90 protein-coding genes, 2 tRNA genes and 1 pseudogene (2 of these 93 cut by a window edge) are annotated in these 115343 nt (G+C 36.3%); 23 read left to right on the top strand and 70 right to left on the bottom strand.

The window, feature by feature from the left end:
- From YQ22_RS11310 to YQ22_RS11280, 7 genes are all read right to left on the bottom strand, one after another.
- Nucleotides 1-744 carry the 5' end (the start) of an OmpA family protein gene (locus tag YQ22_RS11310; protein WP_071341290.1) on the bottom strand. It extends 1170 nt beyond the left edge of the window, so 744 of the gene's 1914 nt are visible here — the first part of the coding sequence; it begins with the start codon at nt 742-744; the stop codon falls past the left edge of the window.
- A gap of 11 nt (nt 745-755) precedes the next feature.
- Nucleotides 756-1736, bottom strand: coding sequence for a PorP/SprF family type IX secretion system membrane protein (locus YQ22_RS11305; protein WP_071341289.1), 981 nt, complete (start codon nt 1734-1736; stop codon nt 756-758).
- 8 nt (nt 1737-1744) lie between these two features.
- Nucleotides 1745-6505 (bottom strand): Calx-beta domain-containing protein, encoded by a 4761-nt coding sequence (locus YQ22_RS11300; protein ID WP_083414242.1) that lies wholly within the window; start codon nt 6503-6505, stop codon nt 1745-1747.
- A gap of 156 nt (nt 6506-6661) precedes the next feature.
- On the bottom strand, nt 6662-7549 hold the full coding sequence (gene fabD / locus YQ22_RS11295; RefSeq protein WP_071341287.1) for an ACP S-malonyltransferase: 888 nt from the start codon (nt 7547-7549) through the stop codon (nt 6662-6664).
- 76 nt (nt 7550-7625) lie between these two features.
- Complete coding sequence (locus YQ22_RS11290; RefSeq protein WP_071341286.1) at nt 7626-8135, bottom strand: gamma carbonic anhydrase family protein; 510 nt, start codon at nt 8133-8135, stop codon at nt 7626-7628.
- A gap of 7 nt (nt 8136-8142) precedes the next feature.
- Nucleotides 8143-8874: a LytR/AlgR family response regulator transcription factor gene (locus YQ22_RS11285; protein ID WP_058103913.1), complete on the bottom strand. Its 732-nt coding sequence runs from the start codon at nt 8872-8874 to the stop codon at nt 8143-8145.
- Entirely contained in the window at nt 8871-11072 is a 2202-nt protein-coding gene (locus YQ22_RS11280) for a histidine kinase (protein WP_071341285.1), read from the bottom strand. Before YQ22_RS11280 ends, YQ22_RS11285 begins: the two co-directional genes overlap by 4 nt.
- A gap of 202 nt (nt 11073-11274) precedes the next feature.
- Here YQ22_RS11280 and YQ22_RS11275 point away from each other — a divergent pair, with 202 nt between their 5' ends.
- Entirely contained in the window at nt 11275-12450 is a 1176-nt protein-coding gene (locus YQ22_RS11275) for a vWA domain-containing protein (RefSeq protein WP_071341284.1), read from the top strand.
- 48 nt (nt 12451-12498) lie between these two features.
- Here the strand turns inward: YQ22_RS11275 and YQ22_RS11270 are convergent, their stop codons facing one another.
- A complete protein-coding gene (locus tag YQ22_RS11270; protein ID WP_058103916.1) occupies nt 12499-13521 on the bottom strand; it encodes a PorP/SprF family type IX secretion system membrane protein in 1023 nt (340 codons plus the stop codon).
- Nucleotides 13522-13644: 123 nt separating this feature from the next.
- Here YQ22_RS11270 and YQ22_RS11265 point away from each other — a divergent pair, with 123 nt between their 5' ends.
- The 4 genes from YQ22_RS11265 (at nt 13645) to YQ22_RS11250 (ending at nt 17847) form a co-directional block, all read left to right on the top strand.
- The gene (locus YQ22_RS11265) at nt 13645-14556 is read left to right on the top strand and encodes a NifU family protein (RefSeq protein WP_071341283.1); all 912 of its coding nucleotides are present in this window, start codon (nt 13645-13647) and stop codon (nt 14554-14556) included.
- A gap of 71 nt (nt 14557-14627) precedes the next feature.
- Complete coding sequence (locus YQ22_RS11260) at nt 14628-14828, top strand: dodecin family protein (protein WP_036151958.1); 201 nt, start codon at nt 14628-14630, stop codon at nt 14826-14828.
- Nucleotides 14829-14895: 67 nt separating this feature from the next.
- Nucleotides 14896-16950 carry a thioredoxin domain-containing protein gene (locus YQ22_RS11255; protein WP_071341282.1) on the top strand — a complete coding sequence of 685 codons (2055 nt, stop codon included), beginning with the start codon at nt 14896-14898 and terminating at the stop codon, nt 16948-16950.
- Nucleotides 16951-17022: 72 nt separating this feature from the next.
- Nucleotides 17023-17847: a mechanosensitive ion channel family protein gene (locus YQ22_RS11250; RefSeq protein ID WP_071341281.1), complete on the top strand. Its 825-nt coding sequence runs from the start codon at nt 17023-17025 to the stop codon at nt 17845-17847.
- A 50-nt stretch (nt 17848-17897) separates the two neighbouring features.
- Here YQ22_RS11250 and tsaB read toward each other — a convergent pair whose 3' ends face one another.
- From tsaB to ruvB, 32 genes and pseudogenes are all read right to left on the bottom strand, one after another.
- On the bottom strand, nt 17898-18578 hold the full coding sequence (gene tsaB / locus YQ22_RS11245; RefSeq protein ID WP_071341280.1) for a tRNA (adenosine(37)-N6)-threonylcarbamoyltransferase complex dimerization subunit type 1 TsaB: 681 nt from the start codon (nt 18576-18578) through the stop codon (nt 17898-17900).
- A 79-nt stretch (nt 18579-18657) separates the two neighbouring features.
- Nucleotides 18658-19998 carry a TolC family protein gene (locus tag YQ22_RS11240; RefSeq protein WP_071341279.1) on the bottom strand — a complete coding sequence of 447 codons (1341 nt, stop codon included), beginning with the start codon at nt 19996-19998 and terminating at the stop codon, nt 18658-18660.
- Between the two features lie 66 nt (nt 19999-20064).
- Nucleotides 20065-21189 carry an efflux RND transporter periplasmic adaptor subunit gene (locus YQ22_RS11235; RefSeq protein ID WP_071341278.1) on the bottom strand — a complete coding sequence of 375 codons (1125 nt, stop codon included), beginning with the start codon at nt 21187-21189 and terminating at the stop codon, nt 20065-20067.
- A 42-nt stretch (nt 21190-21231) separates the two neighbouring features.
- Nucleotides 21232-22488, bottom strand: coding sequence for an ABC transporter permease (locus tag YQ22_RS11230; RefSeq protein ID WP_058103922.1), 1257 nt, complete (start codon nt 22486-22488; stop codon nt 21232-21234).
- 1 nt (nt 22489) lies between these two features.
- Entirely contained in the window at nt 22490-23719 is a 1230-nt protein-coding gene (locus YQ22_RS11225) for an ABC transporter permease (RefSeq protein ID WP_058103923.1), read from the bottom strand.
- Nucleotides 23712-24413 (bottom strand): ABC transporter ATP-binding protein, encoded by a 702-nt coding sequence (locus tag YQ22_RS11220; protein ID WP_071341277.1) that lies wholly within the window; start codon nt 24411-24413, stop codon nt 23712-23714. Before YQ22_RS11220 ends, YQ22_RS11225 begins: the two co-directional genes overlap by 8 nt.
- 92 nt (nt 24414-24505) lie before the next feature.
- Nucleotides 24506-25624: an efflux RND transporter periplasmic adaptor subunit gene (locus YQ22_RS11215; protein ID WP_071341276.1), complete on the bottom strand. Its 1119-nt coding sequence runs from the start codon at nt 25622-25624 to the stop codon at nt 24506-24508.
- Between the two features lie 29 nt (nt 25625-25653).
- Nucleotides 25654-26910 (bottom strand): ABC transporter permease, encoded by a 1257-nt coding sequence (locus YQ22_RS11210; RefSeq protein WP_071341275.1) that lies wholly within the window; start codon nt 26908-26910, stop codon nt 25654-25656.
- A gap of 37 nt (nt 26911-26947) precedes the next feature.
- A complete protein-coding gene (locus YQ22_RS11205) occupies nt 26948-28195 on the bottom strand; it encodes an ABC transporter permease (protein WP_058103926.1) in 1248 nt (415 codons plus the stop codon).
- Between the two features lie 116 nt (nt 28196-28311).
- The gene (locus YQ22_RS19335; protein ID WP_071341274.1) at nt 28312-28530 is read right to left on the bottom strand and encodes a hypothetical protein; all 219 of its coding nucleotides are present in this window, start codon (nt 28528-28530) and stop codon (nt 28312-28314) included.
- The gene (locus tag YQ22_RS11195; protein ID WP_071341273.1) at nt 28520-29053 is read right to left on the bottom strand and encodes a DUF420 domain-containing protein; all 534 of its coding nucleotides are present in this window, start codon (nt 29051-29053) and stop codon (nt 28520-28522) included. The genes YQ22_RS19335 and YQ22_RS11195 overlap by 11 nt, the downstream gene beginning before the upstream one ends.
- A 10-nt stretch (nt 29054-29063) precedes the next feature.
- Nucleotides 29064-29795 (bottom strand): SCO family protein, encoded by a 732-nt coding sequence (locus YQ22_RS11190; protein WP_071341272.1) that lies wholly within the window; start codon nt 29793-29795, stop codon nt 29064-29066.
- Nucleotides 29795-30424 (bottom strand): hypothetical protein, encoded by a 630-nt coding sequence (locus YQ22_RS11185; RefSeq protein WP_071341271.1) that lies wholly within the window; start codon nt 30422-30424, stop codon nt 29795-29797. The genes YQ22_RS11190 and YQ22_RS11185 overlap by 1 nt, the downstream gene beginning before the upstream one ends.
- 122 nt (nt 30425-30546) lie before the next feature.
- Complete coding sequence (locus tag YQ22_RS11180; protein WP_058103931.1) at nt 30547-30930, bottom strand: cytochrome C oxidase subunit IV family protein; 384 nt, start codon at nt 30928-30930, stop codon at nt 30547-30549.
- A 53-nt stretch (nt 30931-30983) separates the two neighbouring features.
- Nucleotides 30984-31961 (bottom strand): cytochrome c oxidase subunit 3, encoded by a 978-nt coding sequence (locus tag YQ22_RS11175; protein WP_071341270.1) that lies wholly within the window; start codon nt 31959-31961, stop codon nt 30984-30986.
- Between the two features lie 97 nt (nt 31962-32058).
- Nucleotides 32059-32640, bottom strand: coding sequence for a cytochrome c oxidase subunit 3 (locus YQ22_RS11170; RefSeq protein ID WP_071341269.1), 582 nt, complete (start codon nt 32638-32640; stop codon nt 32059-32061).
- Between the two features lie 2 nt (nt 32641-32642).
- Nucleotides 32643-33545 carry a heme o synthase gene (cyoE, locus tag YQ22_RS11165; protein ID WP_071341268.1) on the bottom strand — a complete coding sequence of 301 codons (903 nt, stop codon included), beginning with the start codon at nt 33543-33545 and terminating at the stop codon, nt 32643-32645.
- Nucleotides 33546-33768: 223 nt separating this feature from the next.
- Complete coding sequence (locus YQ22_RS11160; protein ID WP_058103935.1) at nt 33769-34473, bottom strand: energy transducer TonB; 705 nt, start codon at nt 34471-34473, stop codon at nt 33769-33771.
- A 62-nt stretch (nt 34474-34535) separates the two neighbouring features.
- Nucleotides 34536-34928: a VanZ family protein gene (locus tag YQ22_RS11155; RefSeq protein ID WP_156894561.1), complete on the bottom strand. Its 393-nt coding sequence runs from the start codon at nt 34926-34928 to the stop codon at nt 34536-34538.
- Nucleotides 34921-35301: a glycine cleavage system protein GcvH gene (gene gcvH, locus YQ22_RS11150; RefSeq protein WP_058103937.1), complete on the bottom strand. Its 381-nt coding sequence runs from the start codon at nt 35299-35301 to the stop codon at nt 34921-34923. The genes YQ22_RS11155 and gcvH overlap by 8 nt, the downstream gene beginning before the upstream one ends.
- 132 nt (nt 35302-35433) lie before the next feature.
- Nucleotides 35434-42558 (bottom strand): T9SS outer membrane translocon Sov/SprA, encoded by a 7125-nt coding sequence (gene sprA, locus YQ22_RS11145; RefSeq protein WP_083414240.1) that lies wholly within the window; start codon nt 42556-42558, stop codon nt 35434-35436.
- Nucleotides 42559-42623: 65 nt separating this feature from the next.
- Nucleotides 42624-43205, bottom strand: a complete 582-nt coding sequence (gene ruvA / locus YQ22_RS11140) for a Holliday junction branch migration protein RuvA (protein ID WP_071341266.1) — start codon at nt 43203-43205, stop codon at nt 42624-42626.
- 73 nt (nt 43206-43278) lie between these two features.
- Nucleotides 43279-45573 carry an NADP-dependent malic enzyme gene (locus tag YQ22_RS11135; RefSeq protein ID WP_071341265.1) on the bottom strand — a complete coding sequence of 765 codons (2295 nt, stop codon included), beginning with the start codon at nt 45571-45573 and terminating at the stop codon, nt 43279-43281.
- A gap of 118 nt (nt 45574-45691) precedes the next feature.
- Entirely contained in the window at nt 45692-47011 is a 1320-nt protein-coding gene (locus YQ22_RS11130) for an MFS transporter (RefSeq protein ID WP_071341264.1), read from the bottom strand.
- Between the two features lie 167 nt (nt 47012-47178).
- Nucleotides 47179-48099 carry a tRNA epoxyqueuosine(34) reductase QueG gene (gene queG, locus YQ22_RS11125; protein ID WP_071342567.1) on the bottom strand — a complete coding sequence of 307 codons (921 nt, stop codon included), beginning with the start codon at nt 48097-48099 and terminating at the stop codon, nt 47179-47181.
- Nucleotides 48100-48275: 176 nt separating this feature from the next.
- Entirely contained in the window at nt 48276-49082 is an 807-nt protein-coding gene (locus tag YQ22_RS11120; RefSeq protein ID WP_071341263.1) for a sulfite exporter TauE/SafE family protein, read from the bottom strand.
- A gap of 20 nt (nt 49083-49102) precedes the next feature.
- Entirely contained in the window at nt 49103-49516 is a 414-nt protein-coding gene (locus YQ22_RS11115; protein ID WP_071341262.1) for a DsrE family protein, read from the bottom strand.
- A 20-nt stretch (nt 49517-49536) separates the two neighbouring features.
- On the bottom strand, nt 49537-50217 hold the full coding sequence (locus YQ22_RS11110) for a Tat (twin-arginine translocation) pathway signal sequence containing protein (protein ID WP_071341261.1): 681 nt from the start codon (nt 50215-50217) through the stop codon (nt 49537-49539).
- A 6-nt stretch (nt 50218-50223) separates the two neighbouring features.
- Entirely contained in the window at nt 50224-51270 is a 1047-nt protein-coding gene (locus tag YQ22_RS11105) for a c-type cytochrome (protein ID WP_071341260.1), read from the bottom strand.
- Nucleotides 51271-51465: 195 nt separating this feature from the next.
- The gene (locus YQ22_RS11100; protein ID WP_083414239.1) at nt 51466-55632 is read right to left on the bottom strand and encodes a hybrid sensor histidine kinase/response regulator transcription factor; all 4167 of its coding nucleotides are present in this window, start codon (nt 55630-55632) and stop codon (nt 51466-51468) included.
- 178 nt (nt 55633-55810) lie between these two features.
- Nucleotides 55811-55948 (bottom strand): annotated as a pseudogene (locus tag YQ22_RS19115) (tRNA epoxyqueuosine(34) reductase QueG); the annotation flags it as partial.
- Nucleotides 55949-55950: 2 nt separating this feature from the next.
- The gene (gene ruvB, locus YQ22_RS11095; RefSeq protein ID WP_071341258.1) at nt 55951-56973 is read right to left on the bottom strand and encodes a Holliday junction branch migration DNA helicase RuvB; all 1023 of its coding nucleotides are present in this window, start codon (nt 56971-56973) and stop codon (nt 55951-55953) included.
- A 196-nt stretch (nt 56974-57169) separates the two neighbouring features.
- Between ruvB and YQ22_RS11090 the strand changes: the two genes are divergently transcribed.
- Nucleotides 57170-59434, top strand: coding sequence for an acyl-CoA dehydrogenase family protein (locus tag YQ22_RS11090; protein WP_071341257.1), 2265 nt, complete (start codon nt 57170-57172; stop codon nt 59432-59434).
- Here the strand turns inward: YQ22_RS11090 and YQ22_RS11085 are convergent.
- From YQ22_RS11085 to YQ22_RS11045, 9 genes are all read right to left on the bottom strand, one after another.
- Nucleotides 59431-60258, bottom strand: a complete 828-nt coding sequence (locus tag YQ22_RS11085; RefSeq protein ID WP_071341256.1) for a GIN domain-containing protein — start codon at nt 60256-60258, stop codon at nt 59431-59433. The genes YQ22_RS11090 and YQ22_RS11085 overlap by 4 nt on opposite strands.
- Before the next feature lie 129 nt (nt 60259-60387).
- On the bottom strand, nt 60388-62217 hold the full coding sequence (locus YQ22_RS11080; RefSeq protein ID WP_058103945.1) for a cytochrome c oxidase subunit I: 1830 nt from the start codon (nt 62215-62217) through the stop codon (nt 60388-60390).
- Nucleotides 62218-62278: 61 nt separating this feature from the next.
- Nucleotides 62279-63382: a cytochrome c oxidase subunit II gene (locus tag YQ22_RS11075; RefSeq protein WP_071341255.1), complete on the bottom strand. Its 1104-nt coding sequence runs from the start codon at nt 63380-63382 to the stop codon at nt 62279-62281.
- Between the two features lie 36 nt (nt 63383-63418).
- Complete coding sequence (locus YQ22_RS11070; RefSeq protein WP_071341254.1) at nt 63419-64753, bottom strand: quinol:cytochrome C oxidoreductase; 1335 nt, start codon at nt 64751-64753, stop codon at nt 63419-63421.
- Nucleotides 64754-64768: 15 nt separating this feature from the next.
- On the bottom strand, nt 64769-65329 hold the full coding sequence (locus YQ22_RS11065; protein ID WP_071341253.1) for a c-type cytochrome: 561 nt from the start codon (nt 65327-65329) through the stop codon (nt 64769-64771).
- Between the two features lie 2 nt (nt 65330-65331).
- The gene (locus YQ22_RS11060) at nt 65332-65862 is read right to left on the bottom strand and encodes a DUF3341 domain-containing protein (protein ID WP_058103949.1); all 531 of its coding nucleotides are present in this window, start codon (nt 65860-65862) and stop codon (nt 65332-65334) included.
- 2 nt (nt 65863-65864) lie between these two features.
- A complete protein-coding gene (nrfD, locus tag YQ22_RS11055) occupies nt 65865-67610 on the bottom strand; it encodes an NrfD/PsrC family molybdoenzyme membrane anchor subunit (protein WP_083414238.1) in 1746 nt (581 codons plus the stop codon).
- A gap of 32 nt (nt 67611-67642) precedes the next feature.
- Nucleotides 67643-70762 carry a TAT-variant-translocated molybdopterin oxidoreductase gene (locus YQ22_RS11050; protein WP_071341252.1) on the bottom strand — a complete coding sequence of 1040 codons (3120 nt, stop codon included), beginning with the start codon at nt 70760-70762 and terminating at the stop codon, nt 67643-67645.
- Between the two features lie 34 nt (nt 70763-70796).
- Entirely contained in the window at nt 70797-72167 is a 1371-nt protein-coding gene (locus YQ22_RS11045) for a c-type cytochrome (RefSeq protein WP_071341251.1), read from the bottom strand.
- Nucleotides 72168-72399: 232 nt separating this feature from the next.
- Here YQ22_RS11045 and YQ22_RS11040 point away from each other — a divergent pair, with 232 nt between their 5' ends.
- Complete coding sequence (locus YQ22_RS11040; protein ID WP_058103952.1) at nt 72400-72771, top strand: SPOR domain-containing protein; 372 nt, start codon at nt 72400-72402, stop codon at nt 72769-72771.
- Between the two features lie 55 nt (nt 72772-72826).
- Here YQ22_RS11040 and infB read toward each other — a convergent pair whose 3' ends face one another.
- From infB to rimP, 3 genes are read right to left on the bottom strand one after another with little or no spacing between them, the layout of a single operon-like run.
- The gene (gene infB / locus YQ22_RS11035) at nt 72827-75652 is read right to left on the bottom strand and encodes a translation initiation factor IF-2 (RefSeq protein ID WP_071341250.1); all 2826 of its coding nucleotides are present in this window, start codon (nt 75650-75652) and stop codon (nt 72827-72829) included.
- Between the two features lie 42 nt (nt 75653-75694).
- The gene (gene nusA, locus YQ22_RS11030) at nt 75695-76927 is read right to left on the bottom strand and encodes a transcription termination factor NusA (RefSeq protein WP_058103954.1); all 1233 of its coding nucleotides are present in this window, start codon (nt 76925-76927) and stop codon (nt 75695-75697) included.
- Nucleotides 76928-76939: 12 nt separating this feature from the next.
- The gene (gene rimP / locus YQ22_RS11025) at nt 76940-77401 is read right to left on the bottom strand and encodes a ribosome assembly cofactor RimP (protein ID WP_071341249.1); all 462 of its coding nucleotides are present in this window, start codon (nt 77399-77401) and stop codon (nt 76940-76942) included.
- A 221-nt stretch (nt 77402-77622) separates the two neighbouring features.
- Here rimP and YQ22_RS11020 point away from each other — a divergent pair, with 221 nt between their 5' ends.
- Nucleotides 77623-78948 carry a cation:proton antiporter domain-containing protein gene (locus tag YQ22_RS11020; RefSeq protein WP_071341248.1) on the top strand — a complete coding sequence of 442 codons (1326 nt, stop codon included), beginning with the start codon at nt 77623-77625 and terminating at the stop codon, nt 78946-78948.
- Between the two features lie 24 nt (nt 78949-78972).
- Here the strand turns inward: YQ22_RS11020 and YQ22_RS11015 are convergent, their stop codons facing one another.
- On the bottom strand, nt 78973-79305 hold the full coding sequence (locus tag YQ22_RS11015) for a hypothetical protein (protein ID WP_058103957.1): 333 nt from the start codon (nt 79303-79305) through the stop codon (nt 78973-78975).
- A 254-nt stretch (nt 79306-79559) separates the two neighbouring features.
- Nucleotides 79560-79630, bottom strand: a tRNA-Gln gene (locus YQ22_RS11010).
- Nucleotides 79631-79799: 169 nt separating this feature from the next.
- On the opposite strand from YQ22_RS11010, the gene YQ22_RS11005 reads away from it, so the two are divergent.
- Nucleotides 79800-83150 carry a glycosyltransferase family 117 protein gene (locus tag YQ22_RS11005; protein ID WP_071341247.1) on the top strand — a complete coding sequence of 1117 codons (3351 nt, stop codon included), beginning with the start codon at nt 79800-79802 and terminating at the stop codon, nt 83148-83150.
- Between the two features lie 51 nt (nt 83151-83201).
- On the opposite strand, the gene YQ22_RS11000 is transcribed toward YQ22_RS11005, so the two are convergent.
- The 3 genes from YQ22_RS11000 to YQ22_RS10990 form a co-directional block, all read right to left on the bottom strand.
- Nucleotides 83202-83498, bottom strand: coding sequence for a thioredoxin family protein (locus YQ22_RS11000; RefSeq protein WP_058103959.1), 297 nt, complete (start codon nt 83496-83498; stop codon nt 83202-83204).
- Nucleotides 83499-83590: 92 nt separating this feature from the next.
- Nucleotides 83591-84820, bottom strand: coding sequence for a metallophosphoesterase (locus YQ22_RS10995; RefSeq protein WP_071341246.1), 1230 nt, complete (start codon nt 84818-84820; stop codon nt 83591-83593).
- Between the two features lie 57 nt (nt 84821-84877).
- A complete protein-coding gene (locus tag YQ22_RS10990) occupies nt 84878-85600 on the bottom strand; it encodes a copper homeostasis protein CutC (protein ID WP_071341245.1) in 723 nt (240 codons plus the stop codon).
- Between the two features lie 41 nt (nt 85601-85641).
- Here YQ22_RS10990 and YQ22_RS10985 point away from each other — a divergent pair, with 41 nt between their 5' ends.
- From YQ22_RS10985 to YQ22_RS10975, 3 genes are all read left to right on the top strand, one after another.
- On the top strand, nt 85642-86628 hold the full coding sequence (locus YQ22_RS10985) for an isoaspartyl peptidase/L-asparaginase family protein (RefSeq protein WP_071341244.1): 987 nt from the start codon (nt 85642-85644) through the stop codon (nt 86626-86628).
- A gap of 99 nt (nt 86629-86727) precedes the next feature.
- Nucleotides 86728-89562 (top strand): DNA polymerase I, encoded by a 2835-nt coding sequence (gene polA, locus YQ22_RS10980; RefSeq protein WP_071341243.1) that lies wholly within the window; start codon nt 86728-86730, stop codon nt 89560-89562.
- Between the two features lie 97 nt (nt 89563-89659).
- Nucleotides 89660-89959, top strand: a complete 300-nt coding sequence (locus YQ22_RS10975) for a T9SS type A sorting domain-containing protein (protein ID WP_071341242.1) — start codon at nt 89660-89662, stop codon at nt 89957-89959.
- A gap of 52 nt (nt 89960-90011) precedes the next feature.
- Here the strand turns inward: YQ22_RS10975 and YQ22_RS10970 are convergent, their stop codons facing one another.
- Together YQ22_RS10970 and YQ22_RS10965 are read right to left on the bottom strand one after the other, a co-directional pair.
- Nucleotides 90012-90518 carry a hypothetical protein gene (locus YQ22_RS10970; protein WP_071341241.1) on the bottom strand — a complete coding sequence of 169 codons (507 nt, stop codon included), beginning with the start codon at nt 90516-90518 and terminating at the stop codon, nt 90012-90014.
- Nucleotides 90519-90611: 93 nt separating this feature from the next.
- Nucleotides 90612-93245 carry a DUF5916 domain-containing protein gene (locus YQ22_RS10965; RefSeq protein ID WP_335625626.1) on the bottom strand — a complete coding sequence of 878 codons (2634 nt, stop codon included), beginning with the start codon at nt 93243-93245 and terminating at the stop codon, nt 90612-90614.
- Between the two features lie 243 nt (nt 93246-93488).
- Here YQ22_RS10965 and rplM point away from each other — a divergent pair, with 243 nt between their 5' ends.
- From rplM to tsf, 4 genes are all read left to right on the top strand, one after another.
- A complete protein-coding gene (gene rplM / locus YQ22_RS10960) occupies nt 93489-93944 on the top strand; it encodes a 50S ribosomal protein L13 (RefSeq protein ID WP_036151839.1) in 456 nt (151 codons plus the stop codon).
- A 1-nt stretch (nt 93945) separates the two neighbouring features.
- Nucleotides 93946-94332, top strand: a complete 387-nt coding sequence (rpsI, locus tag YQ22_RS10955) for a 30S ribosomal protein S9 (RefSeq protein WP_058103966.1) — start codon at nt 93946-93948, stop codon at nt 94330-94332.
- Nucleotides 94333-94574: 242 nt separating this feature from the next.
- Nucleotides 94575-95708, top strand: coding sequence for a 30S ribosomal protein S2 (gene rpsB / locus YQ22_RS10950; protein WP_071341240.1), 1134 nt, complete (start codon nt 94575-94577; stop codon nt 95706-95708).
- A gap of 67 nt (nt 95709-95775) precedes the next feature.
- Nucleotides 95776-96600, top strand: a complete 825-nt coding sequence (gene tsf, locus YQ22_RS10945) for a translation elongation factor Ts (protein WP_071341239.1) — start codon at nt 95776-95778, stop codon at nt 96598-96600.
- 78 nt (nt 96601-96678) lie between these two features.
- Here tsf and YQ22_RS10940 read toward each other — a convergent pair whose 3' ends face one another.
- Entirely contained in the window at nt 96679-98550 is a 1872-nt protein-coding gene (locus YQ22_RS10940; protein ID WP_071341238.1) for a M61 family metallopeptidase, read from the bottom strand.
- Between the two features lie 152 nt (nt 98551-98702).
- On the opposite strand from YQ22_RS10940, the gene pyrH reads away from it, so the two are divergent.
- The 6 genes from pyrH (at nt 98703) to YQ22_RS10910 (ending at nt 106160) form a co-directional block, all read left to right on the top strand.
- Nucleotides 98703-99410 (top strand): UMP kinase, encoded by a 708-nt coding sequence (gene pyrH, locus YQ22_RS10935; RefSeq protein ID WP_058103970.1) that lies wholly within the window; start codon nt 98703-98705, stop codon nt 99408-99410.
- 45 nt (nt 99411-99455) lie between these two features.
- On the top strand, nt 99456-100010 hold the full coding sequence (frr, locus tag YQ22_RS10930; RefSeq protein ID WP_058103971.1) for a ribosome recycling factor: 555 nt from the start codon (nt 99456-99458) through the stop codon (nt 100008-100010).
- Between the two features lie 130 nt (nt 100011-100140).
- Complete coding sequence (locus YQ22_RS10925; protein ID WP_071341237.1) at nt 100141-102528, top strand: efflux RND transporter permease subunit; 2388 nt, start codon at nt 100141-100143, stop codon at nt 102526-102528.
- A gap of 97 nt (nt 102529-102625) precedes the next feature.
- Entirely contained in the window at nt 102626-104059 is a 1434-nt protein-coding gene (gene asnS / locus YQ22_RS10920) for an asparagine--tRNA ligase (RefSeq protein ID WP_071341236.1), read from the top strand.
- Nucleotides 104060-104097: 38 nt separating this feature from the next.
- Nucleotides 104098-105555 carry an RNA polymerase factor sigma-54 gene (gene rpoN, locus YQ22_RS10915; protein ID WP_071341235.1) on the top strand — a complete coding sequence of 486 codons (1458 nt, stop codon included), beginning with the start codon at nt 104098-104100 and terminating at the stop codon, nt 105553-105555.
- Nucleotides 105555-106160: a hypothetical protein gene (locus YQ22_RS10910; RefSeq protein WP_058103975.1), complete on the top strand. Its 606-nt coding sequence runs from the start codon at nt 105555-105557 to the stop codon at nt 106158-106160. The genes rpoN and YQ22_RS10910 overlap by 1 nt, the downstream gene beginning before the upstream one ends.
- Here YQ22_RS10910 and YQ22_RS10905 read toward each other — a convergent pair.
- From YQ22_RS10905 to YQ22_RS10870, 8 genes are all read right to left on the bottom strand, one after another.
- Nucleotides 106155-106823: a porin family protein gene (locus tag YQ22_RS10905; protein ID WP_071341234.1), complete on the bottom strand. Its 669-nt coding sequence runs from the start codon at nt 106821-106823 to the stop codon at nt 106155-106157. The genes YQ22_RS10910 and YQ22_RS10905 overlap by 6 nt on opposite strands.
- A gap of 77 nt (nt 106824-106900) precedes the next feature.
- Nucleotides 106901-107383 (bottom strand): ExbD/TolR family protein, encoded by a 483-nt coding sequence (locus YQ22_RS10900; protein ID WP_058103977.1) that lies wholly within the window; start codon nt 107381-107383, stop codon nt 106901-106903.
- A gap of 23 nt (nt 107384-107406) precedes the next feature.
- Nucleotides 107407-108012: an ExbD/TolR family protein gene (locus tag YQ22_RS10895; RefSeq protein WP_058103978.1), complete on the bottom strand. Its 606-nt coding sequence runs from the start codon at nt 108010-108012 to the stop codon at nt 107407-107409.
- A 13-nt stretch (nt 108013-108025) separates the two neighbouring features.
- Entirely contained in the window at nt 108026-108457 is a 432-nt protein-coding gene (locus tag YQ22_RS10890; RefSeq protein WP_071341233.1) for a hypothetical protein, read from the bottom strand.
- Between the two features lie 25 nt (nt 108458-108482).
- Complete coding sequence (locus tag YQ22_RS10885; protein WP_058103980.1) at nt 108483-109232, bottom strand: MotA/TolQ/ExbB proton channel family protein; 750 nt, start codon at nt 109230-109232, stop codon at nt 108483-108485.
- 77 nt (nt 109233-109309) lie between these two features.
- Nucleotides 109310-109397, bottom strand: a tRNA-Ser gene (locus YQ22_RS10880).
- A gap of 71 nt (nt 109398-109468) precedes the next feature.
- Nucleotides 109469-110494 carry an asparaginase gene (locus YQ22_RS10875; protein ID WP_058103981.1) on the bottom strand — a complete coding sequence of 342 codons (1026 nt, stop codon included), beginning with the start codon at nt 110492-110494 and terminating at the stop codon, nt 109469-109471.
- Nucleotides 110495-110522: 28 nt separating this feature from the next.
- Nucleotides 110523-111290, bottom strand: a complete 768-nt coding sequence (locus YQ22_RS10870) for a TatD family hydrolase (protein ID WP_071341232.1) — start codon at nt 111288-111290, stop codon at nt 110523-110525.
- Between the two features lie 37 nt (nt 111291-111327).
- On the opposite strand from YQ22_RS10870, the gene YQ22_RS10865 reads away from it, so the two are divergent.
- Nucleotides 111328-111777, top strand: a complete 450-nt coding sequence (locus YQ22_RS10865; protein WP_058103983.1) for a retropepsin-like aspartic protease — start codon at nt 111328-111330, stop codon at nt 111775-111777.
- Between the two features lie 40 nt (nt 111778-111817).
- Here the strand turns inward: YQ22_RS10865 and odhB are convergent, their stop codons facing one another.
- Both odhB and YQ22_RS10855 read right to left on the bottom strand, forming a co-directional pair.
- A complete protein-coding gene (odhB, locus tag YQ22_RS10860) occupies nt 111818-113038 on the bottom strand; it encodes a 2-oxoglutarate dehydrogenase complex dihydrolipoyllysine-residue succinyltransferase (protein WP_071341231.1) in 1221 nt (406 codons plus the stop codon).
- Between the two features lie 25 nt (nt 113039-113063).
- Nucleotides 113064-115343, bottom strand: partial view of a 2-oxoglutarate dehydrogenase E1 component gene (locus YQ22_RS10855; protein ID WP_071341230.1) — the 3' portion only. 516 nt of this gene lie beyond the right edge of the window; the window shows 2280 of its 2796 coding nt (coding positions 517-2796); its start codon lies beyond the right edge, outside the window; the stop codon is at nt 113064-113066.

Below are 115343 nucleotides of genomic sequence, written 5' to 3'. Positions count from 1 at the left end.
ATTCTTCCCATTTTCATCATAACTTAATTCACCATCTTCGGTGTTGGAAAGAATGTAAAAGAACGTGGACAATTTTGTTGAGTAATAAGGTGTTGATTTATGAAACTCGGTAGCCGGTATTTCTTTAAAAGTTTCTACATCTAAAAGCGTATTTGTTGAACTTATTCTAGCAAAATAAATATCCAAATACGATTCGCCCGTAGGCCCATATACATTTTTAGAATTTCTAGATCTACTACTACTGAATAATATTCCATTTTTATAAAACGCTGGGGAGAAATCTCCCTGAGGACTATTAAGCCCTAAATCGCGAATTGTTTTATCTTCATTGCTTGCCGGAATTTCCAATAAGCTATAATTGAACTCTGCGTTTTCTAAAAGTTCTGGAGATAATTTATCCGCTTTTGACCTAAGAAAAGTTTTCACTCTATCTCGTTCTGAATTTTTAGAAAGGCTTTGCAACATTTTATTGAACCTGTTCACAGACATAATAGTGTCATTCTTATTGACCTCTAAATATAGCTCTGAAGCATTATCATATTTACCCGTGCTAAAGTATGAGTCCGCTAAATTCAGTAATTGATAGTTAGTCAATGGTTTCTTTTCCATTTCCTTTTTATACTCTGCAATTGCCTGTTGGTAGCGATATCCATAAAAAAGATTATCTGCCTTGGACTTCTTGTCTTGGGCAAAACCCAAAAGCGGTATAATAATCAGAATTGTTATGAGAAATTTAAATTTCATTATAGTTCTATTTAAAAGAAACGTGGTGAATCTACTTGTTTAGGTTTTCCTTTCGCATTCTTGTCACCACTTCCTTTTGATTTCGCTGCTCCTTGTCTACCTAAATAGAATTTTAGTATTATTTCATGAGAACCATTATTGAACTCACCTAACAAGTTTGTATTGTAATCATAAGAATACCCTGCAAACAATTGGTTTGATATTTGAAAGCCTGCTAAACCACTGAATGCATTGTCTAGACGATAGGATGCACCAGCTGTAAATACATCTGAAATTAAAAAATTACCCGATAAGTTTACATTCACGGGTGAACCTGCAATAGTATTGACCAAAAATGCCGGTTTAAACTTTAAATTATCTGAAAGTTCAAATACATAGCCACCTATAAAATTAAATTGAAGTTTGTCTTCAACTATAGATGATACTTCATCATTATACACACCTTCTGTCAAAAAATTAGGAACAGAGGCACCTAAGTACCAATCTACAGCATACAGGAAAGCACCTGCACCAACGGTTGGATAAAATTTGCTCAACATTTCATCATTAAGGTTCTCACCCGGATTTTCAAAAGTTCCTTTAGAAAAATCAACATTTAAAAAAGAACCTCCTGCATCTATACCAAAAGAAAGTTTAGTCTCATCTGTAACCATAATTTGATATGAATAAGAAACATCTGCATAGGTTTGCGTAGTTGGTCCTAATTGATCACTAACAATATTTAAACCCAATCCAACTTTTTCATTTTGAAAAGGAAGGTTAGCTCCAAAACGAAATGTACGGGGTGCCCCGGGAATATCTATCCATTGAGCTCTATACAGACCAGAAAACTCAGGGTTTTCTACCGTACCCACATAAGCAGGATTAAAGCTACCAATATTGTACATGTACTGGGTATACTGCGGTTCTTTCTGTGAAAATGCATTAAAGCCTATCAGAGAAAATAGCACTAAGGCAATAGTATAACTAGTTTTATTAAAGTTATAATCCATAATTTATTTTATCTAATAAGCTGTATCCAACCCTTATCCAATGTTTCGGGTCCGTTATTGATACTATAATTCATAATATAAAAATAAGTTCCTTTTGGCACTTCTTTTCCTTTATAGGTACCGTCCCAAACATCACCGTCATTTACTTTTTCCGTTTCAAATACCAAGTTCCCGTATCGATCATAAATCTTGATCTTATAATGTAAGGCAACATCAATACCGGTTTCAGGATCTGTACGGTTTATACGAAGTACCTCATTCTGATTATTTCCATTGGGAGAAAATTGGTTGAACAAGAAGCCTGGGTCTGCCGGACTTTTTTCAATCACTTCAACCTCAACGGTAGCCTCATTGTTTAACGTATTGCTATCTCTTGGGGTAGACCTTACGATATTTGCCGTATTGGTATACGTACCTGTAGCCGGAACCACAGCCCTGATCCTTAAAGTTGCTGTTTCTTCTCTTTCCAAAGCCGGAATATTCCAATTACCGGTATTCTCATCATAAACACCATTGAAATCAGATTCTGCCGAAACAAACATAAACCCGTTTTCAAGTAATATTTGATCATTCACAATAATATCTGTCACTACATCAGATACAGAAATATTGGTTACCCTGATCACAAACTCAACTTCATCTCCCACTAACACCTTATCCGGTCTAGCCTCTTTTGAAATTCTTAGGTCTACACCTTCTGGAGCCTCAGTACTTAAATCTACCGTAGCTTCATCATTATCCGGATTATTATCCGTTGGTATAGATTCTAATAGTACAGCAGTATTTGTGTACGGACCTTGTTCTGCGACAAGAACAGTAATATTCAATTCAACAGAAATACCTGCTTCAAGTTCTGGAATGTTCCAATTACCCGATATTTCATCATAATCGGCAGAATCAGCGGACACAAATTCGAACCCAAGCTCCAATAAATCACCAATTACTATTGACCTTGCCGTTCTATCTGATAAGTTAGTGACCAAAATGGTAAATACGATAGTATCTCCAACCAATGCATCAATATTATCCACTGATTTTAACACTTCTAAATCTATAGGCGCATCGCAATTTGGTGTGGCTACCGGATCACAAGGATCATCTGGATCAGAACCATTTGTTTGTTCATCTAAATCTGAAATACCATCACCATCGCTATCACAACTACCATTAAATCTATTAGGTATACATGGATTATTATTTGCAGGATCTTGCTGATCATTAACTCCGTCATTATCGGCATCTTCCGTATTAGAGTCCAATGCATCAATAATACCATCGCCATCCTCATCTAAAGGGTTATTGAAATCATCACCTACTTCCTCACCATCCTCAATACCATCACCGTCAGTATCAGGATCATTGGAGTCAGTCCCCAGAACCACTTCCTGACCACCTAATAAGCCATCATTATCGTCATCAGTTTCACAATCGCTTACATTGATCGTAACTTCTACGGTAGGGTTCTCACAAGGAGCCGTAGAATCTGTTGTAGTATAACTAAATACATAAGCACCAGAAGTAGCCCCTTCAAACTCAACAACATTAGTAGAGCTAATAGTCATATTATCAGGACCCGATACAAAAATCCACACACCAGGATCCGCACCATTTAACCTAGAATCTAGATCTATTGCCGTAAGTCCGTTTGCTGCCACATTACATATAGAACCATTTGTTGCTGTCCCGACTGAAGCCTGAGACCCGATTCTTGCTACTACAGGTTGTCTTTCAGTAGTACATTCATTCTCGGTAGCCTCAACATAATACGTAGCAGTAGCATTCAATGAAGGCGTCGTAAACGTTTCACCGGTAGCGATCGGAGTAACAGCATCTAAAGAATCATACCAATTTACAGAGGCGCCATCACTAGGTTCAACACTCAATAATAAAGTACCCGGACCACAACGTTCATTATCATTAATAACCGTCAATTGCGGCAATACATTACGAACAATTTGTACCTCTATAGTACCACTTGCACAATTATTATCTTCATCATAGAAAAAACCATAATAAGACGCTGGCAAATCAACATCTTGAGCCTCTGCAACGGTTAAATGCGAATTCGTATTTAAGGGATTGGAAACCCTACTCCATGTTAAAACCGTTCCCGCAGGTGCAGCACTAGAAGTATAATCAAATAAATTAGCCGAAAAAGGATCACCAGCATTTTCAACACAATAAATATTTGAAACAGACTCATCTAAAATTGGCGCTGCCACACAGTTATCATCATCCTGTATATTACCAGTAGCCGTACCGCCATTAGTACGCTGAACATTATTGGTAGGTATACCTAATTGAACCGTAAATGTCTCTGTATTTTCTAAAACCGCATCGTTAATTATGGGAACCGTAATTGCCTGTATTTCACCTGCATCACCATCAAAAGTAAGTGAACCGTTGTCACCAGTATAATCTACACCTCCGCCCTCTGCTGTTTCGTCAAAAAAGGAATATGAAACCGTTGTACCACCAATAACCTCTAAATCCAATTCCACTTCAAAAACCATTTCACCGGCAGCATCGTCTTCATTTAATGATTCGTTAGAAATTGTTAATGTCGCTTGGTCATTATCCTCGATTTCAACCGTAGCCGATTGCGTAGCAACCGAACCTAAAGAATAACCAGTACCATTTTGTAATGTAATTATAATAGTTTCCGTACCTTCTTGAATTGCATCGTTGATTGGCGAAATATCTATTTCTACAGATTGCTGACCGTTTGGAATGTTTACCGCATTTGCATTAATAGCTGTATAATCTGTTCCCTTACCAGCCGTTCCCGCAATAGTATAATTAATGGTCATTGTGGTACCCGTATTATTAGGAACACTAAGACCAATTGTAAATTCACCAGGTGAAACTGCATTGTTACTCTCTGCCGCAGTACCATCTGAAGCTGTAATTTCCGCTACATTGGTATCCTCACTAACAATGACTACAGTAGCATTACTTGGACCACCAACAGTATATCCCGTTCCATTGACCAAAGTTAAAATCACCGTTTCATTACTTTCAATGTCATCATCATTAATAGGAGTAATAGTAATGGTACCTGTGCTCTCACCTTCTTCTATTACCACAGACCCCGAAAGATTAGCATAATCATCTCCTTGATCGGCAGTTCCTCCAATTGTGTAATCAATTTCTAAATCGTCCCCTGTGGCGTTTACTTTCTCTACATCTACGGTAAACAACCCAACACCAAGAGGGCTCTCATTTGCAGTGGCATCCGTAGATTCAATAGATGCTTCAAAAATATCGGTATCATTTATATTAACAGTAGCAGTAGCAGAACCTGCATTTCCTAAATTGTATCCGGTACCTGTTGCCAGATTCAAAATTACAGTTTCAGCATTCTCAACTAAATTATCATTTATGGGAGTTAACAAAACCGTTGCATCTTGGCTGCCATCTGCAATAATAACAGAACCGCTCAACGCCGAAAAATCTGACCCGGATGTTGCTGTACCAGCAATCGTATAATTTACCGTAATTGGATTACCAGTATTATTTACCTGATCCAAACTGATTGTAAACAACCCGGTATTCGTTACGTTATTTGCTTCTACAGCAGTAGCATCAGTAGCAGTAACAGATGCTACGAAAGCATCGTCATCTACTATTGTAACAGTATCCGTATTAGGAGTTCCAATTTCATAAAGCGCACTATTAATACTGTTCAGCGTAATTACTACTGTTTCATCACCTTCAATTAAAGCATCATCTATGGGGGCAATGTTAAGGTTGGTGAAATCTGAACCGTCTGGTATATTGGCATTACCGGTAATGGTAAAGTCATCGCCTTCTGTTGCGGTACCGCTAATGGTATAGTTTACAGTTAAGGTACCACCCGTATCATTCTCCTCATTTAACTCTATTCTAAACCGGCCGTTGTTTCCTGACCCATCTTCATTGGTACTTGGTCTATTTGCCAAAACAGTAACTTGAGCAAGGTCATTATTAAGAATTGTACCCGTACCCGTATCTCCCGCAATTACACTTGTATTATCATCACTTGATAATGTTGCAATAAATGTTTCATTGCCCTCAACTCGCGTATCGTTACCTGTAACAACTGCCATTTGTTTAGATGTTTGCCCTGGCAAAAAAGTAATTTCTTGTTGGTCGCCATTATAATCGTCCGGATCAGTAAATCCTAAAGTACCTTTAGTTGCAGTACCTCCAGAAAAATCAACTGTTACGGTATGCTCATAGACAACAGCTTTATCTGTACTAACATCAAAGACTAAATTATTTCCTTCGGTTGCTTGTACATTATTAATCTGTAAAGTTGTAGTATCATCATCTGCAATAGTTACAGTTGCCTCGTCATTTGCAGAATCAATATTATAATCATTACTTGGTGATAATTTAACGATTACCGTTTCCTCCCCTTCTACAAACAAATCATCTAACACACTTACATTTATATACTCACTACCTCCCCCAAAAAAATCAACAGTTATTGGAACCGAACGACTTAGAGTTCCAAAATCAGAACCTTCTGTTGCTGTACTACTTAAAATCACATCATAATTGACAGTAACATTCCCTGAAAAAGTAAGAGAAGCCACGCGAACTATAAATCTACCTGGTAAAATATTACCTTCAGTTGCATCTCTATCATTTTCAATAGATACAAATTGCGCAGAAACACATTGGGAGAAAACCCCAAAAACCAACAATGTAAAAACAAAGAAAAATTGCTTAAATCGTTTAGTATTCTGAAAATTCAAAAGACTATTGTACATACTTATTTTCATAGCATTCTTTATCAAACCCTAAATTATGATTGGGAAAGTTCTACATTCACAACCAAAAATTAGGGTCTCAATATTACAAAAAAATCAAGGTAAACCTCTCAGAAACAGTTGAAAAAAGGATTTATGGGTTAAATGGTAATATTAAGGAAACAAAGGCTAGTCTGTTAGTTGCGGTGATTGCGTTGTAACCGATGGCTCAATTTTTCTTACCAACCCTTGTAATACTTTTCCAGGACCTATTTCTGTAAAAATAGTAGCACCATCATTCACCATGTGCTGCACACTTTGTGTCCATTTTACCGGTGCCGTCAATTGCAACATTAAATTCTTTTTAATTTCATCTGCACTGTGCACCGCAGTTGTAGGAACATTTTGATAGATAGGACAACTTGGCATTGAAAAAGTTGTATCATCTATGGCCGCAGCCAATTCTTCTCTAGCAGGCTCCATTAATGGAGAGTGAAAAGCACCACCTACGGGTAACATTAATGCACGTCTTGCTCCAGCTTCTTTTAACTTTTCACAAGCTTGTTCTACAGCAGGCACCTCACCTGAAATAACCAATTGACCAGGGCAATTGTAATTTGCAGCCACAACAATTCCGTCTATTTCTGAACAAACTTTTTCTACAACAGCATCTTCTAACCCTAATACCGCAGCCATAGTCGATGGCTTAAGTTCACACGCTTTTTGCATTGCCAAAGCACGTTGCGATACCAATTTAAGTCCGTCTTCAAAACTAAGGGAATTGTTTGCCACAAGTGCAGAAAATTCCCCTAAAGAATGACCTGCAACCATATCTGGCTTAAACGTATCTCCCATTACCTTACTTAGAATCACGGAGTGCAAGAAAATAGCAGGCTGGGTTACTTTGGTCTCTTTTAAACCTTCAGCAGTACCATTGAACATAACCTCAGTAATTTCAAAGCCTAAAATATCATTGGCTTTAAGAAACAATTCTTTTGCAATAGGGTATTTCTCGTATAAATCTAACCCCATTCCAACAAATTGAGCACCTTGCCCAGGAAAAACATATGCGTTCATAACTTTTAGTTTTGGTGGATCAAAAGTACGTATTTTAGCTAGATTGCCATACCCTCAATTCTTTTTGAGTCAACGATTATTCTTTAAACCAGCCTGAATACATTGTATATGCCTCTGCAATTCTATTAATTTCACCTGAACTGAGCTCAGGACTAATATCCTTTATCTTCTTTGCGGGCATACCGGCAAAAATACTTCCAGACGGCACATGGGTTCCTTTTGTAAGAACTGCTCCTGCTGCAATTATACTATTACATTCTACAATGCAATCATCCATAATTATACTTCCCATACCCACCAATACGTTATCATGAATGGTACAACCATGAACAATTGCATTATGACCAATAGAAACATTATTACCAATAGTTGTTGGAGACTTCAAATACGTACAATGAACCACAGCACCATCTTGAACATTTACTTTATTGCCCATTTTTATAAAATGAACATCTCCCCTTAAAACTGCATTGAACCAAACACTACATTGCTTGCCCATACTTACCTCACCAACTATTGTTGCATTTTCAGCTATAAAACATTCTTCACCTATAATTGGTTCTTTACCCCTAACCGCTTTTATCATTTGTACATTAATTAAAATATGATAGAAAATCTTTCTTTTTTGAAGCGGACACCATAACTTCTTTTCCGTTAGACATCACCACGCTGCCCCCTTTACCTTTTTTATACTTCACCACCTCGTTCACATTGACCAAAAAAGATTTATGAACACGCGCAAAAGGATAATTTTTTAATGCATCCTCAAAATACTTTAAGGTTTTACTCACTAATATTTTCTTGTTCAACAGGTAAATTTCAGTATAATTATCATCTGCCTTACAATACAAAATATCGGCAATATTCAGGACTTGAAAACCATCTTGTTGAGGCAAAGTCAATTTCCCCTCTACCCCATTAGATTTTGTACTTAGCACTTCTCCTTCCAAACTTGCCTCTTTTTCACGAACAGTTTCTACATAAGCTACTGCATTTACCAGTTCATCTATATTAATTGGCTTGGTTAGGTAGTATGCAGCATGATTGTTTAAAGCATCTTTTGCATAATGATCATACGCGGTAACAAAAACGGTTTCAAAAGTTCTATCGGGCAGTTGATCAAGTAAATCAAAAGCATTACCGAACGGCATTTCTACATCTAGAAAAACGAGATCCAAACTATTACTCCCAATTAAGGTCAAAGCATCCTTAATTGATGAAGCCTCTCCCAACAATTGAACACTAGGGCAATATTTAGAGATATAATTTCGTAATATCTCCCTACTATTGGCCTCATCTTCCACTATAATTGCATTTAAGCTCATTTCTCCCTTTTTAAAATAAATAAAACTTTAGTTCCGGTTCCGTTCTCTTGTAGATCTGAAATTTTAATATCCATCTTATCGGTATACATATCATTCAATATTGCCACGCGTTTTTGAATAATACCCATTCCTTTAGATTTTTGTTTCTTTTGATTTTGGGTTTTTATTTCTGCAGATTTCTTTCTTCCAATACCATTATCTGTGATTGAAATAATTATAGAGCCTTCACTATTCTCCTTAACGGTAACTAAAAGCTCTCCTTTTTCCTCCCTATACCGTAATCCGTGCCAAATAGCATTTTCAATGTAGGGTTGCAATAACATTGGAGGTATTTGAAACTTGGACACCTGTACATTTTCATCTACGGTGATTTGATAGTCAAATTTGTCTTCAAATCTAGAATGCTCAAGCTTTATATATAATTCCAATTGCTGCAATTCTTTTTCTAAGGGAATAAAATCTTCTTCAGAGTTTTCAAGGACAGATCGCATTAATTTGGAAAAATCACTAAGATATCTGTTGGCACTACGCTCATCGCTTTTAGAAATAAAATTATTAACGGAATTCAATGCATTGAAAATAAAATGCGGATTCATTTGAGAGCGCAATGATTTCAAGGCTAATAAGTTATTTGCCAATTTCTGTTGTTGATTACTTCGATAAAAGAAGAAGGCTGCCAAAAGGGTCAATAATAACCCAAATATTAAAGAGTAGATAACCAGCTGTTGTCTCTTATTACTTTCCTTTACCAGCTCTTGCTCCGTTAAAGCTAAATCATATTTACTTTGAGACAGTTCACGCTCCTGTTCCAAGCCCGTAAGTCGGTTTTGAGCATTTGCTATCTCTCTATTAAAGCGACTAGCCCTAGAGATTTCTTGTTCTTTTCGTACATATAATGAATCTACCAATGCCACGTAGGTCTGGTAAGTTTCCAAGGCCTTTGTGAAATCCCCTTTCACTTTATACACTTCAGACAGTTTTCTTGTGGCATCTTTTTGCACCACCAAATCATCGTCTGAGTCAGCCTCAACAATACTCTTTTCCAAAAAGGGAATAGCCTCATTGTACTTATCTTGAGAGATGTAGGCATTGGCAATCTTATAGTTTATTCGTTGGGATGTTATCGTATCTCCAAGTTCAAGCTTTTTAAGTCCAACATTAGGCGCGTTCAATCTTTTTAATTCCTGTAAACTGCTTTTACGCATATTGATTTCTTCATTGAACCTACTTTTAGTATTGTAAAAATCCGCTACCTTTTCTTTTTCTTGCAATGCCCTTTTTGGTGCTGATTGTACCGCAAGCTCCAATGAATTTCCATAATAAGCCTCTGCCGCCATAGCCTGGTTATCCATAGAATATGAATCGGCCAATTTGGAATTCAAGTCGATCATTTTTGAGGTATTCTGATTTTTTTCGGCAATCAACAGACCTCTGTTATACAACTCTATTGCTTCTTTGGTTTTGCCCTCACCCTTTTTAGCATCACCTAATAGTTCATAAAGTACTGCACTTTGATAAGGCGGCATAGTTTTTACCTTCGACAAGGGATCCAATAAACCTATAGTCTCATTGAATCTTGACGTTAAATTGTACGCCCTGCCCAACAATAAAGATGTGGCAATGGTCTTATTGTTCTCTAACGCATCTTCATAGTTATCAATAGCTAAGTCCAATTGCTTGTGATATTGATAGACCTCCCCAAGTTTGGAAAGCGATCGTGCCAATTCCTTCCTTCTCCCTCTTTTTCCTAATAAAGCTATAGATTGGGCCACAAAGTCAATACTCTTTTCAATATCCTTGGCTTTGTAGTGTTCTGCGGAATCTAACAGTTGTTGATGTTTTTTTGAAATATCAGGCGGTGAATTTGACCTGTCACTAACCGAAGACTCAAAGCCTTCTACCAAGATCAGTACCTCATCGTTTTTTTCTACATTATACCATAATGTCTCAATATCCTGATGCTCAATTATGAGTTGATCACCAATTCTTGTTTTAATTTCAAATTCTCCCAAGGCATTAGTAACCACGAACACCCCCATATCATTTGAAATAGAAACACCGGAAATTGGTTGTCCTGTGCTCCTAACCTCAACCCTACCTTTTAAATTGAATTTTAGTGCATTGTTTTGAGATTGTGAATAGATAACGTTCCACCCCAAAAACAAACAAACAATTATGTAAATACAATAATCTTTCATACTCAATTACTATGGTAAACTTAGCTGATAATTATGGTACTAAAAAATGAAGTAATTCCAAAACTCACACTTAATCTAGCATTATTCATAAGTTAACAAACCCATTAAACCACTTTACTAAGCCATAAGGCACCTTCGCTCATTTCAATTATTCTAAGAAAAACTTAGCGGTTAGTTTCGTCTTGAATTTAAAACGAAAACTATGAAAATCTTAAAACAACTTGGATCTATAGGTATTACACTATTGACCATATCTAGCGTATATGCCTGTAATACTAACGAAAGAAGAAAACCAATTGAACTAATTGCACATGCTACTAACCCAGTAGAACCAAAAAAAGACAATACTGTTCAAATAGCGTTGTTATTGGATACAAGTAATAGCATGGACGGTTTAATTAACCAAGCCAAGTCTCAACTTTGGGATATCGTAAACGAGTTCAGTTTGGCTAAATGCGGAAATGACACTAGACCCAAGCTACAAATTGCAATATATCAATATGGGAATGACAATCTTTCAGCAAGTGAAGGATACATTCAACAAGTTCTTGGATTTAGTAGTGATCTTGATGAAATTTCTGAAAAACTCTTCTCATTAACCACCAACGGTGGTGAAGAATACTGTGGTAAAGTTTTACAAACATCGCTACAACAATTACCATGGAACCAAAATCCAGATTTACTACGAATGATTTTCATTGCCGGTAACGAGCCTTTTGACCAAGGAAGGTATAATTATAGAAATGCGACCACCAATGCTAATGAAAAAGGGGTTACGGTCAACACTATTTTTTGTGGAAATTACGAATTAGGTATAAACACAGATTGGAAAAAAGGGGCTTCATTAACAGGAGGAGAGTATATGGCTATTGATCACAATAAAAAAGTGGTTCATATAAACACTCCTTATGATGACATCATAATCAAGCTCAATTCAAAATTAAACACCACATATATTTCGTACGGTACTTTAGGAAGAGAAAAGTACCAGGCACAGAGAGTTCAAGATGAAAATGCTTTAGAGATGGAAGAAGCCATTGCCGTTAAAAGAGCTGTTAGCAAAAGTTCAAGACTTTACAATAATAAAAAATGGGACTTAGTTGATGCCTATGCCGATGAGGAATTTGAAATTAGTACTGTTGAAAAGGATCAATTACCCAATGAGCTGAAGAACAAAAACGAAAAAGAAATCAAAGATTATATTGAATCTAAAAAAGCAGAGAGAATACAGATACAAAAAGAGATTCAAGAATATAACTCTAAACGTTTAGCATATATAGCCGAACATCAAAACGCTGATAAATCAGGTGAATTAGAAAATGCCATGATCAAGGCAATTAAAAAGCAAGCCGAATCAAAAAATTATAGCTGGGAGTAAATCAATTTCAATAAAAAGGTCCGTTACAAACTAGCTGACCTTTTTATTTTAATTAGCGGCAGGACAGTAGCAATCATACTTTCGCTCTGTCTGTCCAAAATCATACCCTAAGGTAATTTGGTGAAACCCACCATTATCAAAACGATAATCATTCATTTGATACGAATAATTATACGACACCATAAAGTTTTTAAAATTAGCACCAACTATAGGGGTTATCAACTGTAAGCGTTGCTCTCCAAATGAACCTGCATCTTGATATTGAGCTCCATCAAAACTTCTTCTATATGAGAGTCCGCCCCAAATACGACCAAAATCTACATCTTTATAAACCTTGGCGTTAATATCTAAACTCTTCTCCTTGGTAAATTCAGTTAACTGAAAAAGTACTGATGGCTCAAACTGCCATTCACTTCTTCCAAAGATATACCCTGCAGATACTAAAAACCTTCTAATATTATCAATTACCAATTCATCTGGGTTGTCATTTCTATCCCTATAGTACAAATTTCTTTTGCTTCCGGTCAATGCATTTGTAACCGCAAAATGCGTGTAAAACTCTCCATAATTGTATGAAACACCGATATCGACATTTGCGTAAGAAGAACTTAATTTGATACCTGAAACGGCAGGATCGGGAGTTACCGATCTAAATTCGGTTTCATCCAAGCTACTCTGTAATATAGTACCGCTAAGACCAAAAGATAGTTGATTTAACTGTCTTACATCATTACCGCCCATTCTTAAATGATGAGCGTATGTAAGTTTAAGTCCGGTTTGAGAATGATAGCCATTAGCATCGTTAAAAACTATTGCACCTATACCACTTGGAGAATCACCTAACCTAAAATGGGCATTAATGGTTTGCAAACTAGGTGCATCATCAACATCAAACCATTGCTTTCTTGCAGTAGCCCTAATTTTTCCACCTTCACCAATACCGGCCATAGAAGGAAAAACCAAATAATAGTTATCTGACAAATAATCGAAATAAACAGGAATACCTTCTTGTGCATTAGATTTAAGACCAATCACAAGCACGGTAAACAATAATAGAATATGGTATTTCATCTTGGGACTTTAAAACTAGGGTTTAGTTTCGCTAATATAAAGTGTATAACGAGTTAACCTCAACATTATTATGTAGCTACAAACTAAGATTTCCTTTGTATTTTTGCTTAAAATTTTTGAGATATGAAAGAGTATTCAATCACGGTAGTAAAAACCAACAACCCACATATATTAAAATTCGAAACTAACCACTTGTTAGTACAACGAAAAAATTACGAATTTAAAAATATTGACGAAGCCAAAAATAGCCCATTGGCCCAACAGCTATTCTATCTTCCGTTTATTAAAACAGTTTATATTTCAGGAGATTTTATTGGATTGGAACGTTACGATATTGTTCAATGGGAAGATGTAAAAGATGAAGTGGCACAACAACTAGTTGAGTACTTAAATGCTGGTGAGCCAATAGTCATAGAGGAAGATATGGATAAACCCATACCAGTTACCGTATATGCAGAAGTAACTCCCAACCCATCTACAATGAAATTTGTAGCAAGTAAAAAAATAGTAGGGTCTGCATTCGAATTTAAGAATATAGACGAAGCAAGAGATTCTAAACTAGCTACCGAGTTATTTCAATTTCCGTTTGTGAAACAGGTATTTATAGATGAAAATTACGTTTCTGTTTCTAAATATGAAGTTGCGGAATGGGATGATATAACCGTAGAACTACGAGAAGTAATAAGAAATTTTATTACCGAAGGAAAACAAATTGTAGCGGATAATGCCAAAGCTATAGGAGCTGAAGCCCAAGTATCCGAAACAATTACTGCCGAAAGTACTGTTGAGCTTGATGAAACTTCACAAGAAATTGTTGATATTTTAGAAGAATATGTAAAACCGGCTGTAGCTAGTGATGGAGGGAATATTATGTTTCAATCTTATGATACGGACAGCAAAACTGTAAACGTAATTCTACAAGGCGCCTGTAGCGGTTGCCCGTCTTCTACATTTACCCTAAAAAACGGTATAGAAACAATGTTGAAAAATATGATGGGAGACAAGGTAAATGAGGTAGTTGCGTTAAACGGCTAATTATCGATTTAAATGAATTAAAGTGTGCCTTCAATTTTTGTAACTTGTAGGAAATCTAAAAATCATTAATTATGGCAGTTTTAAAAGTAATCGAAATTTTAGCAAATTCTGACAACGGATGGGAAGATGCAGCAAAAAAAGCAGTTGCAGAAGCATCTAAATCAGTAAAAAATATAAAATCGGTTTATATCAACGAGCAAAGCGCTACAGTTGAAGATGGAAAAATCAAAAATTACAGAGTAAATGTTAAAATCACTTTTGAAGTGAAGTAACCATTTTGCTACAATATTAAAAGCGCCTTTTGGCGCTTTTTTTTGCCTTAAATCAAATATTTACACAATGCCCCATTCACAAAAGCATACTAACAACCTTATTAAAGAAAGTAGTCCTTATTTACTTCAACACGCCCATAACCCTGTTCATTGGGAAGCCTGGGACGAAGACACATTACAAAAGGCAAAAGACGAGAATAAATTAATATTGATAAGTATTGGTTACGCAGCATGTCATTGGTGCCATGTTATGGAGCATGAATGCTTTGAAGATGAAGAGGTTGCCGAAACCATGAATGCCCATTTTATCAATATCAAGGTAGACAGGGAAGAAAGACCAGATATTGACCACATTTACATGGATGCACTTCAAATGATGACCGGTAGCGGCGGCTGGCCTTTAAATATTTTGGCCCTACCAGATGGTAGACCATTTTGGGGAGCTACTTTTGTTAAAAAAACCGATTGGATTCAAGTACTGAACCAACTTCAAAAACTGTATATAGAAGACCCTAATAAAATTACAGGGTATGCTGAAAATATGGCTCAAGGTCTAAAAGAAATCAATTCAATTACAAAGACCAGTAATGATGAACTCATTAAATCAAACGAAATTGAAAAAATAATACAGGACTGGTCTAACTATTTTGATACGTTTTTAGGCGGATACAAACGCGCCCCAAAATTTATGATGCCTACAAACATGAATTGTTTACTACATTATGCACACTCCCATAATGATGACACTATTTATGAGTACGTAAACACCACCTTGACCAGAATGGCTTGGGGTGGCATATTTGACCATGTTGGCGGTGGTTTTTCAAGATACGCGGTAGACACCAAGTGGCACGTACCACATTTTGAAAAGATGCTATATGACAATGGTCTATTAATTAGTCTTTATTCTAATGCATATGCCGCTACCAACAAGCAACTTTATAAAAGTACCGTTGAGAAAACCATTTCATTTTTAGTAGAAGAGCTACTAGACAAGAGCAATGGATTTTACTCTTCTTTAGATGCCGATAGTTTAACCAAAAATGGCAAGTTGGTAGAAGGAGCGTATTATGTTTGGCAAAAAGAAGAATTAATAAGAATACTAAAGGATGATTTTGAAATTTTCGAGGAGTATTTCAATATAAACTCCTACGGCCTTTGGGAAGAAGACAACTATGTGCTAATTAGAGACGGCAAAGCTTTGAACATAGCAATGAAGCACTCCATTACCAAAAAGGAGTTGAAGCAAATTATAACCCAATGCCTTGTTTTATTAAAAAAGGAAAGGAAAAAACGCAACAAACCCAGGTTAGACGATAAGATTTTGACTGCTTGGAACGGACTTGCCTTAAAAGGTCTTACCGATGCTTACAGGTACTTGGAGAATCCTCACTATTTAGATCTCGCATTAAGAAATGCACAATTCATCATTGAAAAAATGTCTGCTGAGGACGGTGGACTGTATCGTAATTTTAAGAACGGAGATAGCACCATTAAAGGGTTTTTAGAAGATTATGCATCGGTCATTGAGGCTTTTATTGGTCTTTATGAAGTTTCGTATGATGACAAATGGCTTAACCACAGTTTAAGACTTACAAAATACGTTATAGACCATTTTACCGATAGTGAAACCGGGCTCTTTTACTTCACATCTTCCGAAGAAGATGGGCTTATTAGAAGAACCTTGGAAATTGCAGATAACGTAATACCATCTTCCAACTCAATTATGGCACATAATCTACATAAACTCTCCAAGTATTTTCCAGAGGATAATTTAGATATTCGCTTAAACAAGATAATGACCTCAATGAAGTCAACTATAACAGAAAACCCTCAAAATAATTCTAATTGGCTTCATTTGGCTCAACTAATGGATCAGAAATTCTTTGAAATGGTCGTTATCGGTGAAAATTTTGAACCCATTTGCAAAACACTCATGAAGAACTATCTTCCAAACGTTACATTTGCGGCTTCAAATGCAAAAAATAGCAACTTACCTTTATTGATGAATAGGTATGTAATGAACAAAACGCTTATTTATGTTTGTAATCACGGAAGCTGTCAAATGCCTGTTGAAGAACCAAAAAAGGCTTTAGATTTATTGACTACAAACATCTCATAGTTTATTGACCACACCTTATTTCTAAAATCATCGATATCTGAAAGTTCGTTACAAATAATTTAAAATTCAAAGATGGATAAAATCACAAACCTACAAGAACATGCAGATAAGGCCATAGAATGGATATGGGCCGCTTTACCAAGTTTACTTTGGGCAATTTTCCTTTTAATTGCGGGTACATACCTTATACGTTTCATAAATAAAATGATTCGAAAGTTCTTCGCCAGAAAAGATTATGATCTTGCCCTAGAATCATTTTTACAAAGCTTTATCAGTATTGCTTTAAAAATTATTCTGTTCGTATTGGTCATTACCCAGTTGGGAGTACAGACAACATCTTTGGTAGCAATACTTGCATCGGCAGGTTTAGCCATTGGTTTGGCATTACAAGGTTCTTTGGCCAATTTTGCGGGCGGAGTGCTCATACTATTGTTCAAACCATTTAAGATAGGAGACTTCATTTCTGCCCAAGGAGTAGACGGAACAGTAAAGGAGATATCAATCTTCACCACCAAAGTAAGTACATTTGGAAATCAGATTGCCATTATACCCAATGGACAACTATCTAACAACACCATTACCAATTATAATGCTCTGGATACCAGAAGGGATAAAATTGATGTAGGTATTGGCTATAGTTCCAACATTAAAGAAGCAAAGGAAATTCTTTTAGCGATTTGTAATGATCGCGATACCATACATAAAACCCCAGCCCCTGAAGTATATCTTGGCGAATTAGGTGATAGTTCGGTAAATCTTACCTTACGTTTTTGGGCGAATAATGCAGATTTTTGGGCCGCACATTTCTACGTTATGGAAGAAATAAAATATCGATTTGATGCTGCCGGAATTGAAATTCCATTCCCTCAACGTGTTATTACACAAATGAAAGGTTAATAACATAATGAATACCATTAAAAAAGCCCTTGAAACATCAAGGGCTTTTTTTATGCCTTTGTCTTTTTGGTCTGAAGCACAAAATCTTTTAAATAATATGGTTCAAAATACGCTACGTCTTCAAAATTAGACGCATTGAATTTAGCGGAAGATAGGCTAGCCATTTCTTTAGCGGATGGCACAACATCACAATGATAAATTATCTTCTCGTCGGTAAAAAGTTCTTTAATCTTCTCGGCTCCACTTCCTAGGAAATGAACCGTACTAGTTTTTATGAACTCGTTAAATGAGTTTTCATCAACGATTTCCGCTTTCGTTTCCCTAATTTCATTACCTAATGAATCAAACACTGCAGAATACACTTCCATACGCCTTGCATCTAAAACAGGTATCAAGACCTCATCTTCTTTAATTTTAATTTGCGTGGCCATACTCTTTAAAGTAGAAACCGATATCAAGGGTACACCTAAAGCGTAGCACAAGCCTTTTGCGGCAGAAACCCCAATTCGCAGTCCTGTATAAGACCCTGGACCTTTACTAACAGCTACTGCTTCTATATCTTCCATTTTTAGAGAAGCCTTTTGCAATACCTCTTCAATAAATAAATGTAGCTTTTCTGCATGCGAATAGTTTGCAGAATTCAATTCCTTTATTGCTAGTATTTCTCCGTTTTTAGTAACACAGACAGAGCAATTTGTAGATGATGTCTCTAGGTTTAATAGTATTCCCATAATGCAAAGGTATTACATAAAATGAAAAAGCCCGTAACACTAGAATGCTACAGGCTTAATAATCATAAATTACTTTTATCTATTCTAAAGAAATTGGAATACCAAAATAGAATTCTAATATTTTTAATCTGAAAATATAATCATATTTTGTTCTAATCACCTCTGCTTCAGCATTATCTACTCGTGCCTGAGCTTGACTAAAATCAAAGGAATTCATTAAACCCACATCAAATCGCTCTTTTGAATATTGATACGCAAGACTTCTGGCCTCCAATGTTTTTTGGGCCGCTTCATAAGCTTTATAAAAACTGGTTACATCTACATATGCCTGATTTACATCGGTCTCTAATTGCAGTTTGGTTCTTTCATACTCAATCTGCGCCAAGTCAACACTTATTTGAGATCGCTTGATATTATTTCTAACGCTCCATCCATTGAAAATAGGAATATTCATTTGCGCCCCATATGAAATACCATCATTTATATAGAGCTGGTCTTTAAATGGAATTGCCTCACCTGTAAAAGGATCATTGTTTTGATCCGAATATCTAGTATTATAGTTAATGAACGCACCCACCGTAGGATATTTTTCTCCTTTTGCTATTTCTAAATCTTTTTGAGCCAGCTCTACACCGGACATTGCCAACTTTATATCATTTCTAAAAGTCAATGCGGTATTGAAAATAACCTTCGCTGAATTATTTAAAATATCAGATGGCGGAATATCAAACTCCTCTTCGGCAATTTCAAAACTCTCATAGTCGGTTATACTAAGTAACTGTGCTAAATTTAACTTGGAAATCAATATCAAATTCTGGGCATTGATTATCTGTTGTTCTTGACCTGCAGCAGTTGCTTCAATTTCCAACAAATCACCACGAGCCACTACACCGGATTCCACCAATTCCTTGGTACGCTTTAAATCTTGCTCAGTAACCGCCAACTGTGCTTTAAAAACCTTTAAGGATTCCTTATTGGATAGTACCTGTAAATAAGCATTGGCAACATTAAGTTTGATATCATCTTTTATATCGTCTAAACGATATTGATTGGCAATACTGTTCAGCTTTGCTCTTTCTATTCTATTAAAATTTCTAAGTCCATCAAACAAAGTAACGGACGAGGTCATATTACCTGAAGCAGAAAAAATTGTTGCCGAAACTAAGTTGTTAGTTGTAGGATCTAAAGCAAGACCTGTATTTGCCGAAGCACTTATAGAGCCATTTAAATTTGGCAGAAGTGCTCCAATTGCATCAGACTTATCAATTTTAGCATTCTCAAGATCTAATTGATATTGCTCTACCGTTAGGTTATTTTCTATAGCATAGGCAACACATTCTTGCAAGGTCCATTTCTTTTGTTGTGCCGTACCTATTACAACAGAAAATAATAGTAGTAATCCCGTGATTTTTACTTTCATGTTCTTCTTTTTTAAACCAACCAATAATAGGTTGTTCGATTCGTTTTTTGATTTGATTGATTATTCTTAGTCCTCATTTGGCGCATCGCCATTACTCTTGGCTTCAAGCTTGTTCCAAATTTTTATTTTAGAATTTTCATCTATACCAGAGATTATTTCCACGTCTATACCATCACTAACCCCAAGTTCAAGTTCTCTTTTTTCAAACTCATTCTCCCCTATTTCAATCTCTACATAAGGTTTGTTGGTTTCTTTATCAAATTGCAACAAAGCTTCTTTAATAGAAAGCACGTCTTTTTTCTCTTCTAAAACTATTGCAGCATTTGCACTATAGCCAGCCCTAATATTTGTACTATCCGATACAGCTAAATCTCCCTCTATCCTAAATTGAACAGCACCTTCTTCCTCAACTCCCTTGGGAGCTATGAATTTTAATTTGGCATTGAATTTTTCATCTTGTAATGCTCCCATGCTAATCTCTAAAGGCATACCAACTTTAAGTTTACCTACTTCAGCCTCATCTACTTCACCTTCAAATATCATTTTAGACATATCGGCAATAAAGGCAATGGTAGTACCATCGTTAAAATTGTTACTTTCAATAACCTGATCGCCTTCTTCTACAGGAATTTCCAATAATGTACCGGTTACAGTTGCCCTAATATTCGTATTGGCACTAGAGGACCCACCAGCTGAACCAACTCTAATAATTTGGTAATCTGCCTGCGCATTTTGCAACTCTTGCGTAGCTTGATCGTATTGTAGTTGCAATGCATTGAAATCCTGACTGGAAATCACACCTTTATCAAATAAGGATTTGTTACGGTCATACTCTATCTTGGTATTGTTCAACGCTATTTTTGCATTATTGACCCTACCGCGAGCCTGGTTCAAAGATTGCTCATTTGGAACTACCTTAATAGTCGCAATCAAATCTCCCGCTTTTACTTGAACACCTTCTTCCAAGTACACCTTTTGAATAATTCCAGAAATTTGAGGCTTGATCTCAATTTCATCTTGCGGAATTACCTTACCGGTAACAACAACCTTATTGGTAATATCTCTTTTTTCAACGGTTTCCGTTTCATATGTTTTTAAAGGAGTGCTATTCTTCTTTAGAAAATAGACTACCGCAGCCAGTATACCTATAACTGCTATTCCTATTAATGCGTACTTTACATACTTGTTCATGCTCAACTATTTGATTGTTATTTACTTTTATTATTTGGTCTGTTACTCTTCTCTTAGTGCGTCTATTGGTTTAATTCTAATGGCTCTGTTCGCAGGTATTAAACCTATTAAAACACTTAACCCTACCATTAAAATAAAAGAACCTATAAACTGGGGAATATTGATCATTAGGTTATAAAATGGCATATCGCTGTTCTCGCCAATCATATTATTTGCCAATGCTAAAAAGCCTATTGCAATGGCAAAACCAACAAACCCTGCGAATACCGTAATTACTATTGACTCTAAAACAATTTGTCTCTTTACCACACTTGGTGTTGCACCTAATGCACGTCTAATTCCTATTTCTTTGGTACGTTCTTTAACCGTGATCAAAAGAATATTACTAATGGCAATAACCCCGGCAAGCAATGTCAAGATCCCTACAAAAAATGACACCCCTTGTAATACACCCGTAAAGGCAGATACATTGTTAAACACTTCAGACATATCAAAACTGCCAATAGCACGTTCATCTGTAGGATTGATATCATATTTGTTCTTCAACAATCTCTTTATCTGACTTTCAACTACAGGCACCTTAGTGTCCGCCTGAACAGAGATTGCCATCCAACCCATTCTATCACCGGAACCAAAAGCTTTTTGAAATGTAGAGAACGGAATATAAACCGAATTCTCACCGTCAATATTGATATTCTGATTTGGTTTATAAATACCTACGATATTAAAGAATACCCCGTTAATACGTACATCTTCACCAATAGCATTTTCTCCTTTTTCAAATAGCAATTTATAGGTCTCTTCACCAATAACACAGACCTTTTTTGACTCGGTCATATCATTTTCGTTCAAGAACCTGCCTTCTACCAGTTTCTTTTTCATGATATCGTCAATGTTAGGGTAATCACCATAAACTGATGAACCACTTGTAAGTCCGTTTCTATATACGGTAACAACACCCCTATGACTACCCAATTCAATTCTTGGCGCTAGCACTTCTATCTCTGGAATTTGTTCTTTTAAGATTGTGGCATCTTCTAACTTGAACTGAATTCTTCTTCCTCTCTCAAAGCCCTTATACGGTTCAGAGGTACTTTGGCTCCACACGAACAAACTGTTAGATGCGGTACCTGCAAAAATCTTTTGAAAACCGTTACTCATTCCGTTTGCTCCACCCAACAACAACACCAAAATAATCATGGCTATAATTACACCGAGCATTGTCAAAAAAGTACGAAACAAGTTCTTACCCAATGTGGCAAAAATCTCTGACCATAAATCTCTATCAAATATCCACATACTACTTATCCGTTAATGCTACAATTGGTTTCACTTTCGCCGCTTTCATTGCCGGAATTAATCCTGCAAGTACGCCCGCTACAACCAATATTACTGTGGCGGTAACTACCATAGACATACTAACCGACGGATTTGCAAAAGCCCCGGTCTTAATACTTGGACCAATTGCCGCCAATAATCCTGTTGCAATTCCTAAACCTATGAATCCGGATAAAGCGGTAATAAATACAGATTCGAACAACACCAATTTTATAATGGACCAAGGTTCTGCTCCCAAAGCTTTACGTACTCCGATCTCTTTGGTACGTTCCTTAATAATAAACACCATGATATTGCCGATACCTACAATACCCGACAATAGGATCAAAAGCCCCACGATGATTACCGCAATGTCCAAACCTCCCGTAAAGTTGCTGATGTCTTCAAAAACCTCTGCGTAATTAAATATTCTAATGCCCGCTTGGTCTTGTGGTGCAATTTTAAACCTTCTTCTAAAAACATTTTCCAATCTATCTGAAAACGCCAAAGCCTCGGTCAAATCATAATTTGGGTTATAGGTCAATGCAATTTGATCAATATGGTCTGTTTGACCGTACATTTTCTGGTAGGTACTGGTTGGCGCATAGATATTGCGTTCTGCGTTGTCATCACCATCATCTGTAAATGTACCGATGACCCTAAAAGGCAAACCGTTGAACTCAACGAATTTCCCTATCGCATCTTCGTTCTTAAACAAATCTTCTTCTACCTTTCTTCCTATTACAGCTACTTTAGACGCATTGATCAAGTCATTGGTATTAATGAACCTACCTTTATTGACTATGGTCTTTTCTATAGCTTGATGATCCGGGTAAACCGCTTGTATATTGTAACTACCCGTTTCACTTTTATAGCGGGCCGATGTATTTTGATAAACCCTAGGACTTATATATTCAATGTCATTTGGAAAGCTTCTTTTGATATATTCAATATCATCATTGGTCATTTGAATTCTTCTACCCGCCTCAAATCCGCCATAAGCCAAAGATGTAGTACCGGTCCTCACAAAAATGGAATTTGTAGCATCATCACTGAACTGTAATGTAAAACCATTCTGCATACCTTTTACCGAAGCCAATAGCAATACAAGAATAAATATTCCCCAACCAACCGAAAATCCCGTCAAGAAAGTTCTAAGCTTATTGTTGCTAATACTATGATATATTTCTTGCCAAATGTCTCTATCAAACATATTGCTCGGCTCTAACTTGTTCTATTTTCTTATCCTCAATGATTACCCCATCCTTTAAGTGAACAATACGCTTGCACATATCTGCTATATCGGGTTCATGCGTTACTATCAAAATAGTATTGCCGGCATCGTTAATTTTCTGGATTAGATCCATAACCTCATAAGAAGTTTTACTATCCAACGCACCGGTTGGCTCATCTGCCAACAACACTTTGGGTTCTGCCGCCAATGCCCTAGCAATGGCAACACGTTGCTTTTGACCACCTGACAGCTCACTTGGTAAATGACCTGCCCACTCTTTTAAACCAACCTGCTCCAAATATTCAAGTGACTTTTCTTGACGCTCTTTTCTTGGGACTTTTTGATAATATAATGGCAATGCAACATTCTCTGCAGCACTTTTATAATTGATCAGATTGAAAGATTGAAAAACAAAGCCCAAAAACTTGTTTCTATATCTAGCCGCCTTGGTTTCATTTAGATTTTTGATTGGAACATTATCCAGTATATACTCTCCGGAATCAGAACTATCTAACATACCCAGTATGTTTAGCAAGGTTGATTTACCAGAACCGGAAGAACCCATGATAGCTACCAACTCCCCTTCTTCAACATTAAAATTAATGCCTTTTAGAACGTGAAGTGAATTCTTGCCCATTTTATAGGACTTGTGAAGATCTTTTATTTGAATCATGTTGGTTGTTATTTTGAACAATTTTTACATTGTCTAATCATTAGACTATGCAGTCATAAATTTGTTACATCAATTAAAATATATTTTCAATTTTATTCATTATCGGCAAGCTCATCGGGCTTTATCTCGTTCCACACCTTAATTTTTTCACCTTCATTTATACCGGAGTTTATTTGAACATGAATACCATCACTTATACCAAGTTCTATATCTCGTCTTTCAAATTGTTGATCACCGGTAGCTATTTCAACAAAGGGTTTCTTAGTCTCGTCATCAAACTGCACCAAAGCCTCCTTTACGGCTAAAACACTATCTGCACGTGCCAAAATAATGGATGCGTTAGCACTTAGCCCAGCTCTAATAAATACAGAATCTTGTTTCTTCAATGTTCCTTTTATTTCAAATTGTATGGCACCATTTTCTTCGTTTCCCTTTGGGGCTATGTAATCCAAAACAGCATCAAAAGTTTTATCCTCAATGGCTCCTACAGTTATTTCAAGAGGCAGATTCTCCTTTATCTTACCTACTTCGGACTCATCTACTTTGCCCTCAAAAATCATTTTATCAACATCAGCGATAGCGGCTATGGTAGTCCCTTCATTAAAATTATTACTTTCTATAACTTGATTACCTACCTCTACTGGCACTTCTAAAACCATACCACTGACCGTTGCCCTTATTTGTGTATTTGCAGCATTACCATAACCAGAGGTTGTACCGGTCTTTACTATATCATAGCGTTTGTTTGCGGCGGCATATGATTGTTTAGATTGATCGTAACTAACCTGGGCGCGTTCCAGATCTACTTTTGAAATCACTCCTTTAGAAAACAATCCTTTTTGGCGTTCTAGATTTCGCAATTGATCATCTAAATTAATTTTGGCTTCATCTATATTATTCCTGGCATCATTTAGCGCACTAAGGTTAGGCACTACCTTTATTGTACATAATAGATCTCCAGATTTCACATAATCTCCACCTTCCACAAAAATCTTTTCTATAACACCAGAAATGTTTGGCTTGATCAACACTTCTTCCAATGGTAAAATACTGCCCGTAGCCATGGTCTTTTTGATAATGGTCTGTTTAGAGGGTTCCTCCGTTAAATAAACAACAGGGTCTTCTGCATTTTTGGAATAGAGATAGAACATTGATCCGCCAAAGGCGAAAACAATTAATAGGAGTACAATAATAGTTGTTGACTTTTTCATTTTATGATCGATTAAATTTTGTTGATGATTTACTCTGTTCTTAATGCTTCTATAGGTCTAATCTTTATGGCACTTTGGGCAGGAATAAAACCTGCCAACAAGCCTGAAAATACCAAGATGATCAGTGCGCTTACCACAACCGCTAAACTTACACTTGGGTTGATGAACATATCTACTGGACCTACGGAATCTAACACTGCATTTACGCCATAAATAATTGCCGCCCCGAAGACAATACCTATCATACCCGATATTATTGTCAAGAAAATAGATTCCATTAAAATTTGTTTTTTTATGGACCAAGGTGCTTCGCCCAATGCTCTTCGAATTCCAATTTCCTTTGTGCGTTCTTTGATAACGATCAGCATGATATTACTTACCCCAATAATACCGGACAGCAAAACCAATACTCCAACAAAGTAGGCCACCCACCGCAATGCACCGAACAAACTTTCTACACGATTAAACTGCTCATAAAGGTCAAAATATCCTACGGCACGTTTGTCATCTGGGTGAATTTTTCTTTTTTCCTTAACAACGCCAACTATTTTCTCTTTCAAATCGGAAATAGAACTACCATCATTGGCGGTAATGGCCATCCACCCTACATCATTACTTGTATTAAATGCTTGTGAAAAAGCCGTAAACGGCACATATATTTCTTTTTGACCTTCTTCACCACCACCGTCATCTTTCTTTTGATAGGTACCCACCACCATAAAGTTGACACCTTGTATTTTTATATACGTCCCAATTACGGTTTCACCCTGATCGTATAATTCGTTTCTAACACCGTCGCCTATTACCGCAATCTTTCTTTTATCCTGTATGTCATTATGATTCACAAACCTACCCGAGGTTATCGTCATAGGTTCTTGTTTTATGATTTCAGGATAATCCCCATAAACATTAAATGCACCCGTTCTTAATCCGCGGACCACATTATTTGCCCCTCTAAAACCTCCTAATTGATTACGAGGAGAAATAAAGCGAAGATCAGGTACATTGTCCTTAATGGCCTGAACATCTTCTAACTTAAAACTAAAACGCCTACCCTTTGGCAATCCTTTATAGGGCATTGTTGTATTTCTAGACCACATGAACATGGTATTTGTAGCAATGTCACCAAAATCTGCCCTAATACCGTTCTCCAAGCCTTTACCTGCCGCCAAAAGAATGATTAGTATGAATATACCCCAACCTACGCCAAAGGAAGTAGCCAATGTCCTAAAAACATTGCTAGACAAAACTTCCAAAATTTCTTTCCACCGGTCTCTATTGAACATGGGTCATTGCTTAATTATTATACTTACTCCTTTACAACTATTCATCTCTAAGAGCTTCTATCACATGAATTTTAGCAGCTCTCCATGCCGGGAAAAATCCAGCTATGGCTCCGGCAATGATTAATACAAATACGGTTGTTAAGGCCACATTGAAATTTACCGACGGATTCAAAACATAATCTACCTCTACATGCGGACCTACGATCTCCAACAATCCCATACTTAAAATAAGACCAGTAAAACCCGCTATTGCCGTAATAAAAATGGCTTCGTGCAATATCATACCTACAATAGACCAAGGCTTTGCACCTAATGCCTTACGAATACCTATTTCTCGAGTACGTTCTTTAACTACAATTAGCATAATATTACTTACCCCCACTATACCCGCAATAATGGTACATACCCCAACAAACCAAAAGAAAAATTTTATTCCCCCCATTAAAGCATAAAAGCGCTTGGCTTCTTCCATAGGGTTATACACCTGTATGGCGCTAGTATCTTCTGGCGCTACCGTATGTGCTTTTTGCAAATATGATTTAAGCTCATTTTTAAATTTAATGGATTGTTGTACAGCTGCTTCAAAATCTTCTTTTGGAGGAAGCGTATACGCAAGGTTATTCAAATAATCCGCACCATTGAAAACCTGTTGTGCCGTACTAATAGGTATATAAATACGATCTTCTTCCCGTTCTCCGCCTATATCCCCATAAACCCCAACGATTTTAAATGGAATTCCGGACAAATCTAAATACTCACCAATAGGGCTTTCCAATTCATGAAATACTTCCCTATTGATCTTATTACTGATAATGGCAACCTTGGCCTTAGAGTCACCGTCTTGTTGATTCAGAAATCTCCCAAGGGTCATAAACTCATTCTCTATAAATTGAAATTGATGTGAAACCCCTTGAACATTATATGCCAATGATTCACTACCAAAATTGACAAATACATCTCTAACAAATAACCTTGGAGATTCATTCTCTATTTGTTCCTGAAACAAAACACCGGCCATTTCATAATTCTCATTTCTAAACTGAATAGGTCTACCTGGGTTCATACCTTTATAACCAACAGTGGTTACCCCTGGCCAAACCCAAACACTTGTAGCAGCATCTTGTTCAAATTCTTTGGCAATTCCATTTTGCATGCCTTGACCAAAACCCAATAAAATGACCAGTATAAAAATGCCTGAAGCAACGGAAAGTCCGGTAAGAAATGTTCGTAATTTATTTTTACGAATAGTATCGAAAATTTCTTGCCAACGTTCTAGATCGAACATAAGATTGATTGATTAGTATGATTGATTGATGAATGCAATACAAGTGCCACACAATCATAAGACTAACCAATTGAAAGAATGTTACAGTTTTTTTTGAAAAAAATTAAAAATGAGCATTATGCCCTCATCTTCCTGTAAATAAAATAGAAAAGTGCTGCCACCAAAACATATGGTACGGCCATTAAATAAACTATGCCATTATTTATACCTTCCGCTGCTTTGCCAGTGGATTCACTCTCTAGCACGGCTCTACACATTGCACATTGAGCCTCCACATCCACTGGTGTTAAAAGCACTAATAAAATCAATATTAAAAATAAATATTTAGTATGCATAATACGGAGATATCATTAAATAAACCACAGCACCGGTAACCGCAACATAGAACCAAATAGGAAAAGTATATTTTGCCAATGCCCTATGGTCTTCAAATTTTCCTAAATAAGCTAAAGCATAGGTTCGTAGCACTAACGGAATTAGCGCAATGGATAATATAATATGGGTAATCAAAATAAAATAGTATACATACTTGATTACGCCTTCACCCCCATAACTTGTAGAATCCGAGGTGATGTGATAGGCAATATACATTACCAAGAACAATAACGAAAGTACAATATTTGTAGTCATCAAATTCTGATGTAATTTTTCATTACCATTCTTAATAGCCCAAACAGCTGCCACAAGTAGAACCGCAGTTAAACCATTTATTGCAGCGTAAATTGGTGGTAAAAATGACAGAGGTTCAACATTGGGTAATTTAACCCCAAACAAAGCTGCAACAACTATAGGTATAACTATAGAAACTATAGCAATTAGCCTATTGAATTTTTTTTCGTCTTGAACCTTACCTTGCATATCTGTACTCTTATTCTTCCAACAACTTTTTAATATCGGCTTTAATTATGCCTATTTCTTCCGTTTCACCATGATCATTGACGCCCTTCTCTTCTAAAATTGCTCCGCGATAATATACGATAGGATTACCGAACTCGTCAATTCTAGATCTTAAGAAGCCTTCCTTATCTACTAAAGCAAATAACCCGGAATGTTCAAACCCGCCAGGCGCATCTGGCATTTCTGCCGCAAAAATATTGAATCCGGCATTGGCCAGGTCATAAATGGCTGTTTGATCGCCGGTCATTAAATTCCAATTATGGTCTTGTATATGGTACTTTTCTTGGTATTCCCTTAATACCTTGGGCGTATCAAATTCAGGCGTTATACTAAATGAAGCTACCCCAAAGTGATCCTCACTTTTAAAATGTTTCTGAATATTTACCAAGTTGGTCGTCATTACAGGGCAAATACTAGGACACCTTGTAAAAAAGAAATCCACAACATAGACCTTACCTAAATAATCCTTATCAGAAACCAGAATACTGTCTTGGTTCAAAAACTGAAACGAAGGTACTTTTCTTCGTTTTCCATTCAATAAAATATAGCCAAGTTTTTCGTTATCGATTTTACTAGAGGTATTCAAACGATCATTCTCAACCACCGAACCATCAGACAATCTATTGACTATTCTTGGAACCACAATAATTCCAAAAATCAGAACAATTAACGAAACCCAAACGTATGTATATTTTTTATTCATTATTTAGATCTATCTGCGTTATTCTTTTTTAAGGCCAAACGATACTCTGCTAAAATGATCTTAATATCATCAACCATTTTGTTGTTTAGATCCGCTACCGAATTAGAATTAAAACCATATTTGGTACCATCATCTTCATCATCTGACCTACCTCTTAAAGTTAAATCTTTATCAATTATAAAAACATAAGGAGTACTATTTTCTGAATCTAGCTCAATATCTATTTTTAAACTAGTAAACAGTGAATTAATCTGCTCTGTATCTGCATACACAAATTTCCACTTTTCGTTATCTGCCAAGGTGGCCAATTCCTTTTTAAGCGTATTTACTTTTGATTCATCTTCAGGAGATACCAACATTACAAACTGAAAGTCGTTAAACTCATAAAAGCGCTTATATATCTTTTGATTTAAATTAAAGGCATTACCTTTTCTACCTTCAACATTGGAACCCAAAAAACCTAATACGGTTATTTTATTCTTTAATTGGGTCTCAGGTGCAAAGTTCAGCTCCTGAACATTTTTAGTAAGTTGAGATAATTTACCAAAATTGGTTACACCAGACGCAAAGAACATATACGCCACAATAGGCAGCACAAACAAGACAACAAGAACAAAGGTCTTTTTCATATATCAGTAAAGCAATCTATTGAAACACACAACAGATCTTCATAAAACAATTGTTAAATAGAAAGTATACAAAAATAAAAAAGACGGTTATATAACCGTCTTTTAATATTGTTAATTATACCCTAGAAGTTCCAACTTATAAAACCATCTTTATAAACATTATAAATGTAATCAGCTTCAACCAGAAGGATAAACGTCAAATAAATGACTAAGAATATTGGTGTCCAAACTATGGCTCTTCTTAGAGAAGATTTTTCATCACGTAAGTGCATAAAATCCCAAGCTATATAATACGCTTTTACCAAGGTTAATATGATAAACACCCAATTGATCAATTTCATGCCCAATATATAGGTATCGGTTAATGATGCTGGCTTAATGATACCTAAAACTACCTCTACTGCAGTTATTAAGGTCAAAAATGCCAATACTCCCCAGATTTTCTGTGTGTTAGATTTGAACTTTACAAGCCCTCTAAAAATCTCTAATTTATGTCCGTCTGCCATGTTACTTTAATCTAAAATTCTATTTACAGTAATGCTGTTTATTGTTAAAAGGATTATACCAAGTAGAAGAAGGTAAATACAAATACCCAAACTAAATCTACAAAGTGCCAGTATAAACCAACCTTTTCTACCATTTCATAATGTCCTCTTCTTTCATAAGTACCAAGAATAACATTAAACCAAATAATAATATTGATCACTACGCCTGAGAAAACGTGAAAACCGTGGAAACCTGTGATAAAGAAAAAGAAATCTGCAAACAATCTGCTTCCATATTCATTATGAATTAGGTTAGCACCTTCCACAACTTGTGTAGCATCTGCCAATTTAGCCAAAGAAGCCTTTCTATCCAATACGGTCTTCTTACCTTCTTCATTGATCAATTCAGTTCTGATCAAAATATTAGGATTAGCCTTAAAGCCTTCTACAACTTCATTTAAAGAAACACTTGTAAGTCCTGGTTCTTGATAAAACCAAATACCATTCTTTCTCTCGTGCTCAGTTCTTTCACTTGGAATAGAAGTTGCAAAATCTGACAATGCAACTCTCTTTTCGGTATCACCAGCATCAACAAACTGCAAAATTCTACCTCCTTTAGTTTCTAAAGCACCGTAATCACCTTTGATAAAAGTTCCCCACTCCCATGCTTGAGAACCAACGAAGATTATACCACCGATTACCGTAGCGAACATGTACCAGATAACGGCATTCTTTTTCATTTTATGCCCTGCATCTACAGCCAATACCATAGTTACAGATGACATAATTAAAACAAACGTCATAAAAGCCACATAAATCATGGGATAATTACCATGAAAGAAAGGAACGTGTGTAAACACCTCGTCCGCAATGGGCCATGTTTCAATAAACTTAAATCTTGAAAAGCCATAAGCTGCTAAAAATCCAGAGAAAGTCAAAGCATCTGAAACAATGAAAAACCACATCATCATTTTACCATAGCTCGCTCCTAAGGGTTGATTACCTCCACCCCATACGCTTGTTTCCGTTCCCGTAGTCACCGTAGAATTCATATAATTATTTATCGTTTTAATAAAACTTTAGCAAATTTACATCTTTTTGAACTATTTAAAAACGCAATTTGCACCAAAACTAATTTTGATTCACATTTTATTTTACAAAGAACATAAATAACACCAAATAGATCCATAATAAATCTAAAAAATGCCAAAATGTAGCCCCTAAGGTAACACCTAAATAGTTTTCCGGACTATATTTTCCTTTGTTTTGATTGTATAACACCACTAATAATGATAACATACCCGCCACCACATGTACTACATGCACCATTGCAATTAAAAATACAAAGGAAACCTTAATACCACTTGTTGGCCCTGTAAAATAATATCCTTTGGCCACCATTTCTGAAAATCCAGAAAACTGAAGCAACACAAACAATATCCCTAAACCTAACGTTATCCAAAGCCATTTAGTACCACTGGCTTTTTCTCCATCTTTAATAGCCTTTTTTGCCAACATATACGAAACGCTACTGATGATTATAACGATCGTACTATACAAAAAAGCATTTGGCAATTGAATTTCACTAACCCAATCTTCTCTAGAGCGACTAACTATGTATGCACTTGTCCAGCCTGCAAAACTCATTAGAAGGCTAATAATACCAAACCAAAGCATCATTTTTTTCGCCCTAGCTTTTTTCTCTGCCTCCGTACCCTGTGTTAAATCCATATTTAAGCTAAAAATTTATCTATTACGTACACTATTTGCATTAATGTTATATAACTAACACTTGCCAACATTAATTTTCTTGCGGAAACGTTATCCCTATTTCTATATAACTGAAAAGCAAAGCCTAGCATAACCGCACCCATCAAGAAAATAACAATAGCTGCCACTATTGACAACTGCAATCTACCCGTTATACCAAATACCGGTATTATAGATACCGCCATCATCCAAATAGTGTACATTATTATTTGTAGTACGGTAGCTGCATCTTTCTTACCTGTGGGAAGCATCTTAAAACCCCCGCTTCTATAATCATCGTCCAACATCCAACCTAAGGCCCAAAAATGTGGAAACTGCCAAAAAAACTGAATCATAAATAGTGTTCCAGGTTCTATTCCAAAATCATTTGTAGCAGCTACCCAACCCAACATAAAAGGTATTGCTCCTGGTATTGCACCTACAAATACCGCTAACGGGGTTATTGTTTTTAAAGGTGTATATACGCTAGTGTAGAGGAATATGGATATAGCACCAAACATGGCAGTTTTTGGATTCAGAAGGTACAGAGACAATACACCCAACAAAGTAAGTACTATAGCCACTACCATGGCAATATTTACAGACATACGCCCAGCGGGAATTGGTCTATTCTTAGTACGCTTCATCAAGGCATCCAAATCTTTTTCAATGACCTGGTTGTAAGCATTACTGGCACCTACCATACAATAACCACCAAAAGCCAAAAGAAGCACTTGCCCCCATTGTATTTCGTAAGCACCCAGGAAATAACCTGCTAAGGAAGAAAAAACGACACTAATAGCTAATCTAGCTTTGGTAATCTCCTTAAAATCGGCAAAAATCAATGCAAATGCACTATTCTTTGCAGAACCAACGGCCGTCTTCATACTTTTTAAAATAGGTCTGCAAAGATAACGCCCTAGTCATATTTCTGCAACCTAAAACCTTTATTTCTAGATTTATTGAAAATGTCACCATTTGCATTTAAATAAAATTCCAATAAATCTGATCAACGTTAATGTTTACCTTGGTATTCACTAAAAAGTTGAAACAAAAAAAAGACCCTGAGCTTAACTCAGGATCTTTTTACAAATAAATTCTAATATATTGTTACTGTAACTTAAAGTTAATTGGAATACTAAAAGGAACACGTACCGCTCTACCTCTTTGTTTACCCGGTGTCATTTTAGGTAACTTGTTGATAATTCTAGCAGCTTCAGCTTCAAGGTTTTTATCTGGACCACGCATTCTTACGTTACCGATACTACCATCTTTCTGAATTACGAACATTACACTAACTCTACCTTGAACACCCATTTCTTGAGCAATTTCTGGGTAACGGAAGTTTTTACCAATGTGCTTTTGAATCATTTTATTGAAACAAGCTCTTTTATCACTTTCATTTTCACAACCTGGGAATACAGGTACATCTTCAATTACTGCGAAAGGTACATCTACATCCTCTTCAATTTCATCTACAACAACGTCTTCAACCTCAACGATTTCCTCTTCTTGACTAGTTTCTGTAGACTCGATTACAGTTTCTTCAACCTCTTCTTCATCCTCTACAACCTCAATAATTTCTGGTGCAGCTGGTGGCGGTGGCGGTGGTGGAGTTTTGATCTGTTCTGTCATTGGAACTTCTTCATCTAAAAGATCATCCACATTCATAGAAATATCATAATCGTTTACCTCATCATAAGTTTTCCACTCAAATGCTACATAAGTAAATAACATTACTGCAAATAAACCGATAACGAAATAAAGACTGCTGTTCTTTGTTAAATCCGCCTTTGGATTCTTTTTAGGTTCCATATATATTCAATTTAGTGATTGCTAATTTAACTAATTAATCCATAAAAATGCAACTAAAATTTTCATTTTAACGACGGGGTTCTAAAAAATAGAAATCTTATGACAAACATTCCTACAAAAGCCCCTATTGAATTTGCAAGTGCATCTAAAGGATCACCGTGACGATCAGTCGTCAATACATGTTGTAATACCTCAATAATTATGCCGTATGTTACAGCAAATAAAACAATGTACCACAACAACTTAGAACGTTTGGCCTGCTGGACTGTTTTGCTCCTCATTGCCAAATAACCTAAGACCACCATAACGGAGTAAAAGGTAAAATGCACGGCCTTATCCATATGCGGTATGTTGAACCTGGAAGTACCAACACCCGATAAAGAAAATAAGCTGAAAAATGTTACGAACATCATCCAGCTTATGAAAAGTACTTTGAAAATAGTGTTTTTAACCACCAATTATCTCTTTATATGCAGCATCACTCAACAAATCATCTAGTTCGCTTGCATCGCTAAATTTAATTTTCACCATCCAACCTTCTCCATAGGGATCAGAATTCACCTTTTCAGGTTCATCTTCTAAACCTTCGTTGAACTCAACAATTTCACCTGATAATGGGGAAAATAAATCAGATACCGTTTTAACCGCTTCAACAGTACCAAAGATAGCCTCACGATCCAAGGTTTCATCTAAAGTGTCTACTTCTACATAAACAATATCACCTAATTCACCTTGTGCGAAATCTGTAATACCTACCGTAGCAATGTCACCGTCTATTTTAACCCACTCGTGATCTTTTGTATATTTTAATTCAGCTGGTATGTTCATTATAATCTATTATTATTTTTTACTTCGGCAAATGTAAAGTTTTCAACTTAGGTTATCAAAATATTTACCTATGTAATGATTTGTTTAAAAGCCTACATAATTATTGGGGCATACTTTTACGAAACAACCGTATTAATTACCAAAATTATAACGAAGTGTAAAACCTGTATTAATCGTAGTTTGTGGAAAGGCAGTAGATACAGCAAATTTGGAGAATGAATGATCGTAAAAAAACAGGGCGTTCAAGCTTTTACTCAATGCATAATCTGCCGTAAACTTCAATGACATTAAATTTTGACCCGAAGTAATTTGATTGTTATTGATATCCAAATTTCTAATGATGGTAATATTATCTCTTAAAGTAACATCGGCCTTTAAGTTTAAATCACCTTTTAACCTTGTTTTATTACCACCAATATTGGTAACGAATTTTACATCTTTAAAGCGATAGCCCAAACCAACCGTATATTCTTTACCATTGATCTCTGTCATTAAATTATTATCAAAACTTAATGATAAGGCTCTATCTGTTCTAACTTCCGCTAAGACACTTACCGAGTTGATCATTTCAAAATCTACACGGATCAACGGATTAAATTGATCTGTTAAAACTACGTTGTTCAAAATCAAGTCTGGTAAAATGTCAAGATTTTCAGCATTAACAGCATCTTGACCATCTTTAACCAATTGCACCTTTTCTAAATTCGTTTGATACGAGTTTATACTATATGATGCACGATATCCATGACTCAAAGAAAAACGTTTGAATTTCTTTTTAAACCATTTACTCTTCATTAGTCCGGTATACTTAATGTTCCAATTAGGAATAGGAATATCCCTAAAGGTATCTAAGTTTACACGCTCAGCATCTTGCCCTGTATATGCCGCAAAGAACGCTGGTAACAATACCTCTTGTTGCGTTTTACCGTATAACTGAGGAAAACCATCTTCATCTAGATCACCCACAGGTTGAGATCGATCAGCGATCAACCTATTGGCTATTGTAATCCTATTATCCTTAAACTGCTGAAAAGTACTTGAATCAAACTCATCGCTCTTACCAAAGGCCGTACCTATCATCATAGTAGAAATACTGAAACTACCATAATTGTTACCTAGCTGCAGGTTGTATTCTTGATCAACAACATTAAAGTTTTCTTGGTAACTATCCGAATATTGACGGTCCGCTACTAAATCTATCGTAATATCTTTAGTAGGTTGGGCCGTAGCGGTAATATTCAATTGCTTATTTGTTCTTTGGATGAATTGCTCATTGAAATCTTCAAAACCAGTTAACCAACCATTTCTAGCAGCTTCAAAACGGACATCTGACTGACTACCGAACAAGAAACCAATGGTAGGTTTGGTAGTACCAACAAACCCAACAGATTGTGTATAACCCGGAAGCACCGTTCCATTGTTCTCACTATAGTTCAGGTTCAATCTTTTAACCATAGTTACAATATCTACTACGGTATTGAACAAATCACTAGTCTTACCTTTTATTTTTTCTTGATCTTCTGCCAATGCACCGGATTTGTCCCTTCGGATAGGTCCTCTTGCTCCTGCCCTTGGCGCTTCGCGCTTTTTAAGTCCAAGCATATCATAGAACTTCTGCATGGTCAATGATGACGTTATAGTATGCGTATTGGCGTTCTGTACCGTATTAATGTATTCCCCCGCTACTTCAAACAACGCATCTCCACCTCTTTGCCAATCAAAATTACTGGTATATGAATATTGTGTACTAATGAAATCCAATGCAGGTATTTTAGAAAAAGGCACATCATAATTCAACTGCATTTGCTGAGAATGCCTGTTAGGCTCACCAACATCAAAGAAGCCGTCCCACATTCCCAACTCATTATTAATTCTATCCGTTGACTCTAAAGGTTCATCTTCGTTCAAATAATTTCTAACTATATTATTGTTAGAACCGGTCAAATTCAAACGTAGCGATTTGGTCAAATTATAATTGACCGCATATTGCCAATTGAACAAATAGTTACGCTGCTGCAATTCTGGCAACTCAAGTCTATCTTCACCATCAGTATATACATCCCTAAAACGCTGTGCATTAAACTGCCTATTGATATTTGAAGTAACCCCTATATTAGATGGCAACAGGTTTAAGTTAAGATCTTTTAACCATTTCCAATATTTGCCTGTAAAAAGGGAATCTTTTTTAGCAAAAGGCGCTACCTCTACAGGGTCAAAACTATGATTATATACAAAACCGGTATTTACACTTTGTTCCCTTAACTCTGCAATTTCAAAATCTCTATGATCAGTTTCATTATAACTATAGTTAAAGGTAAAGTTTTCAATATCATAAAAATTGGCATCGGCCTCTTCACCTCTATCCTTTCTAACCCCAATTAAGTTGATACTGGTACGCTTAGTATAATCTTCAGCTTGTTCCAAAACTTCATCTTTACCCTCTTGGGTATCTTCTGCAGCAATTCTATCCTCTAATTTTAAATCATCATAAACAGGGTCGAATTCCGGTGTAATCAATTGTTCAGAAACACCATAATTAAAAGGTAACTGTATGCCCCATTTCTTAGGCAGCAATTGACCAACGTTAACATTGGTAACCACATCATACGAAACCGCATCTTCACGGGCACGTTCATTTGGCATTTGATCTATTGAGCCAAAACCAGAAGTACTCTTACTACCCGTTGCACTAAAATTGGCAAAATCTGCAATATTGCCATCTACAGCGGCAATAGCTGCCCACCCTCCATTATTGTCCAAACCTGCTAAACGAAGTTCATTGAACCACACCTCACCTCTTGCCGGTAATATATCTTGGTTTTTTACACCCACCATCATAGTACGTATACTACCCAAAGACGGATTACCTTTTATACCAATACGTAATCTGCCGGGCGTACGCACATCGAACTCACCAACAGGAATCACTTCCCCGTTTTCAATTTCAAAGAAACGAACATCATTAAGATCACCATCAGCGATCCATTGCGATTTCACCTTGGTCAAATCACTAAGTGCAATGTTCATTTCATTATTTTCCGGCCATATTTCTTCATCTGAAACAGCTGTAAAAGGAGTGAATTCCAAAGGCAATTCTATTTGGTAATAGTTTTGGGTAAAATCTGTACCCATTCTTAAAAAACCAACCAATGGTGTAGATGTATCTGCATAATCACTATCTACAATCTTCTCGGCATGAATAAACATTTTCAATTTCTCATATTGACGAATGTCAACATTCAAGTTTTTAAATACTCCGCGTGAATCTTCAGACTCTAGGTTTGATACCGTCAAGGAGAGAGATTGCTCATTCTGTCTAATAATAGTATTGTTATTATTTAACTGCTCTCTTATAACGCCCGGAGGCAGAACATATGGAATTGGAGTTCTACTACTATTCTCTTCAATATTTACCGTGTTTACATCTAAAGTAGTACCGTCATCAGAAGGATCACTATCCACATCTGGATCTTGCAGCGTATTTGTATATGTACGCCAATCTCCCCTAACCAAATCCAAAGTAGCAAAACGTAGAACAGTAGGACTATTGAAACCGGTCATATACATACGCATAAAACTAATAGACCTAAAATCCGTAATACCACCCACCGCATCGGTAAAGTCACTTAACGGAATCTTATATTGGATCCAACGGTAATTAACCTCGTCTCCATTAGGTATTCTAAAATCCCCACTAGCGGTACCTTCTATAATATCGGTTACATACTCGTCATTAATTGTAGTATTTGGCTTTATGGCAATTCTATACTCATAATAACTATTCACCGTATTCATGGTCAAATCCCTATCAACATCTTCTACGTCAGGTAGGGTTGTAGAACCTCTATCGGTATTTGTTACCGAAACAGGTGAGTTACCTTGTGGATTATTAAAGTCTTGATATCTTTCTAATATGCTACCTTCCCTATTTAAATAATATACATAGTTATCCAATGCAGGGTCATCACCAGCATTGTTGGTATATACGTCTACTTCACGTGCATCATCCAAACCATCAAAACCAATATCCTGTAATACCCTGTTATTTTCATCGGCGTCAAAAGCATACACTAAAGATTGTGTTGCCGGCACCTCTCCCCATGAAGTAGGGGAAACAAAATCATTACTATCAACACCAGGCAAACCGTTTTCATACTGCTTTTTACCATCACGTAAAATATCCTCAGATATATTACCCAAGTTAAGTACCAATTCACCTGCCCCATTTGCAATACCATCTACATAAGGATCCATCACCCAAAACTGAACAAACTCTACATTACTCTGTTCAAAATCTGTACTGCTCAAAGAACGCATCATTCCACCCCATTTTTCTGTAGGAGCTTCGTTTTCAAAATCTGGATTATTGTTATACGGTCCCTTTACCGATGGGTAATATACCATATCCAAAGTGGACTGCACCTGGGTCTGCCCCTGTGCCACATCGGTCTCTGGAAAAACTTCATCTATATACACCCTACGTGTAGCGTTGGTGGAAATATCATCATCACTAACTGTTGATGGTCTTTGCGTAGTATAGAAAATTGGATCAATAGTATACCAAGACAGTTTTGCCCTATTATAACCATTTAATAAATTATTTGGATCATCTGGAGAACTACCAAAAGATTGATCATCATTACCAAACTCCAAAGGCATACTTGCTAGAGACCAACCAAGCGAAGCTCTAATATCTATTAAGGCCTGCGCACCTTCAAAATCATCTAAATAAGTAGTGGTCTCCCCTTCAAAATCTGCGTTTTTAGGTGAACTTGGTATCAAAGCGGCCATTTCTGCCCTTACGGAAATGTTAGAAGGCACATCTGTATCTATATTAGGCAGCTTATTTACCATACGGGTTAAAAAAGGAACCTCAGTAGAAAAATTAGTGTTCAACCCAAAAATGGTATTGTTCACAGATTCCACTCCGTATGTAGATTTCTGGGTTAGGGGTCTTTCGTTCAAGTTTAACAATGTACCTCCTAAAACAAATTTTTCATTGAATTGATGCTCTACATTAACACCTGTAAAACGACGTGTTTGTTGTCCAAATACCGCGTTGTTTTCTACTGAAATATTAATAGGAACATTGGAAGCCTCTAAACTTGGATCTAAAATTTGAACCGTACCCGATTGATAGTTTACCGTATAATCTATACCTTCTTGTAATGTTCTACCATTAGCGGTTACCGTTACGGATCCCTGCGGAACATTAAATGCTCCAATAGAAATACCATTACTACCTTCTGATTTATACGTACCTTTTAATAAAAACTTATTTTTTTCAGGGTCTTGCAGTGCTGCCGTTTTGGTCAAGGCATACATATCTCTAAATACATACTGCTCTTGGTTGGCATTATAACCAGAGGTTACATCGTACTGACCACTATTACCATTTTCCAATTGCTCATATAAAAACTCCCCAAAAGGTTCAACTTTGGTAAATATTATTCTACCGTTCTGTATATCAATAGTCTGACCACTGATAAAATCAAAAAAACCATCTCCACCGGGCTGAATATCATTGTAGACATTTAACCTATCTAAGTTGAATACATTTAATAGAATACGTTCTTCTAAACCTTCTGGCCAACCAGAACCAGGACCTTCTTCAATAGGCGTAATATAGTTTCTTGAAGTAGGATCAGAATATAAGATATTCATCTTAAAATCTTCTTGGCTTAAACTGTAAGCTCCGGTTGCGTAAATGTTCTTCATCATAAGATCCCAAATTGGATCAGTGATATTGGTAATATTACTTTTAAGAAGCTTAAGAATCAAAGTATTGTTTTCAATTACCGTACTTACATCTTGTGTAACCGTAGTAGCTTCTATACCTCCATTTGCAAATTCACCTACTTGGTATACTTGACCTTGAAAAGTATACTGGTAAGCAACACCTAAAACCTCATCATTACTTAGGCGTTGGTTTAAAGAAATGTACCCCAGTTGAGAGTTGAAATCAAAATCCCTGCCTTGTTCCAACTTTCGTGCATTTTCTAGATATGCATAATCAAACCCTTGATTAGGACTGTAACCACCTGCAAAACTGCCGGCATTAAACCCACTTTCTACGGTTGCAATTTCTCTTATGTTATCGTTCAATGCACCATTACCGCTCAAAATTAAAGCAGGATCATAATCATTGGCGTTGTTTCTAGGTCTTAAATCGGCAGGACCGTTGAAAAATCCACTTGCACTACCATTGTTTTGACCAACCCTGGTCTTGGTAATATCTGCCTCACCTAAATCCTGTATGGCCACCACGTTACGTACATTCAAGGTTTGTTGGGTTCTATTGGTAATCCAAACCTCTATACGGGTAATTTGCACTTGACTCTGTATATAAGGGTAAGAAGAAAGTGCATTATCATAGTTATCCCTAAAATATTGCGCTAAGAAAAAGTGTCTGTTTTCATCATAGTCCAACGCAGATAAAGAAAACTCATTTACTGTACCACCACCTTGGGCAACTACCGTATTATTTTGCGAACGTTGTTCTGAAAAAACAGCCGTTACAGAAGTTTTACCGAACTGTAATTTGGTCTTTACACCAAATAAACTTTGCGCTCCTGAAATCAGTGAGCTATTAAGTGGCATATTAACGTTACCTACTTCTATGGATTGAATGATATCATCTTCCGTTGGGGTATAATCCAATTTTACGATATTCTGAAAATCAAAAGTTGCCTCCGTATCATAGTTGGCCGTCACTTGTAAACGCTCTCCAATTTTCCCTAGCATACTAAGACTAATACGCTGATCAAAATCGAACGAAAGGTTAGTTCTATTTCTAGGTGATAAAGACGGATTATCATTCTTTTGCCATATAACCCCCAAATCCATTGCAACGGATCCTTGTGGAATTATCTCAATAGTATTACCGCCAAAAATGGTAGAAAAGAAATCATTATTTACATAAAAATTAGGAAGAAGATTTTTTCGGGCTTCTTCACTACCTTCTTTTTTACCGGCATAAGCGTCTGATTTTTCTTTGAAGTAAGACTTAATACCTTCTTCTTCGATCAGCTTAAAATACTGTTCCGGTGTAAGAATAATCGGATAACCAATATTAAATTCGCCAACACTTTCATTGTAGATATAGCGATCTAAATTAGGGTCGTAAATATATCTAGATACAATACTATCTGGATTCTCAATTAGGATGCTACCCAAATCAAAACCAGTTTTCACAGAATCAATCTCCTGCTCTTCAGTCTCTTGAGCCACAACCGAAGTTATAGAACCCAAAAACATAAAGAATACAAAGATGTGCTTAAAAGAAATTTTAAGAAATTTAGTTACCCCGTTTTTCAAACTTATTACAAATTTTTGAGCGCGAGTTTAATTATATTCTCGACACTTAGCGAAGCATCTTGACCTAGCACTTTATCGACAACCCTCTCTGATTGTTTACGTGCGAAGCCTAGAACTTCTAAAGCAGATAACGCTTCATCTTTATTTGTATTGTTTGTACTTACCGAAAGTTCGTCTATATCGTAAACTTTTAAGACCTTATCCCTAAGGTCTAAAATTACACGCTGGGCAGTTTTGGCACCAATACCTTTTACAGCTTGTATTGAAGCAACATCACCATTGGCAATAGCATCCCTTACTTGAGAAGGTGACATTGAAGAAAGCATAGTTCTTGCTATACTTGAGCCAATACCGGAAACCGATAACAACAATCTAAAAATCTCACGCTCTGATTTTTCAACAAAACCGAAGAGTGTGTGAGAATCTTCTTTCACTTGTAGGTGCGTAAATACAGAAATGTTTTCCTGTTCCGGCAACTTTGAAAAAGTATTCAAAGAAATATTTACAAAATAGCCAACCCCACCACATTCAATAATAACATGAGTTGGGTTTTTCTCTACTAATTTTCCTTTTAAGTGGTGTATCATGTTCCTTTAAATTAAAAGGGGAAAAAAGTATGCCTACCTATTTCCCCATTTATGTTTTTCTATTATTAAACTTTTATTTAGATTCTTTTGCCTTTTTTCTTTTTTCTCTTTCTTGAGCATCTATTACGGCCACAGCTGCCATGTTTACAATTTCATCTACACTAGCACCCAGTTGCATAATATGAACTGCCTTTCTTAAACCTACCATTATAGGACCAATTGAATCCGCTCCATTTAACTCTTTCAACAATTTGTAAGTAATGTTCGATGATTCCAAATTAGGAAAGATCAAAGTGTTCACCTTTCTACCGGCAAGCTTAGAAAACGGGAATTTACTTTCATGTAATTCTTTGTTCAAAGCGAAATCTGTTTGAATTTCCCCATCGACTACCAAATTTGGTGCAGTTTCATGAAGAATACGTACAGCTTCTCTCACCTTTGTTGCGTTAGGATGGGTTGAAGAGCCAAAATTGGCATAGCTTAACATTGCCAATACAGGATCAAAACCAAACGTTGACGCTACATTAGCCGTCATTTTTGCAATATCTGCCAATTCTTCGGCATTTGGTTCTATATTAATAGAGGTATCCGCCAAAAATAACGGCCCTCTTTCGGTAATCATAATATTTACCGTAGCTACTTTCTTTACACCGGATGCTCTACCGATAACCTCTAAAATAGGTTTTACTACCGTAGGATAAGCTCTAGAATACCCAGAGACCATACCATCAGCATCACCCTCAAGTACCATCATTGCACCAAAATAGTTACGCTCGCGCATTTTTATCTTCGCACTGTAAAATGTAACCCCGCTTCTTTTTCTACTTTCCCAATACTTGGTAGCATAACGCACATGACGTTCATCAAACTCATCGGACATTGGATCGATTATAGCTATATCAGCATCAAATTCCAACTCCTTTTTAAGTTCCAGAATAATGTCTTTTCTTCCTAAAAGAATAGGTTCGGCAATGCCCTCTTCATGAACAATTTGTGCCGCTTTCAACACATCTAAATGATCCGCTTCGGCAAAAACTATTTTCTTCGCATTACTACGTGCCCTACCATGCAATAGCCTAACCACTTTGTTATCGTTACCAGACCTAAGCATTAATTCCTCTTTATACTTATCCCAATCTGAAATAGGCGCTTTTGCCACACCACTATCCATTGCCGCCTTTGCCACAGCAGGTGGTACCTCATGTATAAGTCGCTGATCAAAAGGTTTTGGTATAATATATTCCCTACCAAATGTTAATCTAGTTTCACCGTATGCAATATTTACCTGTTCTGGTACTGGTTGCTTTGTTAATTCGGCCAAAGCTTTTACCGCAGCCATTTTCATAGCTTCATTAATGGCTGTAGCCCTCACATCTAAAGCTCCACGGAATATAAATGGAAAACCAAGAACATTATTTACTTGGTTAGGATGATCAGATCTTCCCGTTGCCATGATTATATCTTTACGGGTATCTATTGCCAAATCATATGCTATCTCCGGATCAGGATTCGCCATGGCAAAAACAATAGGATTTGGCGCCATAGACTTTAACATTTCAGGAGAAACAATATTAGCTATGGAAAGTCCTATAAAAACATCGGCATCTACCATTGCCTCATCTAGGGTATCTATTTTTCTATCTGTTGCAAATTCTTTCTTCGCTGCCGACAGATTCTCAGCATCTTTTCTAATAACGCCCTTACTATCTAGCATTACAATATTCTCTGCCTTTGCTCCAAAAGCCTTATAAAGCTTTGTACAAGATACTGCCGCTGCGCCGGCACCGCTAATAACTATACGTACCTCTTCTATTTTCTTCTCAGCAATTTCAAGAGCATTCAACAACGCTGCCGCAGAAATAATAGCAGTACCGTGTTGATCATCGTGCATTACAGGAATGTCAAGCTCCTCTTTTAACCTACGCTCTATCTCAAAAGCTTCGGGAGCTTTAATATCTTCAAGATTAATACCGCCAAAAGTTGGGGCAATCATCTTTACCGTTTCAATAAATTTATCAACATCTTCAGTGTCCACCTCAATATCGATACCATCTATATCTGCAAAGATCTTGAACAAAAGACCTTTACCTTCCATAACCGGTTTTGAAGCCTCAGGACCAATATTACCTAATCCCAATACCGCAGTACCATTAGAAATAATAGCTACCAAATTCCCCTTAGAAGTATATTTATAGGCATTATCCTTATTCTTTGCTATTTCTAAACAAGGCTCTGCCACACCTGGCGAGTAAGCCAAAGCAAGATCTCTTTGGGTACTATATGGTTTTGTAGGAACTATTTTAATCTTACCTGGTTGAGGTTTCGCATGGTACACCAATGCTTCCCTTCTTTGCTTCTCCTTGCTCATACGTTCTAATTTAAAAGATCAAATTTAAAGGTATTCTTCAAAAAAGAGTGAATAGTAACAGTATTTATGCAAACAAATTAAATAGTTTTCCTTAGGAAAGAAAAAAGCGGACAATTTTCTACAAATCTATAACCGCAGCCTTACTTCTAACTTTAAGTCTTAGTGCCAAAATACCCGAAATTGCAAAGAAAGCTCCTGCGAACAACATTGCATTAATAGCATTATTTCCAAGTACATATTTATAGATTGGGCCAAATGTCAAAGTTTCTATACCCATGGGTATTACGATCATCATATTCAAAATCCCCATATATACTCCCCTTCTGTCTTGCGGCACCACTTTAGACACCATTGTATATGGTATTCCCATCATTGCCGCCCAACCAATACCAAATAAGACCATTGGCACCAAAACCAATATGGGATCCGTAATAAAAGGTATGGTAAATAATGATAAGGCCGTACCAAACAAGCTCAACGCATATACTTTTTTACCCCCAAATTTTAAGGTCAAAGGCACTAGTGCTAAAGCTACAACCATGGTAACGATATTATAGGTTAAACTCATTTGTGCAGATTGAGATGCTGCCTCACCTGTTGAGTATCCCATGGTCAACTTAAATAATGGCGTAGTATATTGCCAGTAAATAAACAATGCATACCATTGAAATAAATAAACCGCTCCAACCCTCCACATAAATTTGGGCATTCTCTTTATAGCTTCTGCAATTTCTTTGAAAGGAAACATTATCCGATCCATTAAAGGTTTGGCCTTTGCCGCATTTATCTCCTCCAATTCTAAAGAAGACGGAGGAATTTCGGGAGTTTTTAATACCGAATAAAGTATTGTAGTAATTGATAGAATTGCACCAATATAGAACGAGTAATATAACCACGTAGGTATAGTACCCGCCACTTCTACAGACTCGCCACCAAACAAATACTGAAACAGCACTATTGACCCGTTTGCCAAAAGAATACCAGCCCCAACGAAAAGGCTTTGCATTTGGTAGCCTAAACTTAACTGCTTTTCAGGCAGCTTGTCACCCACAAAAGCACGATAAGGCTCCATTGCCATATTGTTACCCACATCTAAAATCCATAAAAGTCCAACCGCAAACCATAATACCGGACTTGTAGGAAATGCAAAAAGGCACAAACTACCCAAAATTGCCCCAATCAAAAAATAGGGTTTTCTTCTACCCCAACGTGCAGACCAAGTTTTATCTGACATGGCTCCAATAATTGGTTGTACGATCAAACCCGTTACAGGCCCAGCGATATTTAAAATTGGCAACATATCTTCTGGTGCGCCTAGATAAAGAAAAATAGGGTTTATTGCTGTTTGCTGTAATCCGAAGCTATATTGAATTCCTAAGAACCCAACATTCATATTGAATATTTGCCAAAAACTAAGACTTGGTTTAGTTATTTTCATTAGGGCTAACGTTTATAATCTACTGGTTCACTTTAACATATTCACATAAAAATCATGTAATAACTCAGAAAAACATAATTTAAAGTAGCAACCAATATAATATAAATAAACCTGTTGCGCATGATTATCTATTGGAAATGCCTACGAAAACGATTGAGGAAATGAAATTATTTTAGAAATTCAATATTTCTAGTAAGTCCGCCGTACTTTGTTCGTTTAACAGCAGATTTTTTGAAGACTTTTTGAAAGACATCCACTGTTATCTCTTCCCAATCCTTTTTGGTCATGCTTAACAACTCTGGATGAGGAATGAACAAAGGCTCATTGTGTGGTTTAGAAAACCGGTTCCAAGGGCAAACATCTTGACAAACATCACAACCAAACATCCAATCATCAAAAGACCCCTTCATTTCATTAGGCAACTCATTTTTTAATTCAATCGTAAAATAAGAAATACACTTACTGCCATCTACCACGTATGGTTCAACTATAGCTTGTGTAGGGCAAGCATCTAAACACGCAGTACAGGTACCACAATGATCGGTAACAGCATGGTCATATTCTAAATCAATATCTACGATCAACTCGGCAATAAAGTAAAAGGAACCAACCTGCTGCGTTAAAAGATTACTGTTCTTACCAACCCAGCCCAAACCACTTTTTGCTGCCCAAGCCTTATCGAGCACTGGAGCAGAATCTACAAAAGCACGGCCATGAACCTCGCCTATTTCTTCAGTTATGAATTCTTGTAATTGCCTAAGTTTGCCTTTTATGATATGATGATAATCTTGACCGTAAGCATATTTTGAGATTTTGTAAGAATCTTCTCGTTGGGTTTTTTCAGGAAAATAATTTAAAAGCAAGGATATGACAGACTTAGACCCTTCCACCAATTTTCTCGGATCTAATCTTTTATCGAAATGGTTTTCCATATAACTCATTTCGCCGTGCATATTGTTGTTGAGCCATTTTTCCAATCTTGGCGCTTCTTCCTCTAAGAAATCCGCTTTAGATATACCACATGATAAAAAACCGAGGCGTTTGGCTTCGGTTTTAATAAGGTTGCTATTCTTTTGTTTTAAGTTCAGGGTCAAATAATTTTAAACTAAATTACGATTATAATTCTAATTCATTTTATCATAGTTATATTAATTACGGTTACCAACCATACTTATATAAGTACGGAGAAAAACACCCTTCTACACAGTTTGCAATTATTTCATCTTTCATTAAAATTTAATATTTATAATTGTTTTCAAATAAACTATGTTTCGAAAAAAACTTCTTTAATCATAATACATAAGGCTATACATATCAAGAACCAACCAAAATATTTCTTCAACTTTTCGCCTTTTATAAATGTTGAGAAATAGCTTCCTAACAGAATACCTAAAACAGAAACCAACGTAAAGCCTAATAGAAAAGACCAGTTAATTTCAACACTAAGAATATCACCCAAGAAACCAATGAGGGACTTTAAAGCTATAATGAACATTGAGGTGACCACTGCATTTTTCATCGGTAAACGTAAACATATTACAAGTGATGGAACAATTATAAAACCTCCACCTATACCTATAACACCTGTTAAAACACCTATCAGCACCCCAGCTATTATCATTATTGGATAGTTATAATACAATTGCTCAAATGGGTTATGATAATCTTTATTACTCTGTATCAGTGAATACCCAGATACCAACATCAAAATAGCCAGTAAAAATAGTATCGCTAAATGTTGTGTTATAACATACCCGAAAAGACTGAATAGTTCCTCTGGAATAATAGGAATTAGAAATTTACGAATTAGAAACACTGCAATAAAAGTTGGAATACCAAAAAATATAACAATCCTAAAATTTATAAGTTTCTTCTTTAAATTACCAAAAGCGCCTATTGTTGCCGAAGTGCCAACAACAAACAAAGAGTAAGCTGTAGTCGTTATCGGACCAATGTGGAAAAAATAAGTAAATATGGGTATTGCCATTAATGAACCTCCACTACCAATCAGTCCCAAAACTACCCCTATAGCCAAGGCACCAAAATATCCTAATATTTGGGTAATTTCCACTTCTGTTAATTATTATTTTTTTACTTACCCTCCTTTATATAGCCCCAGCCTTGCTTTTGCTTAGAAATAATTTCATAGATACCATCAGGAACCGTTCCAACGCCCGGTATTAAATCTTTCTCCGTTTTTTTATTTCGCTTCATCGTGTTTTGACAAACCACGATAGAAATATTATCGTTGTTGATGATTTCGCGAAGAGTTTCTCCTGCAACTGATGAATTTTTATCCACCATTGAATAGGCACTACTATAAACAACCAACTCAAATTCTGAAGTTGGATATGATTCAGACATCAATCTTAAATGCCGCGCTGTAGATCGTTGTACATCGGGACTTCCACTAGTAAGGTCAAATACAACTTTAATAGGTTCCTTTTGGGAAAATAAGTTTAAAGACAGGAAAAAAAATGCTATAATTATTATTATATTTCTCATGTTATTATATTTTTCGTTGATTAATTTCCGGCAAAAATATAGCCACATCCATTCTGCTGCGCTCTACCTAAAGCCCAAACACCAGACGGAACAATCTGTATTTCTGGGTGAACCGCATCTACCCATTCTTGATATACCTTCTTAGCATCTAAATCCATATTTTCTGCGACAGCACCACTGTAAACTGATAGTGCCAAATTACAGACACAGAACATTGCGCCACGCTCTTGCATTTCTTTAATGCCTTGAATTTCAGGCATTGGAAAATCACCATTTTGAGGCTCATAATAAGGATTACGCAAAGCAGCAGCATTGGTAGCATTATCATTTACCCCAAATACTTCACCTAACTTATATTTTTTCCAAACTTCTGATTTCAATGCAAAAGGAATAGCATTATGGCGCAAAACTGTCATGGCCGTTATATCATCGTCTTTTGATCCCGTTTCATTATTACTTAAATAAAAAGCCCAATTCCAAATAATCGGAAATCCGTCATGTGGCGTAGACCCATCATAAACGATGCGATGGGTACCCTTAATCTTATTGAACCAATTATCCACTTCTGCCATTTTTTTATCATCGTAATTTGGCATTGCTGCATATACCGGTCCGGTAATTAATGAGAAGGTGCTTGCCGTGGCCCCCATTAGCACCGCACCCATAAATTTTCTTCTAGAACTCTTGTTTTGTCTTTTCATACTTACTTATTTAGATTTAACAATATTGTATTCACTTTTATAATATTCCATAATCGGTAAAAAAGGTCCGATTTGATGCTGCCGTATTGAAAATGTATCAGCATAAGGAGGGTATGGAGTTGATACCGGCTTTTTTTTGAGATCGGGAAAATCTCTTTCGCGATTTTTTTTGGATGGTCTATCTTGCACATTGATATATCCGGCGACGTCATAAGCCTCTTCATCAGTCAAAATTGGATTCTCGTAGGTAGCGCCATATGGCATGTTTGCTTTAATAAATCTTGCTGCCGTAATTACCCGGGTCATACCTGCACCATCATTATAAGAATCCTTACCCCAAAGCGGTGGGTATTGATATCCATAACCTACTTTCGCTTTTAAGCCTTGACCGTTTTCAGCATGACATAAAACACATTTTGCCTTAAAAACCGCTTTACCCTGTTTAATATCGACCGCCCTGTCGGGAATAACTATTTTCACAAATCCCTGCCCTGAAATTTTTCCATCTTCAGGGGCATACCTGCTAAGCCAATTCATATAAGCCAATAACCCCTTCATTTCCTTACTTTCCATGGGTATAGGTTTTCCATTCATACTGCGCTCCATGCATCCATTTATACGCTCCTCTATTGTGCCTATTTTATTCTCCCTTCCCCTATATTGAGGAAAACGATTTATTATCCCAACTAGTGGAGCGGCGTATGCTTTTGTACCCGACCAGAGATGACAATTATTACAAGACAATTTATTACCTGCATACACATTGTCTTTATTTTTACTACCATTTCCTATATACTTGGAGGTGTTTTGAAAAAGATCATACCCAAATCGTATTAAGTCATTATCTTTTGTATCATCCAATTGAGAAATATCATAACTCATATCGTAATCATTGCTCAAGGAATTTTCAACTCTTTTTTCGATTGTTGGCTTATCTAAACAACTACAGAGCAGTAAAATAGAAATAAAGCTTAGACTCATAAAAAGCTTCAAATACAATGGAGTCTGTACTTGTGCCATACCCCTAAGTTCAGAATTAACAATATCTATCATATAGTCTTATTTAACTTCCACATATTACCCTAAGAGATAATTATTACTTCTGGATACATGCAATTTCAAACAAGAATTAGTGAAGGGCTTTCAGTATACCGGCAAAGTCTGGTAGTATTTATGAAAAGAGAAGTTAGTATAGCACTATTTATGCATAAAGAAAGCTTAAACTAAACGTATAATACTTAATTTCAATTACTTATCAATTGCACTTGGCGCATAACCAAATTCATTCTTAAAAGCGCGGCTAAACCAAGAAGGATCATTAAAACCTACGCTATATGCAATTTCGGAAATAGTCATATCAGTTTCGTAAAGCATTTCTTTTGCTCTATTCAAACGGACAGAGCGTATAAAGACCGCAGTAGATTTATCAGTGATAGTTTTTAGTTTTCTATACGTTTGAGATTCGCTCAATTGCAATTTAAATGCCAATTGTTTTGGACCGAAGTTAGAATTAGCCATCTCTTGTTGTATAATTTCAATGACTTTTTGAATGAATTGAACTCTTGGGTTCTTAGTTTGAGTTTTTAAAAAAACAGCTAAACCATCGCTTTCAAACTTATTGACCATTTTCTTACGTAATGCAATAAGTTGATTTAACCTTATAAACAACTCAGCTTTTTCAAAGGGCTTTACCAAATATGCGTCAGCACCATGTGATAGGCCTACAATACGGTCTTTTTGAGTAGACTTCGCCGTTAACATTATAATTGGTATATGATCTGTACGCTTATCTGATTTTAAAGTTTTACAAACTTCATAACCATCCATTACCGGCATCATGACATCGCAAATTATTATGTCTGGAAGTTCACTTAGAGCTTTCTCAACACCAATCTTACCATTGTCTGCACAAACTGTTTGATATTTGGTTTCAAGCGAATTTATTAAAAAATAAACTACATCTACATTGTCTTCTATAATCAAAGCAATTGGCAAATTACTTTCTTTAAGATATTGTGGCTTTGTATCTTCTTTTAACCCATCGTTTTCAAATACCGGTATTTCAATATCTTTAAATTCTGAGTCCCGTCTTTTAGCGGTGGTGAATATTGGCAAATAAACAGTAAACTCCGTTCCTTTACTCAATTCACTTTTCACTGAAATGTTTCCACCCATCAACTCAATAAAGTTTTTGGTTAACGACAGCCCTATACCAGTGCCTTCACTCGACCTATTAATGGAAGCATCTGCTTGATAAAATCTATTAAAAATATGAGGTAGGTCATCTTTTGATATCCCCATACCATTATCTTTAACTTTTATCAGAAATTGACTAGAGCTATTTTCCGCAGTACTGTTAAGATGTACAATGATTTTATCCCCGTCACCTAAAAATTTGATTGCATTTGATAACAGATTATAAATAATGGTCTGTAATTTGTTTTCATCCACATCTATTATTAAGCTGTCTACTTCTGAGTATACAACTAAATTGACATTTTTTTCAAAAATATACGATTGAAAACTTTCACAGATGTATTTAATAAATGAGATTACATCGGTCTTCACAAGTTGCAATTCTATATTTCCGCTTTCCAACTTAGCAAGCTCTAGCATTTCATTAACTAAATGTAATAGGCTTTTGCCATTACGCGAAATCATCTCAAGAGGTTTATTTACCCTTACAAATTCTTTTTCACCAAGATTTTCCTTTATAGTTTCGGCCATACCCAATATTACTGTCAAAGGAGTTCTAAACTCATGCGTTATATTCGTATAAAGACTATTTTTTAGTTGGTCTATTTCTTTTAGCCTATTACTTTCAGCAAATGCCAACTTTCTAGAAACCTGAAACTTATAGAAAAAATAGGCTAATACTACCGCTAAAATGACGTAAAGCATGTAAGCCCACCAGGTTGACCACCATGGAGGAATTATATGCAACTTCATTATAAGAGGCTCTTGATCCCATTCTACACCCCTTGAAAAACCGTTTACCAGCAACGTATGATTACCCGATGGAAGGTTCAAAAATTGGATTTCCGGATCTTTAAGCATATTCCATTCCTTGTTATTGGGCAATAACTTATACCCATATTCAATCTGCTTGTTTAAACGTAAATCAACAGAAGAAAACTGAAGATAAAATGGGAATTGATTATTATTAAATTTTAACTCTTTAGTCTTTAACAATGATTTCTTTAGGGCACTTTTCGGTGAGCTGTTTGCTTTTATTACTTGATCCTTAATCAGAAAATCAGAAAAATAAAGTGGTTGTGGTGCATCGATACTGGTTAAATCTCGAGGATGAAAATAGGTAAGGCCATCAATACCGCCCAAATAAATAAATCCCTGATCATCCCTAAATCTCGCATGAATATCAAACTCGTTACTCTGAATACCGTCTTGAACCCCATATTGTTTAAACTGGTTGCTTCTTGGGTTAAAATGAACAATGCCAGCAGTGGTACCCAGCCAAAGATTTCCATCAAGGTCATCTTGTACTCCATAGATTATAGCACTTGTAAATTGATTTTGCTCCGTCCACGATTTAAATGTACCATCATGTTGCCACAAATTTAAACCGTAACGTGTTGCTACCCATTTATTGTCTTCGTCATCAACTAAAATATCGTAAACAGAATTATGAGATAATGAATTCTCTAAATCATCATTTCGTGTATAATTTGTAAAAACGGGGTTAGTATAGTTTTTAAAACTCAATTTAGTAAGACCACCCTGAGAACCAATCCAAATGTCCCCTATTCTATCTATGGTAATACATTGTGCAAAATCATTAATAAGAGAATTTGAATTACCCTTCTCATTATTGTATCTATAAATCTTTTCATTTCCATTTGAATCCATCTTCAAACTGAAAATTCCGTGGCCAAATGTAGCTCCCCAAACTACACCAGATGAGTCGAGTGCAATTCCTTTAAGAAAATCATTACTAATAGTATTGGGGTTTCTCTTTACATGCCTAAATATTTTGAACTTAGGATTTTCAATATCAAAAGTCTTTAAATCTATCATACTAAGCCCTCGAGTTGTGGCTATCCAGATTCGCTGATTCGCCTCATCCTTACAAATTTCACGAATTACATTACCCGAAATACTGAAAGGGTCGTTTTGATTTTCTTGAAAAAAATATACATTATCTTCTCGAATAAGGTTCAATCCCCCATCAGAAGTACCAACCCACAGGTCTTTTCCATCTTTTAAAATTGAAAATATCACATTATCGTTTAATACTTGTGAGCCCCTTTTGTTTTTGGAAATATTTTTAAAATAAGGACTTTTAAAATCTAGAAGATTCAAATTGTTTGCTGTACCTACTAATATTTGATTTTCTGAATTTTTCAGCAATGACTGAACAGTATTATTACTTAATCCGTCAGTTTCATTTTCTGAATATTGAATGTTTTGAACTACTTCAAGTGCATATACATCAAACAAAAATAAACCTGACCCAGTACCGACCCAAACTGTGGAATCGTCAGCTTTCAAAAAAGTTACAACATGTCTAGTTGGGCTTCCACCGGATTTATTCAAATTAATTTTTTGTAGTTTTTTTGAATTAGTATCGTACAAGAACATACCGACATCAGTGCCTATAAATAATTTTTCGTTACTTCTAAAAAATGCTTGCACATCGCCTTCCAAAATTTTATCAGATAAAATAGCTGATGAAATACCGGTGTTTAAATCAAATTTATAAACAGTGCCATTATATCCTCCCACCCATAAATTATGGCTGTTATCGAAATAGAGTCCACTTAAAGATGTATTCTTGAGAAAATTCTCTTGGATAAAATGCTCACCATCAGAAGTAATCTTATACAGTCCTGACTTACGTGTAGTTATCCAAACATTCCTTTTTTGGTCTACAACAATATCTAGAATCGTCTCGTTGGGCACAAGGTACTCTAAGTCTATTGAACGAAAAGCATCTAGTTCATGGTCATAAAGATTCAATCCATTTCCAAGTGTACCCACCCAAATATTACCAGATTTGTCTTCCAGCAAACTAGTTACATGATTTCCAGAAATGGAAGCATCGTCAGATTCGTCGTATTTATAAATTTTAAAATTCTTTCCATCAAATCTATTGAGTCCATCTTGAGTTCCAATCCATACAAATCCTAAACTATCTTTTAACAATTCGTTTATTGTGACCTGTGAAATACCATCTTCTAATGAATAATATTTTATACGTACATCATCCTGTGCAAAAAGAAAAGATAATTGGAATAAAAGCGCACTTAATAAAGAAATACACCTTACCGATAATGGATAATAGAAAAATTTGAGAATATTAAATTCAACACTCCAACCCATAATTGCTTCTTTAAAAAATGAAGAAAAAGCATCGGGGATTGCTAGCATATGCGCAATGAACTTCGCAAAATGCATAGAACAATTTACTAAAAGATAACTAGGTAAGAAAACTTATTGAAAAAATTAAATTATTAACCATTTAGGAGGATATTTTTATAAATAGCATTAATAGAAACTCAAACCTCGAAATCTACACTAAAAGTTTTGAATAGAGCTATTTATTTGATAGTTTCAGATACTTAGTTTAACGTTAAAGATTCATGTTAAGCCATTTTTCCAATCTTGGCGCTTCTTCATCTAAGAAATCCGCTTTAGATATACCACATGATAAAAAACCGAGGCGTTTGGCTTCGGTTTTAATACTATTGGTCCATTTAGATTTGATATCTATACTCAAAATAATCCTGGTTGAATTCCACCTTTGATTCTTCCTAAATGTTTATAAGCCATTTCTGTAACTTCACGACCTCTAGGTGTTCTCATAATAAACCCTTGCTGAATTAAAAAGGGTTCATATACTTCTTCAATAGTTTCGGCACTTTCAGACACAGCGGTCGCCAAAGTTGTTATCCCAACAGGACCACCTTTAAACTTATCTATAATGGTCGTAAGAATTTTGTTATCCATTTCATCTAACCCATGTGCATCTACATTCAATGCCTTTAAACTGAATTTAGAAATTTCCATATCAATAGCACCATTACCTTTAATTTCCGCAAAATCTCGTACCCTACGCAAAAGGGCATTACATATTCTAGGAGTACCCCTACTTCTACCGGCAATTTCTATAGCAGCATCTTGAGAAATAGGAACCCGTAAAATTTCCGCACTTCGTTCTACTATAGTGGACAACAGTTCTGTAGAATAATACTGTAACCTACTTTGAATGCCAAACCTAGCTCGCATAGGCGCTGTTAGCAAACCTGAGCGCGTTGTAGCACCAATTAAGGTAAACGGATTCAAATTTATTTGAACAGACCTGGCATTTGGGCCTGTTTCTATCATGATATCTATTTTGTAATCTTCCATTGCGGAATACAAGTATTCTTCTACTATGGGGCTAAGTCTATGTATTTCATCAATGAACAATACATCTCTTTCCTCTAAATTGGTCAACAACCCTGCTAGATCTCCAGGCTTGTCCAATACAGGACCAGAGGTAATCTTGATCCCAACACCAAGTTCATTTGCCAAAATATTTGCCAAGGTTGTTTTACCTAATCCCGGAGGACCGTGAAACAAGGTGTGATCCAATGCTTCACCTCTTCTATTGGCAGCTTCAACAAACACCTTAAGATTTTCGAGCACTTGTTCCTGACCAGTAAAATCATCAAAATTTACAGGTCTCAATGCTCTTTCAATATCAAGCTCCTCATTAGAGAAACCTTCCGCAGATGGGTCTAAATACTCGTTCATACACTAACAAAGATAGACAAACACGCGGTAACTTTGAGCCAAATCATTTTCCTAAATAGGATTTTAACCAAACTAAAAATAACTTAAAAGCAGCCCCATCAAAATGAAGACATACCATCTGTTATATTTAAAATAGAACATAGGTATTGTCTATTCAGATGAATTCAATATCAAGTAAAAATTGTAATTTCATTGTATGACAACAGAAATTTATACCGCATCGGTTTTACAGTACATACCTGTATTTTATATTATTTGGTCAGATGATCTTTTATCTGCATCGGAAATTAACGTGGCAGAAAATGCCATTTCAGAAGATAGTTCACTAACACTTGCCGACAAGAAACTATTAAAATCTTGGTTAGATGTTAATAATCCTCCCAAGTATAGTGTTCTTAAATCTTGGAAACAATTAATTGCCAATAGCGGTGTTAAATTGGTGGAGCACAACACCTATCCTTTAACCGCATTCAGCGAGAAAGTGGCTACACACTATCAAGGGGAAATACCATTTAATGAATGCATAAAAAATATTGAGGTCAATTTGGGCATACAGCCCAATCACTACAACCATCTTTTTGATGTTCAAATTGACCTAGATCCAAAATCGGCACAATATTCAGCAAAGCATATAGACTCCATTTTAAAAGGTGAACATGTCCAAACGATAGACCAATTTAGGTCTACATTAAATGACCCTATTTTTTCTTGGCAGATACGACGAAACAAAGAAGATTTTAGACAGCACGTTCTAGAACAAGTGAAATTTCTAGCACAAAAAGGTTATGGCGCTATGGCATATTCTGAAGACTATGGCGGAACCGATAATATGGAAGGTTACGCTCATATTTTTGAAAATATGATTTGGGCAGACGGAAGTTTAGCCATAAAATTTGGTGTCCAATTCGGTCTATTTGGGGGTAGCATACAAAAACTGGGCACAAAAAAACACCACAACACGTATCTAGCAAATACCGGCAAAGCATCATTGTTAGGATGTTTTGCAATGACGGAAACCGGTCATGGATCCAACGTACGCGGTATTAAAACAACAGCAACTTACAACAAGGAAAAAGATACCATTGTAATACACACACCGGGTAAAAATGACAATAAAGAGTATATAGGCAATGCCTTACACTCACAAATGGCATCTGTTTTTGCCCAATTGATCGTTAACGGAAAAAATGAAGGAGTACACGCCATATTGGTACCATTACGAAATAAAGCCCATGAGATTTTACCAGGCATTACCGTAGAAGACAATGGTTATAAGTTAGGGTTAAATGGTGTAGATAATGGCAAAATATGGTTTGATCAAGTAGAAGTGCCAAAAGAAAATTTGCTAAATAAGTATGGTACTATTCTAGCGAACGGTGAATATTACTCAGAGATAAAAAATCCGAATAAAAGGTTCTTTACCATGCTGGGAACGTTGGTTGGCGGTAGAATTTGCATTGCGAGAGCCGGACTTGGCGGTGCTAAATTTGCTTTGACCGTCGCCATAAAACATGCTTTAAAAAGAAGACAGTTCAATGATAGTGTAAAAATACAGGAAGACCTTTTAATGGATTATCCCTCGCATCAATTACGCTTAACCCCATTAGTTGCCAGTGCCTACGTTTACCATTTTAACTTAGATAAAATGATGGCGTTATATTGTGACGAGTCTCAACCTGACAAAAGAAAAATTGAGACACAAGTTGCTGGTTTGAAATCTATCATAACCTGGTATGCCAATGACACTATACAAGAATGCCGAGAGGCTTGCGGTGGCAAAGGTTATCTTATAGAAAATCGTATTGCAGACTTGAAAGGCGATGTGGATATTTTCACCACTTTTGAAGGCGACAACAATGTGCTATTACAGCTGGCCGCAAAAGGGGTTTTATCAGATTTCAAAGCCGAATTCAATAGCGCAGGATTTTCTACCGTTTTGAAACTTTTAAGCTCACAATTAAGTGATAAACTATCGACCATAAATCCAATGTACTCCAATAAAACCGACAAGGATCATTTATACAATCCTAAATTTCATGTACATGCCCTTGAGTATAGAACAAGAAGATTAACCTATACGCTTGCTATGCGCATTAGAGGATATATTAAAAAAGGAATACCCTCTTATCAAGCGTTCTTAAAGGTGCAGACACATTTAATGACACTTGGTAAGGCTTACAGTGCAGAATTGGCATATAAATCATTCTTAGAGCATACCAACACCATTACGGATCCTGACTATAAAACACTATTTGAAAAAATTGGGACATTGCATGCTTTATATGAAATTAGAAAAGATGCATCATGGTATCTAGAACAAGGCTACCTGGGAGGAACAAAATCAAAAGCGATACGCCAAAGAGTAGAACGACTATGTACCGAACTTAGACCTCATTTAAACACCTTAATAGATGGTTTTGGCATACCAGACCACCTCATGACTGCACCTATTGCCAATTAGTTCTTCTCCTTTTCCAATCTAGAAGTATCTAAAAAATCTAAAATGGTAATCTCTGCATCACCGTATAACTTGGTTCTAGTAGCACCTTTAGAACTAAGTTGTATGGTATTTAAGGCACGAACTTCAACATCAGGTGAATCTTCGGCAATTACCAACACATCATTTGATTGTAAGTTAGAAGCTTTAAGGGCACTATTTCCATATAATTTCGCCATTAAAAAATCTGAAGTTCCTTCAACTTTAGCAGAGGCATTTTTATACATATAAATATTATTGCTTTCACCGGTGGTATATAACTTAACATCTATTCTATCCTTTAAAACGATATTTAAAGAATCACTTGCCAAATTAAAATCACCAGAACTAATTTCCTCCATATTAACATCAATAATATCAGCAGTGGCGTTTAATTCCAATCTTGAAGTGCCAAAAGTCTGCACCCTAAGTTTATCCGTAGAAATAACATCCTTCATACTAATTTTACCGTTCAACATTTTAATACTGTTCAACTCTTGAAAAAAGATGGTTATCTCCAGTTTTCTCTTAGAGGTAATATTATAGAATGAAGAAATTTTTAACACCCCGTTATCCACCTTAAACTTTAGCACATCTACCAGATTGTCATCAAGCTCTAGGGCATAACCTTCATGTGATGCCTTTTGAATAACAATGTCCAAATCATCTGCCAACTCAATTCCATAAAACGGTTCTAGGTCTTCTCTGACCTCAATAACATTCTTATTACCTTTAATTTTAGGCTTACGTTGTGAATAGCTTGTAACCCCAACTATTAATGCTACAAACAGAATGACGAACTTTTTCATATAACTGTATTTTTAAATGAAGGTATTTAAATTTATGCAATAATAGAACAACTTAATAATATCCCATTAGTAATATAAAAAAAAGCCCAACTAAGTATAGTTGGGCTTTTATATAGAATATGATATTTTCTAGTGATTCAATTCCTCTTCATTTTCTTGCAAAGGAATATGTTGTGGTACGTAATCCTGACCAGCAATGATATACTCACCGTTCTCATAGACCTTACTATAATCATAAGCCCATCTATGTACCTCAGGTATTGGTCCATCCCAGTTACCATGCACATGCTTTTGATCTGTTGTCCATTCCAATGTGTTGGATTTCCATGGATTTTTAGGACCTACTTTACCATAGAATATGCTATAGATAAAGTTAGCAACGAATACTAATTGAGCTGCAGCTGCAATAATAGCGAAAACAGTCATTAATACTTGAATATTAGTTAACTCATCGAACATAGGAAAAGCAGTGTTTTCATAGTACCTTCTTGGAACACCAGCCATACCGACAAAATGCATTGGGAAGAAAACACCATAAGCACAAACAGCAGTTACCCAAAAATGAACATAACCAAGATTCTTATTCATTAATTTTCCTTCAAACATTTTAGGGAACCAGTGATAAACTCCGGCAAAAAGACCATAAAGTGCAGATATACCCATTACCAAGTGGAAGTGAGCTACAACGAAATACGTATCGTGAACGTTAATATCCAAAGTACTATCTCCTAATACTATACCCGTTAAACCACCCGTAATAAAGGTAGATACCAAGCCAATTGAAAACAACATAGCCGGATTCAACTGAAGGTTACCCTTCCATAAAGTAGTAATATAGTTAAACGCTTTTACCGCTGATGGTATAGCAATTAATAGGGTTGTAAACGTAAATACAGATCCAAGGAACGGATTCATACCAGATATGAACATATGGTGACCCCAAACAATGGTAGACAAGAAAGCAATTGCCATAATTGAAGCAATCATAGCTCTATAACCAAAAATTGGTTTACGAGCATTAGTTGACATTACTTCTGAGGTTATACCCAGTGCCGGCAATAAAACAATATACACCTCTGGGTGACCCAAGAACCAAAATAAGTGCTCAAATAAAACTGGAGAACCTCCTTGGTAGTGTAAAACTTCACCTTGAATAAATATATCTGACAAGAAGAACGAAGTACCAAAACTTCTATCCATGATCAAAAGTAATGCTGCTGACAATAGAACAGGGAAGGAAATCACACCAATAATGGCTGTAATAAAGAATGCCCAGATAGTCAAAGGTAATCTAGTCATTGACATTCCTTTTGTTCTAAGATTAATTACGGTTACAATATAGTTCAATGAACCAATAAGAGAAGACGCAATAAATATTGCCATAGACACCAACCACAATGTCATACCCATACCAGAGCCTGGTTGCGCCATTGGCAGTGCACTTAATGGAGGATAAATTGTCCAACCCGCTGCGGCAGGTCCTGCTTCTACAAACAATGAAATAATCATTATAATACTAGATACAAAAAACATCCAAAAAGAAACCATGTTAAGGAATCCTGATGCCATATCTCGTGCACCAATTTGTAATGGAATCAAAAGGTTACTGAATGTACCACTTAAACCTTGCGTAAGTACAAAAAATACCATGATTGTACCGTGCATGGTAACCAAGGCAAGATAAACATCAGCATCCATAACTCCTCCAGGAGCCCATTTACCCAATAATGCCTCAAATACCGGAAAAGATTCACCTGGCCAAGCCAATTGCATTCTAAACAATAAAGACATTGCAATACCAATGAAACCCATTACCAATACACCCATGATAAAATATTGCTTAGCAATCATTTTATGGTCTTGGCTAAAGATGTACTTTGTTACAAAAGTTTCTTTATGATGATGTCCATGATCGTCGTGTCCGTGATCATCTACATGTGCATGTGCTGTTGCTGACATAATCGTAATCTTATTTTTATTAATTTTCTTTAAATAGCTAAAATGACTTAAGAATAAAAGATTATTCTCCTACTGATACTGCGCTTAATGAATGAACTTCAGGACTAGATTCATCTTTCATTACCGTTTCGGCAAATGTTGATTGGCTCTTCATCCATGCATTATATTCCTCTTCGGTCTCTACGATAATCTTCATTTGCATATTGTAGTGAGATTTACCACAAATTTTGTTACATAACAAAATGTAATCAAACTGCCATGGATCTATAGTTTCACCTGTAGCAGCTGACTTCTCCGCGCGTATTTTATTTGTTCTTTTCACCTTATCCATGACATCTGGATTGGTTCTCATTTCCTCAGTAGTATAAATTGGTGTAAAAGAAAACTCAGTGATCATACCTGGCACACAGTTCATTTGTGCTCTAAAATGTGGCATATATGCAGAATGCAGTACATCTTGTGAACGCATTTTAAAGTTCACTTTTCTACCTACTGGCAAGTGAAGCTCTTTAACGATAACATCATCATGTGCATATGTATCAGCTTCATCCAAACCTAATACGTTAGCCTTGTCAATATCGATCATTCTAACATTTGCTCCACCTAAAACATTATCATCACCACCATACCTAGCAGTCCAATTAAACTGTTGCGCATATAACTCAACGATTAGTGGATCATCCTCATCATTTACATCCATTATAGTGGTCCAAGTATATAAACCCCACAAAATAAGACCTGCCAAAACAATTACAGGAATTATTGTCCAGATAAATTCTAAACGATCATTATCAGCATAAAACAAAGCTTTTTGACCTTCCTTACCAGCATATTTATATCCAAAATAATGAAGTAATGCCTGAGTTATTGTTTGTACAATAAAAATGATAATGAAGGAAACCAACATTAAGTTGTCATACTCTTCACCATGTGCAGAACCCGCTTCAGGCAATAAAAATTTACCATATTTCCAGAAACTGAAAATGGTAATTCCGTATATGAAGACCAAGAACCCAAATAACATATATCCGTTATTCTTGTTATCGGTATCAGTAGCTATCTCGTACTTAGTAGTTTTAAGCTGTGATAATTCAAAGATTTTAGTCAATTGCCAAATGGCAATTGCTACAAGAACAAGAACAGCTAAAGTCAATAATGTCGTCATCGTATATATAAATGTTATACTTTACTTATTAATCTATTAATAGTGAAAGTGTCTACTTTCTTCAATAAACGGATTTCTCTTTGGTTGTAAAGGTGCTGTAGAGAGCGCTCTGAACACCCAGAATATAAACAATCCAGCGAAAAATAATACAGAACCTATTTCAGGAATACCAATGTACCAGTTCTTACCAACTGTTGATGGCATGATCGCATTAAAGATATCCATATAATGTCCTGCCAAAATTACTATACCTGTTAATATTACAAACCAGTTAATTCTTTTGTAATCACTATTCATTAGCAAAAGTACTGGGAACAAAAAGTTCATAGCAACCATACCAAAGAAAGGTAGTTTATAATCCGCTATTCTAGTCACATAATAAGTAACCTCTTCCGGTATATTAGAGTACCATATCAACATGAACTGTGAAAACCATAGGTAGGTCCAAAAAATACTAATACCGAACATAAACTTAGCCAAATCATGAATGTGACTATCATTAACATCTGGCAAAAGACCTTTTGATTTAAGATAAATGGTAACCATAGCAATCACTGTAATCCCAGACACAAACATACTTGCGAATATGTACCATCCGAACAATGTACTAAACCAGTGTGGCTCTACACTCATAATCCAATCCCAAGACATAATTGACTCAGAAATAAGATAGAATACCAAGAAAGCTGCAGATATTCTAAAATTCAATTTAAAATTAGCGTTATCGTCAGACTCATCCTGAGCTAAAGATAATCTTCTAGAGTATTCTCTATATCCGATCCAACCTGCTAAGAAAATTGCAGCTCTTATTAAAAAGAATGTTGGATTCAAATATCCAGATTTACCCTGCAATAAGTGATCATGAGCAACTACATCTGCATCCATCCAAATAAATAAATGGTTCATATGTAATACAGAAAGCAACAATATAACGAACACAATAATTCCTCCTGGAACTAGGTATGCCGTAATTGCCTCCATTACCCTAAACAATAATGGCGACCAACCTGCCTGCGCTGCTCTTTGTATAGCATAGAAAGCCAAAACACCTAAAGCAATCATCATAAAGAAGAAAGCTGCAACATATAAAGCTGACCAAGGTCTATTCTTTAATTGATCTAACAAATGCTGATCATGAGAAGAATCGTGCTCCTCACCATGAGAATCTGCAACAGCATGATCATTTTCCTTTACCGCATGTTCTGCTTCAGCTCCATGTGCATCACCATGACCTTCATCATGACTTGCTACCATTTCTTTCGCTTCTGCTATAGTTCCAGGAGCCATAACAAATCCGCCAATAATTCCTAATGCACCTACTATCATTAGAACTATGGAAGCTATTTTAAGTCTATTTGAAAACGTATACATAGTATTGCTTACCTATTATTTGGTTAAATCTTGTTTCAATTTCATCACATATTCCGATACTTGCCACATCTCTTCAGTATTCATTTGAGAAGCATAAGACCCCATTGAATTCAATCCATAATGGATTGTATAATACGTAGATCCAACCGTCAAGTTTCTTACCGGGTCCGCATAACTAGGAACACCTAATATTTTTTCTCTTTTTACAAGTGTACCTTGCCCATCACCTTTATCACCATGACAAATAGCACAATAAATAGTGTAAAGTTGACCACCTTTCGCCAAGTTCTTTTCTACACTCATAGAATCTAATGGACTTGACTGAAGCCTAGCCAACTCTTTGCCCTCAGGGGAGTTTTCAATTTCATATGGCAACCACCCTCTATTAATTGTATTCGCCGGTGGCAACATAGCTTCGGACTGGTTTGGTAAAAAATCTGCCTCGCTGTAAGCCTCATAACCTACAGACTCATACATGTTAGGCATATACTGATAATTAGGAACACTATCATCTTGACAAGAAGTTGCCACAATAGCTAGACCGAATATTATTGCTAATTTCTTAAAACTGTTCATATTTAATGACTGTTTTTTTCTGATATACTAATTTCAACTGCACCAGTATTCATTAATAAATCTCTTAATTCTTGCTCGTTGTCATGGATTTCAATCTCCATTAAAAAGTGATCATCCGTTGTTCTTACATCCGGATTTTCTGCTTCTTTAAAAGGCCACAATCTACTTCTTAGGTAAAAAGTTATTACCATTAAGTGAGCCGCAAAGAAAACCGTTAATTCAAACATAATAGGCACAAAAGCCGGCATGTTCTCCAAATAGCTAAAACTTGGTTTACCACCTATATCTTGAGGCCAATCTTCTATCATGATAAAGTTCATCATTAAAACCGCCACTGTTAAACCTACACAACCGTATAAAAAAGCAGTGATAGCTATTCTAGTTGGCGCTAAACCCATAGCCTTATCAAGACCGTGTACAGGAAAAGGACAATAAACCTCCTCTATATGAAGCTTTGCCGCTTTAACCTTTTTAACGGCAAGCATTAGCACATCATCATCGTCGTAAAAAGCATGTATAACCTTAGATGCCATATTTATCTTTTGTTATTTAATAAAATTGATGCTTGTCCTGCCCAGTCATCACGTTGTGCTCTACCTGGGAAAGAACCTGTAATTGAATCTAAAAGATCATACTCGCTTTCAGTCATTCTAGCGACTTGAGCAAATGTATAGATTCCTATTTCATTTAAAGTAGCCTCCATTTGCGGCCCTATACCTTTAACTTTCTTCAAATCATCCGCCTCTTGTGTAGCAGGATCAAAAGTACCCACAGCACTCAACAAATCGGAAACACCTACTTTATCACCGACAGATGGTACAACTTCACCCATCAATACATCATCAGTTACTGTTTCCTTCACCTCCATTTTAGCCGTTGAGATTTGATATAGAGGTTTCCCAGCATCTCTTAACACTTTGTATTTTTCACCAGAAGATTTCAATATAGATTTCACTTCTGCCTGAGCAATTACAGGGAATGTTCTAGAATATAATAAGAACAATACAAAGAAGAAACCAATGGTACCAATAAATATTCCAATATCAACAAATGTTGGTGAGAACATTGTCCATGATGATGGAAGATAATCCCTATGTAATGATGTAACGATAATTACGAATCTTTCGAACCACATACCTATGTTTACCACAATAGAGATAAAGAAAGAGAACATGATACTTGTTCTTAATTTCTTGAACCACATGAACTGTGGAGAGAACACATTACAAGTCATCATTGACCAGTAAGCCCACCAGTAAGGTCCGGTTGCTCTGTTCAAGAATGCATACTGCTCATATTCCACACCAGAATACCATGCCATGAACAACTCGGTAATGTAGGCACAACCCACAATTGAACCAGTTAACATGATTACGATATTCATTAATTCAATATGCTGAACCGTAATATAGTTTTCTAGGTGACACACCTTTCTCATGATGATCAACAAAGTATTTACCATAGCGAAACCAGAGAAGATAGCCCCTGCAACGAAATATGGTGGAAAGATTGTTGTATGCCAACCCGGGATTACCGAAGTAGCAAAGTCAAAAGATACAATGGTATGTACAGATAGTACCAAAGGAGTTGCCAAACCAGCAAGTACTAAAGACACTTCCTCAAAACGTTGCCAATCTTTTGCGCGACCGCTCCATCCAAAACTCAATAAGCTATAAATTTTCTTTTGAAAAGGCAATACCGCTCTATCACGAATCATTGCAAAATCCGGTAACAAACCTGTCCACCAGAATACTAATGAAACAGAAAGATATGTTGAAATCGCAAATACATCCCAAAGAAGCGGAGAGTTAAAGTTTACCCACAATGACCCAAATTGGTTTGGAATTGGAAGTACCCAGTAAGCTAACCATGGACGACCCATGTGTATAATTGGAAACAAACCAGCTTGAACAACTGAGAAGATTGTCATCGCCTCTGCAGAACGGTTAATAGCCATTCTCCATTTTTGACGGAACAATAATAATACTGCAGAAATCAGAGTTCCTGCATGACCGATACCTACCCACCAAACGAAGTTGGTAATATCCCAAGCCCAGTTTACAGATTTGTTAAGACCCCAAGTACCGATACCGGTAGAGACCGTATAAATAATACAACCTACTCCCCAAAGAAATGCCACTAAGGCAATGGAAAAAACTATCCACCAGTGCTTGTTAGCTCTACCTTCTACAGGAGCAGCTATATCCACAGTTACATCGTGGTAGCCTTTGTCTCCAGTTACTAGGGGTTTACGTATAGGTGCTTCGTAATGCGACGCCATAGACTTTTGTTATAATTACTTTCTACTATTGTTTATGCTTCGTTGGTGTTTCTAACCTTAACGTGATAGAAAACATTTGGTTGAGTTCCTACATGCTCCAATAAATGATACATACGGTCACTCGCTTTTAATTCTGATACTTTACTCTTCTCATCATTAACATCACCAAATACAATGGCTCCATTACTACATGCAGAAGAACAAGCCGTTTGGAATTCTCCATCTTTAATAACACGACCATCTCTTTTAGCATCAAGAATTGTTTTTTGTGTTTTTTGAATACACATAGAACATTTCTCAATAACACCTCTTGAACGAACGTTAACATCAGGGTTCAATACCATTTTACCCAAATCATTGTTCATATGGAAATCAAACTCGTCATTATTATTATATAAGAACCAGTTAAACCTACGTACTTTATATGGACAGTTGTTTGCACAATATCTTGTACCTACACATCTGTTGTAAGCCATTTGATTTTGACCTTGTCTTCCATGTGAAGTTGCCGCTACAGGACATACAGTTTCACAAGGAGCATGGTTACAGTGCTGACACATAACCGGTTGGAATGCTACCTGAGGATTAGCGGAGGGATCTTCCAACTCACCAAAACCACCTAATGAACCATTATCACCAGACAAACCATCAAAGCCATCTTTTTTAGCGTTGTCACCTTCAAAAGTTTCTTCTGAAGAATAATATCTATCAATACGCAACCAGTGCATATCCCTAGACTTTCTTACTTCAGCCTTACCAACAACAGGAACGTTGTTTTCAGCATGACAAGCAATAACACAAGACCCACAACCAGTACAAGCATTCAAATCGATAGACATGTTAAAATGATGTCCTATTGTACGATCAAAACTATCCCACAAATCAACAGATGTAGCAGGAACCTCTTGGTGATCTAAAGACACCACCGGAACTTCATTCCATTCAGCGTGATCTTTTGTATTAAATATCTCTAAAGTAGTTTCTTTAATGATATCACCTCTACCCATAAGTGTTTTATGTAATTGAATACAAGCAAACTCATGATTACCCGCAACTTTTTCAACACTTACGGATTGAATGTTACTAAACCCTTCGTAAAGCTTAAAAGCATTTACTCCGGTCTGCATTTCCTCTTTTAAACCTACAGTTTTACCATAACCAAAAGAAAGACCTACAGTACCTTTTGCCTGCCCCGGCTGAACAACCACAGGAACTTTATCAAGACTAACACCGTTCACGGTAAGCTTAACATAGTTACCATCCATTCCACCGTTAGCAACATTTACATTTTCTACACCTAACTCAGCAGCATCGGCTTTTGAAATAGTCACATAGTTATCCCAAGAAACCCTTGTGATCGGATCAGGGAATTCTTGCAACCAAGGGTTACTTGCCTGCTGACCATCACCCATACCTACTTTAGAATACAAAGTAAGCTCCATACCCTCACTAGTGGTATTCGCTAAACTACGCACCGCTGATGCCAAAGAAGAATTCGGTGCAATTTCTGCCTCATCTTCAACTACATTAACATCTTGCACAACACCTTCAGCACCAACAACCATGGTGTCAGCTGTAAAGACACCATCTTGCAATGCCTGGTTCCAACTTGCACCATTAAGCACACTGCTAGACCAAGTATCTTTTATATAATCATAATACGTTTGCTCACTTCCCAGTAATTCTAAAACAACCGACTGAAATTGCTTAGTATCAAATAATTCTTTAATTGTAGGTTGCATTAAACTATAATGCCCCTTCTTAACTTGAAGATCACCCCAAGATTCTAAATAATGATTTGCAGCACCAACATACTGCACGGCTTCAGTAGTTTCGTTCCAATTTGTCGAAAAAGCAACACTAAGATCCACTTTAGACAAACCTTCCTTGAAATCCGCAGCATTTGGAAGCGAATACATTGGATTCACACCATCCATTAACAAAGCACCTACTCTACCGGCCTTCATATCAGAAATTAAGGCATTTACGCTTTTCACATTACCTTTTCTAATATACTTAGGAGCACTAGCGTCATATGCCTTACTAGACAACATTTCATTTATCACCAATACAACGGACTGGGCATTTACATCATCCAAACCAGTTACCACAACTGCATTAGAACCTGCTTTCTTGATTTCAGTAGCAATAGAATCTACCAATGCATCATATTCGGATGTATTACCACCCACAGAAGTTCCATTTAACTTACCGTACAACTTAGCTAACACCAATTTCTGTGCACTAGGCTTCATAGCTACACGCTTATCTGCATTAGCACCAGTCAAAGACATGTTTGCCTCTATTTGAATATGCCTAGACATTTTACCGTTCTTTGGCACTCGCCCTCTTGAATAAGCAGCATCATAACCACCACCTTGCCAATCAGCAATAAAATCAGCACCAAAAGAAACAATTACTTCAGCTTTCTCAAAATCATAATCAGCTAAAGCTCTTTCACCATACTTATTTTCAAAAGCGGTCAAAGCTGCATCTTCAGAAATTGCATCGTAAGTTACATGAACAACATTTTCATTAGCCGCAACTAAATCAGACATTAAACGGTCAGTTGACGGACTTGCATATGTCTGTGTAAGTACGGCAATCTTTTTTGAAGAACCTTTAAGAGCCCCCATTTTAGATTTTAACGTAGCCTTCAACACATCCCACTCAACAGGCTCTCCGTTTGCCATAGGCCCCTGCAATCTTGTACTGTCGTACAAAGAAAGAACAGAACCCTGAACCCTTGCGTTTGCGGTACCCCCTATTTTAGCCAAAGTGTTATTCTCCACTTTTATAGGACGACCTTCACGCGTCTTTATCAATATACTTGCAAAGTCAAAACCATTTGCAATTGTAGTTGCGTAATAATTAGCAACTCCAGGAACAATATTTTCCGGCAAAACCACATAAGGAATCGATTTTACAACCGGACCTTCACAAGCCGCCAAAGAAGCTGCTGCTGTACTAAACCCAACATACTTTAAAAAATCTCTACGATTGGTATTTGTAGAAGACAATGTTTCCTTATCACCCAAGAAATCATCAACAGGAATCTGCTCCACAAATTCATTCTGCTTAAGCGCCTCAACAATGGAATCGTTAGGATTTAACTCCGCTTCGTTCTTCCAATACTTTTTGTTTGATGCCATACGTATTATCTGTAATTAGCTTCTTAAATTATTATTAATAGTGACACTTACCACATTCCAGACCACCTAATTGTGCTGCTGTCAAATTCTCAACACCGTACTTTTTAGAAAGTTCTGCGTGAATTTTCTCGTAGTACTCATTGCCCTCAACCTTTACATTGGTCTCCCTATGACAATCTATACACCACCCCATAGTTAATGGAGCATATTGGTACATAATTTCCATTTCCTCTACCGGACCATGACAAGTTTGACACTCTACACCAGCAACCGATACGTGCTGAGAGTGATTAAAGTAAGCGAAATCAGGTAAATTATGAATACGAACCCACTCTACCGGCTGGCTTTCACCTGTATATTTTTGGTTTGTTTCATCCCAACCAACAGCTTTATACAATTTCTTAATCTCTCCAGTATAAAACTCATTAGTATACCCATTAGCCAAATCATCTTGAGATGGACCCTCTGGATTACCCGTATACTCATATATAGATTTATGACAATTCATACAAACATTCAAAGAAGGAATACCTGATGTTTTTGAAACCCTTGCAGAAGAGTGACAATACTTACACTCTATCTTATTATCACCAGCATGAATTTTATGAGAATAGTGAATAGGCTGAATAGGCGCATAACCCTGATCAACACCAACCTGCATCATCCAACCATAAGCAAAATATGCACTACCCAAAAGTAAGATTATTGCCGTTACCAAAACCAAAAATTGATTTTGAGCAAAAGCCTTCCAAATTGGAGTTCTTTTAGCAGCCGCTTCTTTTTCAACCACAATGCCGTTCGCCTGAGCAATTCGTTGCAATGTCTTGTTTACCAACAACAACATTATAACCAACAAACCAAAAACAAGCACCAACGCTCCAAGAATAATTTCATTGGAAACACCAGAAGCATCACCTGAACCAGCAGATGCAGTTTCCGCACCTCCGGCAGCAGCAGCTGGAGCAGCCGGTGGTGGCGCAGCGGTATATGCCAAAATATTATCTATATCACTATTTGTCAATGTTGGAAAAGCGGTCATTGCAGCTTGATTGTACTCAGCATATACTTTATTAGCATAAGCATCACCTGACTTAATTACACCTGGACTATTCTTAATCCAAGCATACAACCACTCCCTATCTAAACCTTCATCTTCAGCCAATCTGCTTTCCACATCTTGCAATGCAGGACCTGTCATCTTACGATTTAACGCATGACAAGCAGCACAATTCTGATTAAACAAAGCTTTACCCTTTTTAGCGTCTCCGCCACCTGCGGTTTCAGTAGTCGCAGATTCAGCAGCAGCTTCATCCTGCGCTATTGACGGACTTGCAAAAAACAAAAATGCAATTAGGGATAATCCTAAAATTTTAGAAAACTGATTTCGGTTCGGAACCTTTTTCATATATCGAATATTTCTATCGGAATCTTGGCATGATTTTGGTCATAGATGAAACCAAATTAAAATCCACCAAATGCCTAAATCGGAGACAAAAATACGACATAGACTTTATTTGAAAAATGTTAATGTATCTATAATTTATAATTTAGAAATATTCTAAATAAACAATGATTTATTTGTTTGAACCTTAATAAATTACTTTTGCACAGAAGGAAAATAAAACTTTAAAAAGATTATGAAAACACTAAGTACCCTCGTAATTTTTGCATGTATAACTCAATTTACTTACGCACAGGGTGCAAAAGTAACCATACAGCAAGACCAAAAGATAGACCAACTTCTAGAGGTTTATAAAACATCTTTAAGCAACAATGAGTACTATAGGATACAAGTAGGTTTTGGCAATTACGCCAAAGCGAAAGAAATAAAAGCGAATGTTGAGGAGGACTTTCCTGAATTGGTGTCAAAAATAGATTTTGACTCACCAACCTATCGGGTTAGGGTTGGGAGGTTTACTTCTAAATTGGATGCAGAAAGGAAGTTCAACGAAGTAAGAGTCAAGTACCCTAATGCAATGTTATTAAAACCAAAAAAATCGACCAAATAGGTCGATTTTTTTTGCTTTATCCTATAAGAACAAAACTAATTTCTTAAACAAATTCTTATTTAGATTTTAGTTTCTTCTTCACCGCAACTTCCTGGAATGCTTCAACAATATCACCTTCAATAATATCATTATAGTTCTTTATCTGAAGTCCACAGTCATATCCTTTTGCTACTTCTCTAACATCATCCTTAAATCGTTTTAAAGAAGCCAACGTACCAGTATAGATTACCACACCATCACGTATTAATCTAATATTAGAGTTTCTAAAGATTTTACCACTTGTTACCATACAACCTGCAATAGTACCTACCTTAGAAATCTTAAAGGTTTCTCTAATCTCAGCTGTACCAGAAATTTCTTCTTTCATTTCAGGTGACAACATACCTTCCATTGCATCTTTAAGGTCATTGATCGCAGAGTAAATAATAGAGTACATACGGATATCTATCTCCTCTTTCTCGGCAATTGCTTTTGCATTACCCATTGGTCTTACGTTAAAACCAATAATAACCGCATCAGAAGCCGAAGCCAATAACACATCAGATTCAGTTATAGGACCTACGGCCTTATGTATAATATTTACCTGAATTTCATCTGTAGACAATTTCTGGAAAGAATCTGTAAGTGCCTCAACAGAACCATCAACATCACCTTTAAGTATAATATTAAGCTCTTTGAAATCACCTAGTGCAATTCTACGTCCAATTTCATCTAACGTTATGTGACGTTGTGTTCTAACAGATTGTTCTCGTTGTAATTGAGATCTTCTAGAGGCAATTTGTTTTGCTTCACGCTCATCTTCCAATACATAGAATTTATCCCCTGCTTGAGATGCACCATCTAAACCTAAAATTGAAATTGGAGTAGACGGACCTGCCGCTTTAATATTGTTCCCCCTTTCATCTTGCATTGCCTTGATCTTACCACTTGTGGTACCGGCCAATACATAATCTCCAATTTTAAGAGTACCCGACTGAACCAATACTGTAGACACATAACCCTTTCCTTTATCAAGGAATGCCTCAACAACCGTACCGGTAGCAAGCTTATCCGGGTTTGCTTTAAGCTCTAACAACTCGGCCTCCAACAATACCTTCTCCAATAATTCTTTTACCCCTAAACCTGTTTTGGCAGAAATATCATGAGATTGAATTTTACCACCCCAATCTTCTACCAATAAATTCATTTGGGCCAAACCTTCCTTAATCTTATCTGGATTAGAAGTTGGCTTATCTATTTTGTTTATAGCAAAAACAATAGGAACACCTGCTGCTTGCGCATGACTAATAGCCTCCTTGGTCTGTGGCATAATATCATCATCTGCCGCAACCACAATAATTGCTATATCGGTAACTTGTGCACCTCTAGCACGCATAGCGGTAAACGCTTCGTGACCAGGAGTATCCAAGAATGCAATACGCTCACCGTTCTCTAAGGTTACCCCATATGCACCAATGTGCTGGGTAATACCACCACTTTCTCCTGCAATAACATTTTCCTTACGGATGTAATCCAATAAAGATGTTTTACCGTGATCAACGTGACCCATTACAGTAACGATAGGAGCCCTATGTTCCAAATCTTCCGGAGCATCTTCCTCTTCTACAATACTTTCTTCTATATCCGCAGTAACAAAATCTACTTCATACCCAAATTCTTCAGCTACAATAGACAATGTTTCAGCATCTAAACGCTGATTCATGGTTACCATTATACCAAGAGACATACAAGCCGAGATTATCTCGGTAGTAGAAACTCCCATCATGGTAGCCACCTCACTAGCGGTAACGAACTCGGTCACCTTAAGAATTTTGTTCTCTAATTCTTGTTTTTCAAGATCCTTCTCCGTTTGCTCACGGTGTTGATCTCTTTTACTTCTTCTATACTTAGCACCTTTACCCTTTTTAGACTTACCTTGAAGTTTCTCTAGGGTTTCACGTACTTGCTTTTGAACATCTTCTTCAGTAGGCTCAACTTTTGCCACAGGAGCAAACCTTCCTCTACCTTTATTTCTATCACCAGAGCCACTGTTTCTATTTTGACCAGGACCAGAAGTATTTTTAGTTACAATTCTTCTTCTACGCTTTTTACGGTCAGTATTAGATTTGTCTGCAGCTTTTTTATCTTCTTTCTTCTTCTTAGGCTTCTCAAACTTACTAAGGTCAATTTTTTCACCTGCAATTTTAGGACCTGATAATTTTTGATATTGGGTCTCTATTGTTTTTGGTGTATCATCTTCTGGAGCAGATTCTGCTTCAGTAGTTTTAACCTCCTCTTTCTTAGGCGCTTCCTTTTTTGGCTGTTCGGCTTTAGGCGTCTCAACTTTAGGACCTTCTTTCTTATCCTCTGTTTTTTGAACAGGTTGAGAAACTATTTTGGGTCCTTGCAGAACCACTTTTCTAGTTTCTTTAACCTCTACCTTTGGTGCAGCTTTTTCTTCAACCTTAGGAGCAACTTTCTCCTCAGCTTTAGGAGTTTCCTTCACCGGCTCTTCCTCTACTTTTTTCTTAGGATTCAAGTCAATTTTACCAACCATTTTAGGTCCGGCCAATTCAACTTTACCAACCAAAGTTTTGTCTTCAGCTTCAGAATTTCTTCGCTCACGGGCCAAGCGACGATCTTCCTGTTCTTTTTCCAATTGAACTCGAATTGCCTCCTTTTCCTTACGTTTTTCCTCTCCAACTTCCTTAGATGCAACTTTTTTACTCTTATCCGTCTGGAACTCGTCAAGTAAAACCTGATAAACATCATCGGAAATTTTAGTGGTAGGCCTCGCTTCCACATCATGTCCTTTCCCATTAAGAAAGTCCACTGCCCTATCCAAGGAAATATTAAGTTCACGAAGAACTTTATTAAGCCTTATTTTTGCATTGTCTGCCATAAATACTGATTCCCGTTCTTTTATTTAAGTGCTAATATATAGCTAATCTTCTAATTCTTCTTTTAGGATACGTACAACTTCTAAAATTGTTTCTTCTTCCAAATCCGTACGTTTCACCAAATCGTCTACATCTTGCTCTAAGACGCTACGAGCTGTATCAAATCCAATCTTCTTGAATTCCTCTATAATCCATGCATCGATTTCATCAGAGAACTCTGTCAACTCAACATCTTCCTCTACACCTTCACGGAATACATCTATTTCATAACCAGTTAATTGACCGGCCAATCTAATATTATGCCCCCCTCTACCAATTGCTTTAGAAACCTCTTCTGGCTTAAGATAAACTTGAGCCGTCATTTTCTCATCGTTCAACTTTACAGAAGATACTCTTGCAGGACTTAATGCCCTTGTTACCAACAATTGTGGATTTGCCGTCCAATTGATAACATCGATATTCTCATTACCTAATTCACGAACTATTCCATGAATTCTTGAACCTTTCATACCAACACAGGCACCTACTGGATCAATACGGTCATCATAAGAATCCACAGCAACTTTAGCTTTCTCTCCTGGTATTCTAACCGCTTTCTTAACCGTGATCAAACCATCAAAAACCTCTGGTATTTCTTGGAAAAACAATTGCTCCAAGAACTTAGGAGAACTTCTTGACATTATGATCGTAGGCTTGGCACCTTTTAATTCTACACTTTCAATAACACCTCTAACATTATCCCCTTTTCTAAAAAAGTCCGAAGGAATTTGTCTATCCTTTGGAAGTATAATCTCATTACCTTCATCATCAAGCAAAATTATTGCCTTATGACGAATATGATGAACCTCTGCAGTATAAATCTCACCTTCTAAATCTTTAAAGTGCTTGTAAATTGTTGTATTATCGTGCTCATGAATTTTCGAGATCAAATTTTGACGCAATGCCAAAATAGCTCTTCTACCCAAGTCAATTAACTTTACTTCTTCAGACACATCTTCACCAACTTCAAAATCAGGCTCTATTTTACGAGCAGCGGACAATGAAATTTCCTCATTCGGCTCTTCAACCTCACCATCATTAACAACGATACGGTTTCTCCAAATCTCCAAATCACCTTTATCTGGGTTAATAATGATATCAAAGTTATCATCTGAACCAAACTTCTTTTTCAGCGCATTTCTAAAAACATCTTCCAAAATGGCCATCAATGTTACCCTGTCTATGAACTTATCGTCCTTAAACTCTGAGAAAGATTCAATTAACGCAATATTTTCCATTGGTAATTACAATTAAAATTTTAATACAACTTTTGCTTTAATAATATCTGAAAAATTTACTTCTTCTTTTTTCTGAACGGTCACTTTGCCTTTACCTATTGGCTTAGGCTCCCTAGCTTTCCACTCCAACACAATAGATTCATCGTTAACGGCAGTTAAATTGCCTTCAAATTTATCATCGTTGGTACGAACTTCCAGCTTACGCCCAATATTTTTTAAATATTGACGAGGCATAACCAAAGGTGCAGCCGCTCCAGCAGAGGCAACCTCTAAAGAAAAATCATGTTCATCACGGTCTAAATTATGTTCAATAGCCCTACTTATCTTAATACAATCACTGACCGTAACCCCATGGTCACCGTCTATTACCACATGAATGCTATTATCTGCACCCATTGTAAAATCGATTAAAAACAGGGAGGGATCTTCTTGAAGACCTTGTTCCAATAATTCTTTTACTTTTTCCTTTAGCATAAACAATAAGTAATAAAAGAGGGGACTAATTGTCCCCTCATGAATACTTTTATATCCTTTCAGCATTGCAAATATACAACAAAATTAATTTCCTACAATACCACACCCGCACCTAATTCGTTCATTTTGAAAACAATTAATAAAATAATAAATCTTCATTAGATTACCGCATTTTAGAAATTATATTATTTTTAACAGAACACCAACCAAAACAACACCTGATGGAAATTCTATCTTCGTACAACCTAATAATAGGAGCATCCTTAATTGTAGTATTATCATTCTTTTTTAACGGAATTTCCAAGAAAACGAACATACCGGCGGTTTTAATGCTAATTGTATTAGGCATACTTATTAAAATAACGCTTGAATTTTTCATTCCTGAAATACCAGACTTTAAAGGCTCTTTAGAAATTTTAGGTACCGTGGGCCTCATTATGATAGTGCTTGAAGCAGCTTTAGAACTAGAACTGAAAAGAGAAAAGTTATGGCCCATAATTAAATCTATGGCCGTTGCATTAATTGGCTTAGTGGGCTCTGCATATGTAGCAGCATTGATTTTACACCAATTTATACCGAACATGACCATGCAATCCGCATGGCTTTACGCAACCCCTTTATCCATATTATCCAGCGCCATAATTATTCCGAGCGTAGGCGGATTAGCTGAAGAAAAAAAGGAATTTCACATCTATGAAAGCACATTTTCTGATATAATGGGCATAATGATGTTCTATTTTTTAACCGGTAAATTAAACCCCGCAGAAGATACAGGCGTCTCGGGCTTTGCCTTAAACCTAGTTCTTACCATAGTTATCGCCCTTGTAGCCAGTTACGCGATAATATTGGTATTCCAAAAAATTAAAAGTCAGGCTAAACTATTCCTTCTCATAGCGGTACTTCTTTTACTATACGCCATCGGTAAAAAGATGCATTTGTCTTCTTTAATAATCATCCTCGTTTTTGGACTTATCGTAAAGAATGTAAACTTGTTTTTTCCTGGTAAGACCAAAATCTTCTTGGAGTCTGAACGAATGCAACAAATATATCACGAGCTACATATAATAACACTGGAAACTGCTTTTGTAGTCCGGACTTTCTTCTTTGTTATATTTGGAATCACCATTGTGCTTTCAACATTGTTAAGTATCAATGTCGCAATTGTTAGCCTACTCATTATCGCATCTATCTACGCCATACGTTTTCTGGTTTTAATGATATTTTTAGGGAAGGATATGCTACCACAATTATTTATTGCTCCAAGAGGCCTTATAACAGTTCTTCTATTTTATGCAATACCTAGCGAAACTCAAATTGAAGGGTTTGAATCTGGCATATTGCTGTTCGTGATTATTGCCACAAGTTTAGTAATGACCTGGGCAATGATAAAGGACAAACGAAAAATGGGCACTTTACTAGACGAAATAGATGAAGAAATTACTGAAAGAAATTTAACAGAAGATGCTATAAGGGCTTCTGAAGCCATCGCACCTACCGAAACTGAAGGAGAAAACCCCCAGACGGACATATTTGAAAATAACCGTTAAATCTTAAAACACAAGCTCCGCTTCTTATTGAGGTCCAAAAGAAGCATGTTGTTCTTGGTGTTCACCGTAAGCTTGTGGTTCGGTATTTTCCAAACTATCCACCTCTTTACGAAAACGAAGTATCATTAAAGTATCTAATTCTTGATCAATGCTATCTTTTAGCACTCGCCAGTTACTAGAGTTCATTTTATTATTATACTCCATGATTTTATTGAACCGCTCTAAATTATAACGATTGGCCTTCCAAGCATGAGCGGTACTTTCTTCATGTTTCACATCTTGCAAATAGAATCCTATTCCAAATCCAAGCACAACAACGACCAATAATATCTTTAAAACTTTTGGAGAGAGTTTCATAAGGTTAAGTTCTTTAGGGTACTAAAGTATATAATAACAACACCGAAATGGTTTCTTTTCCGATGAATTTGTAACGTTATTAGATTAAATGTACAAAAATACTGACACACTGTTAACCATTTCTTCACATTAGGATACCTAAATTGTATCATTTGCCAAATTTTGCACAAATTTACCACTAGAGAAATGACAAAGGTCATAAAAACAAAAAATCCTAACATCAATTGACATTAGGACTTTATTTGTTCTCTTAGTTGGCCCACAAGGACTCGAACCTTGAATGACGGTACCAAAAACCGGAGTGTTACCATTACACCATGGGCCAATACCTTTTTAAGAGGCTGCAAATTTAAAACAAAGTTTGGTTTCACCAAATATTTTTTAAAGTAAAAATTGAAAAAATCTTTATTGCCTCATGTTAAAGGTTTATAAAAATAGTTTATTCCTTTCTATATTAATTAGTAAATTCGCCACTTAGGTTTAACCCAAGCTTCATGTTTTCAAACAACTACCAAAAGTGGAACACCATACTAGGATGGTCCGTATTTTTTATAGCCCTTATAACGTATTATATTACCGTTGAGCCCACTAATAGTTTTTGGGATGCAGGTGAATATATAGCTACCGCTGCCAAATTGCAAGTTGGTCACCCACCGGGGGCACCTCTATTACAAATGATCGGTGCTTTCTTTGCCATGTTCGCATTGGAACCCAATCAAGTAGCTATGATGGTAAATTTAGTATCTGGGGTATCTAGCGCATTTACCATTCTATTCATGTTCTGGACCATTACCAATATCACCAGAAAACTGATAGATAAAGACGGTCCTTTTACCAATAGTAAGGCTATTGCGGTATTTGGAAGTGCTTTAGTAGGATCCCTTGCATTTACCTATTCTGATAGTTTTTGGTTCAACGCGGTGGAAACAGAAGTATACGCCATGGCCAGTTTCATTATGGCACTTTTGTTATGGTTAGGTCTTAAATGGACAGATAATTTAGACGACCCTAGAGGGAATAGATGGATTATATTGATCTCCTTTGTTGTAGGCCTTACTTTTGGTATTCAATTTATGGGCTTTTTGGCTATACCTTCAATTGGTCTACTTTATTATTTTAAAACCTACAAAAAAACAACGGTAAAGAATTTTTTACTGGCTAACATTATCGTCATTGCCATTTTAATGTTGGTATATAAATTCTCATTGACCTACGTACTAAAATTATTTGGATGGGGCGAAGTCTTTTTTATAAACAGTATAGGCTTACCTTTTAATTCTGGATCAATAATCATTGGCCTGTTATTTATTGCCGCTTTTTATTTTGGCTTAAACTATACGCGTAAGAACAATTACAAAACAGCAAACACCATTGTTTTATGTATGATGTTTTTGTTTTTAGGATTTTCTTCATGGCTAATGTTGCCCATAAGGGCAAATGCCAAAGTCGTAATTAACGAAAACAACCCTGAAGATGCGAGAGCTCTTTTAGCGTACTATAACAGGGAGCAATACCCAGGTGTGGATAGTCCCGTTTACGGCACCTATTATTCCGATATGTTTGCAGCACCAGGCGAAGATCAAGACGGCAAACCAAAATATGAAAAAGATTATACGCTAGGTAAATATATAATTGTAAATAAATACAAAGATGCCATTCAAGGTCCAAATCCAAAGCACCAAGGTTTATTACCTAGAATGTGGAGCTCTCAAAATGCAGAGAATTACATGCGCTATTTTGGAGCTTTGGATTTCAGGATTACCCAGCCCAACCAAGAATTAAGACAAGCGGCAGAGCAGGTTAAAATAGGTTTTGCAAATGGCGAAATCGGGGCGGATCAATACATCAGTTTCTTAAAACGTTTTGATGAATACATAGAAGTACAACCGCCAACTTTGTGGGATAACATAAAATACATGATCGAGTTTCAGTTCAACTACATGTATTTACGTTATTTTATGTGGAATTTTGTTGGAAAACAGAATGATGTTCAGGGCCGTTATAATGAAAATGGTAATTGGTTGAGCGGAATCAATTTTATTGATAGCTGGCGTTTAGGTAGTCAAGACAATTTACCTAGTGACATACAAAACAATCCTGGCAGAAACACCTATTTCTTTTTACCATTGATTCTAGGAATTATTGGAATTATTTTTCAAGTATCTAAAGACAAAAGACAATTTTGGGTGCTGCTGATTTTCTTTCTTTTTACAGGGCTGGCAATTCAATTTTACACCAATCCGGGCATCTTTCAGCCACGTGAACGCGACTACTCTTTAGTAGGGTCGTTCTATATTTTTGCCCTTTGGATAGGCATTGGAGTGTATGGTCTTTATGATGGTTTCAAAGATTGGATCACACCAAAAATATTGGCACCTGTTGTAGTCGTTGCTACCTTACTTGCCGTACCAACGGTTATGGCGGTACAAAACTGGGATGATCACGATAGGTCAAATAGATTTACAGCGAATTCATCAGCAAAAGCATATTTAGATTCTTGTCAAGAAGATGTTGGTGCTATACTGTTCACCATTGGAGATAATGATACCTTTCCTATTTGGTATGCCCAAGAAATAGAACATTATAGAACAGATGTGCGCATAGTTTGTACCAGCCTTTTTGAAACAGATTGGTATGTAGATCAAATGAAAGCGGCGGCTTATGAGAGCGCGCCTATACCCTCTCAAATAAACCATGAAAAATACAGATGGGGATCTAGGGACGTATTGTACCACCAAGGCATTACCGAGAATAGATGGCCAATTAAAGATTTTATCAATTGGATCGACAGCGACAAACCTAGAACTAAACTTAAGTATTTATTTGAGCAGAATGGGGCAGATTTAAGTCAGTATTCTGAAGATACGCAAAACATTGTTTACTACCCTACAAACAAAATTAGGGTTCCCGTCAACAAACAGAATGTATTAAGTAGTGGTTTGGTAAAGGAAAAAGATGCCGATTTAATTGTAGATTATATTGATATAGACTTACCTGGCGCCATTACCAAGAAAAGCATGATGATGCTTGATATTTTGGCGAACAACGACTGGAAACGTCCTTTGTACTTTTCTGGAGGAAGTTTTGATGATGCCGAATATCTTTGGATGAAAGACTACTTACAATTAGATGGTTTAGCCTATAAATTAGTACCTATAAGAACAGAAAGACCTAATGCTTTTGAATTAGGTAGAATAGATACCGATCTAATGTATGACATTGTAACCGGTTGGGATTGGGGCAACTCTGGTGGTGATATTTACCATGATACGCAAACACGTATTCAGAGTGTTTCGTTCAGAGGCAATTTGGCGCGCTTAACCGAAGGGCTGATCAAGGAGAACAAAATGGACAAAGCCAAGGATATTATTGAAATATCTTTGACCAATATGCCTGTAGACAAGTTTGGCTATTACACTTTAGTAGAACCATTTATTGATGGTTATTACAAAGTTGGCGAAAGCAATAAAGCCCGTGAGCTTTTTGAAAAACTGAAGAAAAAGTATCAAGAAAGATTGGAATATTATGCCTCTACCAGCTTAGACGAACAATATAATAACATTGATGATATTATCGCCGATATGGAAGCTTACAGGCGCAATATTGATATTGTAATCACAAATGACAGTGAGGATATTGCAGAAAAAGAAACATTGATATTCAATGAGTATATTGACAAGTTTCAACATTTCTATAAAGACGAAGATGATATGGGTATGCCGCAAGATGTATTGGAGTCTAATCCAGACATGATGGATACCATGCCAATATCCGATACTATATTACCAGATAATACCAAAACGGATATATTAGAAGATACAATAGATATTTCTACACAACAATAAGCTTTGGGCGAAAGCCCAAAGTGTTTTAGAAATGAAATGAAGAGAGATAGATTACACGTATTCTTTGAGAATACCAATTAAAGTGTTAGCGTCTTGCTCACCGCTTTGGCGCCAAACCATTTCGCCTTTCTTGTAGATCATTAGCGTAGGCAAACCTTTAACCCGTAAGGCCTGTGAAAGTTCTTTGTTCTTGTCCACATCGATTTTTATAACCTTACCTCTATCACCTAAAGCCGCAGCTACATCTCTAAGTACAGGGTGCATTGCAGTTGACTGTTCGTTCCACTCTGCATAAAAATCCAGAAGAACGGGTACCTTTAAATCTATTAGTTCACCAAATTTGGACATATAAAATACTTTTCTATGTTAGCCAAATGTAGTAAAAATTGTTAAAATACTACTCTTGCCTATCTATTTGTAGCCCTGTAAAAGGGTTAAAATCATGTTAATGCCTTTTTTCTCAAAGTTATCACCGTAATCTCTGGCCAAATTCCAACTCTACCAGGATATCCTAAAAAACCAAATCCTCTGTTCACATTCAGAAATTGCCCCATCTCTTTATAAATACCTGCCCAATATGGGTATCTCCATTTCACCGGACTCCATTTGATCCACCCCGGTATTTCAATCCCAAATTGCATACCGTGAGTATGGCCGCTTAACGTTAAATGATAGTGGTAAGCATCTTTAATAACCTCCATTTCCCAATGCGAAGGATCATGGCTCATTAATATTTTAAAATCCTTTTCATTGATCTGTGAAGCTGCTTTTTTTAAATCTCCGGCTTTCTTGAATCCACCTTTTCCCCAATTCTCCACACCTACTAAAGCAATCTTATCCTCTCCTTTTTTAAGATACCTATGTTCATTGAGCAAAAGATCAAACCCCATTTTCTTCTGCAAAGCTTTAAGATCTTCTAAATTCTTACTCTTCAACTCTTCCGTTTCCCAAGGTATATAATCTCCGTAATCATGATTGCCTAACACAGAGAACTTTCCGTCTTTAGCATCTAGCGTGCTAAACAAATCCGCCCAGGGTTCCATTTCAGAGGTCATATTGTTCACCATATCTCCAGTAAAAAGCAATACATCACTTTTTTGCTGATTGATCAAGTCTACAGCATATTCAATTTTTTTTCTATCATCAAAACTTCCACTATGTATGTCAGATATTTGTGTAATCTGGTACCCATCAAAACTATCTGGAAGATCATCAAATTCTAAATTATACTTCAATACCTTAAAATTGTATTTACCCTTGTACATACCGTACAAAAGAGCACCAAAGGGCACAGCTGCGATCCCCAAAGCCAACAAACTTAAAAATCGCCTACGTGCAGGCAAGCCAAATTGTTTTTCCGCCCCAAATAATTTTTGATATAAACCAGAAATAAGCCGATAAATATCCTCTGAAAACAAAAATAGAATTGTAATGATGTTGAAGGTTAGCATGGTCAACAAAAACCCAAAGGCATAACTTTTAGGTATACTTAAAACACGCCCCGTTTCTTCACCAGTAGTAAATTGATATATAAAATTCAACATCACAGCCAGTGAAACTGCTATATAAAGCCAAGACCACCAAGGCTGTTTTGAAATGGTTCTTAATGCCTGAAGTACATAAAAACTTAAAGCAATGTATGCCAAAACGAAAATAAGCCAACGAATCATGTTCTTTTTTTTTACAAAGATATCTGTATAACAGTGGTATGTGCGCTCATTTACATTTTATTTAACCTTGGACACCACAGTCTTAATATTCTCAAATTGAGTAACGGCAATATGGTCATCACTTAAAAAACCCTCAGAATTCATGGAAATCAATGGTTTTGATGGCAACTTCTGTTTCATAGCGGTACCCGATAAATGTACTGCCTTAAAACCCTGCTCCTTGAACATTTGAACGTTGCCAGCATTTACGCCCGAACCCGGCATTATATCAATTACCGTATTTTGAGCCTTTAATTCTACCAAAAAGTCTATTCCGTCTGGAGCTGAACGCTGTTGACCCGATGACAAAATGGTATTCACTTGCATTCTTTCCAGTTCCAAAAATGCTTCCTTCGGGTTCTTAACCCAATCAAAGGCCCTGTGGAATGTAAAGTGCATACTACCGGCCGCCAATTTAAGTTTATGCGTACGATCAATATCCAAGGTAAAATTATTCAAAAGCACTCCAGACACAACACCATCAAAACCTAATTCTGCACAAAGTTCAATATCAGATATCATTATATTCAATTCGTCATCAGAATAGGTGAAATCTCCACTTCTAGGCCTTATCAATACATGGACGGGAATAGAAACCTGTTCCCTAACCGCTTTCAACAACCCAAAAGAAGGTGTTAATCCACCTACCGCCAACTCTGTACATAACTCAATACGGTCTGCCCCAGCACGTTCTGCTACCATGGCAGATTCTAAAGAATTTGCACAAACTTCTACTATCATATTGCTATATTTAAGGTCATTAAAAGTAAAGAACCAAACCCATGAAAAGAAGAAAGTTTCTAAGAAATTCAAGTACAGTTGCCGCCGGTATCGTTTCTGCACCTATATTATCATCGTACAAAGAAATCCCTGCAGTAGGTACAACAGACAATACACCAGTGCTACCTATTGCTATTTGTACATGGAATTTTGGAAACGCCACCGCCAAAGCATGGGAAGTTCTTGAAAAAGGAGGTAACGCTCTTGATGCAGTTCACCAAGGAGTTATGGTTGAAGAAAACGATCTAAGCAATAGTACCGTAGGTAATGGCGGAAGACCGGACAGGGATGGTAATGTTACCCTAGACGCTTGTATTATGGACAAAGATGGAAACTGTGGGGCAGTATTGGCTATGCAGAACATTGCAAACCCAATTTCAGTGGCCAGAAAAGTGATGGAAGAAACACCTCATGTAATGCTTGCCGGCAAAGGTGCTGAGCAATTTGCATACGAGCAAGGTTTTGAAAAGACAAATCTTTTAACTGAAGAATCCAAACAAGCATGGGAAAAATGGAAAAAAACATCGCAGTACAAACCAATAATAAATATTGAAAATCATGATACCATAGGCATGTTGGCCATTGATGCCGAAGGAGACATTGCAGGTGCATGTACCACAAGCGGAATGGCATATAAAATGGCAGGTAGAGTTGGCGACTCCCCTATTATTGGCGCTGGACTTTTCGTAGATAACGAAGTTGGCGGAGCAACAGCAACAGGCGTTGGCGAAGAAGTGGTAAGAACCGTTGGTAGTTTTCTGATCGTAGAATTAATGCGCCAAGGAAAATCGCCACAAGAGGCATGCGAAGAAGGCGTAAAAAGAATTATTGCAAAAAATAAGGACAAACAAGACTTTCAAATAGGCTTTATCGCCATCAATAAAAAAGGAGAAACTGGCGGATATTGTATTCACCCAGGGTTTACCTATAGAACATATACCAAAGAAGGTCATGTAAATAATCCTTCAGATAGTTATTTAAAAAGTTAATTGAACCGTACAACATTTTAGATATAAGCAATAGGCAATTCTCACCTATAGTTTCCCTATCAATTTGTACTTTTATCCTTTTTCATACAATACTTAAAAATGGCAGATCAAAAAAGACTCTTTTTGCTAGATGCATACGCACTTATATTTCGTGGTTACTATGCGCTTATAAAAAACCCAAGAATAAACTCGCAAGGCATGGACACCTCTGCCATTATGGGTTTCATGAATTCCTTATTCGATGTTATTCGCCGTGAAAAACCCGATCATTTAGCCGTTTGCTTCGATAAAGGCGGCAGTGTGGAAAGAACTGAGATGTTTGCCGAATATAAGGCAAACAGAGATGAAACCCCAGATGCCATTAGGATAGCGGTACCCTATATACAAGATATACTTAAGGCAATGCACATACCTTGTGTGGTTTTGGAAGGCTGGGAAGCAGATGACATTATAGGCACATTATCCAAACAAGCTGAAAAGGAAGACTACAAAGTATTTATGGTCACCCCAGATAAGGACTTTGGGCAATTGGTTTCTGAAAACATATTTATGTACCGCCCTGCCAGAATGGGTAACGGTATTGAAATTTGGGGAATTCCAGAAATTCAAAAACGCTTTGGTGTAGAAAGACCGGAGCAGGTAATAGATTACTTAGGTATGATGGGCGATGCCAGTGATAACATACCCGGATTACCAGGTGTGGGAGATAAAACTGCAAAAAAATTCATTGCCCAATTTGGATCTATGGAAAATCTATTGGCAAATACCGATCAGTTGAAAGGTAAGATGAAGGAGAAAGTAGAAGCAAACAAAGAATTGGGTATACTTTCTAAAAAATTAGCCACCATATGCATTGATTGCGACGTTACTTTCAACGCTAAGGACTATGAACTTTCAGTACCGGATTTTGAGAAGGTACAAGAGATATTTGAAAAATTGGAATTTAGAAGGTTAAAGGATCAATTCATTAAAATATTCTCGGAAGAAACAGAAGAAACCGTTACACAGGTTACCAGCACAGCAACTGCTAAAAAAGAAAAACAAGATGCGGGGTCAGGGCAATTCTCCTTATTTGGGGGTTCTGCAGATACCGGAGCAACCGTAAAAGACTTTTCTAGTAGAAAAACCATTGCAGATGTAGCACACTCATACCAAAGTGTAGCTCCTGGTATGGCAATGAAGCTTTTCTTAAAAAATTTAATGCAGCAAACTTCAGTATGTTTTGATACCGAAACTACAGGTTTAGACCCGTTGACCGCTGAATTGGTAGGAATTGCTTTCTCTTGGGAAGCAACCAAAGGTTTTTACATTCCTTTTACGGATAACAAAGAAGAAGCACAGGCTCTTTTAGAAGAGCTACGCCCTTTCTTTGAAGCTGAAGAAATTGAAAAAATAGGTCAGAATTTAAAGTATGATATTAAGGTATTGGATAAATACAATATTGATGTCAAAGGACCTTTATTCGATACCATGTTGGCCCACTATCTAATTAATCCGGATATGCGTCATAATATGGATGTTCTGGCAGAGACCTATTTAAATTACACTCCAGTATCCATTACTGAACTTATTGGCAAAAAAGGCAAGAATCAATTGAGTATGCGCAATGTTCCGTTAGAAAAACAAACGGAATATGCAGTAGAAGATGCGGATATTACCTTTCAACTTGCACAACATTTTAGACCAGAACTAAAAGAGGCAAATACAGAAAAATTATTTCAAGATATTGAGATTCCCCTACTACGTGTACTAGCGGATATGGAGCTAGAAGGAATCAATTTAGACAAGGAATTCTTGAATTCACTCTCCGAAGACTTGAATAACGACATTTCTAACCTTGAGAAGAAAATTTATGAAGTTGCCGGTGAAGAATTTAATATAGGGTCTCCAAAGCAATTAGGTGAAATATTATTTGACAAACTAAAACTGGTAGACAAACCTAAAAAAACCAAAACAGGTCAATATTCTACCGCGGAAGATGTATTATCCTTTTTGGCTAAAGACCATGAAATTGTACAAAATGTATTGGATTACAGAGGTCTTGCCAAATTAAAAAGCACCTATGTAGATGCATTGCCAGAACAGGTTGAGCCTTCTACAGGAAGAGTGCATACCGATTATATGCAAACCGTTGCAGCAACCGGAAGGTTAAGTAGCAACAACCCTAATTTACAAAACATTCCAATTAGAACAGAGCGCGGAAGACAAGTAAGAAAAGCTTTTGTGCCAAGAGATGAGAACTACACGTTATTAGCGGCAGATTATTCACAAATAGAATTACGTATAATTGCAGCCTTGAGTGAAGAGACTACCATGATAGAGGCTTTCAAACATGGAGAGGATATTCATGCTTCTACAGCATCTAAGGTATTTAATGTACCATTGGATGAAGTTACACGAGAACAACGTAGCAATGCCAAGACGGTAAACTTTGGTATCATCTATGGCGTATCTGCATTTGGATTAAGTAACCAAACGGACCTATCAAGGAAAGAAGCAAAAGAATTAATAGACACCTACTACAAGACTTATCCAAAGCTAAGAAACTACATGAGCGAGCAGGTAGATTTTGCACGTGAAAACGGTTATGTCTCAACGGTGTTGGGCAGAAGAAGATACCTTAAGGATATAAACGGCAGTAATGCAATAGTACGTGGTGCTGCGGAACGAAATGCCGTAAACGCACCTATTCAAGGTAGTGCGGCAGATATCATTAAAATTGCCATGATCAACATTCATAAAAAGTTAGAAAAAGGCAATTACAAATCTAAAATGTTACTGCAAGTACATGATGAATTGGTATTCGATATCTACAAACCAGAATTAGAGGAATTGCAAACACTGATTAAATCAGAAATGGAAAATGCATACAAAATAGCAGTTCCTTTAGATGTTGAAGTTGGCTTAGGTGATAATTGGTTGGTAGCCCATTAAAGCTAAGATTAGTTAAAGTTTATTTAAAGGGAGACGAAAATACATCCCTAGAACGTTAGCATATAGCGTACTTCTCTCATGAGGTACGCTATTTTTCATGAAAAGGATTTTAATCATTCTAGCTTTTATCATCTTTAGCGCTACCCAATTAGCGGCACAAGATGTTAAAGTTTTTCCTAATCCGGCAACTAACGTTATCAATGTACTTGGTCTAAAAAATGACAAGAATGCCGTTATAACCGTTAGGGATAGCTATGGCAACCAAGTAATCTTTCACCAATGGGACATTAAAAGAAACTCATTGAACATACCTGTTTTTAACCTAGAAAAAGGTTTGTATATGATTACCATACAATCTGAACATCAGAATATAAAAACAAAATTCTACAAGCAATAAAAAACCCTTGTCAATTGACAAGGGTCTTATTTTTTTTATACTTAGCAAACTTTTATCGTTTTACAAATATCAATTGTCCGTCTTCTGAAAAATTTGGAATATCCAAATCACTGGCATCAACCGTCATAATGTTTCCTTCTATAGAAACACCTATTGCCAACTCATCGCCATTTTCATCAATAGTTGTGACTGTTTCACCGTCAAAGGTATAGGTACTTTCATTAACATCTGAATCTGTAGGGCAAGGAATATCCAAGCCTGTAGCGGTCGCATTTACTTCAATATAATTAGCAGAATTAGATGCGCTTGCCGTTAAATCCTCATTAAACTGTAATGTTATAATGAAGCAGTTATCAGCCGTAAGAAAATCCAATATTTGCTTTCCAAATTTTGCATCATCACTTGCTGTCTCATTATCTATTTCTAGCTCAGTAGCATCCCATGTACCAATTATGGCCGTGCTTTGAACTTCAGCTTCAGTCTGTGTTTCATCCTTATCCGAACTACAGGAAATTAGTGTTAACACTATCCCTGCAATACATAAAATATGCTTATACATCTTTTTGTTTTATTGGTTGTACACCCCTAAAAACGAAAAAAACTTGGTATTATTTCAAAAATCGATAGATGGATACCTTCCAGAACCAATTCTTTATAGAATAAACCTGTAAGTTGCTTTGAGCAAAATTGTATTATCCTTTTTCTGCCCTAGTATTTGTCGATCTAAATTTCTACCCAATGTTTCACTGGGATCACCTGCACCCACAACACCTTGAGACCATACCAAAAAGATTTCCGAACCAGGTATATATTCCCATCTTAGTACAAGGTTTGATCTAAATTGAACATACGAAAAGTTAGGATTCTCTATTTGATAATCTATGGCACCATCAATATCTTCATCTATCAAATAATTATTGGTGTCGGCTGATCCTGATATTTGATTTTCGGAAAATAACGTTACACGTTCGCTCAAGTTCTCAGCAATAGGATTATTTACATAATTAAAATCGGTATATGTACCTCTAGATATAAAAGGCTCACCATAATATTGAATGGATAAGTTTGGATTTATACTATAATTAAAGCGGATAGCAGTACTAAATGTTTTCTGATCAATATTACCGGTAATATACCTTGCATCACCATCAAAACTAGTTTCCGTCACATATTGCGTTTTATTAGGGTTTTCTTCAAACTCAGAAGAGATAGAAAGATTAAAAGCATCAAAAGGTTGGTAGTATAATCTAAACACATATCGCTTTAAAGAAAAGTTATTTTCTGCCGCCTGGCTATTTACATACCCTAAAGTAAAGCTCATTTTTTTTCTACTATCCGAGCCAAAGAAAAGATAAGCGAAGTTTTCATCAGACCAACGCCAACGAGGTCCGCCACGAAGAACGGTATTTGAAAAAATACGGGGTTTATGGGCAGCACCAACCTCTGTCCACCAATTATTTTTATAGTTTATAAAACCCTGGAATTCATATTGAATTCTATTATAATTTCCATCAAAGTCAAACGTAGAGTATTGACTTAACCCTAAGTTTGCACGTCTATAAAAATTAGTAGGCTTTATGAACAACCTACGAACGTTAGTCGTTTGCTTAATTTCATCTGCCTGCCTTAAGAATCCAATATCATTGAGTTCCAATTCTGGAGACCTCCAAATAACTCCGCCATCATAGCGCCAATTCCCACCTCCTGCTTTTCCGAGTGCCAACTTACCACCGCTACCCGTTAAAGAGGTACGATCAGGGTCTACATCAACATGACTAGCATCTACCCTTTGAAATAAGTGCGTAATACTATTCTGTGTTCGTTCAATAGCTTGTTGACTGCCCGTAATATGACTACCTACAATATTTCCTTCAACATAATAATTTCTGTTTTTCCAACTATGTTTAAAATCTACCCCACCTGTGTAGGCACTACTTCTTAAAAAATCGAGATTATCAGGAATATTTCTATTCGTTGCAGTAAATATTCCTCCAATAAAAGAATTACGTTCGTTAAAATCCTTTTGTACCCTACCCACAATATAATTTGTAAGTGGCTCTACAAGTTCTGATCTTTCATTTCCTGCAAGATCCTCTATATCTGCATACATGTTGCCCGTAATACTTTCCAATAAGCCCAAAGACCATCCATTTTTGGTTTTACCTGAAAATTTTGCAGCACCCAGTATGGTTGAATTTATAGGTTGATCTACAAATTCCGTTTCAGTACTGTTTGCAAACCCTTGTGGACTTCTACCAATTCTTCTACTGTAAAAAATATTATCATTACCATCGGCAAATTCAAAATCGAAAATATTTTTGTTTTCAATAAAGAACGGCCTACGTTCTTCAAAGAAGATTTGAAATCCGTCCAATGCAATAGCTCCTGGATCAGCATCTACTTGTCCAAAATCTGGATTAACCGTTAAATCTAGAGTAAGATCATTGGTCAAACCTATTTTGGCGTCTAACCCCACGTTTAAACCATAATCACTACCATCACGAAAAGGGTTGCCCTCTTGTGACGGATAAGCATCATACTGATTTACCAAAAATGGTTGAATTTCCAACTGTTTTTGAGGCTGAATATCAATAAGCCCTCTTAACACTCCAAACTCACTAACCCAACCAGGAGCATCTAATGACACAGGTTGCCAAAGTGACCGTTCTTCTTCCCTAAAAAAACGTCTGTTCAATTGAAGCCCCCAAATTTGCTCTTTTTGTTCTCCAAATTTTAATTGACTAAAAGGTATTTTCATTTCTGCCGACCATCCTTTATGATCAATCTTTGTAGCAGTATACCAAATAGGATTCCAGCTAGCATCCCAAAAATCGCCATTTTGAGAAATAAATTCATCCCCTTTTACACCGGCAGCAGAAACATTAAACGAAAAACCCGTTCTTTTATCATTGTAGCTATCAATGTTAATTTCTATCCAATCACCCGAAAAATTATCACGCCTTGCCAGCCTCTTTTCTATCTTAGAAGGTACTGTATCGTAACAACGAATACCCACATAAAGAAATTTTTCATCATATGTAATCTTAAACTTTGTTGGTTGACTAGGTTTTTCCCCATTATTAGGGTCAAATACGGTAAAATCACTTGCCCAAGGAACGCTGTTCCAAGCCAAATCGGTCAGCAAACCATCAATAGCAATGGTCTCACCAAAATTTACTTTTTGTGTAATATATACTCTTTGTACCTTTGTTGTAACTGTTTGGGAAAAAGCAGTAGCTGAAATTATTAAAAATAAAATACTTGTAACTAAGCATTTACGCATCATATTATGTTCTTTGATTGATTGATCGGTTATTACAAGAGACAATGAATATTTTAAATTGTTACAGAATCGGTAATAAAATCAATAAGAATAACAGTACCATGATGGCTATAAACCGGTTAGAAATTACATTTAATTAAAAAATGTAAAAAAATAAGAAACAAGTATTTGCAATTCAAGTTAATAATTGTAGATTTGCAGCCCCTTTCACGGGATTGATTAAAATAATAGTTAAAAATAGCAGTAGTGGATACATTAAGTTATAAGACCGTTTCGGCCAACAGAACAACTGTAAACAAAGAGTGGTTATTGGTAGATGCCGAAGGAGAAACATTAGGACGCATGGCTTCAAAAGTCGCCTATTTGTTAAGAGGAAAGCACAAGCCTAGTTTCACCCCTCATGTTGATTGTGGTGATAATGTTGTTATTATCAACGCAGAGAAAATTGTTCTTACAGGAAACAAGTGGTCTGATAAATCATATATGAGATACACTGGCTACCCAGGTGGACAACGTACTACTAGCGTAAAACAATTGTTGGATAAAAATCCAGAAGGTATTCTTGAAAAAGCAATAAAAGGAATGCTACCTAAAAACAGATTAGGTGCAGAACTTTTCAGAAACCTTAAAGTTTACGCAGGTACGGAGCATGGACAAGAAGCTCAAAAGCCTACTGTTGTTAATTTAAAAGATATTAAATAAGATGGAAGTAATTCATAAAATTGGTCGTAGAAAGACCGCTGTAGCGAGAGTATATCTTTCTGATGGAAATGGTGACATTACCATTAACAATAAAGATTTAAGCGTATACTTCCCAACTGCAACACTTCAATACAAAGTAAAGCAACCTTTCAGCTTAACTGAAAGCTTAGATACTTACGACGTAAAAGTAAACGTTTACGGTGGTGGTATTACTGGACAAGCAGAAGCTATTCGTCTTGCTTTATCTAGAGCAATGTGCGAGATAGATGCTGAGAACAGATCAATCTTAAAACCAGAAGGTCTATTAACTAGAGACCCAAGAATGGTTGAACGTAAGAAATTCGGTCAGAAGAAAGCACGTAAAAAATTCCAATTCTCGAAACGTTAATTCGAGATTACAAGAGTACAGGGCACCCTTTTTGGGTGCCTATTTTTATATTTTATCACACTGGGGAACCAGATTATTAACAAGTTCATTGAAAGTCCGTTAAGGACAATTAAAAATCCTTTAATTCCAAAAAATTGAAGGTAAGATTAGTTTAGCATCTAAATGATGAAGGCTTCTTGATATTATAATTCGAGATACCACTTTGTCATTGCTAATTCAAAAGAACGTAAACTAAATTTAAAATGGCGAGAGTCGAAGTAAAACAATTATTAGAAGCAGGTGTACATTTTGGTCACCTAACAAGAAAATGGAATCCGAACATGGCTCCTTACATCTACATGGAGCGTAATGGGATTCACGTAATCAACCTTTACAAAACAGTTGCAAAATTAGATGAGACCAACGAGGCTCTTAAAAAAATTGCAGCGTCAGGTAGAAAAATACTTTTCGTAGCTACCAAAAAACAAGCTAAGGACATCGTTGCAGAAAAAGCAGCAAACGTAAACATGCCTTACATCACTGAAAGATGGCCAGGTGGTATGTTAACCAATTTTGTTACTATTCGTAAAGCCGTTAAGAAAATGGCTTCTATTGATAGAATGAAAAAAGATGGAACTTTCCTTACACTTTCTAAAAAAGAAAGATTGCAAGTTGACCGTTTACGTGCAAAATTAGAAAAGAACTTAGGTTCTATTTCTGAAATGACACGTTTACCAGGTGCATTGTTCATCGTTGATACAATGAGAGAGCACATTGCAGTTAAAGAAGCTCAGAAATTGAACATTCCAATTTTTGCAATGGTAGATACCAACTGTGATCCTAGAGATGTAGATTACCTAATACCTTCTAACGATGATGCTTCTAAGTCTATTGATATTATCATGACAGAAGTCACTAATGCAGTTGCCGAAGGTTTAGCTGAGCGTAAAGCTGAAAAAGGTGATTCTGAAGGTAAATCTGACAAAAAAGATAAAGGTGCCAAGAAAAAAGCAGTTGCAGACAAACCAGCGCCAACTCCAGAAAAAGTTGACACTAAACCTGCACCAGTTGTAGACAAAGTACCAAATGTTGAAGTAAACGTTAAAGCTACTAAAGAAGCTGTTGCGAACGATACAAAAGCAGAAGCTGATGATTTAACAAAAGTTGAAGGTATTGGCCCAAAAGCTGCTGAAGCTTTAGTTGCTGCCGGTATTGCTACTTACGAAGATCTTTCTAACGGAGATACTGAAAAAATCAAGGAAATTTTGACAGAGGCAAGTTCTAGAATGGCTCATTTAGATCCAACTTCTTGGCCAAAGCAAGCTAAAATGGCTGCTGAAGGTAAGTGGGACGAGCTTAAAGAATGGCAAGACAACGTTAAAGGTGGTGTAGAATAAGTTACTACATTTGTTATAAAAATAAATCTAACGACCCCTTAAAACGGGTATATTAAAAGTAAAAAAAATGGCAAAGATTACAGCTGCAGAAGTTAATAGATTAAGAAAGACTACTGGTGCAGGAATGATGGATTGCAAAAAAGCCTTGGTTGAAGCTGAAGGTGATTTTGAAAGTGCAATCGAAATTCTTCGTAAAAAAGGTCAAAAGGTTGCAGCAAAAAGAGCTGACAGAGATTCTTCTGAAGGTGCAGCAATCGCTAAAGTAAATGATGACAACACTAGTGGTGTTATTATTTCTTTGAACTGTGAGACCGATTTCGTTGCTAAAAACGAAACTTTTGTAACATTGGCTACAGAATTAGCAGACTTGGCAATCAACTTTGATTCCAAAGAAGCTTTCTTGGCTGCTGATTATAAAGGTATGACCGTTCAAGAAAAACTTACTGAGCAAACAGGTGTTATCGGTGAGAAAATTGAGATAGGTGGTTTTGAAACGTTAAATGCTCCTTTTGTAGGTTCTTATATTCACGCAGGAAACAAAATAGCTGTTTTAACAGGTCTTTCCGCTTCTGTACCAGGTGCTGAAGAAGTTGCTAAAGATGTGTCAATGCAAGCTGCCGCTATGAACCCTGTAGCATTAAACGAAGATGGTGTTGACCAATCCGTGATCGACAAAGAAATTGAAATTGCAAAAGATCAATTACGTCAAGAAGGAAAACCAGAAGCAATGCTAGACAATATCTCTAAAGGTAAAATAAAGCGTTTCTTTAAGGACAATACTTTAGTAAACCAAGATTTCATTAAAGATAGCAAACAAAGTGTTGCTCAATATGTAAAATCAGTTGATTCTAATTTAGAAGTAACAGGTTTTAAAAGAGTTGCATTAGGTTAATTACAATACAACTAACTCAATAAAAAACCGCCTTACTGCAAAGTAGGCGGTTTTTTTATTCAGCATCATTATTAAACCTTAGTTTTTTAACCAAGCCTTACGTAAGTCTATAATTTTCTGGTCTACATTTTCCAAAGGAACAATCTTCTTTACCTTTTTAACCGGTTGCCCTACCTTACCTTCAACCGAAACCAATTCACCATCTCTTTCTACAGTCATACTTACTACAGTTTCTGGCGTCCAACTAAAACTTTCCCCAATAATTGGTCTAAGCGACTCAAGATTAATCTCCTGTCCGTTTATCACCTTAAAAATATCACCTCCCTGTAGTTTTAAATCATCAAAGAAAGAATTCAACTCTATATTCTCACGTATAAAAACAACACTATCATTTTGCACATCAACATCCATATAAGGCACTTGCCCATCAAAAAAGTAACCTGTAGGCTCTTCAACATCTTTTGTAGCTAAACCTACCTTTGAAAAATAAACATCATAATCTATAGGCGTATCTCCAATAACATGTTCCTTAAAAAAAGTATCCACCTCCGGATAGGTCATCTGAACAATCTCACCGAATAAAACTTCATCTTCAAAAGGCACATCCGTACCATACTTTTTAGACAGCTCTTTCATCAACCAAAGCATACTCTTTTCGCCGCTGCTCTTTTCTCTTAATATAATATCTAAACACATATTTATTAAAGCACCTTTCTCATATACGTTAGCGTAATTGGGCTCATAAGGTTGCTCTAAAATATTCTTGCTCATTTCAGTGAAAGACATGCTATCATCATAAAATTTAGAGTTGGTAATTTTACCCAACATGCGCTCATAAAAATCCTCTTCAGAAATTAAACCTTGCTGTACCTGAAATAAATTGGCAAAATACTCCGTAGTACCTTCGTACATCCATAAATGTTGTGACATTTTTGGGTCATTAAAATCAAAATATTGTATTTCTTTAGAATGAACGGACAATGGTGTTACAATATGAAAGAATTCGTGCGAAACCACATCTACCATAGCTTGCTCCAAACGACCAATATCCATAGCTTCAGGTAAAACTACCACGGTAGAAGTATGATGCTCCAAAGCTCCAAAACCATGAGCATCGGGCTTATTTACATCAGACAAATACAAAAGAATATTATACTCCTTAGTACTATCTACATCACCAAGAAACTTCTTCTGAGCCTCCATCATTTTTAACATTCTATTCTTTAAATCAGAAGCCTTGTACACGTTATTTGGTGAAAACAAACTCAATGTTACCGTTATACCATTAATTTCAAAACTTTCAGTATTAGGTTTAGCGTACATTATAGGGTTGTCAATGACTTCAAAATACCTATTGGCAAGAAACGCGTCCCAAAGTGGATCAGGCTTACGGTCAATTTGATCAGAAAGGGTTGTTGTTGCAATTAAGTCCGCTGGCTTTTTAATATGAATAGCATAAGGAACCTCTTTAAACCCATCAAAATAGCCTACAAAACCATGTAGGTTCAGCATAAAATTACTGTCTTTCTCAATATTTGTACCTGCCGGGGAAAATACTGCATCAACCACTTCATTTTCCGTATCATAGGTATCATTTACCCAGTAACGTACTTTATCAAGCTGTGTTCCATTAGAAATGCTCCAAGAATTTTCATCAAGCTTAACAAACTGCAATGGTTTACCTTTATAATCCAAAGCCTCAAAATCCTGCAAATACTGCCCGTAGTTATCGCTACTATATGTACCTGGCACCGTTTTAGGAATTCTAAAAATAACCGTTGAAGAAGCAAAAGCACCAGGATCTACAATCACCTGCACCCTATCTTCTACCACATTGACCAAATCTATTGAAGTAAGAACAGGGCTTTTCTCAATAGCTGCCAATTGCTTACCGGCTCCACAAGCATATAATAAAAGAGCACTTGAAATAATTAATAAGGATTTTTTCATAAAATATTCAATTGTTAATTTTTAAAATAATGATATATCAAAGATAGAGAATAAGTAACCATAGTATCTTGATACCTATCTTTCACCAGAATAAAATATTGAACACGCCCATCAAAAATTTTCATTATTTTTGATGGCAAATTAAAACTAGAATGCACTACAAACGAATTCTTCTAAAATTAAGCGGTGAAGCCTTAATGGGTGAAAAGCAATATGGAATAGATTCTAACCGCCTAAATGAATATGCGGAAGAGATAAAAGAGGTAGTTGAAAAAGGAATTGAAGTTGCCATTGTTATTGGTGGCGGTAACATTTTTAGAGGCCTTACAGGTGCAGCCACAGGTATGGATCGCGTACAAGGGGACCACATGGGCATGCTGGCTACCGTAATCAACGGATTAGCTTTACAAAGCGCTTTAGAAATGAGTGGTGTACAGACCAGATTGCAAACTGCTATAAAAATTAATGAAGTAGCCGAGCCTTTCATTAGAAGACGTGCCATGAGGCATTTAGAAAAAGGTAGAGTTGTAATTTTTGGCGGCGGCACAGGTAACCCATATTTTACAACAGATTCTGCTGCAGTTCTTAGAGCTATTGAAATAGAAGCAGATGTTATCTTAAAAGGTACAAGAGTAGATGGTATATATACTGCCGACCCAGAAAAAGATAAAAGTGCCACAAAATTTGACACTATTTCTTTTCAAGATGTACTTACAAAAGGACTAAAAGTAATGGACACGACTGCCTTTACCCTAAGTCAAGAGAACGAACTACCAATCGTAGTTTTTGATATGAACAAAAAAGGAAACCTATTGAAAATTGTTGACGGGCAAACCATTGGTACCACGGTCAACCTATAATTTTTGGTACAATTAATGTTATTGCGATAGTAATACACTTATTATATGAACGAGGAAATACAATTTGTTTTAGACGCTACAAAAGAAGGTATGGAAGCTGCCATAGCGCATCTAGAACGTGAATTTTTAAAAATTAGAGCAGGTAAAGCCAGTCCTACCATGTTATCTTCTGTATTGGTAGATTATTATGGCTCACAAACTCCACTAGCTCAAGTAGCCAATATCAACACGCCAGATGGTAGAACAATTTCTGTTCAACCATGGGAGAAAGGTATGCTTCAAGAAATTGAAAAAGCCATAATGAATGCAAATTTAGGCTTTAATCCTATGAATAATGGCGACATGATCATCATCAACGTACCGCCTTTAACAGAGGAGCGTAGAATACAGTTGACCAAGCAGGCTAAAGCTGAAGCAGAACATGCAAAAGTAGGAGTTAGAAGTGCAAGACAAGATGCGAACAAAGAAATAAAGGATTTGGATATTTCTGAAGACCTTCAAAAAAACGCAACCGCAGATGTACAAGATCTAACCGATGCATTCACTAAAAAGATTGATGATTTCTTGAGCAAAAAAGAGGCTGAAATCATGAAAGTTTAAAGTTTTTCCAAAATATAGGATCACAAAGCTACTTTAATAGGGTAGCTTTTTTTATTTGTATAAAATTTAAACTTTTCAATATAGGAACAATTGTAGCTAATAGTTACCTTTGCCACCTGCAAAAACAGTTATGGTAGCGAAACTTACGAAAGGATTTTGGCCTAAAACGGCAAACATAATTCTACGCAACAGAATCCTAATTTTACTATTGATTACCGGTTTTACCATTTTCATGGGCTGGCAATGGCAATACATGCGATTTTCTAGCTCACAAACCAACCTTTTACCAGATGATCACCCGGTTAACATACAATACCAGGATTTTTTAAGCAAATTTGGCGAAGAAGGTAATGCTGTTGTTTTTGCCATACGGGATAGTGCTTTGTTTGAACCTACTAATTTTAACCGTTGGAATAGGCTCAGCAAACAACTTGCCGCTTTTCCAGAAGTTGAATTCGTTATATCAACCGACAACTTAAAAGAGTTAGTTAAAAATAACGACAAGCAAGAATTTGAAATGTTGCCGTTAATCAACGGCGAATTAAAGACCAAAAAAGAAATAGATAGTATAACAGATCATCTTTTTAATGATCTACCTTTCTATGAAAATCTACTATTTAACAAGGAGAGCAAGACAATACGTACCATTGTCAATTTAGATAAGGATATAGTTAACACCACTGTTAGAAAAGATTTTATTCTACAGGACATCAACACCTTGGTTCGTAATTTTGAAAAGGAAACCAATCTCGATGTTCATATTTCCGGTATGCCCTATGTGAGGACCATGAACTCACAAAACATCATAGATGAAATAGGAAAGTTTATTTTGGCAGCGCTAGGCGTTACCTCCTTAATTTTCTTCTTTTTCTTTAGAAGCGTTAGAGCCACTTTCATTTCAATGTGTGTAGTTATCATTGGGGTAATGTGGGCTTTTGGTTTTCTAGGACTTTTACAATATGAAATTACGGTACTTACCGCCCTTATTCCCCCACTAATTATTGTAATAGGTATACCAAACTGTATATTCTTGATTAACAAATATCAACAAGAGGTTAAAAAACATGGTAACCAAGCACTTTCATTACAACGTGTAATCTCCAAAATAGGAAATGCTACGTTAATGACAAATATTACCACTGCTTCTGGTTTTGCTACTTTTATCATAACCGATAGTACTCTTTTAAAAGAATTTGGTATTGTAGCTTCTATCAACATCATTGGAATTTTCATTTTATCGCTTTTGATTATTCCTATAGTGTACAGTTTTATGCCATTACCAAAAACAAAGCATTTAAAACACTTGAACAAAAAATGGATAGATGCATTTGTTAATTGGATGGAACGCATCGTAAGACATAGAAGAATTACGGTTTATATAGTTTCTATATCACTATTGGTCTTAAGCATAATTGGTATTTACCAAATAAGAATCTCTGGCAGTCCTATAGAAGACATGCCTAAAAATGCAGAATTCTTTCATGATATAAGATTCTTTGAGAAAGAGTTTAAAGGAATAATGCCTGTTGAAATCGTAGTGGACACCAAAACTCCAAAAGGTGTTTTAAAGCCCGCTACACTTAAGCGTATGAATCAACTTGGAGAAGTAATCGATGAAATACCAGAACTTTCTTCTCCCGTTTCGGTAGTAAATTTGGTAAAATATTCCAAACAGGCCTTTTACAACGGCATACCAAAATACTATCAATTACCTACAAGTCAAGAAAACACTTTTATAATGGACGTTGCCCGTAAATCATCTGACAATGGTAATCTATTGGAGTCATTTGTGGATAGTACGGGACAAACCGCTAGAATAACTACATTCATGCGCGATGTAAACACAAGCCGTATGGAAGAAATAGAGCAACGTTTACTTGAGAATATCACTAAGATTTTTCCGGTAGAACGTTATAATGTTTATATGACCGGTAGCGCACTTTTATTCCTAAAAGGAACTAAATATTTGGTAAAAAACCTGATCATGTCGCTTGCTCTTGCCATTGCGTTGATTGCTTTATTTATGGCTTACTTGTTCCGTTCTTTCAGAATGATCGTTATATCACTGATCCCTAATCTTTTACCTCTAGTAATTACGGCGGGTATTATGGGATTTGTAGGCGTACCTATTAAGCCGTCTACAATTTTGGTATTTAGTATTGCATTTGGTATTTCTGTAGATGATACCATTCACTTTCTAGCCAAATACAGGCAAGAACTTACAGCGAATAAATGGCGTATTGAAAAATCGGTTTACAATGCACTTCGAGAAACAGGTGTTAGTATGTTTTACACATCAATTGTATTATTTTTCGGTTTTTCAGTATTTGTAATTTCCAATTTTGGGGGTACCGTAGCCTTGGGGTCATTAGTATCTGCCACCTTATTACTTGCAATGTTGGCTAATTTAATTTTACTACCCTCGTTATTGTTATCGCTGGAAAAGAGTATAGCTAACAAACAGACACTTAAAAAACCACAAATAGATATCTTGCCTCAAGAAGAAAACAACAATTGATCAATTTTCATTTTAAGGCAAAGTTTATATAACGGTATAGTCTCTTTATTTTTTAACAAAATCCTATCTTTGGAACTTTAATTTTCAATTCAACATCATGCGTTTAGTCACAATAAAAGAACTACTTTCAAGTAAAAACCTATTACAGGAAATAACCGTTAAGGGGTGGGTACGAACATTTAGAAGCAACAGATTTATTGCTTTGAACGATGGTTCAACTTTAGGTACAATTCAATGTGTAGTTGATTTTGAAAATTTTGATGAAGAATTATTGAAGAAAGTGAATACTGGTGCCGCCCTAAAAATATCAGGAACATTGGTAGAAAGCCAAGGTAGAGGGCAGTCTGTTGAAATCCAGGTTAGCCAATTAGAAGTACTTGGTATAGCTGATCCAGATGAATACCCAATTCAGCCCAAAAAACATTCACTGGAATTTTTAAGGGAGAAAGCTCACTTAAGAATTAGAACCAATACCTTTTCTGCCATAATGCGCGTAAGGTCAACCTTATCTTTTGCCATTCATAATTACTTTAGGGAAAACGGATTTAATTATTTTCATGCACCTATAATTACAGGGTCAGATGCGGAAGGTGCTGGGGAAATGTTTCGTGTAACTACCTTAGATGATAAAAACCCACCGCTAACAGAAGAAGGTGATGTAAATTATAAAGAAGATTTCTTCGGAAAAGAAACCAATTTGACCGTATCAGGCCAATTAGAGGCAGAAGCATATGCCATGGCCCTAGGTAAAGTTTACACTTTTGGTCCCACTTTTAGGGCAGAAAATTCAAACACCTCAAGACACTTAGCCGAATTTTGGATGATTGAACCAGAAATGGCGTTCTTTGACCTTGATGCAAATATGGATCTTGCCGAAGACTTCATCAAAAATGTTATATCCTATACGTTGACCCATTGCCAAGAAGACCTTGAGTTTTTGGAGAAAAGATTGTTGGACGAAGAAAAGAGCAAACCACAAGCCCAACGTAGTGATATGGCCTTGATCGAGAAATTAAAGTTTGTTGTAGGCAATAATTTTAAAAGGGTTAGCTATACCGAAGCAATTGAAATTCTTAAGAATTGTAAACCGAACAAAAAGAAGCAATTTACCTATCCAATTGAAGAATGGGGTACAGATTTACAAAGTGAGCATGAGCGCTACTTGGTAGAAAAACACTTTAAGTGTCCAGTAATTCTTTTTGATTACCCTGCCAAGATAAAAGCCTTTTACATGCGTTTAAATGAAGACGGCAAAACCGTTAGGGCAATGGATATATTATTTCCGGGTATTGGTGAAATCGTAGGAGGGTCTCAACGTGAAGAGCGTTTAGATGTGCTTAAGGAAAAAATAAAAGATTTAGGTATTGACGAAAAAGAACTTTGGTGGTATTTAGATTTAAGAAAATTTGGAACGGCCGAACATAGTGGATTTGGTCTTGGATTTGAAAGATTGGTACTTTTTGCCACAGGCATGGGCAACATTAGAGACGTAATACCGTTTCCTAGAACACCACAGAATGCCGAATTTTAAGCAGATTTGGTTACTTTTACAAGTACTAGAAGAAAGTAATGCTAAAACAACATCTACAATTTAAATTATCCCAAAAATTATCTCCTCAACAGATTCAGTTGATGAAGTTAATTCAGTTGCCTACACAGGCGTTTGAACAACGACTTAAACAAGAATTAGAGGAGAACCCGGCACTAGAGACCGGTAAGGAAGATTTAGATAACGTTGTTGATGAGTATGATGATGTTTATGATGACAATGCCGATAGCGAAACCATCAACACTGAGGACATCAATATAGATGATTACTTAAGTGACGATGAAATCCCGGATTACAGAACCAAAGCTAATAATTACAGTTCTGATGATGAAGAAAAAAGTGTACCCTACGCAGCCGGAATATCCTTCAATCAGCATTTAATAAATCAATTGAATACTGTTTACCTTTCTGATGAAGAATGGAACATCGCAGAGTTTTTAGTAGGTAGTGTAGATGAAAGCGGTTATATAAGAAGACCTATTTCCGATATCATGGACGACTTGGCTTTTACCCAAAATGTTTATACTGACGAAGAAACCATTACCAGAATATTATCTATTGTACAAGAGTTAGACCCACCAGGTGTAGGTGCACGTACTTTAGAGGAGTGTTTAATAATACAGTTAGAGCGAAAAGATGTCACTCCAAGTATTGAACTTGCAACAGAGATCTTAAAAAAGTCTTTTGAACACTTCACAAAGAAACACTATCAAAAATTAATTCAAAAACACAATATCACCGAAACGGAATTGAAGGATGCCATCGGTGAAATAGAAAAATTAAACCCTAAACCAGGTGGATCCTATTCCGGAAATAATAGAATAGTTGAACATGTAGTTCCGGATTTTGCAATAAGAATAACCGAGGGAGAACTAGAGCTTACCCTTAATGGTAGAAATGCTCCAGAATTACATGTGTCTAGAGAATACAGCAATATGCTAAAAGGCTATAAAGAAGCCAAGGACAAATCTAAATCTCAAAAGGACACGGTTATGTTCATAAAGCAGAAATTAGATGCCGCAAAGTGGTTTATAGACGCTATAAGACAACGACAACAAACCCTATTCATCACTATGAACGCCATCATGCAGTATCAAAAAGAATACTTCCTGACTGGAGATGAACGTAATTTAAGACCAATGATCCTTAAGGATATTGCAGATGAAATAGGAATGGATGTTTCTACGGTTTCTAGGGTTGCCAATAGTAAATATGTAGATACTCCTTACGGTACCAAGTTAATTAAAGAATACTTCTCAGAATCTATGAAAAACGAACAAGGAGAAGATGTTTCTACACGGGAAATCAAGAAAATTTTAGAAACGGTTATTCAAAACGAAACCAAAAAGAAACCGCTTACCGATGATAAATTAGCGGCTATTTTAAAAGAAAAAGGTTACCCCATAGCTAGAAGAACCGTTGCCAAGTATAGAGAGCAATTGAATATTCCTGTTGCACGCATGAGAAAAGAAATCTAATGAAGGTTTTTTCACAAGTTATCTCATACTTACTTCATCCCCTATTCATACCCATTGGTGGCACTGTAGCTTACTTCCTCATTACACCTAAGTATACACCAATAGAAATAAAAAGTGCCAGTATACTGCCTATATTTATTCTTACTGTTATAATTCCAGTAGTAACTTATCTGATATTAAAAAATTTAGGTTTAGTAAACTCTATAGAGTTAAGTTCTATTAAAGAACGCAAATATCCACTTTACATTCACGCTAGCATCTTGCTGTTAATCTTATATAAAGTGATTCCCAATAATTATGTAAGCGAGCTATATTTCTATTTCACCGGATTATTAGGAGCTACGATAGCATGTATATTATTACTGTTTTTTAACTTTAAAACAAGTTTACATACCGTTGGTATAAGCGGTCTCTTAATGTACCTTTTGAATTTGAGCATTCACTTTGAAATCAATTTAATATTGGCAATAAGCTTCTTTATATTACTAACAGGTGCAATTATAACAGCGCGTCTTTATTTAAAAGCCCATACAGGTATTGAAGTCATAATGGGTCTACTAATTGGCTTATTATCTCAGTTACTTACCGTACGCTTTTGGCTATAGAATATAGAAGATCAGACCAATACGTAAAGGTCTATATTGCAACACCTCTCCATTAACAGATGCATTGCCATTAAATAGTTCGGTAAGCGCATAATACGCATGTAAATTAAAGGTATTGTACCCAAAACTTAAGGTTAGTCCATACTGAAATTTGGTAAGATCGGTATTCTTAAAACCCTCACTTATATCACCAAGATCATACTTTGACCTAGCACCTAAAATATAAGCGGCCTTGATACCACCATAAATACGCCAGAATTTGTATTCATCTGCGGTGGAATTCCGCCATCTAAATTCCAATGGGAATTCCAAAAGGTGAGTTTCTAACTTACTTCTAGTTATATCATCATTGATACTATAAATAATATCATCGTTTAGAACATCTGCAACCAAGTTTGAATAATAACTGTTTAACGCCAAACCAGCTCCTATCCCTATAGCCTTAGTTCCAGCTTTATTTAAAGGAATATCTTTGATAATACCACCTTGCAGACCATATGATAAATTACGTTGATTAGACCCCTCCGGATGGTTTAAAATGAAATTATACGAAAGACCAACATAGAATTGATCCTCAAAATATCGAGGGTTATCCAATGTATCTAAAACCTCTTGGGCATTAGATTGTATTACCGCCAAGAATAAAACAATACAGAAACGCATAAAGTAAAGTTAATGAAATAAAAAACGCTTCAAATAAATTTGAAGCGTTTTAAAATAAGTAATATTCTACTAACTAACTATTGTAGATTATTGAAAGCATCACCTTCATAGGTAGTATAATTTACCTTTAAAGCATTAACCTTTCTTAACTCTTGTTTAATATCGGATATTAATCCCATACTTGCGTTCTTATCGACTTTAAGTGCCGTGGTCAAAACGTTTTGAAGTTCTTGTGGCTTTTTAGCCCTTTCCATCAAAATGTAATCACCAACTTCAGATGGACTAGATAATTTATCGTTTAATTGAATCTTTGGCTCACTACCAAATAATTTCTCATATTCTTTAGTTGGCTTACCAACATAAATATAAATTACACGATCCTTCTTTTCAAGCTTCTTTACTTCACTAGCGTTAGGAAGTACATTTTCTACTTTCAAAGAACTATCCTTCATCACGGTTACCGTCATAAAGAAAAACAAAAGCATAAATACAATGTCAGGAAGGGAAGCTGTTGATACCGCAGGTACCTCTCCATCTTTTTTCTTTGCAAATTTTGACATAGTGTTACTTTTATTTTAATTAATTAATCACTTGAAGTTTCGGCCTCAGACAATTTCTGTGGAAACAAATCTTGAATCTTCTTTACCTTTTCCTTCAACTCTTCCTTTACATCGTCATCAGTTTCAGGGTTAAGATATTCAGCTTCCATATCAACGAAGTTCTTCTTATATAAACGCTGTGCCTCTCTATTTCTTAGATCGTTGTAAGCTCCTACAAGTTCGTTTTGCACAGTTATGTAAGTACTATACTTTGTTTCACGATCGTTCTTTAAAGAGATAATCGCTTTAGAAGGATTATCCGAAGATTCAGCATTTTTTCTTCCTTGACAATAAGAACATGTTCCATCACCACCATTATCTAAAAAAGCCATGGCTTTTGATCTTAGGTCTTTAAGCTCGATCAACTCATCATCAGCCAATAATTGACCGTTCTTGTTGATATTTACTTGAAAGATGTTCTTTTGTTTAATTACTACATCCGTATCGGGCGGTTCAATTGGTGGAAGCATACGATCCAATCCTGCATCCGTTTCAATAGTAGTTGTTACCAAGAAAAAGATAAGTAAAAGGAAAGCTATATCCGCCATGGAACCGGCACTTACTTCTGGTGCTCCTGCTCTTCTAGCCATAGTATTCTATTTTTTATTTACTAAACATATTTTTAACAGCTGGTATAACCAAAGAAAGTACAGCGATAATAGTTAGAATAAAGAATACATTCAATCCCATTCCAATCTTTTTAATCGTACTCTCATCTTCCATTGCCAAGAATTCAGGATCAACATCCGTTCCACTTGCCAAGACATAAGAAACACCAACTACCAATAAAAAACCTCCTACTACAAACAATGTCTTTTTAAGACCCTGTGGGTTAGAAAATAAGTTTTTTAAAGTAAACACTAAACTAACCACAACAGCAATACCTAACAAAAGGTAAGTAATGATAAACATAGTGTTCATAGCTCCACTTTGAGCAGCTTCAACTGCCGGCATATCTGCACTTGGTAATAAGTACCAAAGCACTGCACTTAATACACCTATAGCAATTAATGCTATTTTAATAATTTTTTGCATAATTTTTAGGTATTAAAAGTGAAACTTATTTTTTGTGATCTACCAACATATCGATCAATGTAATAGAAGAATCTTCCATATCATTAACAATGCTATCAATTTTAGCGATAATATAGTTGTAGAAAATTTGAAGTATAATAGCCGTAATAAGACCGAATACCGTTGTTAATAATGCAACCTGAATATCACCTGCAATAAGAGATGCACTTAAGTTACCAACAGCAGCAATCTTTTGGAAGGCCTGAATCATACCAATTACCGTACCCATGAAACCAAGCATTGGTGCAATTGCAATAAATAAAGACAACCAAGAAACGTTTTTCTCCAATTGACCCATTTGAACACCACCGTAAGCAACAACAGCTTTTTCAGCAGACTCAATGCTCTCACCAGCTCTGTCCAAACCTTGGTAGTAAATAGAAGCAACAGGTCCTTTTGTATTTCTACAAACCTCTTTTGCAGCCTCAACACCACCTGACGCCAATGCATCTTCAACTTGTTGTTTCAACTTGGCAGAATTTGTACTTGCCATGTTCAAATAAATAATTCTTTCAATAGCAACTGCCAAACCAAGGATCAAACATAAAAGAACGATACCCATGAAACCGGCACCACCTGTAATAAACATTTCTTTTAAAACCTGAGTAAATCCTTTTTCCGCTTCAGGAGCTCCTTCTTGAACTAGCAACGCTACTGCTGCTACTTTTGCACTTACAATATTTGTACCTGCTACAAATGCCCCAGCGACTGCTAGGCTTGGGAATAATTTTTTCATTTTTTCAAACTTAAATTAGTTAGTTAATAGGGTTAAAGATAAAAAAAAAACAATATAAAAAAAGTAAAACTTACTTGCAGAGAGGAAGGGATTCGAACCCTCGATACCCTTTTGGGGTATACACACTTTCCAGGCGTGCGCCTTCGACCACTCGGCCACCTCTCTAAGTTACCTTTTTTAAGGGTGGGCAAATAACAAAAAAAATATTAGTTATCGAAATTAAACTACTGTTAAATTTACAGCATTTCTCCACGCAAAGAGGTTTCGAAAACGGTTTTAAACAGGTCATGGGAAACACCACTACCCAATAGATACATAGCCTTGGTTATAGCAGCTTCAGTCGTAATATCCTTACCATTAACCACTTGCATTTTCTTTAATCTTGAACTTGTTTCATAATGCCCCATCATAACCGCACCACCAGAACACTGGGTGACATTAATTATATGAATTCCTTTATTTATTGCATTATTTAATTTCTTTAAAAACCATTCTTCCATTGGAGCATTTCCCGACCCATAAGTTTCCAAAATCAGCGCTTTTAAATTTTTGGCGTTTAAAATTGCGTCGATAATATTTTCATTAATTCCCGGAAAAATTTTTAAAATAGCCACATTGTCATCCATATTTTTATGTGATTTTAACGGCAATTTTCGTTTTTGGGGCAGTAAATATTCTTTAAAAACCGATAAATGCACTCCCGATTCTATTAAATGAGGGTAGTTCAAAGAAGCAAAAGCTTGAAAATGTTCCGCATTTATTTTAGTAGTTCTATTTCCTCTATACAATTTATACTCAAAATACAACCCTACTTCTTGTATTACAGGTTTTCCTTTTTCATACAAAGCTGCAATTTGAATAGCAGTAATAAGATTTTCTTTAGCATCTGTCCTTAAGTCACCAATGGGCAATTGAGATCCTGTTAAAATTACCGGCTTTGAAAGGTTTTCCAACAAAAAACTTAAAGCAGACGCCGTATAACTCATAGTATCACTACCATGTAACACTACAAAACCATCATACTCATGGTATTTATCAGCGATAATATCTGAAATAGCGATCCAATGACCAGGGTTCATATTGGATGAATCTATAGGGTAATCAAACGAAAAGCTTGATATCGTACAATCTAACTGATTAAGTTCTGGTATATTTTTTAGCAATTGCGAGAAATCAAAAGCCTTTAACGCCCCAGATGAATAATCTTTCATCATTCCAATCGTACCACCTGTATAAATCAATAAAATGCTTCTTTTATCCATATTACAACTACCTATTATTCATTCAACTTTAAATACCGAACACTTCTCTAGAATTGTTAGTGGTTACTAACGCAATTTCTTCATTAGAAACCCCGTAAACATCAGCCATTTTCTCCAGTACATTGATGATGTACGCACTTTCATTTCTTTTCCCTCTATATGGAGTTGGCGCCAGATAGGGTGAATCTGTTTCCAGTACAATATGCTTTAATTCTATCTCCTTTAAAAATGTATCTATTTTACCATTCTTAAATGTGACCACACCACCTATACCCAATTTCATATTATACGAAATAGCTTTTTTCGCCTGTTCAAGCGTACCGGTAAAACAATGAAAAATACCTCTTAGTCCATTACCCTTTTCCCCCTCCAATACTTCAAATACCTCATCAAAAGCATCACGACAATGTATGACAATAGACAAATTCTTTCTTTTAGCCAGTTGTATCTGCTTTTTAAAAGCAATTTTCTGCTCTTTTAAATACTTCTTTTCCCAATATAAATCGATGCCAATTTCACCCACTGCATAATAGGTATGTTTTTCAAGCATTTCCTCTACATGTAAGAGCTCTTGCTCAAAATTCTCATTTACATGTGTAGGATGTAATCCCGACATCAAAAACATGCGTCCTGGAAAATCCTTTTCAAGTGCCAACATGCTTTCCGTATAGGAAGAATCTATAGCGGGAATAAAAAACCTTTCCACTCCTAAATCAATTGCTTTCTCAATCGCTTCTTTTCTATCTTCATCAAAAGCCTCACTATATAAATGCGTATGCGTATCTGTTATAATCATGCGGCAAAAATAGGCTTATCTTTGAAAAAAATGAATTATGAGTACCCTCAAAAAATTTTTGAAGGATAAAGATTACGTACGAATTCCCTTAGAGTTAACCGCAACCGATCATTTTGAAATCTATGCCGAAATAAATTCGGTGCCAGGCAGATTTATATTGGACACAGGCGCATCGAATACCTGTATTGGTATGGATAAAATTGAGCATTTTAAATTAATTTCCGAAGAGTCTGTTATAAAAGCTGCCGGTGCCGGTGCCACGAATATGGAAACATTAGTCTCCAAGAGCAACACCATCAATTTAAATTCATGGGAATTTCACAATCTTGAAATTGTACTTTTCGATTTGAAACATGTAAACGAAGCCCTTACCGCACATAATGCAGAGCCGGTAGACGGAATTATAGGTGCCGATATTCTAAAAAAATCAAAAGCAATTATCGACTACGGTAAAAAATGCATCTATTTAAAAAAGAAAAAGCGTTGAGTGACCTCAACGCTTTTAACTTTATTCTAGTTTTAGAAAATTACATTTCCAAAGCTTTCTTAACGTTATTGTCCATCAATATTTCTTCCGGATTTTCTATTGCTTCTTTGATTGCCACCAAGAACCCTACAGATTCTTTACCATCAATAATACGGTGATCATATGACAATGCAACATACATAATTGGTGCAATAGCAATAGCCCCGTCACGTGCAATTGGTCTTTCAACTATATTATGCATACCCAAAATAGCACTTTGCGGTGGGTTGATAATAGGCGTAGATAACATAGAACCAAATACACCACCATTAGTAATAGTAAATGTACCACCTGTCATCTCATCAACGGTAATTTCACCTTCACGAGCTCTGATAGCCAATCTTTTCACTTCTGCCTCTACCCCTCTGAAGGTTAAGTTTTCAGCGTTACGAATAACAGGCACCATTAAACCTTTAGGACCCGATACCGCAATACTGATATCACAGAAATCATAAGAAATCATTTCCTTACCATCAATCATAGAATTTACGGCAGGGTACATTTCCAAAGCTCTCACTACAGCCTTTGTAAAAAATGACATGAAACCTAAACCAACCCCATGTTTGCTTTTGAAATCTTCTTTATACTTATTTCTTAGCTCAAAAATTGCAGACATATCCACTTCATTGAAAGTGGTCAACATTGCTGTTTCATTTTTTGCAGAAACCAATCTTTCGGCAACTTTTCTACGCAACATTGATAGCTTAGACCTAGATTCTCCACGACTACCACCTGTAGGCGATCCCATTGAAGGCACTGCATTTACAGCATCTTCCTTGGTAATTCTGCCATCTCTACCTGAACCGGAAACGGCACTACTATCCACTCCTTTTTCATCTAAGATTTTCTTAGCTGCAGGTGATGGTACACCAGAAGCATAAGTTTCTTTAGCTTGAGCTGGCTGCGGAGCTTTTTCTTTTTTAGGCTCCTCTTTTTTCTCTTCTTTTGGTGCGCTTGCGGTTTTGGCTTCACCATCTGGTTTGGCCGCACCGGTATCAATTAAGCAAACAATGGCACCTACTGCAACAGCATCACCTTCCTCTGCTTTTAAAGTAATTGTACCACTTGCTTCAGCAGGCAATTCTAAAGTAGCTTTATCTGAATCCACTTCTGCAATCGCTTGATCTTTTTCTACATAATCACCATCTTCTACCAACCATTCTGCAATTTCCACCTCTGTGATAGACTCTCCCGGCGATGGGACCTTCATTTCTAGAATCATTCTTTCTATAATTTGATATGTTATTTTATTTTTTTGGTTTGGACATATTGTCCTTCGTTTTATCAAAAACGTAATCTATAACTTGTTGATGACGTGCTTTTGAACGCACAGAACTACCTGCTGCCGGAGCTGCATAAAAACGCCTTGAAGCAACCCTAAAAGTTCTAGCTTCGTCAAAATGCATTAATAAATGGCTCCATGCACCCATATTTCTAGGTTCTTCTTGAGCCCAAACAATATCGTCTGCATTCTTATATTTTGCAATGGCTTCCTTCATTTTCTTTTCCGGAATAGGGAACAATTGTTCAACCCTTACCAGTGCCACATCATCTCTACTATTCTCTTCTTTAACAGCTAAAAGATCATAATAGAACTTACCTGTACAGAATACCAATGATTTTACTTTTTTAGCATCTGCAGTCTCATCATCTATGACCTCTTGGAAACCACCACCTGTTAAATCCGCTATTTTAGACACAGCTTTTGGATGTCTCAACAAACTTTTAGGAGTGAAAATGATCAATGGCTTTCTAAAATTAGCCTTCATTTGTCTACGCAAAATATGGAACATTTGCGCTGGTGTAGTTACATCTGCTATGTACATATTATCTTTTGCACACAATTGCAAGTAACGCTCCATTCTAGCGGAAGAGTGTTCTGCACCTTGACCTTCATAACCATGTGGTAAGAGCATTACCAAACCATTTTGAAGTTTCCACTTATCTTCTGCGGCAGAAATATATTGGTCTATCATAATTTGGGCCCCATTACTGAAATCCCCAAACTGAGCTTCCCATATCGTCAATGTTTTAGGGCTGGCCATGGCATAACCATAATCAAAACCTACAACACCGTATTCCGATAAAAGTGAATTATAAATCTGAAACTTTGCTTGCTTATCAGAAAGCTGGTTCAACAAGATTATTTCTTCCTCGCTCTCTTCAACCTTCATGACGGCATGACGGTGAGAGAAAGTACCACGTTCAACATCCTGTCCGGACATACGCACAGCATAACCTTCCTCTAAAAGAGAACCATATGCCAATAATTCACCCATGGCCCAGTCCAAATTATCCGCTTCAAAATACATATTGTAGCGATCTTTGACTAGTTTTTCTACTTTGCGTAAAAACTTTTTACCCTTTGGCAACGCAGTTATTACTTTGGCAATTTTATCTAATTTGGTCTTGGTGAACTTGGTATTCACCGGGTCCATCATTTCCCATTCACGAACATTTTCAAAACCTTTCCATTCATCTGCCATGAACGGGGTTATTACAGTTTTATCTTCCTTACGTGAATCTTCAAGTTTTTCCTCTAATGAATCTTTATACTGTTTTTCCAATTCAGAAACATAGGTATCGTCAATAACACCTTCTTGAATTAGTCTTTCAGCATAAATATCCCTTGGGTTCTTATGCTTGGAAATAGCTTTGTATAGTTTTGGCTGGGTAAATCTTGGCTCATCACCTTCATTATGCCCATACTTTCTATACCCTAACAAATCTATAAATACATCGCTCTCAAATTGCATCCTATATTCCAATGCAAAAAGTGATGCGTGTACCACAGCCTCGGCATCATCAGCATTAACATGCAATACTGGACTCAAAGTAACTTTGGCTACATCTGTACAATAGGTAGATGTTCTAGCATCTAGATAGTTAGTGGTAAATCCAATTTGATTGTTTACTACAATATGTATAGTACCTCCGGTTTTATAACCATCAAGACCAGCCATTTGGACAACTTCATATACCAAACCTTGACCTGCTATGGCGGCGTCACCATGTACTACAATAGGAAGCACTTTTGAAATATCATCTTGATAGTCCGCATCTTGCTTTGCCCTTGCAATACCTTCAACCACTGCACCTACAGTCTCTAAGTGAGAAGGATTTGGTGCAATGCTCATGTTAATTTTATTTCCGTTATCAGATTTTCTATCTGAAGTCCAGCCTAGGTGATACTTAACATCGCCATCAAAAATCTCCTGCTCATAATCCTTACCATCGAATTCACTAAAAATATCTTTAGCCGATTTTCCGAAAATATTGGTTAGAACATTTAATCTTCCACGGTGTGCCATACCCATAACAAACTGCTTTACGCCCATTTCTGCGGCACGCTCAACAATTACATCTAAGGCAGGTATCAATGATTCATTCCCTTCTAAGGAGAATCTTTTCTGACCCACATATTTTGTATGCAAAAAAGTCTCGAAAGAAATGGCATGATTCAACTTTTTAAGAATATGCTTTTTTCTATCCGGCTCAAAATCAGGATGGTTGTCATTGACATTAAT

The organism is Maribacter sp. 1_2014MBL_MicDiv, assembly GCF_001865655.1.
GTDB classification, from domain to species: Bacteria; Bacteroidota; Bacteroidia; order Flavobacteriales; family Flavobacteriaceae; genus Maribacter; species Maribacter dokdonensis.
Note: the sequence above shows the minus strand (reverse complement) of the source record. Positions and strands in the feature narration are given on the sequence as shown.

Coding starts and splice junctions, on each gene's coding strand:
- YQ22_RS11240 (WP_071341279.1), bottom strand. CDS start 19,998: ATGAAAGTAAAAATCACGGGATTACTACTATTATTTTCTGTTGTAATA.
- YQ22_RS11290 (WP_071341286.1), bottom strand. CDS start 8,135: ATGATAAAAGCGGTTAGGGGTAAAGAACCAATTATAGGTGAAGAATGT.
- YQ22_RS19335 (WP_071341274.1), bottom strand. CDS start 28,530: ATGCATACTAAATATTTATTTTTAATATTGATTTTATTAGTGCTTTTA.
- cyoE (WP_071341268.1), bottom strand. CDS start 33,545: ATGAAGACGGCCGTTGGTTCTGCAAAGAATAGTGCATTTGCATTGATT.
- YQ22_RS11065 (WP_071341253.1), bottom strand. CDS start 65,329: ATGAACAGTTTTAAGAAATTAGCAATAATATTCGGTCTAGCTATTGTG.
- YQ22_RS11210 (WP_071341275.1), bottom strand. CDS start 26,910: ATGTTCAATAGAGACCGGTGGAAAGAAATTTTGGAAGTTTTGTCTAGC.
- YQ22_RS11075 (WP_071341255.1), bottom strand. CDS start 63,382: ATGACGACATTATTGACTTTAGCTGTTCTTGTTCTTGTAGCAATTGCC.
- YQ22_RS10910 (WP_058103975.1), top strand. CDS start 105,555: ATGAAGGTTTTTTCACAAGTTATCTCATACTTACTTCATCCCCTATTC.
- YQ22_RS11085 (WP_071341256.1), bottom strand. CDS start 60,258: ATGAAAAAGTTCGTCATTCTGTTTGTAGCATTAATAGTTGGGGTTACA.
- YQ22_RS10905 (WP_071341234.1), bottom strand. CDS start 106,823: ATGCGTTTCTGTATTGTTTTATTCTTGGCGGTAATACAATCTAATGCC.
- rpoN (WP_071341235.1), top strand. CDS start 104,098: ATGCTAAAACAACATCTACAATTTAAATTATCCCAAAAATTATCTCCT.
- YQ22_RS10900 (WP_058103977.1), bottom strand. CDS start 107,383: ATGTCAAAATTTGCAAAGAAAAAAGATGGAGAGGTACCTGCGGTATCA.
- YQ22_RS11195 (WP_071341273.1), bottom strand. CDS start 29,053: ATGCAAGGTAAGGTTCAAGACGAAAAAAAATTCAATAGGCTAATTGCT.
- ruvB (WP_071341258.1), bottom strand. CDS start 56,973: ATGAACGAGTATTTAGACCCATCTGCGGAAGGTTTCTCTAATGAGGAG.
- YQ22_RS10870 (WP_071341232.1), bottom strand. CDS start 111,290: ATGATTATAACAGATACGCATACGCATTTATATAGTGAGGCTTTTGAT.
- frr (WP_058103971.1), top strand. CDS start 99,456: ATGAACGAGGAAATACAATTTGTTTTAGACGCTACAAAAGAAGGTATG.
- YQ22_RS10985 (WP_071341244.1), top strand. CDS start 85,642: ATGAAAAGAAGAAAGTTTCTAAGAAATTCAAGTACAGTTGCCGCCGGT.
- YQ22_RS11080 (WP_058103945.1), bottom strand. CDS start 62,217: ATGTCAGCAACAGCACATGCACATGTAGATGATCACGGACACGACGAT.
- YQ22_RS11255 (WP_071341282.1), top strand. CDS start 14,896: ATGCCCCATTCACAAAAGCATACTAACAACCTTATTAAAGAAAGTAGT.
- YQ22_RS11285 (WP_058103913.1), bottom strand. CDS start 8,874: ATGAGCTTAAATGCAATTATAGTGGAAGATGAGGCCAATAGTAGGGAG.
- YQ22_RS10925 (WP_071341237.1), top strand. CDS start 100,141: ATGGTAGCGAAACTTACGAAAGGATTTTGGCCTAAAACGGCAAACATA.
- YQ22_RS11215 (WP_071341276.1), bottom strand. CDS start 25,624: ATGAAAAAGTCAACAACTATTATTGTACTCCTATTAATTGTTTTCGCC.
- YQ22_RS11060 (WP_058103949.1), bottom strand. CDS start 65,862: ATGGCATCTAAGGTTATACATGCTTTTTACGACGATGATGATGTGCTA.
- polA (WP_071341243.1), top strand. CDS start 86,728: ATGGCAGATCAAAAAAGACTCTTTTTGCTAGATGCATACGCACTTATA.
- YQ22_RS11275 (WP_071341284.1), top strand. CDS start 11,275: ATGAAAATCTTAAAACAACTTGGATCTATAGGTATTACACTATTGACC.
- YQ22_RS11050 (WP_071341252.1), bottom strand. CDS start 70,762: ATGGCATCAAACAAAAAGTATTGGAAGAACGAAGCGGAGTTAAATCCT.
- nrfD (WP_083414238.1), bottom strand. CDS start 67,610: ATGGCGTCGCATTACGAAGCACCTATACGTAAACCCCTAGTAACTGGA.
- YQ22_RS11205 (WP_058103926.1), bottom strand. CDS start 28,195: ATGTTCGATCTAGAACGTTGGCAAGAAATTTTCGATACTATTCGTAAA.
- YQ22_RS11040 (WP_058103952.1), top strand. CDS start 72,400: ATGAAAACACTAAGTACCCTCGTAATTTTTGCATGTATAACTCAATTT.
- YQ22_RS10885 (WP_058103980.1), bottom strand. CDS start 109,232: ATGAAAAAATTATTCCCAAGCCTAGCAGTCGCTGGGGCATTTGTAGCA.
- gcvH (WP_058103937.1), bottom strand. CDS start 35,301: ATGAACATACCAGCTGAATTAAAATATACAAAAGATCACGAGTGGGTT.
- YQ22_RS11160 (WP_058103935.1), bottom strand. CDS start 34,473: ATGGAACCTAAAAAGAATCCAAAGGCGGATTTAACAAAGAACAGCAGT.
- YQ22_RS10890 (WP_071341233.1), bottom strand. CDS start 108,457: ATGCAAAAAATTATTAAAATAGCATTAATTGCTATAGGTGTATTAAGT.
- YQ22_RS10990 (WP_071341245.1), bottom strand. CDS start 85,600: ATGATAGTAGAAGTTTGTGCAAATTCTTTAGAATCTGCCATGGTAGCA.
- YQ22_RS11220 (WP_071341277.1), bottom strand. CDS start 24,413: ATGATTCAAATAAAAGATCTTCACAAGTCCTATAAAATGGGCAAGAAT.
- YQ22_RS11015 (WP_058103957.1), bottom strand. CDS start 79,305: ATGAAACTCTCTCCAAAAGTTTTAAAGATATTATTGGTCGTTGTTGTG.
- YQ22_RS10975 (WP_071341242.1), top strand. CDS start 89,660: ATGAAAAGGATTTTAATCATTCTAGCTTTTATCATCTTTAGCGCTACC.
- YQ22_RS11265 (WP_071341283.1), top strand. CDS start 13,645: ATGAAAGAGTATTCAATCACGGTAGTAAAAACCAACAACCCACATATA.
- YQ22_RS11110 (WP_071341261.1), bottom strand. CDS start 50,217: ATGAAAAGACAAAACAAGAGTTCTAGAAGAAAATTTATGGGTGCGGTG.
- YQ22_RS11250 (WP_071341281.1), top strand. CDS start 17,023: ATGGATAAAATCACAAACCTACAAGAACATGCAGATAAGGCCATAGAA.
- fabD (WP_071341287.1), bottom strand. CDS start 7,549: ATGAACGCATATGTTTTTCCTGGGCAAGGTGCTCAATTTGTTGGAATG.
- YQ22_RS10940 (WP_071341238.1), bottom strand. CDS start 98,550: ATGAAAAAATCCTTATTAATTATTTCAAGTGCTCTTTTATTATATGCT.
- infB (WP_071341250.1), bottom strand. CDS start 75,652: ATGGCAGACAATGCAAAAATAAGGCTTAATAAAGTTCTTCGTGAACTT.
- YQ22_RS11280 (WP_071341285.1), bottom strand. CDS start 11,072: ATGAAAGATTATTGTATTTACATAATTGTTTGTTTGTTTTTGGGGTGG.
- nusA (WP_058103954.1), bottom strand. CDS start 76,927: ATGGAAAATATTGCGTTAATTGAATCTTTCTCAGAGTTTAAGGACGAT.
- rimP (WP_071341249.1), bottom strand. CDS start 77,401: ATGCTAAAGGAAAAAGTAAAAGAATTATTGGAACAAGGTCTTCAAGAA.
- YQ22_RS10965 (WP_335625626.1), bottom strand. CDS start 93,245: ATGATGCGTAAATGCTTAGTTACAAGTATTTTATTTTTAATAATTTCA.
- YQ22_RS11305 (WP_071341289.1), bottom strand. CDS start 1,736: ATGGATTATAACTTTAATAAAACTAGTTATACTATTGCCTTAGTGCTA.
- YQ22_RS11115 (WP_071341262.1), bottom strand. CDS start 49,516: ATGAGAAATATAATAATAATTATAGCATTTTTTTTCCTGTCTTTAAAC.
- YQ22_RS11225 (WP_058103923.1), bottom strand. CDS start 23,719: ATGTTTGATAGAGACATTTGGCAAGAAATATATCATAGTATTAGCAAC.
- YQ22_RS11235 (WP_071341278.1), bottom strand. CDS start 21,189: ATGAACAAGTATGTAAAGTACGCATTAATAGGAATAGCAGTTATAGGT.
- YQ22_RS11170 (WP_071341269.1), bottom strand. CDS start 32,640: ATGGATTTAACACAGGGTACGGAGGCAGAGAAAAAAGCTAGGGCGAAA.
- YQ22_RS11000 (WP_058103959.1), bottom strand. CDS start 83,498: ATGTCCAAATTTGGTGAACTAATAGATTTAAAGGTACCCGTTCTTCTG.
- YQ22_RS11270 (WP_058103916.1), bottom strand. CDS start 13,521: ATGAAATACCATATTCTATTATTGTTTACCGTGCTTGTGATTGGTCTT.
- YQ22_RS11045 (WP_071341251.1), bottom strand. CDS start 72,167: ATGAAAAAGGTTCCGAACCGAAATCAGTTTTCTAAAATTTTAGGATTA.
- YQ22_RS11090 (WP_071341257.1), top strand. CDS start 57,170: ATGACAACAGAAATTTATACCGCATCGGTTTTACAGTACATACCTGTA.
- asnS (WP_071341236.1), top strand. CDS start 102,626: ATGCGTTTAGTCACAATAAAAGAACTACTTTCAAGTAAAAACCTATTA.
- YQ22_RS10895 (WP_058103978.1), bottom strand. CDS start 108,012: ATGGCTAGAAGAGCAGGAGCACCAGAAGTAAGTGCCGGTTCCATGGCG.
- YQ22_RS11135 (WP_071341265.1), bottom strand. CDS start 45,573: ATGAGCAAGGAGAAGCAAAGAAGGGAAGCATTGGTGTACCATGCGAAA.
- YQ22_RS10970 (WP_071341241.1), bottom strand. CDS start 90,518: ATGTATAAGCATATTTTATGTATTGCAGGGATAGTGTTAACACTAATT.
- odhB (WP_071341231.1), bottom strand. CDS start 113,038: ATGATTCTAGAAATGAAGGTCCCATCGCCGGGAGAGTCTATCACAGAG.
- YQ22_RS11070 (WP_071341254.1), bottom strand. CDS start 64,753: ATGTATACGTTTTCAAATAGACTTAAAATAGCTTCCATAGTTCTAATG.
- YQ22_RS11260 (WP_036151958.1), top strand. CDS start 14,628: ATGGCAGTTTTAAAAGTAATCGAAATTTTAGCAAATTCTGACAACGGA.
- tsaB (WP_071341280.1), bottom strand. CDS start 18,578: ATGGGAATACTATTAAACCTAGAGACATCATCTACAAATTGCTCTGTC.
- YQ22_RS11185 (WP_071341271.1), bottom strand. CDS start 30,424: ATGAAAAAGACCTTTGTTCTTGTTGTCTTGTTTGTGCTGCCTATTGTG.
- tsf (WP_071341239.1), top strand. CDS start 95,776: ATGGCAAAGATTACAGCTGCAGAAGTTAATAGATTAAGAAAGACTACT.
- YQ22_RS11180 (WP_058103931.1), bottom strand. CDS start 30,930: ATGGCAGACGGACATAAATTAGAGATTTTTAGAGGGCTTGTAAAGTTC.
- YQ22_RS11100 (WP_083414239.1), bottom strand. CDS start 55,632: ATGCATTTTGCGAAGTTCATTGCGCATATGCTAGCAATCCCCGATGCT.
- YQ22_RS11130 (WP_071341264.1), bottom strand. CDS start 47,011: ATGAAAATAACTAAACCAAGTCTTAGTTTTTGGCAAATATTCAATATG.
- pyrH (WP_058103970.1), top strand. CDS start 98,703: ATGCACTACAAACGAATTCTTCTAAAATTAAGCGGTGAAGCCTTAATG.
- YQ22_RS10865 (WP_058103983.1), top strand. CDS start 111,328: ATGAGTACCCTCAAAAAATTTTTGAAGGATAAAGATTACGTACGAATT.
- YQ22_RS11005 (WP_071341247.1), top strand. CDS start 79,800: ATGTTTTCAAACAACTACCAAAAGTGGAACACCATACTAGGATGGTCC.
- YQ22_RS11105 (WP_071341260.1), bottom strand. CDS start 51,270: ATGATAGATATTGTTAATTCTGAACTTAGGGGTATGGCACAAGTACAG.
- YQ22_RS11230 (WP_058103922.1), bottom strand. CDS start 22,488: ATGTGGATATTTGATAGAGATTTATGGTCAGAGATTTTTGCCACATTG.
- rpsI (WP_058103966.1), top strand. CDS start 93,946: ATGGAAGTAATTCATAAAATTGGTCGTAGAAAGACCGCTGTAGCGAGA.
- sprA (WP_083414240.1), bottom strand. CDS start 42,558: ATGTTTTTGGGTTCTATAACTTCGGTTGTGGCTCAAGAGACTGAAGAG.
- YQ22_RS11020 (WP_071341248.1), top strand. CDS start 77,623: ATGGAAATTCTATCTTCGTACAACCTAATAATAGGAGCATCCTTAATT.
- YQ22_RS11300 (WP_083414242.1), bottom strand. CDS start 6,505: ATGAAAATAAGTATGTACAATAGTCTTTTGAATTTTCAGAATACTAAA.
- YQ22_RS11175 (WP_071341270.1), bottom strand. CDS start 31,961: ATGAATTCTACGGTGACTACGGGAACGGAAACAAGCGTATGGGGTGGA.
- ruvA (WP_071341266.1), bottom strand. CDS start 43,205: ATGATACACCACTTAAAAGGAAAATTAGTAGAGAAAAACCCAACTCAT.
- YQ22_RS10875 (WP_058103981.1), bottom strand. CDS start 110,494: ATGGATAAAAGAAGCATTTTATTGATTTATACAGGTGGTACGATTGGA.
- rpsB (WP_071341240.1), top strand. CDS start 94,575: ATGGCGAGAGTCGAAGTAAAACAATTATTAGAAGCAGGTGTACATTTT.
- YQ22_RS11190 (WP_071341272.1), bottom strand. CDS start 29,795: ATGAATAAAAAATATACATACGTTTGGGTTTCGTTAATTGTTCTGATT.
- YQ22_RS10995 (WP_071341246.1), bottom strand. CDS start 84,820: ATGATTCGTTGGCTTATTTTCGTTTTGGCATACATTGCTTTAAGTTTT.